This window comes from Streptomyces sp. NPDC014733, from assembly GCF_043083385.1.
Classification (GTDB): domain Bacteria; phylum Actinomycetota; class Actinomycetes; order Streptomycetales; family Streptomycetaceae; genus Streptomyces.
Window position 1 is genome coordinate 400010 of sequence record NZ_JBIBYO010000001.1, and the last position, 114182, is coordinate 514191.

Consider the following 114182-nt stretch of genomic DNA (forward strand, 5'->3'; position numbering starts at 1 on the left):
CGGTGGCTGCGGATCTTGACGATCAGCTCCTCACCGCTGTGGACGGGGGCACCGTCCAGCCGGGTGATGACGTCGCCGCCCTTGATCCCGGCCTTGGCACCGGGGCCGCCCGGGGTGACGGGGTTACGGCCGTCCTTGGAGACGCCGCTGACCCGCGCGCCGTCGCCCGGGTACTCCATCTCCAGCGTGACGCCGATCACCGGGTGGGTGGCCCGGCCGGTGTTGATCAGCTCCTCGGCGACCCGTTTGGCCTGGTTGATCGGTATGGCGAAGCCCAGACCTATGCTGCCGCCCTGGGTGCTGCCGTCCGGACTGGAGCCGTCGGCCGCGCGGATGGCGCTGTTGATCCCGATCACCCGGCCGTCGCCGTCGACCAGCGGGCCGCCGGAGTTGCCCGGGTTGATCGGCGCGTCCGTCTGCAGCGCGTCCACGTAGGACACGTCGCTCCCGTCGCCCTTCTCGCCGCCCGCCGTGATGGGCCGCTGCTTGGCGCTGATGATCCCGGCGGTGACGGTGTTGGCGAGGTCGTACGGCGCGCCGATGGCCACCACCGGGTCGCCGACGCGGACCGCGTCGGAGTTGCCGAGGGCGAGCGGGTGCAGCCCGGAGACGTTGTCGACCTGGACGACGGCGAGGTCGTAGCCGCTGTCCCGGCCCACCACACGCGCCTTGGCCGTCTGCCCGCCGCTGAACGTCACCGAGATCTCACCGCCGTCCCCGGCGGGCTCCACGACGTGGTTGTTGGTGAGGATGCGGCCCTGCCGGTCGAGGACGAAGCCGGTGCCGGTGCCCTGCTCGGCGTTGCCCCGCACATGGAGCGTGACGACGCCGGGCAGCGCGGACTGCGCGATCCCGGCGACGCTGTGCGGATCGCGGGGCCCGGGCGCCTCGTCGGCCTGCGGCAGGACGATGTCACCCGGCCCGCCGTGGCGCTCGACGTACACGCCGACGGCGCCGCCCACGCACCCGGCGAACAGCGCCAGCACCACCGCCCCGACGACGAGCGGACCGCGCCGGGCACGCCGGACCGGCGGCTGCACCGCGGGGGTGTGGTGCCCCGGCGGGCTCCACGGGTCGTACTGCTGCCAGGCGCCGCCCGGGTGCGCCGGGACGAGGGGGCCGTGGTCCCCGGACGCGTCGGGGTGCGGAACGGGCCGTTCGGGCGGCAGCGGGGCATCCGCCACCGGCAGCGCGGCGGTACGCGCCACCGCGGACCGCGGACCGCCGTCGCCGGGGCGCGGCACGAACCCGCCGCCGTCGGTACCGTTCCCGCCCTGCGGATACGGCTGCGGCGCCACCGGCCGCTCGGCGGGGAGCGGCTGGTCGGCGTAGGGCGCCTGCGGCGGCAGCGCCCCCGGCAGGGGCGGCGCGGCGGAGCCGTAGGCAGGCGCCGCACCGGGCTGCGGCAGCGGGGTGCCGTGGGCCGGGGTGGTCACCGGCCGCTGCACCGGCGGCGCGGGCGCCCACGGCCCGGGGTCGCCGTACGGCGGCGTGCCGTAGGGGTCCTTGGGGTGGCGCGGGCCGTCGGGGACGGCGGGCGCCCCGGCCGCCGGCGCGGGCGCCGCGTCGGGCTCGGCCTTGGTGAGCTGAAGGGTGGCGGGCTCGACGGCGGGCGCCTCGGCCGGGGTGGTCACCACGGGGGCGGCCGCCGGAAGCGGTGCGGGGGTGGCGGCGGGGGCGTCCGCCGCGGGGGCCTCGGCTACGGGGGCTGCCGGGGCCGTGGGCGCGGGGGTGTCCGCCGCGGGTGCCGTGGCGGCGGACGTCGTCAACGACGCGCGGGTGGCCGCCAGCGGCTCCGGCGGGGGCCACTCGTCGTCGGGCTGCGGCCGGGCCCCGGACGGGACGGCCGGCTGCGGACCGGCGGAAGCATCGGGCTGCGGCCCGGCGGCGGCCGGCTGCGGGCCCGCCTCACCGACCGGCATCGGCTGCGGACCGGCCGGGGCCGGGGCGCCGGGCACCGTCCCGTCCGCGGCGACCGGCTGCGGACCGACGGGAGCCGCGGCGGCTGACCGCGGACCGGTGGGATCCGGGACGGCCGGCTGCGGACCCACGGGAGCCGGGGCGGCCGGCTGCGGGGCCACGGGAGCCGGGACGGCCGGCTGCGGGGCCGTATCCGCCGCGGGCGGGGCGCCCGCGGCGGCGGGGACCGGCGGGGAGACGGCGCCGCCCTCGGCGGTCACCGGCTGGGGCTGGGGGCCCGGTCCGGGGTGGGGCTGCGGGTCGGGGGTGCGCCCCGGCCGGCTCCACCACTTCAGCTTCGGCCCGGTGGCCGTACCGTCGTCCATGCTCTCCCCACCATTCGCCCGCACGCGCGCGGGCCACCGCCACCTCGTGGACCGTGCGCGTGTCGACGACACACACCGCCCCGCAGCGATTCAACCAGTTCCCGATGACGGAGCGCAGGCGGCGGTCAGCGCGGAGCGGCGGCGGGTGGGTGGAAGGCGGGGGTGGGGGACACCGCGGAGCCGACGAGCGGGCGGAGTTCCCCGGCGACGGGGGTGTACGGGCCCGGGGCACGGGAGGTGCCGGCGGTCAGGGGCGTCGGGCGCCCGGCGCCGTCCTGGTCGGGCGGGGCTATCAGCGGACCGAACCGGCCGCCGGACGGTATCCGTGCCGGGGGCGAGGCGGGCGGCGGGGCGGAGGGGCCGTACAGACCGGTGGCCCCGGGCGTGGCGGGGGCGACCGGACCGGTGACGCCGCCGGAGGTCAGCAGTCCGGCGTCGCGGAGCGGGTCACTCCCGGCGACCGGGGTGGCGCTGAGCGGGACGACGGCGGTGCCGGTGCCGTCCTGGCGGCCCGCCGGGTCGATCGCGGCCTCCAGCGGAAGGGTGCCGCCCAGGGCAAGGGCGGCCAGCGAGACGGCTCCGGCCGCGGCGAACGCGAACCGGCGGCGTGGCGCCGCCGGGCGCTCGCTCTCATGGATACGGAAGCCCCGCTGCCGGGGCGCGCGCAGTTCGCCGGTGTGCGCACCGGAGGACGGCTGATAGCCGAAGCCACCGCCGTCCCGGTCGAACTCGGCGCGCCCGAAGGGGCCCAGGCCGCCGCCGGGGCCGTCCGGATCTCCTCCGGGCAGCCCCTGCAACCGCGCCAACAGCCCCTCCGAGGGGCCGGGTGGCGCGGTCTGCGCGAAGACGCTCTTGAGCCGACGCTGGGCGTCGGCCTCCGCCTTGCACCGTCCGCAGGTCGCCAGGTGCGCGAGCACCCGCTCCCGGGCGTCATGTCCCAACTCGCCGTCGACCAGGGCTGCGAGGCGGTCACCGAGATGCTGCTCGGCGGGGGAAGCACCGCCAATGGGGCTCACGCGATTCCGACCTCCCCGGTGGACACCGCGGCCAGCGACCGCTGCTCGCGCTCCTCGGCCCGCACCTGCGGGGAGCGGTGCTTGAGCGCCTTGCGCAGATGCGAGCGGCCACGGTGGATCCGGCTGCGGACCGTGCCGAGCTTCACGCCGAGCGTCGCGGCGATCTCCTCGTACGACAGGCCCTCGATGTCGCACAGGACGACGGCGGCGCGGAACTCCGGCGCCAGGGTGTCCAGCGCCTGCTGTACGTCGGCGTCGAAGTGGGTGTCGTTGAAGTGCTGCTGCGGCGACGGCTCGCGGCTGGGCAGCCGCTCGGCGGCGTCGTCGCCCAGCGCGTCGAAGCGGATGCGCTGGCGGCGGCGGACCATGTCCAGGAAGAGGTTGGTCGTGATCCGGTGCAGCCAGCCCTCGAACGTGCCCGGCGTGTACGTCGAGAGCGAGCGGAAGACCCGGACGAAGACTTCCTGGGTCAGATCCTCGGCGTCGTGCTGATTGCCGGTGAGGCGGTAGGCGAGGCGGTAGACCCGGGCACTGTGGGTGCTGACGATCTCCTCCCAGCTGGGGGGAGTCCACGCCTGCGCATCCGCGTCTGCGGCGAAGGTCGCGGTAGGAGCGGAGTGGTGGGTGCGGAGACGGTCAGCGGTGTCGGTCACGGATTTCGGCTCGGCGAACGGCCGTCGCAGGCGTCTGCGCCCTCGGCGGTCACCCGTCGCAGCCGCACCTCCCCTGGTGGCTCTGGTGGTGTCCAGTAGAGCCCCTACCATATCCACCTCGCCCGTTAGCTCCGGATAAGCAGTTTTGACCTGCATTTGGTGCTGCTTCCGCGCTTGCTTCACGTCTCCGTCGGTCTTCACCCGCGCATCCCCCCTCTCCCCCGTTAACGCCCGGTCCCATCTGCGGGTTCCCGCACGCAGCGGATACAGTCACCGTTGCGTCAACTACGGGGACAGGAGAGGGCCATTACCGGCAACCGGCAGACGGGCCTGGCATTCGCCGAGGCGTACGGCGCCGGGACCATCGACGACGCCACCGACATCGCCCTGCGCTGGTCCCGCACCTGCGCCCGCGACGCCGGGATCCGTACGGTGTCGACCGCCACCGGAGCCGCCCTGCGGATGCTCGCCGCCACCGCCGGCGCCAAGGCCATCGCCGAGATCGGCACCGGCACGGGCGTGTCGGGCATCTACCTCCTGCACGGCATGCGGCCGGACGGCGTGCTCACCACCGTCGACCTCGAACCGCAGCGGCAGACCTTCGCCAAGCAGGCGTTCCGCGAGGCGGGCTTCGCCGGGAACCGCGCGCGGTTCATCCCGGGCCGGGCGCTGGACGTCCTGCCGCGGCTCGCCGACGGCGGCTACGACCTGGTGTTCTGCGACGGCGATCTGGCGGAGTTCACCGACTACCTCGCGGAGGCGCTGCGGCTGCTGCGCCCCGGCGGGCTGGTCTGCTTCGCGGGCGTCTTCGCCGACGGCCGTACCGTCGACTCCGGTGAGCAGCCCGACGAGGTGCTGCGCCTGCGCGAGCTGCTGCGCGCCGTCCGGGACAGCTCCGCGCTCGTGCCGTCGCTGCTGCCGGTCGGCGACGGTCTGCTGTGCGCGGTCAAACGCGGCTGACCCGGACCGGCCGGCTCGTCGCCGCACGGCCGCCCGCGCCCGCCACGGACGTCGGCCTCCGCTGAGCCGCGCGCCGCCCGCGTCCGTCCGCCCGTACGACGAAAGGCCCCGGCGGGAGCGCACGAGGCGCGCCCCGCCGGGGCCTTGATCATCGGCTGGGGGTACCAGGGGCCGATGCCCCGGGGAACCGCAGCAGTTCGGGCCGCCCTCTCAGACGGTGACCTTCTCCAGGGCCTCACCCAGGGCCTTTGCTTCGTCGGGTGTCAGCTCGACGACGAGTCGCCCGCCGCCTTCGAGCGGAACGCGCATGACGATGCCCCGCCCCTCCTTGGTCACCTCGAGCGGGCCGTCACCCGTCCGCGGCTTCATGGCCGCCATGCTCGTTCCCCTTCCTGAAACCAGCTCATCCTCAGCCGACCGCCGACGGCCGCATATCGGCACGCGTCACCGGCATCGAACACATTGCTTCCAGGCCATTATCCCGCATCGAACGACCCGATGACCAACATCGGACAGCTTCCCTTCGGCAGCCCACTCCCCCAAACCGCCTCAATTCGGTGAGTGGCCTGCGATACTGCGCCACCCTGCACACCCCGGGCCACCCTCATTCTTTGACGTACGTCACATGCCGGGGGCTGATGATCTCCGGCATCCTGAGCGCTGACCGCCCCCGAAGGGCGGCGCCACCCGCGACGGAGGGATCCCCACTCATGGCAGACAGCGTGCTCTACGACGTGACCGACGGACTCGCCACGATCACCCTCAACCGGCCCGACGCGATGAACGCGCTGAACATCGACGCGAAGGTGGCGCTCCGGGACCGGCTGCGGGACGCGGCGGCCGACCCCGCCGTCCGCGCCGTCCTGCTGACCGCCACCGGCCGCGCGTTCTGCGTCGGCCAGGACCTCAAGGAGCACATCGGGCTGCTCGCCGCGGACCGGGAGAGCGGCGACGGCGCCACCATGAGCACCGTGCGGGAGCACTACAACCCCATCGTCACCGCGATCGCCGGGATGCCGAAGCCGGTGGTGGCGGGCGTCAACGGCGTCGCGGCGGGCGCGGGCTTCGGCTTCGCCCTCGCCGCCGACCACCGGATCGTCGCCGACTCGGCGTCCTTCAACACCTCCTTCGCAGGCGTCGCGCTCACCGCCGACTCCGGGGTGTCCTGGACGCTGCCGCGCGTCGTCGGCCCCGGCCGCGCCGCCGACCTGCTGCTCTTCCCGCGCAGCCTCGATGCGCGGGAGGCGTACGCGCTGGGCATCGCGAGCGAGGTGGTGCCCGCCGCGGAGCTGGCCGACCGGGCGGCGGCCGTCGCCCGCAAGCTCGCCGCCGGGCCGACCGTCGCCTACGCGGCGCTCAAGGAGTCGCTGGCCTTCGGCGCCGGGCACACCCTGGCCGAGGCGCTCGCCAAGGAGGAGGAGCTCCAGGCGCGGGCCGGTGCCTCCGAGGACCACCACATCGCCGTCGAGGCGTTCGTGAAGAAGGAGAAGCCGGTCTACCTCGGGCGCTGACCCGGGGCGCGCCGCCGGGCCCGTCCCGGGCGGGCGGGCGGCCCCGGGGCTCAGCCGGTGGCCGCCGCCCGCTCCGTCGCCTCCCGTGCGTGGCAGTCGGCGAGGTGGTCGTTGACCAGGCCGCACGCCTGCATCAGCGCGTAGGCGGTGGTCGGGCCGACGAAGCGGAAGCCGCGCTTCTTGAGGTCCTTGGCGAGTGCCGTGGACTCCGGGGTGACCGGCAGGATGTCGGCGACGGTGCGCGGCACCGGGCGGTCGGCCCGCCCGGGCGCGTACGACCAGATCAGGGCGTCCAGCTCGCCGGGGGCCAGCGTGGCGGCGAGGCGGGCGTTGCCGAGGGTCGCGGCGATCTTGGCGCGATTACGGATGATGCCGGGGTCGGCGAGGAGCCGTTCGGCGTCGGCGTCGGTGAACCGCGCGACCTCGGCGATACGGAACCCGGCGAAGGCGGCGCGGAACGCCTCCCGGCGGCGCAGGATCGTGATCCAGGAGAGCCCGGACTGGAACGCCTCCAGGCACATCCGCTCGAAGAGCGCGTCGTCGCCGTGGACCGGGCGGCCCCACTCGGTGTCGTGGTACGCCCGGTAATCGGCCATCTTCTCGGACTCCATGCCCCAGGGGCAGCGCGGAACGCCGTCCGGGGCGCTCACCACACCCGTCATGACCGGCCCTCCGGCTCCGGCGCGGCGGTGGCGCCGCCGCGCGCCTCCGGCTCCTCGCCCTCCGGCCGCGGCCGCTCCGGCGTCCGCACTGGCTCCCCGCTTCCGTCGGCCCGCTCCGCGGATTCCGGGTCCCGGCCCTCGGCGGCTGCCTCGTCCACCGGCTCCCCGTCGCCCCGGATCAGGCCCGGCGCGCCCATGGAGGCGGCGTGGCAGCCGGCCAGTGCGGCCTCCAGTTCGGCGATCCGGGCGTCCCGCTCGGCGAGTTCGGCGCCGATGCGGTCGAGGGCGTCGTCGACGTCGTTCATGCGGTAGCCGCGGGCGGTGACGGCGAAGCGTACGGCGTCGATGTCGGCGCGGGTCAGCGGGCGTTCCTGGGGCAGTGGGTCGTACAGCTGCTCCGGCTCGGTGTCGCGCAGCCCGCCGCGCTCGCCGCCGACGACGACAAGAGTGACCACGGCGACCACCACGACCATGGCGATCAGCAGAAACCAGAACACGACCAACTCCCCGGAAGAGGCACCTGCCCCGATCGTGCCATGCGGGTGTGACAGTCACCGTCCTTGCCGACGGTGACGCCCGCAGGTCCGGGCACCGTGACACCGCTGCGGGTCACGGCGAGGACGTAAGGTCGCTGGCGGACCACCGAGAAGGAGTGAGAATGCTGCGGCTGGGGAAACGCGAGTTCGACGCGCACGAGCCGGTGATCATGGCGATCGTGAACCGGACCCCGGACTCCTTCTACGACCAGGGGGCGACGTTCCAGGACGAGGCGGCGCTCACCCGCGTCGAGCAGGCCGTCGCCGAGGGCGCCGCGATCATCGACATCGGTGGCGTCAAGGCCGGTCCCGGCGCGGAGGTCACCGCCGAGGAGGAGGCGCGGCGCACCGTCGGCTTCGTCGCGGAGGTGCGGCGGCGCCACCCGTCCGTGGTCATCAGCGTGGACACCTGGCGGCACGAGGTGGGCGAGGCGGTCTGCGAGGCCGGCGCCGATGTCCTCAACGACGCCTGGGGCGGGGTCGATCCGAAGCTCGCGGAGGTCGCCGCCCGGTACGGCGCGGGCCTGGTCTGCACCCACGCCGGGGGCGCCGAGCCGCGTACCCGCCCGCACCGGGTGGCGTACGACGACGTGATGGCCGACATCCTGCGCGTCACGCTGGGCCTGGCGGAGCGCGCCGTGGAGCTGGGCGTCCGGCGCGACGGGATCATGATCGACCCGGGGCACGACTTCGGGAAGAACACCCGGCACAGCCTGGAGGCGACCCGGCGGCTGGGCGAGATGACCGGCAAGGGCTGGCCGGTGCTGGTCTCGCTCTCCAACAAGGACTTCGTCGGCGAGACCCTGGACAAGCCGGTCAAGGAGCGCGTCCTCGGCACCCTCGCGACCACCGCCGTCTCCGCCTGGCTGGGGGCGCAGGTCTACCGCGTCCACGAGGTCGCCGAGACCCGGCAGGTGCTGGACATGGTCGCCTCCATCGCCGGTCACCGGCGACCGGCGGTCGCCCGGCGCGGGCTGGCCTGACCGGCCGGGGCGGGGCCGCATCCCGGCGGCCCCGCGGGCGGCGTCACCGCACGCCCGGCCCGACTTCCTTCGTCACCAGCGCGACCGCTTCCTCCACGTCGTCGCTGAGGTGGAAGAGCTCCAGGTCGCGCGGGGACGCCTTGCCCTCGGCGATCAGCGTCTCGCGCAGCCAGTCGACGAGGCCGCTCCAGTAGGCGGTGCCGAAGAGGACGATCGGGAAGCGGGTGACCTTCCGGGTCTGGACGAGGGTGAGCGCCTCGAAGAGTTCGTCCAGGGTGCCCATGCCGCCGGGCAGCACGACGAAGCCGCGGGCGTACTTCACGAAGCAGGTCTTCCGGACGAAGAAGTACCGGAAATCGACCCCGAGGTTCACGTAGGAGTTCATGCCCTGCTCGAAGGGCAGCTCGATGCCGAGGCCCACGGAGGTGCCGCCGGCCTCGTGGGCGCCCCGGTTGGCCGCCTCCATGGCGCCGGGGCCACCGCCGGTGATCACCGAGAATCCGGCCTCCACCAGCGCCCGGCCGAGCTTCACGCCGGTCGCGTACTCGGCGGAGTCGCGGGACGTGCGCGCGGAGCCGAAGACGCTGACCGCGGGGCCGAGTTCGGCGAGCGCGCCGAAGCCCTCGACGAACTCCGACTGGATGCGCATCACCCGCCACGGGTCGGTGTGCACCCAGTCCGAGGAGCCCTCGGAGTCCAGCAGCCGCTGGTCCGTGGTGCTGCGCAGCACCTGGTCGTGACGGCGCAGTACGGGACCCAGCCGCTGCTCCTCGGGGGCCGCTGCTCCTTCGGGACTGGCCATGTCGTGCTCCCTCCGCTGACAGATCGTTGCGGCTTCAGCGTAGATCCCGCGGCGGGCGGCGCGGACCGGTGCGCCCGCCCGCCCGGGACCGCGTCAGCTGGTCAGCCAGGCGCGCAGCCGCTCCTCGCAGTGGCCGATGCGCTCGGCGAGGACGCGCTCGTCCCGCTTGTGGGCGAGCAGCGGGTTGCCGGGGCCGTAGTTCACCGCGGGGACGCCGAGGGCGCTGAAGCGGGAGACGTCGGTCCAGCCGAACTTGGGGCGCGCGGTGCCGCCGACGGCGTCCATGAACGCCTTGGCCGCCGGGTGGGAGAGGCCCGGCAGCGCGCCCGGGGAGTGGTCGTCGACGACGAACTCGTCCACCGGGCAGTCCGCGAAGACCTCCCGGACGTGCGCCAGCGCCTCTTCGGGCGTGCGGTCCGGGGCGTAGCGGAAGTTCACGGTGACGGTGCAGGCGTCCGGGATGACGTTGTTGGCGACGCCGCCCTCGACGCGGACGGCGTTGAGGCCCTCGCGGTACTCCAGCCCGTCGATCATGGCGCGGCGCGGCTGGTACGCGGCGAGCTTGGTCAGGATCGGGGCGGCGGCGTGGACGGCGTTCGCGCCCATCCAGCTGCGGGCGGAGTGGGAGCGCTCACCGGTGGTGCGCAGCAGGACGCGGAGCGTGCCCTGGCAGCCGCCCTCGACCTCGCCGTCGGAGGACTCCAGGAGGACGGCGAAGTCGCCGGTGAGCCAGTCCGGGTGGGCGTCGGCGACGTGGCCGAGACCGTTGAGGTGGGCGGCGACCTCTTCCTGGTCGTAGAAGACGAAGGTGAGGTCGCGGTTGGGCTCGGGGACGGTGGCGGCGATCTTGAGCTGGACGGCGACGCCGGACTTCATGTCGCAGGAGCCGCAGCCCCACAGGTAGCCCTCGTCGTCGAGGCGGGAGGGGACGTTGTCGGCGATCGGCACGGTGTCGAGGTGACCGGCGAGCACCACCCGCTCGGCGCGGCCCAGGTGCGTGCGGGCGACGATGTTGTTGCCGTGGCGGTCGACCGTGAGGTGGCCGAGCGCGCGCAGGGCGTGCTCGACGGCGTCGGCGAGGTCCTTCTCGTTGCCGCTCTCGGACGGGAAGTCGACGAGCCGCGCGGTCAGCTCCGCGGCGTCGAGCGAGAGGTCGAGGGCGGGGTGATCTGTGGAGCGCTCCATACGGTCAACCCTAGGTCCTGTCGCCGTACCCCCGTCGTCCGCCCTCAGGGCGGGCCCCGCGGCTCCGACGGCAGGACCTGGCCCGCCGGGCTTCGCTACGGTGGGCCGCGTGCAGACCGCCTCGTCCCTGTCCTCCCCCGCCCGTCGGCGGCGTCCGTGGCGTACCGCCGTGGCGGTGGCCGCGCTGCTGGGCGCGGGGGCGTATCTCGCGGTGCAGCAGCTGGGCGGCGGGCCCGGGGAGCCGCGGTGCACGGTGGTGGCGGCGGACGGCGGGACGGCGCTGGAGCTGACCCCGGAGCGGGCCGCGAACGCGGCGACGATCTCCGCGGTGGCGTCTGCGCGGGGGCTGCCGCCGCGGGCGGTGACGATCGCGCTGGCGACGGCGATGCAGGAGTCCGGGCTGCGCAACCTCGACCACGGCGACAAGGACTCCCTCGGCCTCTTCCAGCAGCGCCCCTCGCAGGACTGGGGCACCTCCCGGCAGATCATGGACCCGGTCTACGCCGCCGGGGAGTTCTACGCACACCTGGTGAAGGTGCCCGGCTACGCGCGGCTGCCGCTGACCGAGTCGGCGCAGCGGGTGCAGCGCAGCGGCTATCCGCTGGCGTACGCGAAGCACGAGACGGACGCGACGCTGCTGGCGGACGCGTTGACCGGGCGCCGGGGCGCGGCCCTGTCGTGCGTGGTGCCCCGCCCGGCGAAGGGCGCGGACACCGGCGGCGCCGCGGGTGCGCGGGCGGCGGACGCCGGGGGCGCCCCGCGGGTGCGGGAGCGGCTGGTGCGGGAGTTCGGCGCCGGGGTGCTGTCCGGGGCGGGCGCCGGGGACGCGAAGGGCGGGCACGGGCGGACGGTGACGGTGCCGGTGGCGCGCTCCGGGGACGGCGGGGCCCACCGCGGCTGGCAGGTGGCGCTCTGGTCGGTGGCCCACTCCGCCGAGTTGGGCGTCGCACAGGTCTCCTACGCCGGACGGACCTGGCAGGCGTCCGACGCCGCGGCGGGCTGGCAGCACACCACGGGCGCGGGCGGTTCCGGTGCGGCGGCGGTACGGATCACCACCGGGCAGTAGTCCGGCGCTTCCCTCCATCGGGGCATACCCGTCAACCCCCGGTGCGCTCCCGCGCGTTGGTCCGCCGCGGATACCCGGAGAGGCCCCCTTTCCCTTACGTCACAAGGGTTACAGCCATCTCGCGAGAGAGGGCGGCATGCACATATTGCCCGCCTTTCGACACGGCGGATTATGTGACGCGTTATCAATTCTTTACCGGACTTCACCGCAACCTTCGGAGGGCTGACGCGGTAGTCAGGGCGTCCGTCCGCCCGGCGGACTCGGCACCTCGGTGCCCAGCTGTCAGAAGTACGCGCCCCCTCCGTCGAAGGAGCACCATGTCCCTCCCCGTTACGCGCCGGATCGCCCGAGCCGCCCTGCTGGTCGCGGCGAGCGCGGCACCCGTGGTCGGCGCGGCCGGTGCCGCGACCGCCGCGCCCCTGCCGAGCGCGACCGACCTGGGCGGACTGACCACCCTGGACTCGCAGCACACCAGCGAGACCCTCGACACGGTCGCCCACGAAGGCGTCGGCGTGGTGAACGAGGCCGGTGGCGCGGCCGCGCAGGAGCTCGCCCCGGCGCTCGCGGACACCGCGGCTCCGGTGATCCAGCGGGCCGCCCCGGCCACCCAGCGCACCGCCGACTCCGTCGGGACCGTCCTCGGCAAGGCCGGCAAGAACGGCCTGTCGACCGACACGCTGCCCACCGACGCGGTGAAGGGCGCGGCCGGCGCGGGCAAGGGCCTGCTCGGCGGCCTCCCCCTCGGCCGCTGACGGCGGCCGCACCGGCGCCGGACCCACACGGAGGGGCCCGGGGAGTTCACACTCCCCGGGCCCCTTCGGCGTAGGAGCTAGCCGAGCCGGCGGACCGCCGCGTCGACGCGCTCGTCGGTCGCGGTGAAGGCGATCCGGACGAAGCGGTCACCGGCCGGTCCGTAGAAGTCACCGGGGGCGACGAGGATGCCGCGCTCGGCGAGGTGGCCGACGGTGTCCCAGCAGGGCTCGTCGCGGGTGGCCCAGAGGTAGAGCGACGCCTCGCTGTGCTCGATGCGGAACCCGGCCGCCTCGAACGCGGTGCGCAGCGCGGCGCGGCGGCGGGCGTAGCGTGCGCGCTGCTCGGCGACGTGCGCGCTGTCGCCGAGGGCGGCGACGGTGGCCGCCTGGACGGGCGCGGCGACCATCATCCCGCCGTGCTTGCGGATCTGCAGCAGCTCACCGAGGACGGCGGCGTCGCCGACGGCGAACGCGGCGCGGTAACCGGCGAGGTTGGAGCGCTTGGAGAGCGAGTGCACCGCGACCAGGCCCTCGTGGGAGTCGCCGCAGACGTCCGGGTGCAGCACGGAGACCGGGTCGGCCTCCCAGCCCAGTTCGAGGTAGCACTCGTCGCTGACGACCAGGATTCCGTGCGCGCGGGCCCAGGCGACGATGCGGCGCAGCTCGTCGGCGGTGAGGACCCGGCCGGTCGGGTTGGACGGCGAGTTCAGCCAGAGCAGCTTGATCCCGGCCGGGTCGAGGTCGGTCGGGTCGTCGTAGGCAACCGGTTCGGCGCGGGCGAGGCGGGCGCCGACCTCGTACGTCGGGTAGGCCAGGCGCGGGTAGGCGACCTTGTCGCCGGGGCCGAGGCCCAGCTGCGTGGGGAGCCAGGCGACCAGCTCCTTGGAGCCGACGACCGGCAGGACGTTGGTGTGCGCCAGGCCGCGGGCGCCGAGGCGGTCGGTGGCCCAGCCGGTGAGGGCGTCGCGGAGCGCGGGGGTGCCCCAGACCGTGGGATAGCCGTGGCTGTCGGCCGCGTCGGTCAGCGCCGCGCGGATCAGCTCGGGCACCGGGTCGACGGGGGTGCCGACGGAGAGGTCGACGATGCCGTCGGGGTGTGCGGCGGCCGTGGCCTTGTAGGGCTCCAGGCGGTCCCACGGGAAGACCGGAAGGAGGGAGGAGACTGCGCCCACGATGCTCTCTTTCTGGTGCGGGGTGACGTCGGGGACGTCGGCGCGGGGGCCGGGTCCGGCCACGGTATGCGCGCCGGACCCGGAAATGCGCGAAGGCCCCGTACGGCGTCGGTGCCGTACGAGACCTTCGGGGCGCCGCGGTGGACCGCTTACTGGTTCTGCGGCGGCAGCGCGGCGATGAAGGGGTGGTCGCGCTCGATCAGGCCGAGCTTGCTGGCACCGCCGGGCGAGCCCAGCTCGTCGAAGAACTCCACATTCGCCTTGTAGTAGTCCTTCCACTCGTCAGGGGTGTCGTCCTCGTAGAAGATCGCCTCGACCGGGCAGACCGGCTCGCAGGCCCCGCAGTCGACGCATTCGTCCGGGTGGATGTACAAGGACCGGGAGCCCTCGTAGATGCAGTCGACGGGGCACTCCTCGATGCATGCCTTGTCCTTGACGTCGACACAAGGCTGCGCGATGACGTAGGTCACGCTGTCGTTCCTCCTCGGTAGGGCCGGCGGACCGATTGGCAGGCCGCCGCAGGGCGCGCGGGAGCGCGGCGTCGTCGATGCCCGCACCTAGTATCTCCGTTCCCGGGCACGAGACGAACAAGAGGGGCGGGAAGAGCGGTGGAATTCATGACCGACGGTCGTGCTGAAGTTCGCATCACCCATGCTGACGTGGGCAAAAGGGTATCGGTCCGGCGCCGTACGGACGACAGCGCAGGTCAGTGGGCGTTCACGGACGCGGTCGGCGTGCTCACATCCTGGACCGAGGGTGTGCTCATCATCACACGCAGGAATGGCGAGCAGGTCAGGATCGGGGAAGAGCTGCTGGTCGCGGCAAAAGTGGTGCCCCAAACCCCGGCCCGGCGGCGGGGTCCGGCCGCGGATGTCCGGGAACTGACGGAGGTGGCCGCCCGCGGCTGGCCGGCGGTCGGGACCGAACGCCTCGGCGGCTGGACCCTGCGGGCGTCCGGCGGCTTCACCCGGCGGGCCAACTCGGTGCTGCCGCTCGGCGACCCCGGCGTCCCGCTGGACGAGGCGCTGGCGCACACCGTCCGCTGGTACACGGAGCGCGGGCTGCCGCCGGTCGTCGCCGTCACCACCGGCCGCCCGGACGCCGACGAGGAGCTGGCCGACGCACTGGAGCGGCGCGGCTGGACGGCGTCCGGCCACACCCTGGTGCGGACCGGCGCACTGGCGCCGCTGGCCGACACCGGCGCCGACCTGACCCGGGTACGCCTCACCCGGGAGCCGGACGCGGCGTGGCTGGCGCGCTACCACCGGGCGGCCGGGCCGGTGCCCGAGGCGCGGGCGGTGCTGACCGGCGGCCCGTCGGTGTGGTTCGCGACCGTCGAGGGTGCGGACGGCGGCGCGGAGGCGATCGGGCGCTGTGTGGTGGACGGCCGGTGGGCCGGGTTCGCGGCGGTCGAGGTGGCACCCGGGGCGCGGCGCCGGGGACTGGCCCGCCTGGTGATGGCGGCGCTCGCCGCCCGTGCGCTGGACGAGGGGGCGTCGGCCGCGTACCTCCAGGTCGAGGCGGACAACGCGGCGGCGCTCGCGCTCTACGACGGGCTCGGCTTCACCGACCACCACGGCTACCACTACCGGACCGCGCCCGCGGCGGTGGCGCCCTGAGCGGGGCGGGGCCCGGCGGGCCCGAGGAGGCGGTGCGGGCGCGACGGCGGCGGTTCGCCGAGGAGGCGCGGGCCGAGCGGCCGGACCTGGTGCTGCTCTGTCTGCTGATCGCGGCGGAGGCCGATCCGGCGCTGGACGAGGCGGGCACGGACGCCGTACAGATCGAACTGGACGCTCTGGCCGGGCAGCTGCCGTTCGCGCCGGAGGGCGGCCCGGCGGCGTGGGCCCGTAACGTCGGCGAACTGCTCGGCCGCCGCCTGGGGTTCGGCGGGGCGCCCGCCGACTACCGGCGGCTGGAGTCGTCGCTGCTGCACGAGGTGGTGCGGCGGCGGCGCGGGCTGCCGATCCTGCTGTCGGTGGTGTGGACGGAGGTCGCCCGGCGGGCCGGGGCGCCGGTCTACGGGGTGGCGCTGCCGGGCCATTTCGTCGTCGGGTTCGGCGATCCGCACGGGGCGCACGTGCTGGCGGATCCGTTCGCCGGGGGCCGGTTGCTGTCCGAGGCGGACGCGGCGGAGCTGGTGGCGGGCGCCGGGGCGGCGCTCACGGCACCGATGCTGCTGCCCGCCGATCCGCTGGAGGTCGTGGCGCGGATCCTGAACAACATCCGCGCCTGGGCACAGGCCCGCCCCGAGCACGGCCCGGTGGGCCTGTGGGCGGTCGAGCTGGCCCTGCTGCTCCCCAGCCACCCGGCCCGGCTCCGCCACGACCGCGCCCAGGCGCTGCTGAACTGCGGCCGTTTCCTGGAGGGCGCGGCCGAGCTGGAGGAGTACGCGCGGGTGGTCGAGGCGGTGGACCCGGCGACGGCGGAGACGGTGCGGGGGCGCGCAGCGGAGGTCCGGGCGCTGCTCAACTGAGGCGCCCGCCGGGGCCGTCGGCGCCGCTCAGAGCCAGCCCTTGTCGCGGGCCGTGCGGACCGCCTCGGCGCGGTTGCGGGCGCCGGTCTTGCGGATGGCGCTGGAGAGGTGGTTGCGGACCGTGCCCTGCGAGAGGTGGAAGTGGCGGGCGAGTTCGGCCTGGGTGCCGCCCTCGTCGGCGCGGATCAGGATCTCGCGTTCGCGGTCGGTGAGCGGGCTGACGCCGTCGGCGAGGGCGGCGGCCGCGAGCGCCGGATCGATGACCCGCTCGCCGCCCAGCACCCGCCGGACGGCCTCCGCGAGCCGGGCCGCCGGGGCGTCCTTGACCAGGAACGCGGCGGCGCCCGCCTCCATGGCGCGGCGCAGATAGCCGGGGCGCCCGAAGGTGGTGAGGATGACGATCCGCACCCCGGGCAGCGCGGTGTGCAGGGCGGCCGCCGCGTCCAGACCGCTCATGCCGGGCATCTCGATGTCGAGCAGGGCGACGTCGACGGCGTGCTCCCGGGCCAGCGGCACGACCTCGTCGCCCCGGGACGCCTGGGCGACGACACGGAGGTCGTCCTCCAGCTCCAGCAGCGCGGCCAGCGCCTCCCGGACCATGGACTGGTCCTCGGCGAGCAGCAGACGGATCATGCGGCCAGCTTACGGGGGGGCGCCGCGGCGGGCCGGGGCGGAGGCCCGCGCCGGTCCGGGCTATCGCGCCGCCCCCGGTGCGGGCGGCGCCGCCTCGGCCTCGTCCGCCGGGCCGTTCCCACCCCCGTCGGGGACGGCCTCCTCCTGCGGCAGCGGCACGACCGCCGCGAGCCGGAAACCCCGGCCGTCGCCCGGCCCCGTCTCCAGCCGGCCGCCGCTCAGCGCGAGGCGTTCGCGGAGGCCGCCGAGGCCGTTGCCGTCGGTGGTGCCGCGGGCCGCGCCGACGCCGTCGTCGGCGACCGTCAGACGCAGCGCGGGCCCCCCGTCCGGGCCCGTCTCCTGCCTGAGCCGCAGGGTGCAGCGCCGGGCGCCGCTGTGCCGGACGACGTTGGTGACGGCCTCCCGCAGCGCCCAGGCCAGCGCGGACTCGACCGCCTCCGGCAGCGGTCGGTCCCGCTCCAGGGCGGGGTCGGTGTCCACCGTGATCCCGGCGGTGCGCAACGCGGCGCGGGCCCCGGACAGTTCGACGGCGAGGCGGGGCCTGCGGTAGCCGGTGACGGCCTCGCGGACATCCACCAGGGCCTGTCTGCCGACCCGTTCGATGTCGGCGATCTGCGCGGCGGCGTCCTCGGGGCGGGCGGGCAGCATCCGGCCCGCCAGCTCGCTCTTGAGCGTGATCAGCGAGAGCGAGTGGCCCAGCAGGTCGTGCAGGTCACGGGCCATCCGCAGCCGTTCGTCGTTGGCGGCGAGCCGGGCGACCTCCTCCCGCGCGGCGCGCAGCTCCTTCGTCGTACGGATCAGGTACTGCACGCCGATCATCGTGTAGCCGGTGCCGAGCGCCGGAAGGCCGTACGCGAGGAGGTAGTAGCCGCGGACCTCCGGGAAGCGGAGGCCGACGGTCAGCAGGACGACGGTGACGGCCGGGACGGCCCAGCGGGCGTGCTCCCACGGCAGGACGACGCCGGCGGCGACCGAGGTGAAGATGAACAGCACCAGCCAGTTGGCGCCGAGATGCCAGGTGAGGACGGTGGAGAGCACCAGCAGCGCGCCGAGGACCGGGTAAACCGCCCGCAGGGTGACGCCCCGCCACATGTGGCGGAAGACCAGCGCGAAGTAGAGCGCCACGTAGCCCACGAGGCCGACGGCGCCCAGGATGCGGGTGGTGCGCGGGGCGGAGCCGGTGAAGAGGTCGGCGACCGGGCCCGCGAGGTAGAGCATCCAGACGCTGATCCACAGCGCCTTGGAGACGGCCTGCCGCCGGGTCCGGGACGGCTGCCCCATCCGGATCGGGTTGTCGTCCTCCGTCCCGGGATCCCCGGCCCCGCGCTCCGTCGTCACGTCGTCATGCCTTCCGGGTGTCCTTGCGGTACAGCCAGGCCGCGCCGCTCACGAAGAGCGCCAGATATACCAGGAGGACGGCGACGTCCTTCGGATGCGGTCCGCTGCCGCCCTCGATGGCGGTGCCCAGCGCGGCGTAGGCGTGGGTGGGGATGTAGTCGGCGAGGTTCTGCACCCACTGCGGCAGGATCGTCAGCGGCATCCACAGGCCGCCGAGGAAGGCCAGGCCGAAGTAGCAGAGCATGCTGATCGGGCGGACCGCGTCGCCGGTGGCGAGGTAGCCGATGGCGACGCCGAGGGCGGCGAAGACGAAGCTGCCGAGCCAGGTGGCCAGGGCGATGGCGGCCCACTGCCAGGGCTCCAGCCGGACGCCCTTGACGACCGCGCCGGCCAGCAGCACCAGCACGATCGACGGCAGGCTGACGGTGGCCGCCGCGGCGATCTTGGCGCCGACGTAGCCGTGGCCGGGCAGCGCGGTCAGCCGCAGCTGGCGTACCCAGCCCAGCTCGCGCTCCTTGGCGATCTGTTCGGCGTTGCCGAGGAGGACGGCGGTCATGGCGCCGAAGGCGGCCATGGCGACCATGTAGTACATCCCCATGTCGAGCTGCATCCCGGGCATCCGGCTGCCGCCCGCGCCGCCCGCGATGATCAGGTAGAGCCCCGGCGGATAGATCACCGAGAAGAACATGAACTTCTTGTTCCGCAGGGCGCGGCGGATCTCCAGCGTGATCAGGGTGGTCATCGTCCCGCCTCCCCGGCGGTGGTGGCGTCGGTGGCGGCGGTCAGCGCGAGGAACGCCTGCTCCAGGCCGAGCCCGGCGACCTCCAGGTTCCGCGGGTAGAGGCCGAGGCCGTAGACCGCGTGGACGGTCGCGTCGGCGTCGTGCGACTGGATGCGGACGGTGCGGCCGGAGACCTCCAGCGCGGTGAGGGCGGGCAGCGCGCGCAGCGCCTCGCCGTCCACGGTGCCGTCCAGGTCGAAGGCGATCCGGCGGGCCCCGGCGCGGGCCTTGATCTCGGTGGCGGTGCCGTCGGCGAGGACGGTGCCGCGGTGCAGCACGATCACCCGGTCGGCGATGGCGTCGGCCTCTTCGAGGTAGTGCGTGGCGAAGAGGACGGTGCGGCCCGCTGCCGCCTGGTCGCGCATGGTGCCCCAGAACGCCTGCCGGGCCGAGACATCCATACCGGTGGTCGGCTCGTCCAGCACGATCAGGTCGTTGGCGCCGGCGGTGGCGAGCGCGAAGCGGACGCGCTGCTGCTGGCCGCCGGAGAGCTTGCCGACCGTGCGGCCCGCGAGGTCGGTGAGGTCGGCGGCGCGCAGGATCTCGTCGAGCGGGTACGCGCGGGGGTGCAGGTCGCGGGCGAGGCCGACCAGTTCGCGGACCGTGACGCCCTGCATCAGGCCGCCGCTCTGCAGCATCGCGCCGACCCTGCCCCGGGCGATGGCCCGCTGCGGGGTGGTGCCGAAGAGGGCGACGGTGCCGGAGTCGGGGGTGCGCAGCCCGAGGAGCAGGTCGAGGGTGGAGGACTTGCCGGCGCCGTTGGGGCCGAGCAGGGCGACCGTCTCGCCCGGGTGCAGCTCCAGATCGATACCGTCCACGGCGCGCACCGTGCCGTACCGCTTGGTGACCCCGCGGAAACTCACCACGGGGGCCTGATCCGTCCGGCGCGCGGCGGCCGGGACGGCGGTTGAGGTTGTCGTCATGCCGTCAAGTGTCGCGGCCGGAGGGGGCCCGGCGGCAGTGCCGGCTGTCCGCGGTCCGCCATGACATCTGTCATGGGCGAGGCCCCCGGGAAGGCTCCGGTGGGAGCCGTCGCGGGGGCCTCGGGGCGAGGGTGACGGGCCGTCAGCCCGCGCCGATGGTCTGCACCCGCTCGGCGGGCGTGGTGCCCTGGAGCGCCATCTGCACGGCGCTGGCCACCTCGGCGGGGGTGACCGGCTTCTTGCTGCCGTCGCCCTTGGTCAGCAGGACGCCGTTGAAGGTGTCGCCGTAGAGCGCCTGGAGGGCGTCCCTGTCGTAGTACGGGACGAGGCTGCCGTCGGCGCCCGGCCGGAAGGAGAGGAACTTCGGGATGGACTTCTCCGGGCTGAACGACACGGTGTGCGCGGCGTCCGTGCGGACGGTGATCAGGCCGGACATGGCGGGCTCGGCGAACTGCTTGAGCGCGCGGTCCACCGCCTCCTTGGAGACCCGCGGCTCCTGCGTCGAGGCGGCCAGCGTCAGCGTGGGCTGGGTGCCGGTGGCGACCCGCTCGCGGTAGGCGTCGGCCACCTTCTTCTTGGACGCGGCGACGTCGACGGCCTTGTGGGGCTTGCCGTAGTGCGGGACGGCCTTGCCGCCGGAGAAGGTGATGCCGCCCTCGCCCGGCTGCGCACCGCCGGAGCCGCCGGCGACCTGCCGCAGCGCGACCTCCAGCTTCTCGTCGTCGGTGGTCATCGCGGGCTGCGCGGTACGGGCGACGCCGAAGAGCGAGCCGATGACGGAGACCGGGTTGTAGTCCCGGCCGGAGGCGTTGCGGACGGTGGCCTGCACATCGACGCCCAGGCCCGCCTTGACCGGGTCGAGGCTCTGCTCGGCGCCGTCGACGGTGAGCTTCAGCGGCTGGTCGGTACGGTCCTTGAGCGCCGTCTCCAGCTTCTTGACGGCCTCGTCCTTGGCCTGTCCGCCGATGGGCACGCCGAGCGCGGTGGTGTTGTTGGGCACGTCGGCGTGGTCGAGGAGCAGCCCGGCGCCGTAGGCGACCGCGGCGAGGACGACGACTCCGGCGCCCGCCAGGACCAGCTTGTTGCGGCCCTTCTTCTTCGGCGGGTTGATCGGCTCGGGGATCTTCGGCAGCGGCGCCGGGGCCGCGGCCTCGCCGCCCTTGCCGGCGCCCGACGGGCCGTCGGTGGCCGGGACCTTCGGGATGCCGCCGACGAGCGTGTCACCGGAGAGCTGACCGCCGGAGCGGGGCCCGGAACCCTTGGGGCCCTTGGCCGGCGCGGACTTCGGGCCGCCGGCCGGACCCGCGGCGAGGCCGCCGGTGATCCCGGCCGGGGCACCGGCGCCCCCGGCCGGCGCGGCGCCGTCGGCACCCGGGTCGCTGAAGCCGGGCGGCAGGGTGACCGCGCTCCTGCCGCGGGCGGGCCCGGTGGTGGGGCCGCTGGGCGCCTTCGCCGCGGGGGTGTCGAACGGGCTCAGGTCACCGGCGGGCGCGTCGAACGGCGAGGCGGCGCCGGGCGCCGGGGCGTCGAACGGCGAGGGCTCGCGGGCCGGACGGCCGCCGCCGTCGAAGGGCGAGAGACCGAGCGGGTCGCCACCGGACGGCTCGGCGCCACCGGCCGGGGCGTCCGAGAAGTACGGCAGGTCGGGCCGGGACGGCGCGGCGCCGCCCGCGTCCGGCGCACCGGGCGCACGGTGCGAGCCGGTGGTGGACGAGGCGCCGGGCGCGGGGTGCGAGCCGGTCGTCGAGGAGACGTCGGGCGCCGGGTGCGCGCCCGTCGTGGACGAGGCGCCGGGCGCCGGGTGCGCGCCCGTCGTCGAGGACGCGCTCTGGCCCTTGCGCGGGGCGAACCAGGAACTGGTGCCCTCGCCGGAGCCGGACGGGGCGCCGGGCCGGGCCGCCGCGCCGCCGGGGCGCTGGGCGGCGGGCGAGCGGCGCGGCAGCCGGGGCGGGGCGCCCGCGTCGTCCGCCGCCGCGTCGGGAGCGGGCGCGGCGCCCTCCCCTGACGTGCCGTTCGCTCCGGTCGCCGCACTCATGCCGGACTCCTCACCCACGGGCTTGCGCACGACGACGGGCGGGATGGGCCGCGAGCCCGGAATGTTGATCTTGATCCGCGTCGTCAGCGTGGTCTCGGTCTTCTGCTCCTCCGGCTGCGCGGCGGCACCGGTCGCCACCTCACCTTCTCCCCTGGGGGTGCCGTACGGCGGCGTACCCGAGGGATAGACGGCGTTGCCCCGGCCCTGGGGGCCGGAGGACGAACTGTCAGATTCACGACTCAAAGCAGGTTCTCCCGGTTGGCTCCGCCGCTCGTCAGAGGTGATCTCGGGTCTCGTCCCGGGGGGCGCCCCGAGGGCGGCGCGGCGGCGCGCACCACCATACTGGCCGCCGCACAGGGGTACCTGTGGAGCGCGGGAAGACCACGACGACGAGGGAACCCCCGGCGCACGGCCGACTCACCCCGTACGCCACGGCTTATGTACAGGTATGGGCCCCGTGATCAGGCGGCCCGGCCGGGCGGTGCGCCCAGCGCACGCCGCTGCGCCACGGTGGCGCAGATCACAGCCACGAGGATCCCGCCCAGCAGGAAGAGGTACGAGCCGAGCCCGGCGCCGAAGAGGAAGTCACCCTCCGGACGGGTGGTGCCCAGCAACAGGAAGACGGTGACGAGCCAGGCGGCGCCCGGCACCAGCACCCCGGAAACGGTCTCGGTGGCCCGCCCGCCGCCGTAGAGCAGACCGGTGAGCCCGGCCAGCGCCAGCAGCAGTCCGCCGGGGAACCACGCGGCCTGCAGCAGCGCTCCGGCGGGCGCGACCAGCACCCCGCCGATCAGCAGCAGGACGTACAGCGCGATCCGGCCCGGCGTCACCGGCCGGGCCATCGCCGCCACGGCGCCGCCGCCCGCGCCGGGCCCGGCGGGGCGCACCCCGGAACCACCCGCGCGGGAACGCGGGGTGCCGTTCTTCTTCTCCTCGCTCATGCGCCCGCCTCCCGGTGGCCGTCGGTGGAGTGCGGGCCGGTGGTGTCGCCGGAGGTTCCCGCGAAGAGGTCGTCCTCCCGGCCGCCGGCCGCCGGGACCGGCGTGCCCCGGACGAGCCGGTAGTACTCGGTGCCGAAGAGCGGCTGCCCGAGGTCGTTGGAGAGGGCGAAGAACGGGCCGTCGACCACGATCTGGGTGGCGTGCGCCCGCATCGCGGCGGTCTTCGCCGCGCGGTGCGCCTCCGTGCCCGCGATCTCCGCGGTGACCTCGTCGTCCGCCACGACGCCGGGGATGTCGTCGACGGCGGCGATGCCGGGGAAGGAACGGTCCGCGGCGCGCAGGGCCGCGAAGCCCTTCTCGACCTCCGAGCGCGGACTGCAGTTCCAGTAGATCTTTTCGATCGCACACGGTGCGCCGAGGTCGGGCCGGAACGCGCCGTCGGCGGCCAGCTCCGCGGCGCGCATCGCGACCCGGTGCGCCTGGATGTGGTCGGGGTGGCCGTAGCCGCCGTCGGGGTCGTAGGTCACCAGGACCTGCGGGCGGACCTCGCGGACCACGGCGACGAGGGGGGCGGCCGCCTCGTCGACCGGCGTCGCCCAGAAGGCGCCGGGGCGGTCGTTCTGCGGGGCTCCCCGCATCCCGGAGTCGCGGTAGCGTCCCGCGCCGCCCAGGAAGCGGTGGTCGGCGACGCCGAGCGCGGCCATCGCCGCGGCCAGCTCGCCGACGCGGTACGGGCCGAGGGTGTCGTCCCGGTCGGGCGCCAGATGCGCCAGCTCGGGCGGGATGACCTCGCCCTCCTCGCCGCGGGTGCAGGTCACGAGCGTGACGTGGGCGCCCTCGGCGGCGTACCTGGCCATCGTGACGCCGTTGTTGATGGACTCGTCGTCCGGGTGCGCGTGCACCAGCAGCAGACGGCGGGGCCGGTCGGCGCCGGGGGGCGCGGGCGGGGTGGGGGCGGGCTCCGTCATGGGAACAGCCTACGAGCCCGGGGCCGGCGCCCGGCACACGCGCCCGGCGGCCGCCGCGGCGCCGGGGCACCGCGCACGCCGGTGCCCCGGCGGAGGCGGGTGCGGACATGCCGCCGCCCGGCCCCGGGGCGTGGTCCGGAGGCCGGGCGGCGGCGCGGGCGGTGTTCGCAGGCCCTACGCGCTGTACGTCAGAATTTGATACCCCCGAGCATCCCGGCGACGTTCGTCGTCAGCTGCTTGATCGTCGGGGCCACGGACGAGCTGGCGAGATAGAAGCCCAGCAGCATGCACACAAACGCATGCCCGCCCTTCAGCCCGGCCTTCTTGACCAGCAAGAAGACGATGATCGCCAGCAGCACCACCGCCGAAATCGAGAGTGCCACGGCGGTTCACCTCCAAGTACGCACGGACCTGACAGTTATGAGGGCGCCGGGCCGTCGTCACAGCCCAACTCCCGCGTGTGCAAAGGGCTCTTTACCCCGTACCCACCACGCGCAAGGGATCATAACTTTCCGCGCGCGCGCATATGTCGGTGCACGGGAGCAGACGAGGGGCGCACGCCGGATTCGCTGCTGCGACGAGTGGTGTTCCGGGCCGCCGGACGGGCGGTGTGCCGAGTTCCGTCCACGGAGCGGACGGACGCCATAGGCTCGGGCCCATGACCGGACAGTCCGACTCCGTGCCCTTTCCGCGCCAGCACGCCCGTACGCAGCGCTTCACCCTGGGCGCGCCACGCGGCTACACCGTCTCGCCGGACGGCGCCCGCGTCGTCTTCCTCCGCTCCGGCTCCGGCACCGACCGGGCCCAGCGGCTGTGGGTCCTCGACGTCGCCGAGGGCCGGGAGTTCACCGCCGCCGATCCGCTCGCCCTGCTGTCCGGCGCCGAGGAGGAGCTGTCGGCGACCGAACGGGCCCGCCGGGAGCGCACCCGGGACGGCTCGGCGGGCGTCGTCGGCTACGCGGTCGACGCGGCGGTCGAGGTGGCGGCGTTCGCCCTGTCGGGCCGCCTGTTCGCCGCCGAGCTGCGGGCCGGCACCGCACGCGAACTCCCCGCCACGGGCACGGTCGTCGACCCGCGCCCCTCCCCCGACGGCCGGTACGTGGCGTACGCCGCGGACGGCGCGCTGCGGGTGGTGCGGGCCGACGGCGAAGGCGACGACCGGGCGCTGGCCACCCCGGACGGGCCCGAAGTGACCTGGGGGCTGGCGGAGTTCATCGCCGCGGAGGAGATGGGCCGCCACCGCGGCTTCTGGTGGGCGCCGGGGAGCGACCGGCTGCTGGCCGCACGGGTCGACACCACACCGGTGCGCCGCTGGTGGATCGCCGACCCGGCACACCCGGACCGGCGGCCCGCCGAGGTCCCGTACCCGGCGGCGGGCACCCCCAACGCCGAGGTGACGCTGGCCTTCCTGGGCCTCGACGGCTCCCGGACGGACGTGGTGTGGGACCGCGAGCGGTTCCCCTACCTCGCGCGGGTGCACTGGTCGGCGGCGGGCCCGCCGCTGCTGCTGGTCCAGAGCCGCGACCAGCGCACCCAGCGGTACCTGGCGGTCGACGGGGCCACGGGCGCGACGCGCACGGTGCACGAGGACACCGACCCCGCGTGGACGGAGCTGATCCCCGGCTCCCCGGCGTGGACGCCGGACGGGCGGCTGGTCCGGGTCGCGGACACCCCGGACGGCGCGGAGCCGGGCGCGCGGCGGCTGTTCGCCGGGGACCGGGCGCTGACCGCGGCGCCGCTGCACGTCCGCGCGGTGCTGGACGTCGGCGAGGACGACATCCTCTTCGCGGCGAGCGGCCCGGAGATGCACGACATCGGCGTCCACCGGGTACGCCACCGCGGTGACGGCCCGGCGGCGGTGGAGCGGATCGGCGCCCGGCCGTACCCGACGGTGACGTCGGCGGTCCGCGGCGGCGACGTGGTGGTGCTGACGCAGGCGAGTCTGGCGCGGCCCGGGGCCTCGGTCGAGGTGGTGCGGCTGGGCGCGGACGGCGCCGAGGAGTCCGTCGCGGCGATCGGCTCGTATGCCCAGCAGCCGGTGCTGACCGCGCGGCCGCGGCTGGTTCTCGCCGGGGAGCGGGATATTCCGTGCGCCGTGCTGCTGCCGGAGGGCTACACGGAGGGCGACGGTCCGCTGCCGGTGCTGATGGATCCGTACGGCGGGCCGCACGGACAGCGGGTGGTCGCGGCGCACCACGCCCATCTGACGTCGCAGTGGTTCGCGAACCAGGGCTTCGCGGTGATCGTCGCGGACGGCCGGGGCACCCCGGGCCGCTCCCCCGCGTGGGAGAAGTCCATCTCCCGGCGGGTGGCGGAGCTGGCGCTCCAGGACCAGGTGGACGCCCTGCACGGGCTGGCCGGCCGCTTCCCGCTGGATCTGACGCGGGTCGCGATGCGCGGCTGGTCGTTCGGCGGCTACCTCGCGGGACTGGCCGCGCTGCGCCGCCCGGACATCTTCCACGCGGCGGTGGTCGGCGCCCCCGTCAGCGACCTGCGGCTCTATGACACGCACTACCAGGAGCGCTATCTGGGCCGCCCGGACGAGGAGCCGGCGGTGTACGCGGCGAACTCGCTGCTCACGGACGAGGGGCTGTCCGGGGCGCGGGAGCCGCACCGTCCGATGATGGTCATCCACGGGCTGGCGGACGACAACGTCGTGGTGGCGCACTCCCTGCGGCTCTCCTCCGCCCTGCTGGCGGCCGGCCGGCCGCACGAGGTGCTGCCGCTGTCCGGCGTGACCCACATGACGCCGCAGGAGCAGGTCGCGGAGAACCTGCTGCTGCTCCAGGTGGACTTCCTGAAGCGGTCGTTGGGCCTCGCCGACGCGGGCTGACGGACCCGGCGCCCCCCACGCCCCGAGAGTCTGTTTTCGGCCACCGCGCGCGGATGGCGTACGGTCGGTGACCCAGGATGTGCCGGGGGTGACGTTCGCCCTCCGGACGGCTCGCGGCACCCCCGCAGCCGTACGCAGTTCAGGCAGGCGCGTCCGTATATCGGTGAAGCGACGGTCAAGTTGCCGTCGCGTTACGGCGATTGAACGGCTTATGTCCGTTATTCCGTACATCTCGGTGGAGTGTCAAGCACGCCCTTGCGTCGATCTGCGCAATCTTCGCTCAAGAAGCGAACGACCTGCGCATCAGCGCACCCGATCCCCTTGACTCCGCCATAAATCACTTGCGAAAGTCCGCTCATCCAGCGGTGCGACCGGCGCCGCTTCACGTTCCAAGAGAACTCGGCGCGGGGGCACTTCGCGATGACTAGTCCATCCCAGACCGCGGCTGCACAGTCCGATTCCCCAGGGCTGGAGCCGGAGGGTCTGAAGAAGGAGAAGAACCGCAAGGGCGGTGAGCTCGTCGGCCGTTCCCCCGGCCAACTGATGTGGGCGCGGTTCAAGCGGGACCGCACCGGCATGTTCTGCGGCATCGTCGTCCTGGCGTTCTTCGTCATCTCGGCGCTCGCCCCGGTCATCGCCTCGCTGTACGGCAAGGACCCCTACACGTTCTACTCCAACAGCGACCCGAACCTCCTCGACGAGTTCGGTTTCCCGTCCGGCCCGAACGGCGGCGTCTCCGGCGACTTCTGGTTCGGCATCGAGCCCCAACTCGGCCGTGACCTCTTCACCCAGCTGCTGTACGGCATGCGGACCTCGCTGGGCATCTCGGTCGCCGTAACGATTCTGGTGGTCATCACCGGCACCATCCTGGGTGTCACCGCCGGCTACCTCGGCGGCCGCACCGACTACTGGCTCGGCCGGGTCATGGACTTCCTGATGGCCTTCCCCAGCCAGCTGACGTTCGTGGCGTTCATGCCCGTCGTCGTGGCGCTCTTCGTCCCGCCGGGCGACGAGACCCCCACCTACATCCGTGTGGTGGCGCTGATCCTCGTCCAGTGGGCACTGGGCTGGATGGGTCTGGCGCGACTCCTGCGCGGTCAGGTCCTCTCGCTGCGCGAGCGGGAGTTCGTCGAGGCCGCGAAGATCACCGGCGCCTCGCCCTGGCGGATCATCCGCAAGGAGCTGCTGCCGAACGTGGTCACCCCGATCCTGGTCCAGAGCACCTACATGCTCCCGCTGTTCGTGACCGCGGAGGCGGGCCTGTCCTACCTCGGCGTCGGCATCATGGAGCCGACCCCCGACTGGGGCCGCCTCTTCCGCACCGCGGGCAACATCTACGAGAGCGACCCGACCTTCCTGCTCTTCCCCGGCGCCGCGATGGTCATCTTCGTCCTCTGCTTCAACCTGCTCGGGGACTCGGTCCGGGACGCCTTCGACCCCAAATCCGGGCGCTGATCGTCCATTTGAGGGGGGTCGCTGTCGCCCCCGCACCGGGCTCCCACCGGGAACGTCGGACAGCACTTCAGGACACCAAACTGACAGGCAGGTGCTTGACCTCATGAACGCACTCTCCACGCGCAGAGCACGCGCGGCGATAGTGGCCCTCGCGGCCGGTTCGCTCGCACTCACCGGCTGCAGCGCCGGCAGCGGAAACGACAAGGACAAGTCCCAGACGGACGCCGACGCGGCGTCCCAGGCGGACAGCGTCCCGCTCGGCACCGCGGCCGACTCGGCCGGCCCGGCCAAGGAGGTCAAGGGCGCCAAGTCCGGCGGCACCATCCGCGTCTACCAGCGTGACAGCTACAACCACCTGGACCCGGCGCAGATGTACGTCAGCGACATGAAGTCGCTCTCGCAGCTGATCTTCCGCGGGCTCACCAGCTTCCAGCAGGACGACAGCGGCAAGCAGAAGGTCGTCGGCGACCTCGCCACCGACGCCGGGCAGATGTCCGACGGCGGCAAGACCTGGAAGTACACGCTCAAGGACGGCATCAAGTTCGAGGACGGCACGCCGATCACCTCGAAGGACATCCGCCACACCATCGAGCGCACCTACGCGAAGTTCATCACCGACGGCCCCACCTACATCCAGCAGTGGCTGTCGGGCGGCGGCACCACCTACCGCAAGGCGCTGCCGGACGGCCCGTACAAGGGCGACCACCTGCCGAAGACCGTCCTGGACACCCCGGACGAGAAGACCATCGTCTTCCACTTCAAGCAGCCCCAGTCGCAGCTGCCCTACGCGCTGACCATGCCGGGCTACAGCGTGGTCCCGGACGGCGCCAAGGACACCAAGGACAACTACGACGTCAAGCCGGTCACCTCCGGCCCGTACAAGATCGCGTCGTTCAAGGCCGGCAAGTCCATGCAGCTGGTGCGCAACACCAACTGGGACCCGAAGACCGACTCGATGCGGCACCAGTACCCGGACGGGTACAACATCACCTTCAACCACCAGGCGTCGGACTCCACCAAGCGCCTGATGGCCGACCAGGGCGAGGCCAAGAACGCCATCAGCCTCACCAACGCGGTCGAGCCCACGACGACCAAGCAGGTGCTGGACAACCCCAGCGCCAGCAAGCGTCTGGTGCAGGGCTACCAGCCCTACGTGTGGCAGATGAACTTCAACATGGACCGCCTCAAGGACAAGAAGATCCGCGACGCGATCACCTACGCGCTGCCCAGCAGCCAGATCGTCCGCGTCAACGGCGGCAGCTACGGCGGCGAGGTCGCGGGCGGTCTGCTCGCCCCCACCGTCGCGGGCTACGAGAAGGGCTACGACCCCTACGGCAAGCTCTCGCACCCCAACGGTGAGCCGGAGAAGGCCGCGAAGCTGCTGAAGGAGGCCGGCAAGAAGGGCATGAAGCTCGTCTACGCCTACTCCAACACCGAGGCGCGCCAGAAGGAGGCCGTCCTCATCGAGGACGCGCTGAACAAGGCCGGCTTCAACGTGCAGAAGAAGGAGGTCGACGCGGCCTCCTGGTACCAGCAGATGGGCAAGGTCGACAACGGCTTCGACATCTACATGACCGGCTGGGGCCAGGACTGGCCGGACGCCTCCACGGTGATCCCGCCGTCGTACGACGGCACCACCATCCAGGACGGCTCGTCGAACTACTCGCACGTCAACGACAAGCACGTGAACGAGGAGATCGCCCGCATCAGCAAGATCGCTGACGCGAAGAAGGCGACCGAGGAGTGGCAGAAGCTGCACCACTACATCGTGGAGAAGGTCAACCCGGCAGCCCCGGTCTTCTACACCAAGACGCTGCAGCTCTACGGCTCGAACATCGGCGGCGCCCGTTACAACAACGACGTCAGCTACATCGACCCGAACACGCTCTTCCTCAAGAAGTAAGCGTCCGGAAGGCACTCCGGAGAGCGCGCGCACGGCGGAGCGCGCGCTCTCCGGGGCCTTCTCCGCCACCCTCATCGCCCACAGCCGCCGCCGTCCTGAGAGCAGCGAACTGTCATGCTTCCCTTTCTATTTCGCCGGACGTTCGGCGCGATCGTCACCCTCATCCTGCTGAGCGCCGTCACCTTCTTCGTGTTCTTCGCGGTCGGCGACCCGGCCCTGATGGCCTGCGGTAAGAACTGCACCGCCGACAACATCGCCCTGATCCACCAGAACCTCGGCCTCGACAAGCCCCTGCCGACGCAGTACTGGGACTTCCTCTCCGGCATCTTCGTCGGCCGCGACTACAGCATCGGGCACTGCAGCGCCCCCTGCTTCGGCTACTCGTTCGCCACCAAGCAGGACGTCTGGGCGACGATGGTCGACCGGCTGCCCACCACCGCCTCGCTGGCCCTCGGTGGCGCCGTGGCGTTCCTCGTCATCGGCATCGGTGCCGGTCTGCTCGCCGCGTGGAAGCGCGGGACCTTCCTGGACAAGGCCGTCACCAGCATCTCGATGGTCCTCAGCTCGGTGCAGATCTACATCCTCGGCCCCATCGTCCTGGGCATCTTCGTCTACAGCGGCATCATGGACTCGCCGAAGTACGTGGACCTGACCAGCAATCCGGCCGGCTGGTTCATGGGCCTGCTGCTGCCGTGGCTGGTGATGTCGACGATCTTCACCGCGCAGTACACCCGTATGTCCCGCTCGACGATGATCGAGCAGCTCCAGGAGGAGCACGTCCGCACCGCCAAGGCGAAGGGCATGCCGGCGCGTTACGTCTTCCTCCGCTACGCCTGGCGCGGTTCGCTGATCCCCATCGTCACCATCCTCGGCATGGACCTGAGCTCGCTGTTCGGCGGCGCCATGATCACCGAGTTCACCTTCTCGCTCGCCGGTATCGGCCGGCTGGCGATCGACTCCGTCACCACCCTCGATCTGCCCATGGTGCTGGGCGTGATGCTCTTCAGCGCCGCCCTGATCCTGGTGTTCAACATCATCGTGGACGCGGCGTACGCCTTCATCGACCCGCGCGTGCGCCTGTCCTAGGAGAGCCTGAAGTGACCACACTCCCCACGACCGAAGGCACACCGGCCCCGACCGGGTCCGACCCCTTCCTCTCCGTGCGCGACCTGCACGTGCGGTTCTCCACGGAGGACGGCATCGTCAAGGCGGTCGACGGCCTCTCCTTCAACCTGGAACGCGGCCAGACCCTCGGCATCGTCGGTGAGTCGGGCTCCGGCAAGTCCGTCACCAACCTCGCCGTCCTGGGACTGCACAACCCCAAGTCGACGGCGATCAGCGGCGAGATCCGGCTGGACGGCCAGGACCTGACCGGGGCCCGGGAGAAGACCCTGGAGAAGCTCCGCGGCAACAAGATGGCGATGATCTTCCAGGACGCGCTGACCGCCCTGTCGCCGTACTACACGGTCGGGCGGCAGATCGCCGAGCCGTTCATGAAGCACACCGGCGCCTCCAAGCGCGAGGGCCGCCAGCGCGCCATCGAGATGCTGACCAAGGTCGGCATCCCGCAGCCGAACCTGCGGGTGGACGACTACCCGCACCAGTTCTCCGGCGGTATGCGTCAGCGCGCGATGATCGCGATGGCGCTGGTCTGCAACCCCGAGCTGCTGATCGCGGACGAGCCGACGACCGCGCTGGACGTCACCGTCCAGGCGCAGATCCTCGACCTCCTCAAGGATCTCCAGCAGGAGTTCGGCTCCGCGATCATCCTGATCACCCACGACCTCGGTGTGGTCGCGGACGTCGCCGACGACCTGCTGGTGATGTACGCGGGCCGGGCCGTGGAACGCGGCTCGGTCAAGGAGATCCTGACGCAGCCGCAGCACCCTTACACCTGGGGTCTGCTCAGCTCCATGCCGCGGCTGTCCTCCGACGTCAGCGAGGCGCTGTACCCGATCCCCGGGTCGCCGCCGAGCCTGCTGAACCCGCCGTCGGGCTGCGCCTTCCACCCGCGCTGCGCCTTCCCCGCCGAGGTCGCCGGCGGGCTGTGCACCGAGCAGCGCCCGGCGCTGCCGGACGGGCGGGCCGCCGCCTGCCACCTCGGTGCGGAGCAGCGCCAGACCTTCTTCACCGAGCAGATCAAGCCCCGGCTGGGCTAGGGAGCCATCACCATGACAGACAACGTCACCCTCCCCTCGCCCCGGGGCGCCGTGCCCGCCGCGGGCGAGCCGCTGCTCGTCGCCGAGGGCGTCACCAAGCACTTCCCGATCTACGGCGGCTTCCCGTTCAAGCGGAAGGTCGGCGCCGTCAAGGCGGTCGACGGCGTCGACCTCACCGTCCACGCCGGCGAGAGCTTCGGTCTGGTCGGCGAGTCGGGCTGCGGCAAGTCGACCACCGGCCGGCTGCTGACCCGCCTGATGGAGCCGACCTCCGGCAAGATCACCTACGCGGGCCAGGACATCACCCGGGCCAAGCGCAAGGAGCTGGCGCCGGTCCGCTCCGAGATCCAGATGATCTTCCAGGACCCGTACGCGTCGCTGAACCCGCGGCAGACGGTGGGCACCATCATCGGCGGCCCGATGGAGATCAACGGGATCAACCCGCCCGGTGGCCGGGAGAAGCGGATCCGGGAACTGCTGGAGACCGTCGGGCTCAACCCGGAGCACTACAACCGCTTCCCGCACGAGTTCTCCGGCGGTCAGCGCCAGCGCATCGGTGTGGCGCGGGCGCTCGCCCTGGAGCCGAAGCTGATCGTCGCCGACGAGCCGGTCTCGGCGCTCGACGTCTCCATCCAGGCGCAGGTCGTCAACCTGCTCCAGGACCTCCAGCGGGAACTGGGCATCGCGTTCCTGTTCATCGCCCACGACCTGGCGATCGTGCGCCACTTCAGCCAGCGGGTCGCGGTGATGTACCTCGGCAAGGTCGTCGAGGTGGGCACCCGCGACGAGATCTACACCCGGCCGCGCCACCCGTACACCCACGCGTTGCTGTCGGCCGTCCCGGAGGCGAAGTTCACCGAGTCGGAGGACGAGGAGAAGCAGCGGATCCGGCTCGCCGGTGACGTGCCCTCGCCGGTCAACCCGCCGTCCGGCTGCCGGTTCCGTACGCGCTGCTGGAAGGCGCAGGACAAGTGCGCGACCGAGGAGCCGCCGCTGGTCCAGATCTCGGGCAACGAGGCGGGCCACCTGACGGCCTGCCACTTCCCGGAGGAGCCGACGATCGCGGCGCGCGGTGAGGACATCGTTCTCGACCCCGCACTGGCCGCGGTCGAGGAGGCAGCGCAGGAGGGCCCGGCGGACGACGCCGGCTCCTCCGGCAAGACCCTTTGACCCGGTCTCAACCGCCTCCGCTCGGAGCCGGAGCCCGCTTCCCACACCCCAGCTTCACGGGAGGCGGGCTCCGGCCTTTTCGCGGGCGGGCCAACTTCCGCCCGGCTCACGGGTCATGGGGCCGGGCCGGCGTCCGGCGTCCGGCGTCCGGCGTCCGGCGTCCGGCGTCCGGCCGGATTGTCAGTGGGGGGTGCGAGGATTTCCGCATGACCACCGACACGCCGTACGCGGCCGGGACGCCGCTTCCGGACACCGCACTCGACACCGTTCTCGCCGATCCCGCCCTGCTGCTCCGCGCCGATCGCGCGGAGCTCCGTGAGCAGGTGTCGTCGCAGCCGCACGCCGACGCCGCGGCGGAGGACGGCCGGGCCGTGTTCCGGCAGGCCGAGGCCATATTCGGCGGGGCGCCGGTGGTGCGCGCCGAGTTCGCGTCCTGGCTGCACTTCGCCGCCGTGGTGCTGGGCCGCACCGGGTACGCCGAGCGGATCGCGGCGGCCGAGCCCGGGATGCCGTGGCGTACGGAGTGGGCCTGGTGGCGGCCTGTCGGGCACCACACGGCGCACCCCAATCTCAGCGGCGACAGCGGCGCGATGGCCCGTGTCCACGAGGACCGGAAGCTGGTCGGAGTGGCCGGTATGTGGTGCCCGGACCGCTGGTTCGACCTGGTCACCGGCGCGCCGGTGGCAGCGCCTCCCGCGGGCGCCTCGCGGCGGCTGCACGCCGATGACGCCGGCGACGACCTCCCCTACCTCTTCGGTACGGACGACGAGGATCCCGCCCTGGCGGTGCCGCCCACCTGGGAGGAGCCCGAGCCGCTGGACGCCGAGGGCCGGTATCTCCTCCAGGAGGCGCGGGGCGTCGCCGTGGTGCGGGCCGATGCCGCCGTGTTGAAGTGCTGGCCGACCGGCGGCGCGTCGTACGCCTCCGCCGAGGGCGGCAGCCCGGGTGACGTGGACTCCCCGGAGGAGGGCCCGCTCACCGCCGCGCGGATGGACGACGCCTTCGGCCCGGACGGCGTGCGGCGCATACCGGAGGAGGAGCTGCCCGCCGCCCTGGAGCACGGCCCGACCCGGACGTTCCTGCGGGAGGTCGGGCTGCCCGCCTGGTGGGCCGGTGGCGTCTCCTCCTTCACCGCCGCCGAGGCCCTGCGGCCGCTGCCGGACGATGCCGAGCTGCTGGTCCTGGGCGTGTTCGAGCTGGCGTACGCCGAGACGGGCACGGTCTGCGTGCACCGCACCAGCGGCGAGATACGCCTGCTCCACACCGAGGGCGACACCACTCACCCGCCCTTCTTCTTCTCCCGGGATGCCGAGACGTTCACCGTGTTCCTGGAGTCCATGCGCCGCTACATGGGCGCGAGTTGGGATCCGTATCCGGACGAGGCGGGCGCGGAGTACGACTACGAGTCCCGGATGGCGGAGCTGGACCCGCAGGCCCTGGACGGGGAGGCGCCGTCCCGGGAGATCTGGGGCCATCTCTTCGCGACGATCACGGAGTTGGGCGTGTACGGGTACTGACGGCGGGGGCCGACCGGTGAGGTGCCGGGCGCCCGGAGCCGGGCGGCGCCCGCCCCGCCCTCACTCGCCCGGTACGACCCGTCGTTCCTCCGCGAAGTGGCAGGCCGAGGGGTGGGCCGCCGGGCCCGCGTCCGGGGTGGCGAAGCGGGGCGGGACCTCCAGCGGCGGGACCTGCCGGGCGCACAGCTCCTGGGCCTTCCAGCAGCGGGTGCGGAAGCGGCAGCCGGAGGGCGGGTCGGCCGGGGACGGCACGTCCCCGGCGAGCAGGATCCGGGCCCGGCTCTCCCGCGCCTCGGGGTCGGGCACCGGCACCGCGGAGAGCAGCGCCTGGGTGTAGGGGTGCGTGGGGTGGTCGTAGATCTGCTCGTCGGTGCCGGATTCGGCGAGCTTGCCGAGGTACATCACGGCGACGCGGTCGGAGATGTGGCGGACGACGGAGAGGTCGTGGGCGATGAAGACATAGCTGAGGTCGAAGGTGTTCTGGAGTCTCTCCAGGAGGTTGACGACCTGCGCCTGGACGGAGACGTCGAGGGCGGAGACCGGTTCGTCGGCGACGATGATCTCGGGGCGCAGGGCGAGGCCGCGGGCGATGCCGATGCGCTGGCGCTGGCCGCCGGAGAACTGGTGCGGATAGCGGTTGAGGTACTCCGGGTTGAGCCCGACGACGTCCAGTAGCTCCTGCACCTTGCGCCGCCGGTCACCCTTCGGCGCCACCTCCGGATGGATCTCGAAGGGCTCGCCGATGATGTCGCCGACCGTCATCCGCGGGTTCAGCGAGGTGTACGGGTCCTGGAACACCATCTGGATGTTGCGGCGCACGGCTTTGAGGGCGCGGCCGGACAGCTTGGTGATGTCCTCGCCGCGGTAGCAGATCTGTCCGGCGGTAGGGCGTTCCAGGCCGACCAGGAGTTTGGCGACGGTCGATTTGCCGCACCCCGACTCCCCCACGATGCCGAGGGTTTCGCCGCGGCGGAGGTCGAAGTCGATGCCGTCGACGGCCTTGACCGCGCCGATCTGCTTCTTGAAGAGGATGCCGCGGGTGAGCGGGAAGTGTTTGACCAGCCCCCGGATCTCCAGCACCGGTTCACCGCGTCCGGGCCCGCCGCCGGCCCCGCCCGCCACCGCCGCGGCCACCGGGCTCCCCGCGGCGGGGCCCGTCGCCGCGCTGCCCGCGGCGCTCCCGGCGGGGCCGCCCGGGGGGCGGGCGGTGGGGGGCGTGGGCAGCTCATCGGGCTCCATCGAGGGTCTCCTTCCAGAAGTGGCAGGCGCTGGTGCGGCCGGGGGCCACGTCGTGGAGCGGGGGCCGGTCGCGGCGGCAGATGTCCTGCGCGAGCGGGCAGCGGGGGTGGAAGGGACAGCCGGGTGGGATGGCGGTCAGGTTGGGCGGCAGGCCCTTGATGGCGTACAGCTCCCGGCCCTTGTGGTCCAGGCGCGGGATGGAGTCCAGCAGGCCGCGGGTGTAGGGGTGGGCGGGGGCCCGGTAGAGGTGGTGGACGGGGGCGGTCTCGACGATGCGTCCGGCGTACATGACGGCGATGGTGTCGGCGACGTCGGCGACCACGCCGAGGTCGTGGGTGATGAGGATGAGGCCCATGTGGTACTCGCGCTGGAGTTCCGCCAGCAGGTCCATGACCTGCGCCTGGACGGTGACGTCGAGGGCCGTCGTCGGCTCGTCCGCGATGATCAGGTCCGGCTCCAGAGCCAGCGCCATCGCGATCATGATGCGCTGGCGCATCCCGCCGGAGAACTGGTGCGGATAGTCGCCGACCCGGCTCTTCGCGGCCGGGATCTTCACCCGGTCCATCAGCTCGACGGCCTCGGCGCGGGCCGCCTTGCGGGACATCCCGCGGTGGACCTGGAACATCTCGCCGAGCTGGGCGCCGACGGACATCACCGGGTTCAGTGCGGAGAGCGCGTCCTGGAAGATCATCGCCATGCCGGTGCCGCGCACCCGGCGGCGTTCCTCGCGGCCGAGGGTGAGCAGGTCGCGGCCCCGGAAGCGGATCTCGCCGCCGGTGATGAAGCCGGGCGGGGAGTCGAGGATGCCCATGAGCGCCTGGGCGGTGACGGACTTGCCGGAGCCGGATTCGCCGAGGACGGCGAGGGTCTGCCCGGCGGCGACGCGGTAGCTGACGCCGTTGACGGCCTTGGCGATGCCGTCGCGGGTGCGGAACTCCACCTTCAGATCGCGGACGTCGAGCAGGGGCGGCCGGTCCGTGCCGGTGGCCTCGGGGCGGGGTGCGGTGGCGCTGTCGCTGCTGGTCATCTGCCCGCTCCTCAGCGCAGTTTGGGGTCGAGGGCGTCGCGGACCGCGTCGCCGAGCATGATGAACGCCAGCACCGTGATGCTCAGCGCCCCCGCCGGCCACAGCAGCATGTGCGGCGCGTTGCGGATGGAGGTGGAGGCGGCGGAGATGTCGATGCCCCAGGAGACGGTGGGCGGTTTCAGCCCGGCGCCGAGGAAGGACAGCGTCGCCTCCAGCGAGATGTACGTACCGAGCGCGATGGTCGCCACGACGATGACCGGTGCGACGGCGTTGGGCGCGATGTGCCGCAGCAGGGTGCGGGTGTTCCCGGCGCCGAGGGCGCGGGCCGCCTGGACGTAGTCGTTCTGTTTGGCGGTGACGACGGCGCCGCGGGCGATCCGGGCGATCTGCGGCCAGCCGAGCAGCACGATGAAGCCGACGACTGGCCAGACGGTGGAGCTGGTGACGACGGAGAGGAAGACCAGTCCGCCGAGGATGACGGGGATGCCGAAGAAGATGTCGGCGAGCCGGGAGAGCAGCGTGTCCCACCAGCCGCCGAAGAACCCGGCGAACCCGCCGAGGAGGCCACCGAGCAGCGCGGCGCCGGCGGTGGCGCAGATGCCGACGGTGATGGAGGCGCGGGCACCGTAGACGACGCGGGTGTAGACGTCGCGGCCCTGGGTGTCGTAGCCGAACGGATGGCCGGGCTCCGGTCCCGACTGGGCCTTGGCGAGGTCGGCGCGGTACGGGTTGCCGTCCGCGATCAGCTGCGGCCAGACCGCGATGACCAGCAGGAACAGGATGATCAGCGCGGAGATCAGAAAGACCGGGTTGCGGCGCAGGTCGTGCCAGGCGTCGCTCCACAGGCTGCGGGGTTTGCCGGTGGGGGCGCCGCCGGGTCCGGCGCCGGGGGTGCGTTCCAGGGATTCGGCCTCGCCGATGGCGAGCGCGGCGGGTCCGCCGTCGCCGTGGGTGATGGCCTCTTTGGGCGCGTAGGGGTCAGGCATAGCGGATCCTCGGGTCCAGGACCGCGTAGAGCAGGTCGACGATCAGGTTGGCGACGAGGAAGACCAGCACGAGGATGGTCACGAAGCCGACGACGGTGGGGGAGTTCTGGCGCAGGATGCCCTGGTAGAGCTGGAATCCGACGCCGTGGATGTTGAAGATCCGCTCGGTGACGATCGCGCCGCCCATGAGCGCGCCGATGTCGGTGCCGATGAAGGTGACCACCGGGATCAGGGAGTTGCGCAGCAGATGGCGGGTGACGACGCGGCGGCGCGGCAGCCCCTTGGCGACGGCGGTGCGGACGTAGTCGGCGCGGGCGTTCTCCGCGAGGGAGGTGCGGGTGAGCCGGGTGACGTAGGCGAGGGAGACCAGCGCCAGGACGAGTCCGGGGAGCAGGAGTTCGTTCAGCGGGGCTTCGCTGGAGACGGCGGGTTTGACCCAGTTCCATTTCACGCCGAAGAGATATTGCAGGACGTAGCCGCTGACGAAGGTGGGGATGGAGACCACCACGAGGGTGAAGATCAGCACGGTGGTGTCGACGGTGCGTCCGCGCCGCAGTCCGCTGAAGACGCCGAGGACGATTCCGGCGACCATTTCGATGACGATGGCGACGAGGGTGAGCCGCAGGGTGACGGGAAAGGCGGCGCCCATGAGTTCGGTGACAGGCTGGCCGTTGAAGGCGATGCCGAAATTCCCCTGGAAGATCTGCGCCATGTAGTGCAGATACTGCTTCCACAGCGGCTGGTCGAGATAGAGGTCGGCGCGGATCTGGGCGGCGGTGGCCGGGTCGGGTGCCCGGTCGCCGAAGAGTGCGGCCACCGGGTCGCCCAGCGCGTACACCATGAGGAAGATCAGGAGCGTGCTGCCGATGAACACTGGGATCATCTGGAGCAGCCGCCGGATCACATAGCGTCCCATGAGGGCTCCGGGTTCTGGGTCAGTGGACCGTGATCTCGTTGTAGACGGGAACGCTGAAGGGGTTCAGCGACACATCGGAAATCCGGTCGGAGTAGCCGCCGTTGCCGTTCTGGTACCAGAGCGGAATGGTCGGCATGTCCGTGGCGAGGATGCGCTCGGCGTCCTGGAATTTCTTGATGGTTTCCGTGCGGTCCGTCGCGGCATTCGCCTCGTTGACGAGTTTGTCGAATTTCGGGTTGCTGTATCTGCCGTCGTTGGACGATGCGTGGGAGTAGTACAGCGGTTGGAGGAAGTTCTGGATGAGCGGGTAGTCCATCTGCCAGCTGGCGCGGAACGGGCCCGACATCTTTTCGGAGCTGATGCGGTTGCGGAAGTCGGCGAAGGTGCCGACGGGGGCGCCGACGCACGCCTTGTCGCTTCCGAGGGCGTTGTTGATGTTGTTGCAGATCGCGTCGACCCAGTCCTTGTGGGAGCCGGTGTCGGCGTTGTAGGCGATGGTCATATGACCGCCGGGGAGACCGCCGCCCGCCTTGATCAGCGCTTTCGCCGTGTCGGGATGGAACTCGCAGGCTTCGCCGCAGATACCGTTCTGGAAGCCGCCCTTGGCGCCGAGGACGGGTGAGGTCCAGTCGGTGGCGGGGGTGCGGGTGTTCCGGAAGATCTCCTCGGTGATCGAGGCACGGTCGATCGCCATGGAAATGCCGCGGCGGAGCTTGGCGCCGTTCTTCCCGTTCCACCGCTTGTCGTACATCGGATAGGTGAGGGTCTGGATGACGCCCGCGGGCTCGTTGAGATAGCGGCCGCCGAGGTCGGCGCGGACGTTCTTGAGCTGGGTGGCGGGAATGTCGTCGACGAGGTCGAGGTTGCCCGCCTGGAGATCGGTGTAGGCGGTGTTGTTGTCGGTGTAGACCTGGAGGTCGATCCCGCCGTTCCGGGCTTTGTCGGCGCCCGGGTACTGTTCCCATTTCCGCAGCTTCATCACGGAGCCCTTGGTGTAGGACTCCACCGCGTACGGACCGTTGCCGACGGGTTTCTTCACCCAGGCGTCGTGATGGCTGTAGAAGGTCTTCGGCAGCGGCATGAAGGCGGTGTAGCCGAGGGTGTCGGGCCAGCTGGAGAATTTCTGGTTCAGCGCGACGGTGAATTTCGTGGGGCTGACGACCTTGAGGCCGGAGAGGGTTTTCGCCGTCGGTCTGCCGTGGTCCGGGTGGACCGCGTCGAAGCCCTCGATGTACTGGAAGAACGGTGCGTTCTTCTGCCGGTGGTCGAGCAGCGCGCCGTAGTTCCAGGCGTCCACGAAGGAGTGCGCGGTGACCTTCTCGCCGTTGCTGAAGGTCCAGCCGGGCTTGAGGGTGACGGTGTAGTGCCGGGAGTCGGTGGTCTCGATCCGGTCCGCGATGACGTTCTCCGCGGCGCCGGTCCTCGGGTTGTACCGCTTCAGCCCCCGGAAGATCATTTCGAGGACCTTGCCGCCCTGGACCTCGTTGGTGTTGGCCGGTTCGAGGGGGTTCTGCGGGTCACCCCAGGAGGAGCTGACGATGCCGGCGGCACCCGATCCACGGGTGTCGACCCCGCCGCCGCAGGCGGTCACCACCAGGGCGACGGACACGGCACACACGCCCCACTGCGCGCGCTTGGCTCCCCGCATGCGGTGCCTCCTCAGCTCTCCGGCCGCCCGTAAACCACATAAGAGCCCAAAGCGGAAAGTGCTGCACTCCGGCGGCCCTGCGCATTGCTCCGTGGGGCGCGGAATCCGCCCATGTGCGCGGCGACCGGGCGGCGGGGCGATCGGGTGTACGGACACCCGGCGGCCCCGGCTCCGCTCCCCCGGCCATCCGCCGGAGCGCCGTCCCCTCACCCGTCCGGCCGCTGGCCCCGGGCCCCGGACGGCTCAACCGGCCGCCCCGGCGCCCGGCGCTCCCGGCGTCCCTTCCCCTCCGCGCGCGTCCGCGTACGCCCCCGCGCACTCCGGGGCGTGGGCCGCGCTGTCCGGAAAGGCCCCTTTCGCCGCCGGTGGCGCTGTGCTGCGATGTGGCGATGGAACAGCGGGTGCGCGAGGGATACAAGGGCAGTGGGCCGGGACCGATCACCCCGGACGGCTGCGCCGTCGAGCTGTACGAACGGCTGCCGGTGGGTGCGGAGCCGGACATCATCGCGGGCGCGGTACGCCCCGCGTCCAGCATTCTCGAACTGGGCTCCGGCGCCGGGCGGATGACACATCCACTGGTCCACCGCGGCTTCGCGGTCACCGCCGTGGACGAGTCCCCGCAGATGCTGGAACGTATCAGCGGCGCCGGGACGGTCCGCAGCACCATCGAGGAGCTGGCCCTGGACGCCCGCTTCGACGTCGTCCTGCTCGCCTCGTTCCTCGTCCACGCGGCGGGCCCGGGCGTGCGCGAGGGGATCCTGGCGACCTGCCGCCGCCATGTGAAGGACGACGGCTGTGTGCTCATCCAGCGCGAGGGACCCGGCCGGCACGAAGGTCTCCCGGCCGAGCGCCGCGTCGACGGCGGGCTGATCCGGGTGGTCTCCTCCGAGCCGGTGCGCCCGGGCGTGCGCTCGGTGCACGTGGAGTACGACTTCACCGACGCGCGCTGGACACAGACGTTCCTCTCCTGCCCGCTGACCGACGAGGCGTTCGACGCGGCCCTGGCGCAGGCCGGGCTCGGCGTCGACCGCTACCTCACCGCCGACCGCACCTGGGTCCGGGCCGTCCCGCGCGACAACTGACCGGGGACGGCCGCGCGGCCGTCCCCGCACACGCCTCGGGCCGGTCCCCGCGCGCTTCGCGGGGACCGGCCCGAAGCCGTACGCGGTGGAGCTACGCCGCGCCCACCACGTCCCGGACCTCCGCGAAGTGGCAGGCCGACGGGTGGGCCGCCGGGGACGCCCCGTCGCGGAAGCGGGCCGGTACGGCCAGCTCCGGCGTCTCGGTCGCGCACCGCTCCTCGGCCTTCCAGCAGCGGGTGCGGAAGCGGCAGCCGGAGGGCGGGTCGGCCGGGGACGGCACATCGCCGGTGAGGATGATCCGGTCGCGGCCCTCGCGCGCCTCGGGGTCGGGCACCGGCACCGCCGACAGCAGCGCCTGGGTGTACGGATGCGTGGGGTGGTCGTAGATCTCGGCGTCGGTGCCGATCTCCGCCATCCGCCCCAGGTACATCACGCCGACCCGGTCGGAGATGTGCCGGACGATCGACAGGTCGTGGGCGATGAAGAGGTAGCTGAGGTCGTACTCCTTCTGGAGCCGGGCCATCAGATTGACCACCTGCGCCTGGACGGAGACGTCGAGCGCCGAGACCGGCTCGTCGCAGATGATGATCTCCGGGTTGAGCGCCAGGCCGCGGGCGATGCCGATGCGCTGGCGCTGGCCGCCGGAGAACTGGTGCGGATAGCGGTTGAGGTACTCCGGGTTGAGCCCGACGACGTCCAGCAGCTCCTGCACCTTGCGCCGCCGGTCACCCTTCGGCGCCACCTCCGGATGGATCTCGTACGGCTCGCCGATGATGTCGCCGACCGTCATCCGCGGGTTCAGCGAGGTGTACGGGTCCTGGAACACCATCTGGATGTTGCGGCGCACCGCCTTCAAGGCGCGCCCCGACAGCTTGGTGATGTCCTCGCCGCGGTAGAAGACCTCACCGGCGGTGGCCCGCTCCAGGTTCATCAGCAGCTTGGCGACGGTGGACTTGCCGCAGCCCGACTCCCCCACGATGCCGAGGGTTTCGCCCCGGTAGAGGTCGAAGGAGACGCCGTCGACCGCCTTGACCGCGCCGACCTGCTTCTTCACCAGCACACCGCGGGTCAGCGGGAAGTGCTTGACGAGGCCGCGGACCTGGAGGATCGGCTCACGGCCGTCTGCCGCGACCGCCTTGACCGGCTCAGCCATGGACCGTCTCCTTCCAGAAGTGGCAGGCGCTGCGGCGGCCTTCGCCGAGGGTGTGCAGCGCCGGGGTGTCGGTACGGCAGAGGTCCTGCGCCTTGGGGCAGCGCGGGTGGAAGGCGCAGCCCTGCGGGATGTTCAGGAGGTTGGGCGGCAGGCCCTTGATCGCGTACAGTTCCCGGCCCTTGTGGTCCAGGCGCGGGATGGAGTCCAGCAGCCCGCGGGTGTACGGGTGCGCCGGGTTCTTGTACAGCTCGTGGACGGGCGCGGTCTCCACGATCCGGCCCGCGTACATCACCGCGATCTTGTCGGCGACGTCCGCGACGACGCCGAGGTCGTGGGTGATGAGGATGAGGCCCATGTGGTACTCGGCCTGCAACTCCGCCAGCAGGTCCATGACCTGCGCCTGGACGGTGACGTCGAGGGCCGTCGTCGGCTCGTCCGCGATGATCAGGTCCGGCTCCAGGGCCAGCGCCATCGCGATCATGATGCGCTGGCGCATCCCGCCGGAGAACTGGTGCGGGAAGTCGCCCGCCCGGCTCCTGGCGGCCGGGATCTTCACCCGGTCCATCAGCTCGACGGCCTTGGCCAGCGCCGCCTTCTTGGACAGGCCCTGGTGGACGCGGAACATCTCGCCGAGCTGGTAGCCGACGGTCAGTACCGGGTTGAGCGAGGAGAGCGCGTCCTGGAAGATCATCGCGATCTTGGCGCCGCGCAGCCGGCGGCGGGCGTCGGCGGACATCGCGAGCATGTCCTCGCCCCGGAAGCGGATCTCGCCGCGCGGGATCTTCGCCGGAGGCATGTCCAGGATGCCCATGATCGCCTGGGCGGTGACGGACTTGCCGGACCCGGACTCGCCGAGCACGGCCAGCGTCTCGCCCGCCGACACGCTGTAGTTGACGCCGTTGACAGCCTTGACGACGCCGTCGCGGGTGTGGAATTCCACGTGCAGATCGCGGACCTGGAGCAGCGGCGTGTCCGCCTGCTGCCCGGCGCGCGGCGCGGGGACGGCCTGCTTCTTCTCGGTGGTCATGTACGCCTCCCTCAGCGCAGCTTGGGGTCGAGGGCGTCGCGGACCGCGTCGCCGAGCATGATGAACGCCAGCACCGTGATGCTCAGCGCCCCCGCCGGCCACAGCAGCATGTGCGGCGCGTTACGGATCTGGGTGGCGGCGGACGAGATGTCGATGCCCCAGGAGACCGTCGGCGGCTTGAGGCCGACGCCGAGGAACGAGAGCGTCGCCTCCAGCGAGATGTACGTACCGAGCGCGATGGTCGCCACGACGATGACGGGAGCGAGCGCGTTGGGCGCGATGTGCCGCAGCAGCATCCGCGGGGTGCTCGCCCCGAGGGCGCGGGCCGCCTGCACATAGTCCTGCTGCTTGGCGGAGATGACCGCGGAGCGCGCGATACGGGCGATCTGCGGCCAGCCCAGGACCGCCATCAGCAGCACGACGGTGAAGATCGAACCGCCCTTGATGACGGAGAGGAAGACGATGCCGCCGAGCAGCACCGGGATGCCGAAGAAGATGTCGCCGATCCGCGAGAGCACCGCGTCCCACCAGCCGCCGAAGAACCCGGCGAGCCCGCCGAAGACACAGCCGAGGAGGGCGGCGAGCAGGGTGGTGCAGATGCCGACGACGACGGAGGCGCGGGCCCCGTACACCGTGCGGGCGTACACGTCGCAGCCCTGGGTGGTGAAGCCGAAGGGGTGGCCGGGCGCCGGGCCCTGCTGGGAGCGGCCGAGGTCGCAGGCGTAGGGGCTGGTGCCGGTCAGCAGGCTCGGCCAGATCGAGATCACGACCAGGAAGAGGATGAGGACGGCGGAAAGGTAGAAGACCGGGTTGCGGCGCAGGTCCCGCCAGGCGTCGCCCCACAGGCTGCGCGGCGCGGCCGCCGCCTCGGGAGCCGTCGCCTCGGGAACGGCGGCCGCCTCGGTCGCGGGGGCCTGTTCGGTGATCTCAGGCATAACGGATCCTCGGGTCCAGGACCGCGTAGAGCAGGTCGACGATCAGGTTGGCGGCGAGGAAGACGACCACGAGGATGGTCACGAAGCCGACGACGGTGGGCGCGTTCTGCCGCAGGATGCCCTGGTAGAGCTGGTAGCCGACGCCCTGGATGTTGAAGATCCGCTCGGTGACGATCGCGCCGCCCATCAGGGCGCCGATGTCGGTGCCGAGGAAGGTGATCACGGGGATCAGCGAGTTGCGCAGCAGATGCACCCCGACGACGCGCCGCCGGGGCAGGCCCTTGGCGGTGGCGGTGCGGATGTAGTCGGAGCGGATGTTCTCGGCGATCGAGGTGCGGGTGAGGCGGGCGACGTAGGCGAGGGAGACCCCGGCCAGCACGATGCCGGGCAGCAGCAGTTCGCCGAAGGCGACGTCGTTGGAGACCGCGGGGGCGGCCCAGGCGAGCTTCACGCCGATGAAGTACTGGAGCAGATAGCCGGTGACGAACGTCGGGATGGAGATCACCAGCAGGGTGAAGACCAGCACGCCGGTGTCGGCGAGGCGGCCGCGGCGCATCCCGGCGACGATGCCGAGCCCGACGCCGACGACGACCTCGATGGCGAAGGCCACCAGCGTCAGCTTGATGGTGTTGGGAAAGGCCGAGCCCATCAGTTCGGCGACGGGCGTGCCGTTGAAGGCGGTGCCGAAGTCGCCGCGGAAGATGCCGGCCATGTACTGGAGGTACTGGCTCCAGAGCGGGTCGTTCAGGTGCAGGGATTCCCGGATCTGGGCGGCGGTGGCCGGATCGGGCGTCCGGTCTCCGAACATCGCGGCGACGGGGTCGCCGAGTGCGTAGACCATGACGAAGATCAAGAAAGTGGTGCCGATGAAGACGGGCACCATCTGGAGCAGGCGTCGGATGACGTAGCGCCCCATGTGTCCTCCAGTAAAGCGCCGACGCGGGGGCGGCCGGGGCCGCGCCCGGGACCGGGTGGTCGCGGGCGTGGCCGGCTGCTCTCGCCGCCGTGTGCGGGTGTGTTCTCGCGGGCGGGGCCAACCCCGAGGGGCCGACGGGCAGTTGGTGCCCGTCGGCCTCCTCAGCGGTGGCCGCGTCGGGTCAGCCCTTGACCTTGATCTGGGTGAAGACCGGGAAGCTGAAGGCGTTCAGCTGGACGCCCGAGACGTGCTCGGACCAGCCCGCGGTGCCGTTCTGGTACCAGAGCGGGATGCTGACGACCTTGTCGAGGACGATCTTCTCGGCCTGCTTGTAGAGGTCGGTGGCCTTCTTGACGTCCGGTTCGGCGCCGGCCTGCTTGAGCAGGGCGTCGAACTTCGGGTCGCTGAACTTGGCGTCGTTGGAGGCGCCGCCGGTCGCGTACAGCGGGGTCAGGAAGTTCTCGATCTGCGGGTAGTCCATCTGCCAGCCGGCGCGGAACGGCTGGACCATCTCCTGCTTGGTGATCTGGTTGCGGAAGTCACCGAAGGTACCGACGGGGTTGCCGACGCACGCCTTGTCGTCGCCCAGCACCGTGTTGATGCTGTTGCAGACGGCGTCCACCCACTGCTTGTGGGAGTCCTTGTCGGCGTTGTAGCTGATGGTCATCTTCCCGCCGGGAAGGCCGCCGCCCTCCTTGATCAGCTTCTTCGCCTCGGTGGGGTCGTACGTGCAGGTGTCGCCGCAGACGTCCTTGCTGTAGCCGTTGGCGTCGCCGAGGACGGGCGAGGTCAGGTCCGTGGCGGGGGTGCGGGTGCCGTTGTAGACCTTCTCGGTGATCGCCTTGCGGTCGATCGCCATCGACAGGCCCTTGCGGACCTTCTCCATGCCCGGCTTGTTCCAGCTGTCCTTGTACAGCGGGAAGGTGACGACCTGGTTCACGCCCGCGGGCTGCGAGAGGTAGTTGCCCTTCAGGTCCGACTTGGCGTTGCGGATCTGCTCGGCGGGCACGTCGTCGTCGACGTCGAGGTTGCCGGACTGGAGGTCCGCGTAGGCGGCGTTGGAGTCGGTGTAGACCTTGAGCAGCACGCCCTTGTTCTGCGGCTTGTCGTCCCCGGTGTAGTGCGTGTTGGGGACGAGCTTCATCTGCTTGCCCTTGTCGTACGAGTCCACGGCGTACGGGCCGTTGCCGACGGGCTTGGCGAGGTAGCCGTCGTGGTCGCTGAAGAACGTCTTGGGCAGCGGCGCGAACGCCTTGTAGCCCAGGCGCAGCGGCCAGGTCGACATCTTCTCGTTCAGCGTGACGGTGAAGGTGTGGTCGTCGACGACCTTGAGGCCCGAGAGGGTCTTCGCGGTCGGCTTGCCCTCGGCGGGCGCGACCTTGTCGTAGCCCTTGATGTCGGCGAAGAAGTACGAGTTCTTCTGCGCGTTGGTGGCCAGCGCGCCGTAGTTCCAGGCGTCGACGAACGAACGGGCCGTCACCGGCTCGCCGTTGGAGAACTTCTCCCCCTGCTTCACCTTGATGGTGAAGGTCTGCTGGTCCTTGGTCTCGATGGACTGCGCGACGTCGTTCTTCGCCTCGCCGGTCTTCGGGTCGTAGCTCTTCAGGTTGCTGAAGATCATGTCGAGGACCTTGCCGCCGAGCACCTCGTTGGTGTTGGCGGGCTCCAGCGGGTTCTGCGGGTCACCCCAGTTGGCCCGGACGACGCCGGGTTCGGCGCTCGCACTGCTGCCGCCGCCACAGGCCGTGGCCCCCAGGGCCACGACGATCGCTCCTGCGACCCAGGTGGCGCTCTTGGCACCGCGCATGGGATTGCCTCCTCATGAGTCCATCTCTCGATATGGAAAGGAGCCGGCGCGACTGACACCCCTGACAGTCCACAACCAGCCCCCGATGCTCGTGAGTCGGCGCTTCTTACGGCGCGTGACCCATTGACCCGAGCTCAATACCGCCCAGTCTCAGTCACGTTCCGGCCATAAACCACGCGTAAGCGGTCTCGATTAGGTCACATCTCTTGCTTATGGAGTTCGAAATTCGGACAAAGCAAACTATCCACACGTGGAAGAAAGGGACGAGGTGCGCAATGTCACTGCCAATTTGTTCCGGATAACGGACACCGCTCCAACTGGTCGAGACCAAGCCGCCATTGACAAGATCAACTCACCACGGTAAAAGCCCGCCGCACGCCCGGTCCCGCGGGCCGGCCCGCACACGGCGAAGCGCCCCGCCGGACCGGAGTCCTGCGGGGCGCTTCGTGGAATCAGCGGTGCCCGGGGGCGTCAGCGCTTGGCGCGCGACGCGGTGCGGCCGCGCTCCTTCTGGTCGAGGACGACCTTGCGGATACGGACCGCCTCCGGGGTGACCTCGACGCACTCGTCGTCGCGGCAGAACTCCAGCGACTGCTCCAGGGAGAGCTTCCGCGGCGGCACGATCGCCTCGAAGGAGTCGGCGGAGGAGGAGCGCATGTTGGTGAGCTTCTTCTCCTTGGTGATGTTGACGTCCATGTCGTCGGCGCGGGAGTTCTCGCCGACGATCATGCCCTCGTACACCTCGGTGCCCGGCTCGGTGAAGAGCACACCGCGCTCCTGGAGGTTGGTCATCGCGAACGCGGTGACCGCACCGGAGCGGTCGGCGACCAGCGAGCCGTTGTTACGGGTCTTCAGCTCGCCGAACCACGGCTCGTGGCCCTCGTGGATGGAGTGGGCGATACCGGTGCCGCGGGTGTTGGTCAGGAACTCCGTGCGGAAGCCGATCAGACCACGCGAGGGGACGACGAACTCCATGCGGACCCAGCCGGAGCCGTGGTTGGACATGTTGTCCATCCGGCCCTTACGGGTGCCCATGAGCTGGGTGACCGCGCCCATGTGCTCCTCGGGCACGTCGACCGTCATGCGCTCGACCGGCTCGTGGGTCTTGCCGTCGACCTGCTTGGTGACCACCTGCGGCTTGCCGATGGTCATCTCGAAGCCCTCGCGGCGCATCTGCTCGACCAGGATGGCCAGCGCCAGCTCACCTCGGCCCTGCACCTCCCAGGCGTCGGGGCGCTCGGTGTCCAGGACGCGGAGCGAGACGTTACCGATCAGCTCGCGGTCCAGGCGGTCCTTGACCTGGCGGGCGGTGACCTTGCGGTCCTTGACCGCGGACTTGGCGTCCGCGCCCTTACCGGTGCCGCCCCGGCCGACCAGCGGCGAGGTGTTGGTGCCGATGGTCATCGAGATGGCGGGCTCGTCGACGGTGATCAGCGGCAGCGCGACCGGGTTCTCCGGGTCGGCCAGCGTCTCGCCGATCATGATGTCGGGGATACCGGCGACCGCGCAGATGTCACCGGGGCCGGCGACCTCGGCGGGCTTGCGGGTCAGCGCCTCCGTCATCATCAGCTCGGTGATGCGGACGTTCTGCACCGAGCCGTCGCGCTTCATCCAGGCCACGGTCTGGCCCTTGCGCAGCTCGCCCTGCTCGACACGGAGCAGCGCGATACGGCCGAGGAAGTTGTCCGCGTCGAGGTTGGTGACGTGGGCCTGGAGCGGGGCGCTCTCGTCGTACTCCGGCGCCGGGACGTGCTGGAGCAGCGTGGAGAAGAACGGCTCCAGGTTGGTGGAGTCGGCCGGGACGGTGCCGTCCTCCGGCTTGGTCAGCGACGCGATGCCGTCACGGCCGCACGCGTAGACGATCGGGAACTCGATCTGGTCCTCGTCGGCGTCCAGGTCGAGGAAGAGGTCGTAGGTCTCGTTGACGACCTCGTCGATCCGCGAGTCCGGGCGGTCCGTCTTGTTGATGCAGAGGATGACCGGCAGACGCTGCGAGAGCGCCTTGCGGAGCACGAAGCGGGTCTGCGGCAGCGGGCCCTCGGAGGCGTCGACCAGCAGCACGACCGCGTCGACCATCGACAGACCACGCTCGACCTCGCCACCGAAGTCGGCGTGACCGGGGGTGTCGATGATGTTGATCGTGATCGGGTCGCCACCGTCCTTGGGGTGGTACTTGACCGCGGTGTTCTTCGCGAGAATGGTGATGCCCTTCTCGCGCTCCAGGTCGTTGGAGTCCATGACCCGGTCGTCGACGGAGTCGAGCTGGTGAGCGGCGAAGGCCCCCGCCTGCTTGAGCATGGCGTCGACGATGGTCGTCTTGCCGTGGTCGACGTGGGCGACGATGGCGACGTTGCGGATGTCGTGGCGCGTGGGCACTTGCGGCGCTTCTCCCGGAATCGTGGTGGGCGGCGCGTACGGTCCGGCACGCGCGCCTGCCGGGCATGAGAAGCCACGGCCTCACCCCATGGTACGTGGCTGTCGCGGCTTCAGCCGCCCCAGCCCGTCCGCACCCGGCCTGACCTGGACGTTCTCACCGATTGTCCAGGCCCGCGCCCACCGGATTCCGCCCTCCCGCCGCCGCGCCGTCAACCGGGCGCGGAGCGGCGGCGGGGCCGGGGCTCACTTCGCGTAGCCGATGTCCTGGAAGCGCGGGGCGGCGAAGCCGAAGGAGCCGACGTTGACGAGGGACCGCTTCGTCGCGACCAGCTCGGGCCGCTGGTAGAGCGGGATCGAACCGGCCGCCGCCCAGATCCGGGCGTCCGCCTTGTTCAGCGCCTCCCGCGCGGCCTTCGGGTCGAGGTCGGAGACCGCCTCGTCGAAGAGCTGGTCGACGCGGTCGGAGCCGACGCGGGTGTAGTTCTGCCCGACCCTGAGCGAGCCGTCCGGCGCCGGCTGCGGCTTGGCGTAGACCGGCCGGGCGTCGGTCGACGGGTAGGCGGTGCCCGGCCAGGAGTAGAGCGCGAGGTCGTAGTCGCCGGCCTCGATGTGGTCCTGGAAGTAGCGGTCGTCGGCGACCTTCTGGACGGCGGTGGCGATGCCGATCCGGGAGAGCATGGTGGCGATCCGGTGGCCGACGGTGCGCAGCTCCGCGGAGGCGGGGCCGTCCGGTACGACGAAGCGCAGGGTGAGCGGTCTGCCGCTCTTCTTCACCGCGGGCGCCCGCGCCGCGATCTGCTCGCCCGCTTTCTCCGGGCCGCCCGCGGCGGCGTCGCCGGGGGCGCCGCCGTGGCCGGCCTGCGCATCGCCGTGGGCGGGCTGCGGCGATGTTCGCCCGTCGCGGCCCGAGCGCCATCCGGCGTCCGCGAGCAGCGTCTTCGCGGCGTCGGTGTCCGTACCGCCGACGGCGTCGCTGTGGTCGGCGTACCCCTCCTGCCCGGCCAGCAGCAGATGGCTGCCGGGCGTGGTGGCGGGCAGCCGCAGCGGCTTGAGGACGGTGTCGGCGAGGGTCTGGCGGTCGATGGCGCGGGCCACCGCGCGCCGCACCCGGTTGTCGGCGAGCGGGCCGCTGCCGCCGTTCAGCGCGAGCTGGGTGTACGCGGGCTGCAGGGCCCGGCGGACGGTGTAGCCGCGCAACGTCTTCAGCGCGGCCGCGGCCCGGGCCTCGGCGGCGGCCGCCTCGGAGCCGCGGGCGGCGGCCTGGGCGCGGACGGCGTCGGCGGCGACCTCACCGCGCGGGGTGTCCTCGCCGGCCCCGGCCTGGGCGCCCGCGTTGCCCGCGTGGACGCTCTTGGGGACACCGGCGGGGGCGGCGCCGCCGCTCGCCTGGTCGATCTTCTTCGCGACCGTCGCGTCGATCTCCGCGACGTCGACGTCCCCGGAGCTGAGGGCCTCGGCCCGCTTCCCGCGTGCGACGGCGCGCAGCTCCAGCCGGTCGAGCTTGGCGGGCGCGCCCCACCAGTGGCGGTCGCGCTCCAGGGTGAGGGTGCCGTCGTCGGAGTTCCGGTCGCCGACGGCGAACGGTCCGGCGGTCACCGGGAGCCGGTCGCGGGCGCCGTCGTTGAAGTCGTCGGCGTTCTCCATCACGGACTTCGGGTAGAGCGGGGTGAACAGCGCCTGCCAGTCCGCGTAGGGCCGGGCGAAGGTGACCTTGACCTCGTGCGGTCCGGCGCCCTGTTCGACCTGGGCGATGCGGTCGTAGCCGGCGTTGCGGGCGGTCCAGTACGCGTGGTCGGTGCCGCGCAGCGCCTTCCACTGGGCGAGGAAGTCGGCGGCGCCGATCGGCCGGCCGTCGCTCCAGCGGGCCTTGGGGTTGAGCTTGTAGACGACGACCTGCCGGGGCTCGCGCCGGGTGATGTCGGCGGCGGTGAGGTAGTCGGCGTTGCGCTGCGGGGTGCCGGTGCGGTCGAGGGTGAAGAGGGACGGCAGGACGGCGCCGGTGACCTGGGTGGTGGCTCTGTCGGCGTCGGTGTGGAAGGCGTTGAGGGTGCCGGGCAGCGCGTCGACCGCCCAGCGGACGGTGCCGCCGTTGGCGACCCGGCCGCGCGGCGCCGCCGCGATGTCCTGGGCCAGGCCCGCGGCGCCGCCCCCGTCGTCGTCCGCGCACCCGGCCAGGACCGGCAGCGGCAGCAGCACCCCCGCGGCGAGGAGAGCGGCGCGGCGCACGGCGCGGCCTGGGCTGACGTGGTCGGTCATGGCTGTTACCTCCGGGGCTCGCCGACGCCGCGCCGAGCGCGCCGCGACACGTCCGGCCCACTTGGCTGCTCATCACATCTATGGCACCCCCACTGAAGGCGACCGGGGGCGGCCCGGCCGCCCGACACGGCGGCGCCCCGGGGCAAGGCCACCCGCCCGGCGGAAGAGCGGGAGAGGGCGGTCGGGAGGCGGAACGGCGGCCGCGGCGCCCGCCCCGCCTTTCCCGCCCCACCGTGACGCGGGACACTCGGAACGTAGGAGGTCGTCCCCGCGCTCCGGAGACCTCGCCCCGCGCCGACGGCCTTCCCGGACGACGTTTTCGGCAGAGAGGGCGGATCATGTCCCTTCACGACGAGCTGACGGCGGCCGAACGCACCCTGGACGAGCTGACACGTGCCGTGGAGCGGCTGGAGCGACGGCTCGGCGACGGGCTCGACATCCGCCGGGTACGCACCGACACCGATCACCTGGGCGACAGCCTGCGCCTGCTCCGCGCCGGGGCCGGCACCGCCCACACCACCCGCACCGACGGCGACCGCGTCGTCCCCGTCCCCGACACCCCGTACGACAGCGCCCTGTGGTCCGACGCGGAGGACGAGGGCCTGGGGGCCAAGGACCGGCACGCGCCCTGACCGGGGGGCCGGGGCACCCCGCGTCCGCAGCCGGAAACGGGCCCCGCACCCGCGGGGCCCGCCGCTCAGAACATGCTCAGCAACGCCTCGGCCGGATCCGGCGCCGGGTGGTCGCCGTCGGGCAGCGCCAGTTCGAACCAGACCGTCTTGCCGCGCGGAGTGCGTCTGCTGCCCCAGCCCGCGCTGAGCAGGCCGACCAGCTGGAGGCCGCGGCCCCCCTCGTCGGTGTCGCGGGCGCGGCGGCGGCGCGGCTGGGCGAGGTCGGCGTCCCACACCTCGCACACCAGGGACCGGTCGCGCAGCAGCCGCAGCCGGATCTCGCCGTGGCCGTGCCGCAGGGCGTTGGTGACCAGTTCGCTGACGAGCAGCTCGGTGGTGTCCACCAGCTCCTCCAGGCCCCAGTCGGTCAGCTGGTCGCGGGCCAGCTCCCGGGCCCGCGCCACCGACCGGGCCTCCGGGGCCAGGCTCCAGTCCCCCACCGCGTCCTTGGGCAGCCCGTGCACCTGGGCCATCAGCAGCGCGATGTCGTCCTCGCCGTGCGAGGTGTCCAGGGTGGACAGGACGTGGTCGCAGGCGTCCTCCAGCGGCCGGTCGGCGTCGAGCGCGCTGCGGAACGCCTCCAGGCCCTCGTCCAGCGGATGGTCGCGGGACTCCACCAGCCCGTCGGTGTAGAGGGCGAGCAGCGCGCCGTCCGCCAGCTCCACCTCGATCTCCTCGAACGGCTCGCCGCCCACGCCCAGCGGCATGCCCGGCGGTACGTCCAGCAGCACCGCCTCCGCGCCCTCCTCGACCAGCGCCGGCGGCAGATGCCCGGCGTTGGCGAACGTCGCGCGGCGGGTGATCGGGTCGTAGACGGCGTAGACGCAGGTGGCGAGGTAGACCTCGGAGAGGTCGGCGGTCCCGGCGGCGTGCGGGACGCCGGGGGCCGGGGAGCGGCCGGCCGCGCCCCGCTTGCCGCCGCGGCCCTCGCCGCCGCCCAGACCGCGGGCGACCTCGTCCAGCGCGGCCAGCACCTCGGCCGGCTCCAGGTCGAGGAGGGCCAGCGTGCGGACGGCGGTACGCAGTTCCCCCATGGCGACGGCGGCGCGCAGCCCGCGGCCCATGACGTCGCCGACGACCAGCGCGGTGCGGTGGCCGGGCAGCTCGATGACGTCGAACCAGTCGCCGCCGACCTCGGTGGCGGTGGTGCCCGGCAGATAGCGGCAGGCGATGTCGAGGCCCGCGGCCTCCGGGTCACCGGGCGGCAGCAGGCTGCGCTGGAGCATCAGCGCCCGCTCGTGCTCACGGCGGTAGAGCCGGGCGTTGTCGATACAGACCGCGGCGCGGGCCGCCAGCTCCACGGCGAGCGCGGTGTCCCGCTCGCCGAACGGCTCGCTGCCCTTCGTCCGGGAGAACTGCACCAGGCCGACGACGGTGTCCCGGGCGACCATCGGCACGGCGAGCGTGGAGTGCACCACGGCGCCCAGCTCGCGGCCCTCCTCGCTCTCCCGGCCCGGGACGATCTGCGCCTGGGCGGTGCGCAGCGCACCCGCGCACGGGGAGTGGAACGGGTAGCGGTGGACCGCGCCGACCGCGACCGGTCCGCCCTCGGGCGCAGCGGGCATGGTGGCGAGCGGCGCGTCGGAGACGGCGCTGGAGAACGCGACGCGGCGCAGCTCCGCGCTGCCGTCGCTCATCCCGGGCGGCGCCTCGTCGCCGGCCAGCAGCCCCTGGTAGAGGTCGACGGAGGCCAGATCGCAGAACTGCGGGACGGCGACGTCGAGGAGGGTGCGGGCGGTGGTCTCCAGGTCGAGGGAGTTGCCTATGCGGGCGCCCGCCTCGTTGAGCAGCGCGAGGTTGCGCCGGGCGTTGGCGGCCTCGCGTTCGGCGCGGCGGCGCCCGGTGACGTCGGAGGCGAGGGCGGCGACGCCGATGGGGCGGCCGCTGGCGCCGTGCAGCCGGTAGAGCGAGACCGACCAGCGGCGCCGGTCCTCCGCTCCGGGCACCACGCCGACCAGCTGCATCTCGGTCACCGACTCACCGGTGTCCAGCACCCGCCGCAGCGCCGCCGTCATCCGCTCCGCCTCGGCCCGCGGCAGGAAGTCGTACGGGGTGCCACCGCGGTACTTGCTCGCCGGGCCGCCGAAGACGGTGGCGAAGCGCTCGTTGACGCGGAGCAGCCGCAGCCGGGTGTCGAAGAGGGTGAAGCCCATCGGGGACTGGCCGAAGACCGCCTGCGCGGCGGCGAGGTCGGTCTCGATGCCGCGCAGCGCCTTGACGTCGACGACGAGGCAGAGCGCGGCCCGCTCACCGGTCTCCGTCGCGGACGGCATGACGTAGATCTCCGCGAGCCCGTCGGCCTCGCCGCCGTCGGCGCGGCGGTAGGGCACCAGGCCCGTCCACTCCCGGCCGTCCAGGATCCGGGAGACCGCACGGTGCCCGCTCTCGCGCAGCTCGTGGGGGACGAACGCCTCGACGGGGTCCCTGCCGACGGCCTGTTCGGCGGAGATGCCGAGCATGTCGGCGGCCCGCTCGCTCCAGCCGTCGATGCGGCCGTCGGGCCCGAGGGAGAAGGACGCGAGGCGGATGTAGTCGTAGATCGACCCGGGCCGGCTCGACTGCCACACCGGCGGTTCCTGCGCCACGCGATCGGGCGGGACGAGGACCGGGTCGGCCTGTCCCTTTCCGCCGTGACCTGCGGTCTGCGCGGGAACCGTCCCGCCGGATGACAACTCGCTCACGAGCCCCGTCCCCTCCAGCTCATCGTGCCCGGACCGGACCTGCCGAGTAAATCAGCACCTCGGCACTTCGGAACACGGTCTTCACGATCACAGCACAGTCTCGATCGCGGCTCCGGCACGGTTTGTCGACGAATGGGCAACGACGCGTGTCGACCGGATCCACCTGTCTCCTAACCCACCACCGGCAGCTCGAACCACACCGTCTTGCCGCTGTTGCCGTGCCGCGTCCCCCAGCGCCGGGAGGCGCGGGCGACCAGTTGCAGTCCGCGTCCGCCCTCGTCATCGGGGGTGGCGACGCGCTCCAGCGGCGGATCGGGCAGCGGATCGGAGACCTCGACGAGGAGTCCGCCGCCGAGCCGTTCCAACCGGACGCCGATCGGGCCGCTGGCGTACGTCAGGGAGTTGGTGACCAGTTCGCTGACGAGCAGCACGGCGGTGTCGGCGACGCCCTCCAGACCCCAGTCGGTGAGGGTCGAACGGACCGTGGCCCGCGCGGTGCGGACAGCGCCGGGCTCGGCGGGGAAGCTCCAGCCGGCGACGGCGGACGTGCCGGGGACCGTGTCGCGACGGCGGACGGCGGGGTGTGCCGAATCAGGGGCCCCTGCCGCTGCGCTGTCGCTCACGCCAATCACTTCCCATGGTGCGGTGAACCACCACACCCGCCTACAAGAGGGTCATTCAGGACATACCCGATAATCGCCTGCCCGTACCGCCTGCGCGCGGCCGCCCACGCCACCCGGACGAACCCGCCGCCCGGCCGGGTCCGCCGCCGCGGCCCGCGGACCACCGGCGGTCCGGCGCGCTCAGAGCGGGGCCCGCCCGCCGGGCACGGTGCCGCGCGACGGCGGACGCGACGCGGCGCCCTCACCCTCCCGCAGCAGCCGCATCGCGGCGGCGACGGCCGGCCGGTCCTGGTCCAGCCAGTCCACCGACAGCTCCTCGTCCGGCTCCAGCCAGCGCAGCTCGTCGTGGTCCTGGAGCGGCCGCGGCTCGCCGGAGACCAGCCTCGCGGCCCACACCCGCAGCACGAACCCGGGGCGCAGCGCCCACTCACCGGCGATCGGCTCCAGCGGCTCGGCCTCGACGCCCAGCTCCTCGCGCAGCTCACGGACGAGCGCCTGCTCGGGACTCTCGCCGTCCTCCACCTTGCCGCCGGGCAGCTCCCAGCGACCGGCCAAGGCGGGCGGCGCGCTGCGCCGGGCGGCCAGCAGCCGCCCCCGGTCGAGCACCGCGCCGCCCACCACCACACGCACCGTCGTCATACGCGGCAGCCTACGGCGCACACCACGCCCCGCAACCCGCTCACCCCGTCGTCACATCCATCTTCTCCACCACGTAGAGCTGCTGGTCATCGCCGCCGCCGAGGCCCCCGATGACCCGCTCGGCCTCCGCGCGGGTGGCGTACCGGCCCACCCGATAGCGGTGGCCGCCTTCGTCCTGACGAATGACCTGCCAGGGCAGTCGCGTCCCACCGTCAGCCATCACGCCACCCCATCCGCAGCACCGCGTGTCATCCCGTGCCCCTCCCGGGCCGTTACCGAAACCGCATTCTGCATATGCCCGAGCCTACGCCCGACCTTCACTCAGCGGATATGGAATGGCACAAAGAGAAACCGAACCGGCCACCCGCGGGCCCCCGGCGAACCGGGAGGGCCTGCGAGTGGCCGGTGGAGCCGTACGGCTCGGTGGTACGGACCGGGGACGGGCCCCGGGGGCGGCGCCGGTCAGGCGTCGCTGCGGACCTTGCCGCCCGAGGGGCGGTCGTCGTCGGGACCGTCGCCCTCACCGGAGCGCTGGGCACCGATGGTGACCTTGCCGGCCGTCTCCTCGGCCTGCTCCGCCGCCTGGATCTCGGCCTCGACCGCGACCAGCGAGGGGTTCCGCCACGAGCTGCGCACGCCCCAGAAGTAGAACGCGAGGCCGATGACGACGACCACGACGATGTCCAAGCCCTCGGGCAGGTAGCCCTTGCCGCCGAACTCCTTGCCGCCCGCGTACGAGACGACCGCCATCACCAGCAGGTACGCCACCATCCAGGCGCCGGCCTTGAGGTGCGGACGCAGCTCGGCCCACGGCTTACGGCCCTGGGAGAGCGGCTTGCCGATCTCGTACCAGGCCCAGACCGGCAGACCGACGGCCATGATCAGGATGACCTTGCCGGTGAGCGGCCAGCGGCCCCAGTAGAGGACCAGCGAACCGAAGACCATCGCGATCGGGGCGATCACCGGCATCACCTTCAGCTGCACCGGCCGCTTCAGACCGGGCGCGAGGCGGCGCAGCGACATCACGGCGACGGGGCCGGTGATGTACGAGATGACCGTGGCGACGGAGACGATCTCCGCCAGCGAGCCCCAGCCGCGGAAGACCGCGAGGAACAGGAAGGCGATGACGAGGTTGAGCACCAGCGCCGGGCGCGGCACACCGGTCTTCTTGTCGACCTTGCCGAAGATGCCGGGCAGGTGGCCGTTCTCCTGCACGCCGTGGATCATGCGCGAGGTGGTGGCGGCGTAGATCATGCCGGTGCCGGAGGGCGAGATGAAGGCGTCCGCGTAGAGCAGCATCGCGAGCCAGTTCAGGCCCCAGGCGATGGCGAGGTCGGCCAGCGGGGAGTTGTAGCCGAGACCGGCCCAGCCGCCGGAGGCGGAGAGCTTGTCGCCGGGCACCGCCATCAGGAACGCGACCTGCAGGGCGACGTAGATCACCAGGGCGATGACGATGGAGCCGATGACGGCCTTCGGCAGCGAGCGGCCCGGGTTGCGCGCCTCGGCGGCGAGGTTCAGCGGCGACTGGAAGCCGTTGTAGGCCCAGACGATGCCGGAGACCGCGACGGCGGTGAAGACCGAGCTCCAGCCGTTCGGCGTGAAGCCGCCGGCGTCCTTGATGTTGCCCGTGTCGAAGTGCGCGATCATCAGCGCGCTCGCGGTCAGGATCGGTACGACGACCTTGAAGACCGTGATCGCGGTGTTGGTCTTCGCGAACAGCGTGATCGCGAACCAGTTCAGGAAGAAGTAGAAGATCAGCAGCACGCTGGCGAGGCCGACGCCGCTACCGGTCAGCTCCTTGCCGTCGTACAGCGCCTGGGCCCAGCCGAAGTCCCACGAGCTCATGTACTGGACGGAGGCGGTGGCCTCACCGGGGATCACGGAAACGATCGCGATCCAGTTGGCCCACGCCGCGAGGTAACCGGCGAGCGAGCCGTGGGAGTACTGGCCGTAGCGGACCATGCCGCCGGCCTTCGGGAACATCGACCCCAGCTCGGTGTAGGTCAGGGCGATGGTGAGTGCGACGACCGCGCCGATCACCCAGGCAAGGATGGCGGCGGGACCGGCGATGGCAGCGGCCCGCTCGGCTCCGAAGAGCCAACCGGAGCCGATGATGGACCCGAGACCAGTGGCGGTCAGGGCGATGGTCCCTAGGGACCGGCGGTAATTGGAGTGCGAGCCCTGCTCCGCGCTCGGGGTCTTCGTCGTGCTCACGTGCTTGGTCTCCTGGTCTTCCCCCGTGCCGTGCACAAACTTCGCCATCGTAAGAGCGAATCGGATGATCGGAATCCCCCACCCGGCGAAAAGCCCCGCCACAGCGAGCGGGTGTGACTATTCCCACGGCACAGTGCAGCCGACAAATAAGAATGAATGCGGACAACGAACCCGCATGAAACTGGTGTTACGGGCAGTACGAGGCCCCGTCCCGAGGCCCCGAATCCGTCTTCCCGTCCCCCTCTTCGCTTCCTCCCGCCCCCGTCACGCCGGACCTATCTGACCGGCAGGTGATACGTCACGCGGTGCCGGTCGGCGAGGGTGACCACATCGGCGGTCTCCACGGGCCGCCCCCCGGCGAAGTACGTCCGCGAGATGACGAGCACAGCATGGCCCGGCACACCGCCCAGCGCCATGGCTTCTTCGGCCAGCCCCGGGCGGGCGCCGACCTCCTCGACGACGTTGTCCACCACGACGTCGATCGCGGCCATCCGCTCGACCACTCCGCGCCCCGCCAGCGGCCCCTCCTCGGGCAGCATCACCGGCGTACGGCCCGTGATCTCCAGCGGCTCCCAGGACGTCGACACCATGACCGGCTCGCCCTCCGAGCGGAAGACGTACCGCGTCCGCATCACCCGCGCGCCCGGCTCGATCCGCAGCCGCCCGGCGACCGCGCCCCCCGCCTCCTCCTGCCGGCTGCTCGACTCCCAGCTGCCCGCGACCCGCTCGTCCGTCTGCTCCTGCCGGAACGGCGTGCAGGACGGTCCGGCGTGGTGCCCGACGCGGGCGATACGGCGGTGGGCCGGGCGCTCGCGCACATACGTGCCGGAGCCGGAACGCCCCTCGACCAGCCCCTCGGCCATCAGCACCTTCCGCGCCTCCAGCGCGACGGTGTCCGAGACGCCGTACTGGGTGCGGATACGGGCCTGCGAGGGGAGGCGGGTGTGCGGCGGCAGCACACCGTCGACGATCTTCTGACGCAGGTCGCCTGCGACACGGAGGTACGCGGGCTGCTCACCGAAAGGCACGGGCCCCTCCCAACAGCTTGGCAGTCGGTGACAGCGTGACAACTGCGCGTCGCCACCCGCAACCTTGGGCCAGAAAATCGCCCAATGTGATGACGCCCAGCTCACCCCGCATAACGATCAAGAAATTGGGTGACAGGGACGCCGCGGGGGCCGCACCCGAGGGAGACCCATGACCGGCACCCCGCTCCCCGCCCTCCCCGACGACTGGCACCGCGCACTCGCCGTCGCCGCCCACCCCGACGACCTGGAGTACGGCGCGGCCGCCGCCGTAGCCGAATGGACCGCCTCCGGGCACACGGTCACCTATCTCCTGGTGACCCACGGCGAAGCCGGCATCGACGGCCTGGCACCCGCCGAATGCGCCGCGATCCGCGAAACCGAGGAACGCACCGGTGCCGCCCTGGTCGGTGTCGACACCGTCGAATTCCTCGACCACCCCGACGGCACCCTCACCCCGACCCTCACCCTCCGCCGCGACCTCTCCGCCGCCGTCCGCCGGCACCGCCCCGACCTGCTCCTCACCCTCAACCACCACGACACCTGGCCCGGCGGCCACTGGAACACCCCCGACCACCGCACGGTCGGCCGCGCCGTCCTCGACGCGGTCACGGACGCGGGCAATCGATGGATCTTCCCCGAACTCGCCACGGAGGAGGGGCTGCCGCCCTGGGACGGCGTACGCCGGGTGGCGGTGACCGGGTCACCCACACCTACCCACGCGGTGGAGGTGCGGGCCGGCTTCGACGCGGCCGTCGCCTCCCTGGCCGCCCATGGCAGCTATATAAGGGGACTCGGCTCTCCTGGGCGTCCCGGGGCTCCCGTCACCGATCCCGCTGCCTACGCACGGGAATTCCTTGACCGGACCTTGAATCCGGCAGCCGAGGGAGCGGCCCGGGTTGTCCGGTTCGAGGTGTTCTCCCGGTGAGGGGTGGGGGTGGTCAGCCTGTACAAAAGGGCCACCGGGCGCGCGGGAGGTGGCTGGATTTCTACGCCGCGCCGGGACGGTCGTGGGACTTCCCCCGCCTGTGGGCCCTGAGCCGCAGGCACCCGGGGCGCTCGGAAGGGTTTCGCGGGCAGCACGGGCACGGCGTGATACCCGACGCGCCTCCCGACGCCGCCCGCGCTCCGTAAGGTAGGCGGGATGACCCCGTCGCCGGTCACCCCCACGGGCGGCAACACCGAGGCGACCGGGATCGCCTCGGGCGACTTCTCCGCGCAGGCCCACGACGGCCGGCTCAAGGTCGTCTTCACCAAGCCCCCGCAGCAGGTCGACGCCTCGGTGGTGGGCGGCAACGTCAACGTCACCTGCCGCCCGGGGGCGAGCGGTACCGCGCCGGTGTCACCTCGCACAACGACCGGGCGAACTCCTCGGTGACCAGCACCTCGGGCGCCGGGCGCACCGTCAAGGTGCACAGTGAGAACGGCAACGCCCGGGTGGACCACGAGCGGTGACGCCCCGGAAACAGGACACCGGACGCGGCAGGCGGTCACGGTCACGGTAGGGGGTGTCCGCCTCGGCCGTCGGCCGGACGGCGCGGGCGGTCTGCTTCGGGGACGACGAGCAAACGAAATCTCTGGTGTGGCCGCTGCCCCTGGCCCGGACTCTGCTCCATCATCCCGCGCCCCCTTCACGTCAGTTGGATTGTGCTTCTCAGGGATTGGGATTCCGGTAGATGCTTGCGGCCATGGCGCCCAACTGCTTGTTGGCTTTGAGTGCCAGGTCGATGGCACCGTTCACGGTGTTACCCGGTGCGGGGATGTCATTGACGTAGATGGCGAAGGCGTAGCGGCGGCCGTTCTCCGCATCGACATATCCGGCGAGCGCCTTGGTGGTCAGGGCCAACTTCCCGTTGAGGGCACCGATCAGGGTGCCGGTCTTGGCTCGGATGTGGCCTGCGGCCGGGTCGGTGGACTTGATGACGCCGGCCAGCGAGCCGTCTACGCCCATGGTCGGCATGGAGTCGTGCAAGACGCTGAAGTAGTTCTTCACGGAGAGATTCCGCAGTAGTTGTGTCTGGGCGGCCGGTGTGGCCCTGTCACGGGTGAGGCCCTGGGCGTCCACGAGATCGAAGGAATCACGGTCGATGCCGGCACGCGTAAGAAATTCTCGTTCGGTCTTCATGCCGTCGGCGTAGGTGTGCTTGCCGTTGTGGACGGCCATCAGGGGCGGCAGAAGGTTGGCGCCGAGGTTGTGACTGACCTTGTTGATCAGTTTTGCGTATTCCTTGAAGGGGGGTGACGTGTAGCTTGCGGAGACGGGCAGCCTTTTGACCTTCTGCACCGGCGGGAGTTTGCTGCTGGGGTTGTTCCCCAGGGTTGGAGAGGCGACGGAGACGCCATGCTTGGCGAGTGCTTCGATGAGTACCGTGCGGGCGAACGCGGCCGGGTCGGGCACTTGGTACGTCGCGATGAAGGGCGCGGTGGCGTCCGCCGGCACGGAACCCCGTATCCGGATGCGTCCGGCAGCGGGAGAGTCGGTCTTCACGGCCGGCTTCGTCCCGGCGGGAGTCGTGGTGACGCGCGAGTCGACGGTGAACGCGGCGGTCTTGGGGCGCCAGTCGACGGTTGCCTGCCGGCCGGGTGCTGCAGGGGTGATCAGCAGGTCGATGAGGTTGTCGTTGACGACTGTTGGCGTGATGGGTGTGCCTCCGATCGTCACAGGGGCCCAGAGGCGGTCGTCGATGACCACATCTCCGTCGATGTGCCGGATGCCGCTCGCCGCGACCTGTCGGGCGAGGTCGTTGATGCCGGCGAGGGGGTCTTCACGCGTGAAGGTGGCCATACCAGGCACGGCATTTGCATCGGTGTGGTCGAAATCCGGGGTATCGACCTTTCCGAGCGCGTCGGTCCGCCCGCCGAGTGTCAGATCGCCGCTTCCCACCATGATGAGGTTTCCGGCGAGGCGGCCGTCGTGCGATACCGAACCGGAGCGAACAAGGGGGGTGCGGAACCGATGGCTGCTCCCGAGTGTGTCGAGCGCGGCGCCGACGGCGAAGGTCTTGGCGGTCGAGCCTGTCACGAACTTGGACGTGGCGTTCTTGGACTGCACGACCTTTCCGGATTTCAGGTCGGTGACCTGAAGACCCCACAGTCCCGAGGACCATGGGGCACCTCGCATGAGTTTCTGCAGCTCTGCGCTCACTCCAGCAGCGCTCGATGATCCTGGAGCCGAAGGATGCTTGTCAGTTGTGTCGGTGTGGCACGCGGAAGCGGTGAGCGCAGCGACCGTCGAGGCGGCGACGACGGCTACGGTGCGGGGCCATCGGCGTCGTGCCTTCGGCTTGACGGCGTGTGCGCCGTTCATGAGAGTGCGCTCCTGCAAGGCGACGCCTTGGCGGTCCGACGGGGTGTGACGGCGCACGAAGCCAGTGATCCTGGAGAACATTTGGGGTTGATCCTCATCTTGTTGCGCGGCAGTGACGCGCGTGGTCATGCCGGAGTTACGAACGCAGGGCCCGGGCAGCAACCGTGCGTGATGCGCGGGCAGCCTGGAGGGCCAGGGCGAGGCAGGTGGTCAGGAGGGTCACAGCGGCGAGTGCGCCGAGCGTTTCCCACGGGAGACCGTTCAGAACGCGGGCGAGACTGATCCTGGCTCCCGCGGCGATGGTGGCACTCGTGACGGCGATGGAGATCGCGCCGAAGAGGATTGCCGTCCCGGCGTAGATGGCTCCCTCATAGATCGTTGACCGGGTGACCACGCCCGGTCGTGCGCCGGCGACCGTCACGACGGCGGAGTCACGGGTGCGCTCCCGCCCGACCAGGGCGATCACGGCGAGGCCGCCGACCCAGGACACGACGAAGACCCAGCCCAGAACGACCATGACGTCACCCAGCCCGGCGGTGCTTCCGGGCATGACGTTCCCCATCACCATGAAGAGCCCGACAAACGACAGGGAGAGCGCGAAAGGCAGCACCGTAGTGACGCTTCGAGCCGCCCGTGCGCGGCACGATTGCACGGCAAGGTGCCAGGTGACGCTGCGCGACGGTACGAGTGCGGTCCAGAGCTTCATCAGAGGTGTGAGAACCCACGGCCCCATCAGCAGCGCCAGGCAGATGAGGAACAGGTCGCCGGCGAAAGCGAAGGCCGTCCGCTGTTCGACGCCGCCTTCGAGTTCCAGCCCCAGCCCGGGAATCCACATGCCGACCACTCCGGCGAGGAGACACAGGGCGAGAACGCTGCGTGCGGCACCCGGCCGGGCCGGCGGATCCGAGAGGTCCCGGAAGGCGCGCATCTCCGGTGTCCTGGCGGCGCGGCGTGTGACTCCCCAGCCGCCGAGCAGACACGGAACCACCCCGAACAGCACAGCTACGCCCACGTGCCAGAGCTCGAAGCCGACCGTCGCTCCGTGCAGATCGAGTCCCGTGGCCGTCCACTGATCGAGGGCGATACCCGCTACCAGAGGAGCCGGCGGCACCGCCAGCGCACCGGCAATCGTGCCGAGCACCATCAGTTCGGTGCGCAGGATGCGCCTGACTCGATTGCGGGGGATCCCGAGGATCACCCACAGGGCGTGTTCGCGTCGCTGGGTCTTCAATGTCAGACCGACCGCGGACGCGACGATGCCCACGGCGGCGAACAAGGTGAAGAAGACGATGTTTCCGCCCAGCGCGATCGACGCCGAGGACATGCGTGTATCGCCTGCTGCGCGCGCCGCCGAGACAGCGGTGAACATGGCGATGACCGAGCCGGCTGAGCATGCCGCGCCGACCGCCGCACACACGAGCGTCCACAGCCACATGGATGCCTGCATGCGGATGTCCGACAAGACGAGTCGCATCATGCTGCTTCGTCACCTGCCTCATCCACGGACTGCGCCGCGAGGACGGCATCGCTCACCGCGCGGGAGTCGCCGCCGGGAATGACGGCGTGAATGCGCCCGGACCCCATCACCACGACCTGGTCGGCCCGTGCGGCCGCGTGAGGGTCGTGCGTGACCATGAGGACCGTGGTCCCCTGCGCGGGGAGCGCCTGGAGCCAGTCGAGCACGACATGACCGGACTTGAGATCGAGCGCCCCGGTCGGCTCGTCGGCGAAGACGATCCGCGGCTGATTCGCGACGACCCGGGCCACTGCGACGCGCTGGCGTTCCCCGCCGGAGAGGCGGTCGGGACGCCGCCGGGCGTGCTTGGCGATGCCGAGCCGCGTCATCGCATCGTCAACACGGGACTTGGGCACACGGTGGCCGGCCAGCCGCGCCGGAAGGGAGATGTTGTCCTCGACGGACAGAGAACTGACGAGGTTGTACTCCTGGAAGATGAAGCCGATGTTCTCGCTGCGGAATGCAGCCTGCTTGCGTGGCGAGAGCGAAAGGATGTCCGTCCCGAGGATCTCGATGGAACCTGCGGTCGCTCGCTCCAGGCCGGCCGTGCACAGCAGGAGCGTGGACTTGCCGGACCCGGACGGGCCGACGACGGCAGTCAGCCGGCCTTCTGGAACGTCAAGGTCGACAGCGTGTAGGACACGTGTTGTCTCGCGTCGACGCCCCGGGACCGGAAAGTCCATCTGAAGGCCACGCAATCGAATACACGGAGCAGAAGAGGAAGCTGAAAAAAGCATGTCGCAAGCCAAGCAGGGCGCGAGGGCCGATGCACGGGTGCCTGCACTGCTTGAAGGTAGACCTGGGTCTACCTTCTGACCGTGTGCGACAATCTCACCATGGCGCAGATTCGCTTGGTCCGGAGGGTACTGACGGAATTGATCGCAGCAATAACCTTCCCGATTCTGCTGCTTTCTCTCCTCATTGTGCCAGCAGCGGCCCCAGTGGTGGCAGAGGTAGACCGTTCACGAGCCCATTGGTGTGGTGCTGAGGCACTGTCCCTGAGGCCCGCTGCTCAGAGCTGGATGCGATGGGTGACACTCCGGCTGCGTTCAAAGTCGGTATGGAGAACCGACCTCCCTGTTTTCCTCGCCGCGTTGCTCCTGTCCGCGCTGTCGCTGTTGATTTCCTTCTTCGGGTTCATCGGCGCCGCCGCCTTGATTTTCTCTCCCGTATTCTGGGCCTTCGGTATCGCAGCACAGGTCGGCCCGTTCACGCCGAAATCGGTACAGCAAACCCTTCTGGCCGTGCCTGCAGGAATTGCTCTGGGTGCAGTCACCGCGAGTTCGTTGACCGGAGTGTCCCTTCTTCGTGACCTTCTCCTGCACGCTTTCTCGAGAAGCCGGGACTCGGACCTACTGGCGAAACTTGAGGAGCTCCGCAGCAGCAGGGCGTCCCTGACTGCGGCCTTCGAGATTGAGCGACAGCGAATCGAACGCGATCTGCACGACGGAGCCCAGCAGGAGCTCGTCGCCGTCGTCATGCGCCTTGGGATGCTGGAGGCGTCAGCCGCCGACCACGAGCGAACCGTGCAGCTTGCGCGCCAGGCACAGGCCCACGCGGAACGCGCCCTGGAACGGCTGCGGGAAACGGTGCGTGACATCCACCCTCGTGAGCTGAGCGACCTCGGCCTCATCGCAGCTGTCCGGGAACTGGCTGCGCGATCACCCCTGCGCGTCGAGTTGACCAGCAATGGCGACGACTCTCAGCTTTCGTCGCCAACCGCGACGGCGGTATACTTCACCGTCTCCGAAGCTCTGACAAACATCGCGAAACATGCAGGCGTGGGCACCGCACAGATCGACATGAAATGCGCTAAAACTAGCGTGAAAGTGCGCGTTAGTGACGACGGTGCCGGCGGTGCGAGAATCGATGCGGGTTCCGGACTCGCAGGACTGCGTGAGCGAATGCGGAGTGTCGGCGGGGATCTCGAAATCCTCAGCCCGGCCGGTGGCGGAACAGAGGTCACAGCGTCCGCCCCCAGCCAACCCCCGTGGTAAACGAAACAGATTGAGCAACCCGATAGGGGCGGGCATGAGAATTGTCCTGGCGGACGACAGTGTGCTGATTCGGGCGGGTATCCGAGAGATCTTGACATCCAACGCGCATGACGTGATCCGCGAGTGCGAAGACGCCGATGAGCTGGTGGCCGCTGTCGATGCATTGGCGCATTCCGGGACCGCTCCAGACATCGTTATTACAGATGTTCGCATGCCACCGGGAAACACGGATGACGGGCTCCGTGCTGCAATCGATCTGCGCTCCCGGTACCGGGATCTGCCGGTAGTGGTCCTTTCCGCATATGTCACGGGACCGTATGTGCGAGAGCTCCTCAACGGACCAGGCGCTGACGGAGCCGTCGGGTACCTTCTCAAGGAGAAAGTGGGAAGAGTCGCAGACTTCCTACGGGCTCTCGAGACGGTCTCCAGGGGCGGAGTAGTGATCGACCCCGAGGTCGTCCGCCACGTCACGCGCGCTCACTCTCCCCAAGGGCCGCTTGCCCGACTCACCGCCCGCGAACGAGAGGTGCTCGCCCTCATGGCCGAGGGGAGCTCCAACGCGGAGATCGCATCGAAGTTGTTCCTTTCGGGCGCCGCTGTCAGCAAGCATGTGGCGAATGTTTTCGCGAAGCTCGGCATGGCTCCCGGCGAAGACAACAGACGAGTCAAGGCAATTCTGACCTGGTTTGAATACAATTGACTCGGCGCCACTACGCCAGCCTGTTGATCCAGCACGGCGAGTCCGTGAAGACGGTCTCCGAGCGCCTCGGCCACACGAACGCGGCCATGACGCTGAACATCTACACCCACCTGTGGCCCGACTCCGGGGAGCGGACCCGGGCCACCGTCGACAAGGCGTACGCGGACCGGTCCGCCGATGCCCGACCGCAGGTCGACGAAGCGACGTAACCGCTCCGCCGCGTGCCGGGCTCATCCAGCACGCTGCGGACTCCGCGCGGACCGCAAAGGCCGCCCAACCCGCTCCGCCGCAGGTCAGACGGCCTTCCGTCGAACATCTCAGACGTTGAACCGGAACTCCACCACATCCCCGTCCTGCATCACATACTCCTTGCCCTCCATGCGGGCCTTGCCCTTGGCGCGGGCCTCGGGCACCGAGCCGGTTTCGACCAGGTCGTCGAAGGAGATGACCTCGGCCTTGATGAAGCCCTTCTGGAAGTCCGTGTGGATGACGCCGGCGGCCTCGGGGGCGGTGGCGCCCTGCTTGATGGTCCAGGCGCGGGATTCCTTGGGGCCGGCGGTGAGGTAGGTCTGGAGGCCGAGGGTGGCGAAGCCGGCGCGGGCGAGGGTGGCGAGGCCGGGCTCCTCGGCGCCGACGGACTGGAGGAGCTCCATGGCGTCCTCCTCGTCCAGCTCGGCGAGGTCGGCCTCCAGCTTGGCGTTGAGGAAGATCGCCTCGGCGGGGGCGACCAGGGCGCGCTGCTCGTCCTTGAACGCCTCGTCGGTCAGCTCGTCCTCGTCGACGTTGAAGACGTAGAGGAACGGCTTGGTGGTGAGGAGGTGGAGGTCGTGGAGGAGCTCTTCGTTGCCGGAGCCCTGGACGATGCCCTGGGAGAAGAGGGTGTCGCCGCGCTCCAGGATCTCCTTGGCCTCCTCGACGGCCTTGACCTTGGGGACGACGTCCTTCTTGATGCGCGACTCCTTCTGGAGGCGCGGCAGGACCTTCTCGATGGTCTGGAGGTCGGCGAGGATCAGCTCGGTGTTGATCGTCTCGATGTCGTCGCGGGGCGAGATCTTGCCGTCGACGTGGACGACGTTCTCGTCGGCGAAAGCCCGGATGACCTGGCAGATCGCGTCGGACTCGCGGATGTTCGCGAGGAACTTGTTGCCCAGGCCCTCGCCCTCGCTGGCGCCGCGGACGATGCCCGCGATGTCGACGAAGTCGACGGTCGCCGGGAGGATGCGCTCGGAGCTGAAGATCTCGGCGAGCTTGGTGAGGCGGGTGTCGGGGACGCCGACGACGCCGACGTTGGGCTCGATGGTGGCGAACGGGTAGTTGGCCGCCAGCACATCGTTCTTGGTCAGGGCGTTGAACAGGGTCGACTTGCCGACGTTGGGCAGTCCGACGATTCCGATCGTGAGCGACACGGTGGCGACATCCCGGGGAGCGAGGCGGTGAGGGCGGACACGGCTCCCGCAGGGGGTGTCCCCAGGGGCCGATCCACCAGTTTACGGGGCGTGCGCGGTGAGCCGCCCGGCCCGGTGCGGGCCCCTCGAACGCAGCACCGGCGCAGCACGGATATGGAACCCTGGCGTGTCCCGAAGCCTGTTAATACCACTTAGCGGCCTACCGTTGGCGGGTGGAGCAACAAGATGCGCGCGCACCCCAGCACCGCCCGTCCGTGAGCGGCGGGCCCTCCGCGGTCCGGGATCCCCGGCTGCCGCGCCCGGCGGCGGCACGGTCCGGCGGCCGGGAACGGTCCGGCACCGGCCCGGCGGACGCCGAGCGGCGGGCCGCCGGCACCGCGACCGTCTACCGGGCCGGGCGGCGGCCGCTGCCCGCGCGGGTCGCGGCGGTGGCGCGGCGGATGCCCGCGCCGAAACTGACCGGCCTGGGGTGCGGTCTGCTGAGCACCTTGGCGCTGCTCGCCTTCGCCGCCCTGGACGAGCTGCTCCTCGGCGGTGCGCAGACCCCGTACGGCGTGTTCTTCGTCCTGGTGTCGTTCTGCGCGGGGCTGTGGGTGCGGCCGTACGACCTGGTCGCGGCGCCGGTGGCGCTGCCCATCGCGTTCACGCTGGGGGCGGTGCCGATCGAGCACGGCACCAGCGGGTTCGGCGGGCTGGTGATGGGCGTCTTCAGCGTGCTGGCGCTGAACGCGGGCTGGCTCTACGCGGGGACGCTGGTCTGTGTCTTCCTCGCGCTGGTGCGCAAGGCGGTGCTCATCGTGCGGCGTCGGGCCAGCCGACCGGGGACGCGACCGGAGCGTCCGGGGGGCCGCCGGCGTCCGGCGGAGCGTCCCGGGGCGGAGGGGCGGGAGCCGGGGCGGGCTCACGGTAACCGTCCGCGGCAGGTGGCGCCGCAGCCCGAGTGGCGTGAGCGGCCATCGCGGCACCCACGATCCCCGCGTCGTTCCGAAGCCGAGCCGGCACGATCTCGGCCCTGATGCCGTCGAGCAGCGGCAGGAACTTGTCGGCCTTGCGGCTGACCCCGCCGCCGAGCACGAACAGCTCGGGTGAGAAGAGCATCTCGACATGGGCGAGGTATTTGCGCAGCCGCCGCGCCCAGTGTGACCAGCTCAGCCCCTCGGTGTCCTTGGCGCTGGTGGCGGCGCGGGTCTCGGCGTCGTGGCCGTTCAGCTCCAGATGGCCCAGTTCGGTGTTGGGCACCAGGCGGCCGCCGGTGAAGACGGCGGAGCCGATGCCGGTGCCGAGGGTGAGGACGATGACGGTGCCGCGGCGGCCGCGCCCGGCGCCGTAGCGCATCTCGGCGAGCCCGGCGGCGTCCGCGTCGTTGAGGAGGGTCACCGGGCAGTCGCCGCCGAGGCGTCCGGTGAGCAGCTGGGCGGCGTCGGTGCCGATCCAGCCCTTGTCGACGTTGGCGGCGGTACGGGTGAAGCCGTCGGTGATCACGCCGGGGAAGGTGGCGCCGACCGGGCCCGTCCAGCCGAAGTGCGCGACGACGTCACGGACACTGTCGGCGACCGCGCCCGGGGTGGCGGGCTGCGGGGTGAGGACCTTGTGGCGCGGCTCTGCCAGCTCGCCGCGCTCCAGGTCGACCGGGGCGCCCTTGATACCGGATCCGCCGATGTCCACACCGAAGACCTTCATGGGAAAAGGCTAGGGGCGGCGGGCCCGGGGCGCCCCAGGAACGCGGAATCGGCGGGCGGACCGGCCGGGCCCGCCACGGCCCGGCACCGGAAAAGCGGAACCGGCCGCCGGTACATGCGTACGGCGGCCGGTTCCCGGGGGCTGCGGCGTTCAGCCCTCCGTGGCCGCCTTGGCCTCCGCGCGCAGGTCGCGGCGGAGCTCCTTGGGCAGCGAGAAGGCGATGGACTCCTCCGCCGCGGTGATCGTCTCGACGTCGTCGTAGCCGCGCTCGGCGAGCCAGTCGAGGACGCCGTGGACGAGGACGTCGGGGACGGAGGCGCCGGAGGTGACGCCGACGGTGGTGACGCCGTCGAGCCAGCTCTCGTCGATCTCGTCGGCGTAGTCGACCAGATGGGCGTCCTTGGCGCCGGCGCCGAGGGCGACCTCGACGAGGCGGACGGAGTTCGAGGAGTTCTTGGAGCCGACGACGATGACGAGGTCGGCGTCGGCGCCCATCTGCTTGACCGCGATCTGGCGGTTCTGGGTGGCGTAGCAGATGTCGTCGCTGGGCGGCGAGAGGAGGTTGGGGTAGCGGCCCTTGAGGGCGCCGACCGTCTCCATGGTCTCGTCGACGGAGAGGGTGGTCTGGGAGAGCCAGACGACCTTGTCCGGGTCGCGGACCTCGACGTTCTTGACGTCCTCGGGGCCGTCGACCAGCGTGATGTGGTCGGGCGCCTCGCCGCTGGTGCCGATGACCTCTTCGTGGCCCTCGTGGCCGATGAGGAGGATGTCGTAGTCCTCCTTGGCGTACCGGACCGCTTCCTTGTGGACCTTGGTGACCAGCGGGCAGGTCGCGTCGATGGTGGCGAGCTTGCCGCGGCGCGCCTCCTCGTGGACGGCCGGGGCGACGCCGTGGGCGGAGAAGATGACGATGTTGCCCTCGGGGACCTCCGCCGTCTCGTCGACGAAGATGGCGCCCTTCTTCTCCAGGGTCTTCACGACGTACTTGTTGTGCACGATCTCGTGGCGTACGTACACGGGAGCGCCGTACTGCTCCAGGGCTTTCTCGACGGCGATCACCGCGCGGTCCACCCCTGCGCAGTAGCCGCGGGGGGCGGCGAGCAGGACCCGCCGGCGCTCGCGCGGGGCGTCCGCGCTCGGGGTGCTTGCGGGCTGCGGGGTGTCACCGTGACGCGGGGCGTCTCCGCTCGCGGCGGTGGCGGGTGACGGGCCGGGCGTAGCAGTCATGCGTCCCATCGTACGGGCGTAGCGCACCGCACAGAGATCGCTCCGGTGGCCCAGACTGAGGGCCGCGAGGGTACGTACCGGGCATCGCGCGCGGGCCGGACTTCGCGGACACGAGCGAGGAGGCGGTATGCCGGGGACGGACGACACGGCGAGCGGGACGGCCGGGGGGCCGGCGGGCGGCGGGGACGGGTCGGTGGCCGACGCGGCGCAGGGCGCCACCGGCACTCCGGGGCTGCGGCGGACGCTCACCTTCCGGGATCTGATCGTCTACGGACTGCTGTTCATCGCCCCGATGGCGCCGGTCGGGATCTTCGGCACGCTCCAGGCCAAGTCGGGCGGGGCGGTCACCCTCGTCTATCTCGTCGCGACGGTGGCGATGGCGTTCACGGCGTACTCGTACGCGCAGATGGTGCGGGTGGCGCCGCAGGCGGGGTCGGTCTACACGTACGCGCGGGTGGGGCTGGGCGAGGGCGCCGGGTTCGTCGCCGGGTGGATGGCGATGCTGGACTATCTGCTGATCCCGGCGGTGGCGTACCTCTTCTCGGGGATCGCGATGCATGCGCTCGTCCCGGAGGTGCACCAGTGGGTGTGGACGGCGCTGGCCGTGGTGGTGACGACGCTGCTGAACCTGTGGGGGGTGCGGACGGCGGCGGTCGTCGGGTTCGCGGTGCTGGCGATGGAGATCGCGGTGCTGGCGGTGTTCGTGGTCGCCGCGGTGGTGGAGCTGGTGGCGCACGGCGCGCAGCGCGGCTGGGCGGCGCCGCTGACCGGCGAGGGTGCCTTCTCCATGACGGCGGTGCTGGCCGCGGTGTCGGTGGCGGTGCTGTCGTATCTCGGCTTCGACGCCATCGCGGCGTTCGCGGAGGAGGCCCGGGGGGCGCGCGGACCGGCGGCGGGCGCCGGGCAGCGGGGCGCGGACCGGGTGGCGCGGGCGGTGCTCACCTGCCTGGTGGTGGCCGGTGTGCTGTTCGCGGTGCAGACGTATCTGGCGGCGTTGCTGGCCCCGATGCCGGCGGCGGAACTGGCGGCGAAGCCGGGTGAGCAGGGCGCGGCGTTCTACACGACGGTCGATGCGTCGGTGGGCGGCTGGCTGCACGATCTGGTGGCGGCGAGCAAGGCGCTGGGCGCGGCGTTCGCGGCGCTGGCCGGGCAGGCGGCGGCCGGGCGGCTGCTCTTCGCGATGGCCCGGGACCGGCGGCTGCCGGGGGCGATGGCCAAGGTGGACGTGGGCAGCGGGGTGCCGCGCCGGGCGCTGCTGGGCGCGGCGGCGGTGACGCTGGTCGCCGCGGTGTGGGCGGCGCGGCGGGACGACGGGCTCGACCATCTGTCGTCGATCGTGAACGTGGGCGCGCTGACCGCGTTCGCGCTGCTGCACGCGTCGGTGATCGGCTGGTTCCGGGTCCGGCGGCGCGCCGAGGTCCCGAGCGTGCTGCGGCACGTGGTGGTGCCGGTGGTGGGCCTGGCCGTGGTGGTCGCGGTGATCGTCGAGGCGTCCCGGACGGCCCAGTTGGTGGGCGCGGTGTGGCTGGCGGCGGGGCTGGGGGTGCTGGCGTTCCAGTTCTGGCGGGGACGGCGGGAGGGGGCGGCGGGACGGTAGGCGGGGGCCGCCTTCCGGGGCGGTTGGGGCGGGGCTTCGTTGCCGGGGTGCGGGCTTCGCCGCCGGGCGCGGGGCCGGGCCTCGCGCCCCACGCAGGGGCCTCGGCGCCGGGCCCGCCGTCGTCCGAGGCCCCGCCGTTGTCACCGGTCGCCGATACTCTCGCCGGTATGGCTCTCTCCACGTCTCCCGAAGCGCCGATCCCGGTCGGTCAGGTGTCGCGGCTGATCGGCGGGTGGATCGACCGGCTCGGTGCCGTCTGGGTCGAGGGGCAGATCACCCAGCTGTCGCGGCGGCCGGGCGCCGGCGTGGTCTTCCTGACGCTGCGCGACCCGTCGCACGACATCTCGCTGAGCGTGACGTGCTACCGCCGGGTCTTCGACCAGGTGGCGGACGTGGTCAGCGAGGGCGCCCGGGTGGTGGTGCACGCCAAGCCGGAGTGGTACGCCCCGCGCGGCCAGCTGTCGCTGCGGGCCGCGGAGATCAAGCCGGTCGGGGTGGGCGAGTTGCTGGCGCGCCTGGAGCAGCTGAAGAAGTCGCTGGCGGCAGAGGGCCTGTTCGCCCTGGACCGCAAGAGGCCGCTGCCGTTCCTGCCGCAGCTGATCGGTCTGGTCTGCGGCCGGGCCAGCGCCGCCGAGCGGGATGTGCTGGAGAACGCCCGGCACCGCTGGCCGGCCGTCCGCTTCGCGGTGCGGAACGTCCCCGTCCAGGGTGCGCGCGCGGTGCCCGAGGTCATCGAGGCGGTGCGGGAGCTGGACGCGCTGCCCGAGGTGGACGTCATCATCGTGGCGCGCGGCGGCGGCAGCGTGGAGGACCTGCTGCCGTTCTCCGACGAGCGGCTGGTGCGCACGGTCGGCGAGGCCCGCACCCCGGTCGTCTCCGCGATCGGCCACGAACCGGACACCCCGCTGCTCGACCTCGTCGCCGACCTGCGGGCCTCCACCCCGACCGACGCGGCGAAGAAGGTCGTCCCGGACGTCGGCGAGGAGCTGACGCGGGTGCGGCAGCTGCGCGAGCGGGCGCTGCGCGCGGTCGGCGGTTTCCTGGAGCGGGAGGAGCGGGGGCTCGCGGCGGCGCTGAGCCGCCCGTCGATACGCCATCCGCAGCGGATGGTGGCGGAGCGCGCCGAGCAGGTCGACGCGCTGCTCGGCCGGGGCCGCCGGACCCTCGGCCATCTGCTGGACCGCGCCGACTCGGAGCTTTCGCACACCCGCGCCCGGGTCGTCGCGCTCTCCCCGAAGGCGACGCTGGAGCGCGGTTACGCCGTCCTGCAGCGGGGCGACGGCACGGCGGTGCGCTCCCCCGCCGAGGTGACGGACGGCGAGGAGCTGCGGGCGCGGGTGTCCGAGGGCGCCTTCGCGGTACGGGTCACCGAGGACACCGGCGACGGCAACAGCGCTGTCACACCCAGCGCATAGTCTGGACGGCATGGCGAAGGCGAAGGCGGAGACGGACGAGATGGCGGACGCGGAGTGCGGTGCGGCCGGTGAGCAGGCCGCCGAGCCCGTGGCGCCCGTGGATTCCACCCTCGGCTACGAGCAGGCGCGGGACGAGCTGATCGAGGTCGTCCGCTCCCTGGAGGCCGGCGGTACGACGCTGGAGGAGTCGCTGGCCCTCTGGGAGCGCGGCGAGGAGCTGGCCAAGGTCTGCCGCCGCTGGCTGGACGGTGCCCGCGCCCGCCTGGACGCGGCCCTCGCGGAGTCCGACGCGGCCGACGGGGACGGCGACCGGGGCTGAGCCGCGGGACGGCCGGGGCCGCCCTCTTCGGCCCACCGGCCCGCACCCGGCGACGGGCCCGCACCCGGCCACCGGCCCGCGGCGCCGCCCGCCGCACGGCACCTCGTACACCACACCGTGAGCCCTCTCACACCCCCGGGATTTTAGTTGAAGATTAATCTAATTCCGCTACAGTGGAGCACCTAGACACACCGGATCGGCAGCGCCGACCCTCCCCCATCTGACTCACCGAGGTGCTTCCATGTCTCTCGCCCTTGACGCCGCCGCTCAGGACCTCCTCTTCCGCGAGGCCCAGACCGCCAACACGTTCACGGACGAGCCGGTGACGGACGAGCAGGTCCAGGCCATCTACGACCTGGTGAAGTTCGCCCCGACCGCCTTCAACCAGTCGCCGCTGCGCCTCACGCTGGTCCGCTCCGAGGACGCCCGTAAGCGCCTGGTCGCCCACGCCATGGGCGCCAACGGCCCGAAGACGCTGGCCGCGCCGCTGACCGCGATCCTCTCCGTGGACCTCGACTTCCACGAGAAGCTGCCGCAGCTCTTCCCGCACGCCCCGGGCGTCAAGGACGCCTTCTTCTCCGAGGCGGCCGTCCGCGAGGTCGCCGGCACCCAGAACGCCACGCTGCAGGCCGGTTACTTCATCCTCGGCATCCGCGCCGCCGGTCTGGCCGCCGGCCCGATGACCGGCTTCGACTTCGCCGCCGTCGACAAGGAGTTCTTCGGCGACGGCAAGCAGAAGTCCTTCCTCGTCATCAACTTCGGCAAGCCGGGCCCGGACGCCTTCTTCCCCCGCTCGCCGCGCCTGGAGTACACCGAAGCCGTCACCACGATCTGAGCCCGGACGGCCGCCGCACCCGGCGGCCCCCGGCACGCGAGAGGCCGCCGCTCCCCTCAGGGTGCGGCGGCCTTCGCCGTCTCTCCGGGCGCGGGCCCGGTCAGCCCTTCTTCGCCACCAGGGCGGCGGCCAGCTCGGCGAGCCGGCCGTACGGCGCGGTGCCGGTGACGACCGTGGTCACACCGGTCTCCTTGCGCACCAGCGCGTTGTACTTCTCGCCCTTGTAGCGTTCCCACTTCTTGCTGCCGACGGCCTGCTCGCCCTTGGCCCGCTCGGCGCCGAGCGTGACGTCCTTGATGAACTGCTCCGCCGGCGCGTCGCTCTGCTCCACCGCGGCGTACTGCTGCTCCGGGTCGAGCATCCCGAGATGCCAGGCGCCGCCCTTGCCGTCGTCGCTCGCGCGGTACGACACGGAGGTGGCGCGCCAGGTCTTCGGCAGCCCCTCCGGCGCGGCGACCGGGTACGGCGCCGCCCGGCGGGCCGTGATGACCTCGACGCGGGTGTCGACGGTCTTGACCGCGTTCTGCTCCGCGGCGCCGCTGTCGTCGTGCGGGATGAAGTAGTAGATCGCCGCGACGAGCACGCCGATCACCGCCAGCGACAGGACCATGTCCCGTACCGTTTGTCTGCCTCGCATTCCAGCCACGTCCCTATGGTCCCCCATGACCCGGACGATCAGGACACGGCCCCCGGGACGCCGTGGCGCGCCCGGGATGCGGCCTGTCACCGCCGGTCGCCGCTCCGCTCATGCGAAGGGCCGCCTGCTCACTTTCGCAGCATGACGATAAAATCGGCAGCACCCTCAGACCTGCGGCAGTAGCCGTACAGAAAGGTGCGCTCGTGTCCGAGCATCAGCTCCCGTCCCCCCTGGAAGTCAGCCCCGAGGCCCCCGACCGCAACCTCGCCCTGGAGTTGGTCCGGGTCACCGAGGCCGGCGCCATGGCGTCGGGCCGGTGGGTCGGGCGTGGTGACAAGAACGGCGCCGACGGTGCGGCGGTCAAGGCGATGCGCGCCCTGATCCACACCGTGTCGATGGACGGCGTGGTCGTCATCGGCGAGGGCGAGAAGGACAACGCCCCGATGCTCTACAACGGCGAGCGCGTCGGCGACGGCACCGGCCCCGAGTGCGACGTGGCCGTCGACCCGGTCGACGGCACCACGCTCACCGCCAAGGGCATGGCCAACGCCGTCTCCGTGATGGCCGTGGCCGAGCGCGGCTCCATGTTCGACCCGTCCGCGGTCTTCTACATGGACAAGCTCGCCACCGGCCCCGAGGCCGCCGACTTCGTCGACATCAACGCGCCGGTCGCGGTGAACATCAAGCGCATCGCCAAGGCCAAGCGCTCCACCGTCGAGGACGTCACCGTCGTCATCCTGGACCGGCCGCGCCACGAGGGCCTGGTCAAGGAGGTCCGGGAGGCCGGCGCCCGCATCAAGTTCATCGCGGACGGCGACGTGGCCGGCGCGATCATGGCTGCCCGCGAGGGCACCGGCGTCGACCTGCTGCTCGGCATCGGCGGCACCCCCGAGGGCATCATCGCGGCCTGTGCGCTGAAGTGCATGGGCGGCGCCTTCCAGGGCAAGCTGTGGCCGAAGGACGACGGGGAGCGGCAGCGCGCCCTCGACGCCGGGCACGACCTGGACAAGGTCCTGGCCATCGACGACCTCGTCAAGGGCGACAACGTCTTCTTCGTGGCCACCGGCATCACCGACGGCGAGCTGCTGCGCGGCGTCCGCTACCGCGCGGACACCGCCTACACGCAGTCCCTGGTGATGCGCTCGAAGTCCGGCACGATCCGCCAGATCGACTCGCAGCACCGGCTGTCGAAGCTGCGCGCGTACAGCACCGTGGACTTCGAGCGCCCCAGCTGATCAACGCGACGGGCGCCACCTCGTGTGCGTCCCGGCGGGAGCCGTACGGCTGCTCCGGGACGCACGCGCCGCGGCGCCCGGGCCCGGGCTCAGCCCGCCGCCGGCATCCGGGTCTGCCGCGGGATGTCGGCCTCCCGGCGGCGGCGCCGGGTGAGGACGACGCGGCGCTCGGCGGCGGTCAGACCACCCCAGACGCCGTACGGCTCGGGCTGGAGCAGGGCGTGCTCGCGGCATTCGAGCATCACGGGACAGCGGGCACAGACCCGCTTCGCCGCCTCCTCGCGCGCCAGCCGGGCGGCGGTGGGCTCCTTGGACGGGGCGAAGAAGAGTCCGGCCTCGTCCCGGCGGCAGGCGGCCTCGGCATGCCAGGGACCTGCCTCGTCGCGTGAGGGAACTCGCTGGGACGGGACGGCAGCGGCGGCCTGCAGGGGCTGTTGCGGTAGCAGCACGGTCTACTCCTGACGAAGGCTTCGGCGAAGTGGGCGGCACCCTGGTCCGTCCCTCTGCGCACGGCACTTCGCAGCCCGCCGCCGTACGAGAGACGATGCCCCCAGCCCTACCCGCTGTACCCACGCTTATGCACACCGTGGTGATCGGGAAGGGGGCCGGAGCACCGCCGTACGCCGCGCCGGGAACCGCCGCGGGCGGGCAGCCCGGACCGTCCGGCGGACGCCGCCGACCGGGGCCGGCGCCGCGCCGTACCGGGCCCTCCGGGCCTCGCCCGGTCCCTCGTCAGTCGCCGTCCTTGCGGAAGCGGTCGTGGCGGTCGTACCGCTCCGCGCGCCGGGCGGCGTGGCGGTCGCGGCGGTCCTCACGGAGCTGGTTGCGCAGCTGGTGGGGGTCGTCGAGCAGCTTGCCTATGAGGTTGCGGACCCAGGCGCCGCGCTTGGGCCTGGCCTCCACGCTGCCCAGCACGGCGTAGCCGTTGACCTGGACGACCGGGGCGTCCGGCTCGACCGCGTCGTTGGTCACCACCTCGAAGGAGCCCAGCACCCCGGAGCCGCTGCTGCGCAGGGTGAGGTTCTCCGGGACGCGGATCTCGACACTGCCGAAGATCGCGGTGACGTTGATCTGCACGTGCTGCTGCGGGAAGAGCGCCTCGGTCAGGTCGATCTCCACGCTGCCGAAGATCGCCACGGCGTTGATCCGCCCCGGCACCCGCCAGCGGCCCTTACGGGTCGAGGCGCTGAAGACCGCGACCAGGCTCTGGTCCGGCACCGGCGCGGCATGCGCCTCGGCGGCGGCCCGCGAGGGCGCCGCGCGGTCCGGTGCGGGCAGATCGCGCACCACCGGCTCCAGCTCGCCCAGGGTCTTGGCGCGGTAGACCGCGTCGATCCGCTCGGCGTGCTCCTCGGCGTCCAGCCGCCCCTCGGCCAGCGCCTCGCGCAGGATCTCGGCGATCCGGTCGCGGTCCGCGTCCGACGCCCGGAGGTCCGCCTCGGCGACGGGCTTGGTCATGTCGACCGGCCGCCGTTCCTGCGGGGCGGGCTGCCGACCGCTGTCGCGCGGTCCGGCGGGGGTCGCGGGGTCGGTCCCCCGGTTCTCAGCATCCACGTGGCCCAACATACCCAAACGCGATACATCGCGAACAGGGATTCGAGGCATCAGGTCGCCCCGGCGGCAAACTTCCGGGGCACGTCAGGGTCGGCCTCAGGGACGTCTCGGGGTGGGCCTCCGGGGCGCGTCGGGGTCGGCCTCCGGAGCGCGCCGCCGCCTCCCGCACACCGTCCCGGTAACTGAGCCTTACCTCACAGCCATCGCGTCGCGCCAGGGTTCTACGCTGGTCGGTGCTGCCGCAGATGCCAGCGGAACCCCCTGTCGAGTGAGGATTGGCCTTCATGTCCCCCGTCTCCCGCCCCTCCGGCCCCGCATTCGCCTACACCGACCTGCTTCCCGTAGGCGCGGACACCACCCGGTACCGCCTGGTCACGTCGGAGGGCGTGAGCACCTTCGAGGCGGACGGCCGTACGTTCCTCAAGGTCGAGCCGGAGGCGCTGCGCAAGCTGGCGGCCGAGGCGATGCACGACATCGCCCACTACCTGCGCCCCACCCACCTCGCGCAGCTCCGCAAGATCCTCGACGACCCGGAGGCCAGCGCCAACGACCGGTTCGTCGCGCTGGACCTGCTGAAGAACGCCAACATCGCGGCGGCGGGCGTGCTCCCGATGTGCCAGGACACCGGCACCGCCATCGTCATGGGCAAGCGCGGCCAGCAGGTGCTCACCGAGGGCGGCGACGAAGAGGCCCTCTCGCGAGGCATCTTCGACGCGTACACCCAGCTCAACCTGCGGTACTCGCAGATGGCCCCGCTGACCATGTGGGACGAGAAGAACACCGGCTCCAACCTCCCGGCGCAGATCGAGCTGTACGCGACCGACGGTGACGCCTACAAGTTCCTCTTCATGGCCAAGGGCGGCGGCAGCGCCAACAAGTCGTTCCTCTTCCAGGAGACCAAGGCGGTCCTCAACGAGGGCTCCATGATGAAGTTCCTGGAGCAGAAGATCCGTTCGCTGGGCACGGCCGCCTGCCCGCCGTACCACCTGGCGATCGTCGTCGGCGGCACCTCCGCCGAGTACGCGCTGAAGACCGCCAAGTACGCGTCCGCGCACTACCTCGACGAGCTGCCCGCCGAGGGTTCGCCGACCGGCCACGGCTTCCGCGACAAGGAGCTGGAGGACAAGGTCTTCGAGCTGACGCAGAAGATCGGCATCGGCGCGCAGTTCGGCGGCAAGTACTTCTGCCACGACGTGCGGGTGGTGCGGCTGCCGCGGCACGGCGCGTCCTGCCCGGTCGCCATCGCGGTGTCCTGCTCCGCGGACCGGCAGGCGGTCGCGAAGATCACCGCCGAGGGCGTCTTCCTGGAGCAGCTGGAGACCGACCCGGCGCGCTTCCTCCCGGAGACCACCGAGGAGGAGCTGACCGAGGGCGCGGGCCCGGACCTCGACGCGGTGAAGGTCGACCTGAACCGCCCGATGGACGAGATGCTCGCCGAGCTGACCAAGCACCCGGTCAAGACGCGGCTGTCGCTCACCGGCACGCTGGTCGTCGCCCGCGACATCGCCCACGCGAAGATCAAGGAGCGGCTGGACGCCGGCGAGGAGATGCCGGAGTACCTGAAGAACCACCCGGTGTACTACGCCGGTCCGGCCAAGACGCCCGAGGGCTTCGCCTCCGGTTCGTTCGGCCCGACGACCGCGGGCCGGATGGACGCGTACGTCGAGCAGTTCCAGGCGGCCGGCGGCTCGAAGATCATGCTCGCCAAGGGCAACCGCTCCCAGCAGGTCACCGACGCCTGCGCGGCGCACGGCGGCTTCTACCTCGGCTCCATCGGCGGCCCGGCGGCCCGCCTCGCCCAGGACTGCATCAAGAAGGTCGAGGTCCTGGAGTACGAGGAGCTGGGCATGGAGGCGGTCTGGCGGATCGAGGTCGAGGACTTCCCCGCCTTCATCGTCGTCGACGACAAGGGCAACGACTTCTTCCAGGACCCGGCGCCCGCGCCGACGTTCACCAGCATCCCGGTGCGTCAGGGGGCGTAGCCACCCGGGGGCGTGCGCGGGCACCGCGTGCGCCCCGCGCCGCCCTGGGCGCGCCCTTCCGATCCGGCCGTCACCCCGCACGGGGTGGCGGCCGGACGCGTTCCGCCGGTCTTTCTCCCCGGCCTGACGGTATTTCCCCCGGCGTCCGATTCCGGGGAATTCCCCGCAGCCGCAAGGGAGTTGCCGGCGCCGACTCCGCTCGGTCGCGCAATAGCGCCGTGTTAGCCTCGGGTGGCTTTATCGGCCGGGAATGCCGGTCGCTGCGCGGTTCGTCGTACGGGAGTCATCGATGTACCGGTCCGATTCCAGGGATTTCACGGTCGGCGACGGTCAGCCGCGCCTGCCGAGAAATCGCACCGAACGCCGGATGCACCGGCTCGGCGCGGCCTTTCCGCCCGCTCCCTGAACCACCGCCACGAGGCCGAAGCCGCCCGTTCGGGCCCCTGCCCGGGCCGTACGGCGCGCGGAACGCAGCCCCCGGCGGTGAACATTTCCCGCGCCCGGCCCGCCTTTCCGTAAAGCCTCCGGCGGTAATGGCGGCACGGCGGACGCGGCACCGCGGACGCGGCACCGCGGCCGAAGTCCCTCACCTCTCCGGTATCCCTCTCCCCGACGCCGGTTTCCGGTCGGCGCTGCCGTCCGGACGGTCCGCGCGGGCCGCGTCCGGAGGGTTACGCGGCAGTAATTCCCACGACAGCCGGCAGTCGACAGTCCAGCGATCATGGTGATTCGAATGAGTGCGACAGGCATCGCCTTCGAGATTCCGTCGGTCTTCCGGGAAGTCGTTCCCGGGCTCTCCCCCGCGCAGGCGGAAGCCGAGGTGAGAGCGCACCTGGAAGCCGAGGGCGGGACCGTTCCGCCGCCCGGGCGGATCGCCCCGCTCGCCGCGGCGTACGAGAAGACCTCGGCGCTGCTCGCCACCACGGACATCCGCTACGCCGCCACCTGCTTCCGCCGGTTCCGCGGCGCCTGGTCGGTGGGGACGCTGACGCTCGGGCTCTCCCCGCTCACCTACCGGGACACCGCCGCCGCGCTCGCGGGCATCGGCACCGTCCTCGCCGAACGCGGCTCCGGTACGGACGCCCGCACCCTGGAACTGCCGTGCGGCACCGCGGCGTTCACCGTACGGCGGCCGGAGCCCGCGCGCGTGTCCACCGGTGGCGCGGGGCCGGACGCGGCCGGTTCGGCGGACTCATCCGCCGCGACGGCCCAGCTCCAGGTGTTCATCCCCGTCCCGCCGGAGGCCGTCCCCGGGGCGCAGTCGTTGGCCACGGTGGTGTTCAGCGCGCCGGGCGCCGACCCCTGGGCGGAGCACTGGGCGCTGGTGCTGCCGTTTCTGCGGAGCCTGCGGTTCGTGCCGGAGGGAGTGCGGGACCGGGCGCCGGCCGGGGCGGGGGCCGGCTGGGAAGATGCGGCATGACCATGCTGATCACCCTGATCGTCGCCCTCCTCGCGTTCGGCGGCGCCGTCGCCGTCGCGGTCTCCGGCTGGAGCGACTTCGTGGGCACCGCGTCCCAACGGCGCAGACGCCGGGAGGAGGTCCTCCGCTCCTTCGACGGGCGGCCGGAGGTCCGGGTGCGGACCACCGGGACGGGGATGACCGCCGAGGAGACGGCGTTGCTCGGCCACCGGCACGGCTACGCCGTCGTCCGCTGGGAGACCTGGCGGGGCGCGCCGCCGTACCTGGTCATGCGGCGCACCACGGGCCCCGCACCGGCGCCCGGCTTCGGCCCGCCGCCTCCGGTCGGCCCCCTGTCGAAGGCGCCCAACCCCGGTGCGCGCTCACGCCAGGTCTGGGCCCTGGTGATGCTGGGCCTGGCCGCCGGGTACGCGGCGATCAGCGGCTTCCGTTCGGGTCGTCCCGCCGTCCTCGAGGCCGTCGCCGCGGTCGTGTTCCTCGGGGGCGCGGTGGCGGTGCGGCTGTACTACGCCCGGTCGGACAGGCGGCGGGCCGCCACCCCGCCTCCGGGCGTCCCCGCGAGCCCGCAGGCGCCGCCGTACGGTCCGCCGGGACCGCAGGCGCCGTACGCGCCGCCCGGCGCACCACCCGGCGCGTAGCCGTCCGCGCACGCCGATGCCCCGCCCTCAACAGAGGCGCGGGGCATCGGCGTTGCCGGGATGGAACCGACGGTTCAGGACTGGGGCCTGCTGCCGTGGTTGGCACCGTTCTTGCGGCGTGCCTTCTTCTTGCGGCGTCGCTTCGAGGACATGCGCTTCTCCCTTCACCGAGGTGCTTTCGACGAGATTCCACCCTTGCACACCGGGGGCCCGCGACGCGATTTCGCCGTCGGCGCAGGTCCCGGGGCGCCTGCCGGGTCCGCCGGCGCGCCCCGGGGAGCGTCGGAACGCTGACCGTATGGCCCCTTCCGTCCCCGGAGCGGGCCTCCCTACGCTGCGGGGGTCCGTAACGTCATGAGGTGCGGGGGCGGCCGTGGCACAGCTGGGACACGCGGGACGGCAGAGGACGGGCGGGGGCGGTCCGGGGCTGCGGCGGGACGCCGTGGGGCTGCGGGAGGTGCTGTTCCAGAGCGTGACGTCGATGGCTCCGGCCGCCGCCGTCGCGGTGTCGATCCCGGCGGGGGCGGCGTACGCGGGCGGCGCGCTGCCCCTGTCGGTGCTGATCGCTCTGGTCGCCTGCCTGTTCACCGCCTCGTCCGTCGCGGAGCTGGCGCGGCAGCTGCCGTCGGCCGGTTCGGTGGCGACGTACAGCGCCCAGGGGTTGCACCCCGCCCTCGGCTTCCTGGTGGCGTGGACGTATCTGCTGGTCGAGGCGCTCGTACCGGGGTTGCTGCTGCTCCAGTTGGGGTTCACGGTCGCGGACACGCTGCATCAGGAGTGGCCCGGATATCCGGCGGACCTGTGGTGGCCGTGGGCGGTCGCCGGGGCGGTGCTCATCGTGGCGACGGGGTTCTACGGGATAAGGGCGTCGGCGCGGTTCGGCACCGTGCTCGGCGTGTTCGAGGTGCTGGTCTTCGTGGTGCTCGCGGTGCTGCTGATCGCGGCCGCCGGGCGGCACAACACCCTGACGGTGTTCACCACCTCGCACACCCCGCCAGACCATCCGGGGCTCTCCGGGGTCATCGCGGGGTCGGTCTACACGGTGCTGGCGTTCGCCGGGTTCGAGGCGGCGGCCCCGCTGGCCGAGGAGACCCGCGATCCGCGCCGTACGCTGCGCCGCGCGGTCCTCGGGGCGGCGCTCTCCGTCGGGCTGCTGTTCGTCCTGACGACGTATGCGATCACGGTGTACGTGGGGCCGGACGCGTTCGCCTCCTTCGGGCCGTCCGGAGCGGCGTCCTGGGACGGGGTGGCCCGCGCCTCGTACGGGATCTTCTGGGTGCTGATCTTCCTGGCGGTGGTCAACTCCACGGTCGCCAACGCCAATGCGGCCACCAACGCCTCGACCCGGACCGCCTTCGCGCTGGGCCGGGACGGGCTCTTCCCGCGGGCCTTCGCGCGGCTGCACCCGGTGCACCGCTCGCCCGTGGTGGGGCTGGCGGCGCAGTTCGCCATCGCGCTGGGCACGGCGCTGCTCCTGGGGGCGGCGTACGGCCCACGGACCGCGTTCCTGCTGCTGGCGACGGTGGTGGTGGTCGCGATCATCGCGGTCTACCTGCTGACCAACGCCGCCTGCGCGGGGTACTTCCTGCGCCGTCACCGCGCCGCGTTCCGCCCGGTGCGCCATCTGCTGCTCCCGCTGCTGGGCATCGCCGCGTTCACCCCGGCGCTGCTCACCGCCGCCGGGATCCCGGCTTTCCCGTTCGTCGAGAAGCTGACCTCACCGGTCTCGTACGCGGGGGCGGTGGTGGCCGGTTGGACGGCCGTCGGGCTCGTCGTGGTCGCGGGGGTGCGGCGCCGGCGGCCGGACGCGCTGGCGGCGGCCGGGCTGGTCGGGATCGAGGCGGCGGAGGGGACGGGTGAGGGGGCGGCGGGCGCGTCCGGACCGACCGCACGCCCCGGCGCACCCGGCACCCCCGCACGCCCCGGCGTACCCCGCTCCTCCGCACGCCCCGGCGCGTCCGGGCCCGCCACGCGCCCGGACGCGGCCCGGCCCGCCGTCCCGTCCGATCCGTCCCACGACGAGGAGTCCTGATGACCGACACCGCCGACACCCCGCGAGTGCTCACCGTCCGGCCCACCGCGCAGGAGTACGCCTGGACGTTCGGCGGTGTGCCGCCCGTCGCGCGGATCGCGCCCGGCACCGTCCTGGACGTGTTCACCGAGGACTGCTTCGGCGGCCGGGTGCGCACCGCCGACGACCTGGTCTCGCGGGTCTGCGAGTTCCCCTACGTCAACCCGCAGACCGGGCCGTTCCACGTCGAGGGCGCCGAGCCAGGGGACACCCTGGCGGTGCACTTCGTCTCCGTCGAACCGCGGCGGGACTGGGCGGCGTCGACGACCGTGCCGCTCTTCGGGGCGCTGACCGCGACGCACGCCACCGCCGCGCTGCATCCGCCGCTCCCGGAGGCGGTCTGGATCTGGGAGCTCGACCGGGAGCGGCGGCTGTGCCGCTTCACCGCCCGGGACAGCGACCACACGCTGACGCTCCCCATGGAGCCGATGCACGGCACGGTCGGGGTGGCCCCGGCCAATCTGGAGGCGCGGTCCGCGCTCGTCCCGGACGCGCACGGCGGCAACATGGACACCCCGGAGATGCGCGCCGGCGTCACCTGCTACCTCGGGGTGAACGTCGAGGGGGCGCTGTTCAGCCTGGGGGACGGGCATGCGCGCCAGGGCGAGGGCGAGACCTGCGGCGTCGCCGTGGAGACGGCGATGCACACGGTGGTGATCGTGGAGCTGCTGAAGGGCGTCGCGACGCCCTGGCCGCGGATCGAGTCCGACACCCATCTGATCTCGACCGGTTCGGCGCGCCCCTTGGAGGACGCCTTCCGCATCTCGCAGCTGGACCTGGTGCAGTGGCTGGCCCGGGACTTCGGGCTGAGCGAGCTGGACGCTTACCAGTTCGTGACGCAGGCGGTGGAGTCGCCGCTGGCCAACGTCTGCGACAGCAACTACACCTGCGTCGCCAAGCTCCGCAAGGAGTGGCTGCCCCCGGCCGAGGTGCACGGCGGGCTCCACGCCGAACTCCGCAGGCGGGCCGCGGCGCTGCGCTGACCACCGGGGCCACCGGTGCCGCCGGGTGCCACCGGGCGGCGCGGGCGTGCGCGGCCGGCGCGCGGAGGCGTCCCGCGCGCCGGATGGCGGCGCGTCCCGGCCGCCCGCGGGACACGGCCCCGCCCCGCACGGCTCCCGGGGCCGACGGCCTATCGTGGAGCCATGTCCGCCCCTGAGTTGATCCGAATCGTCTCCCGTGACTCGCCGATGGCGCTCGCCCAGGTGGAGCGGGTACGCGCCGAGCTTGCCGCGCTCCTTCCGGGGGTGCGTACCGAGGTCGTCCCCGTGAAGACCACCGGCGACAAGTGGCTGGGCGATCTGTCGCTGGTCGAGGGCAAGGGCGCGTTCACCAAGGAGGTCGACGCGGCGCTGCTCGCCGGGGAGGCCGATCTGGCGGTGCACTGCGTCAAGGACGTGCCCGCCGACCGTCCGCTGCCCGCCGGGACGGCGTTCGCCGCGTTCCTCAAGCGGGACGACGTGCGCGACGCGCTCGTCCACCCCGGTGGGCTCACCCTGGACCAGCTGCCCGCCGGGACCCGTATCGGCACCTCCTCGGTGCGCCGCCGGGCGCAGCTCGCCGCCTCGCACCCGCATCTGGTGTGCGTGCCGATGCGCGGCAACGCCAACCGCCGGATGGAGAAGCTGGCCGCGGGCGACGCCGACGCGCTGCTGCTCGCGGTCGCCGGTCTGGAGCGCATCGGCCGCCCGGACGTGATCACCGAGGTGCTGTCGCCGGACGTGATGTGCCCGCCGATCGGCGCCGGGATCCTGGCGCTCCAGTGCCGCGAGGACGACACGGAGCTGATCGACGCCATCAGCCCGCTCGGCGACCCGGCGGCCCACCGGGAGGCGACGGCGGAGCGGATGTTCCTCCACGTCCTCCAGGGGCACTGCAACTCCCCGATCGCCGGGTACGCCCGCGCCGAGCGCGGCGGCGATCTGTCGCTGCGCGCCTGTGTGTTCACGCCCGACGGCAAGACGGTCCTCAACGCCCACGAGTGGGCCGGGCGGCTGGACCCGGCGACGCTGGGCACGTCGGTGGCGGTGGCGCTGCTGCGGCAGGGCGCCCGCGAGCTGATCGACGGCATCGCGCACTGAGTCCGGCATCCGCCGCCGTTTCCGGCGCTCCCCAGGGGGCGCCGGAAACGTAGCCCGCCCGGGGCATTACCCGCGGTAACCACCCGTCGTCGGGAACACCGCGGAGCCGCCGGACGCTGTCCCGTTCGGAGGTGGCGAAGGTGAGCGACAGGACGGACCGGCAGGACGGCACGGCGGGTGCGGAGTACCGCATCGAGCACGACTCCATGGGCGAGGTGCGGGTGCCCGCACACGCGAAGTGGCGGGCCCAGACCCAGCGGGCGGTGGAGAACTTCCCGATCTCGGGGCAGCGGCTGGAGCGCGCCCACATCGAGGCGCTGGCGCGGATCAAGGCCGCCGCGGCCGAGGTCAACGCCGAGTTGGGGGTCCTCGACCCCGAGGTGGCGCGGGCCGTGGCCGAGGCGGCGGAGGAGGTCGCGGCGGGCCGGTGGGACGACCACTTCCCCGTCGACGTCTTCCAGACCGGCTCCGGCACCTCGTCCAACATGAACACCAACGAGGTCATCGCGACGCTGGCGAGCGAGCGGCTGGGCCGGGCCGTCCACCCCAACGACGAGGTCAACGCCAGCCAGTCGTCCAACGACGTCTTCCCGTCCTCGATCCACATCGCGGCGACGGCGGCGGTCACCCGCGATCTGATCCCGGCGCTCGACCACCTCGCGGCGGCCCTGGAGCGCAAGGCGGCGGAGTTCGCCGAGGTGGTGAAGTCCGGGCGCACCCACCTGATGGACGCGACGCCGGTGACGCTCGGCCAGGAGTTCGGCGGGTACGCCGCGCAGGTACGGTACGGCGTCGAGCGGCTGCGCGCCTCGCTGCCCCGGCTCGCCGAACTCCCCCTGGGCGGCACGGCGGTGGGCACCGGCATCAACACCCCGCCCGGGTTCTCCGCCGCGGTGATCGAACGGGTCGCCCACGCCACCGGACTGCCGCTCACCGAGGCGCGCAACCACTTCGAGGCGCAGGGGGCGCGCGACGGCGTGGTGGAGATCAGCGGCCAGCTGCGGACCATAGGCGTCGGCCTGACGAAGATCGCCAACGATCTGCGCTGGATGGCCTCCGGGCCGCGCACCGGCCTCGCCGAGATCGCCCTGCCCGACCTCCAGCCCGGCTCCTCGATCATGCCGGGCAAGGTCAACCCGGTGATCCCGGAGGCGGTGCTGATGGTCGCCGCGCAGGTCACGGGCGCCGACGCAACGGTCGCCGCGGCCGGGGCGGCCGGCAACTTCGAGCTGAACGTCATGCTCCCGGTGATCGCCAAGAACGTCCTGGAGTCCGTCCGGTTGCTGGCCAACGTCGCCCGGCTGCTCGCGGACCGCACCGTCGACGGCATCACCGCCCACACCGAACGCGCCCGCGAATACGCCGAGTCGTCCCCGTCGGTGGTCACCCCGCTCAACACCTACCTCGGCTACGAGGAGGCAGCGAAGATCGCCAAGAAGGCGCTCGCCGAGCGGAAGACGATCCGTCAGGTCGTCGACGAGGGCGGCTATGTGGAGCGCGGACTGCTGACCGCCGCCCAACTCGACGACGCGCTGGACGTGTTGCGGATGACCCACCCGTGACGCCGTGGACGTCCCACGTCAGGGCGTACGCCGGCGCCCTCGCGGCACGCCTTCGCGCCGCCGCCCGCGCGACCTCCCGGGCGGACGGCGGAAGGGCGGCGGCAGGCCCTAAGATCTGGCCATGACAGCGGAGAGGACGGGGACCACGGCGGGCGCGCCGGCCGGACACGGGGCTCCCGGGCCGCGACGGGCGGCGGTACCGGCCGCGCGCTGGGCGCCCGGCACCCACATCCTGTGGCGCTACCGCGACAACGCCGACGGCACGCGTTTCCACATCTGCCGCCCGGTGACCGTGGTCCGGGACACCGAGGACCTGCTGGCGGTGTGGATGGCGCCGGGCACCGCCTGTGTGAAGCCGGTGATGGCCGACGGCACCCCGGTGCACCGCGAGCCGCTGGCCACGCGCTACACCGGGCCGCGGCGGATCTCGTACGACCGCTGGTTCGGCACCGGCGTGCTGAAGCTGGCGCGGCCCGGCGAGCCGTGGTCGGTATGGCTGTTCTGGGAGCGCGAGTGGCGGTTCAAGAACTGGTACGTGAATCTGGAGGAGCCACGCGTCCGTTGGGCGGGCGGCATCGATTCACAGGACCACTTCCTCGATCTGTGCGTCTACCCGGACCACAGCTGGGAGTGGCGGGACGAGGACGAGTTCGGCCAGGCGCAGCGGGACGGGCTGATGCCGCCGGAGCAGGCGGCACGGGTGCGCTCCGCGGGCCGGGCGGCGGTGGAGCGGATCGCCGAGTGGGGCGCGCCGTTCCGGGACGGCTGGGAGGAGTGGCGGCCCGATCCGGCGTGGGAGCTGCCGTCGCTGCCGGACGACTGGGACCGTGTCCCCGAGCGTTTGCGGTAGTGAGCGGGCGAAGCGAGGAAAGGCGGAGTCGGGCGAGTGAACGGGGCGATGGGTGGAAAGACGCGCCTGGGGGCAACTCCTCCGGTTGCGCGGTGGGCCGGGCGCCGAGCCCCCTTGCTGCGCCCTGGGCCACGAACCGTAGGATCGTCCTCCGCGAGACTGCTGCACAGGCGCAACTCCACCAATCACAACAGAACTTGACCGCGGGCGCAGGAGAGGCGAGGTCGTGAGCGCTGACAGCTACGACAAGTACGAGGGCCTGAACCGGTTAGCTCTGGACCGGGCAGGTCAGGCCGAGGCGTTCGACGCGATCGGCGACCGCTACGACGAAGCGTTCCCGCACAAGGACGGACAGATGTCGTCCGCCGCGTGGCTGGCCGGTGAGCTGCCGCCCGGCTCGCGGGTGCTGGACGTCGGCTGCGGCACCGGGCTGCCCACTTCCCGTCAGCTCGTCGAGGCGGGCCACCGGGTGGTGGGCGTCGACCTCTCCCCCACGATGGTCAAGGTGGCCGGGGAGAACGTCCCCGAGGCGGAGTTCCACCGGCTGGACGTCGCGGAGCTGCGCCACGGTTCGCTGGGCGGCCCCGGGTCGTTCGACGGGATCACGGCGTACTTCACCCTGCTGATGCTGCCGCGCGCGGAGATTCCCTATGCGCTGCGGATGCTGCATGATCTGCTACGGCCGGGTGGGGTGATGGCCCTGTCCATGGTCGAGGCCGATGTGGACGACTTCACGATTCCGTTCCTGGGCAACTCGATCCGGGTATCGGGTTTCCTGCGTGAGGACCTGCGCCGTGTCGTGCGCGACGCCGGTTTCGACATCGCCGGGGAGGATTCCTACGCGTACGCCCCGGCCAGTACGGACGTACCACCTGAGATCCAGCTCTTTCTGCACCTGCGACGCGCTTGAGACGCAGCGGGTCAGGCGCGTCGCACCGGCGCGCTTGACACGCGGCGCGTCGGGCGCGCAGCCCCGGACGGATGGAATCCCACGCGTGACGGAGCACCCAACCTCCCACCACCTGCGGCAGCCGGTCCCGCCTGCCGCTCCTTCGGCGTCCCCTGCGCGGGGCCCGGGCTCCTCGCCGCTGGGCGGGGTGCCGGATCCGCGCAGCGCCCTCCAGCAGCCGGGAGCGGCGGGCTTCGCTCCGCTGCCCGGGGCCGGTTTCGCCGTGCGCGGTGAGAACGGCGCGGACGCCGGGCCGCCGGACGCCCCGCTGGTCACGGCCGGTACCGGGCCGGGCGGCGGCGAGCCGGTCGCGGGCCACGGCCGTCCCCGTACAGCCGGCGGTCACGCCCCGTACGACGACGGGCTGGCGGCGCGCGGCGCGGTCGGCGGGGCGCAGCCGCCGGAGCAGGGCGAGCCGCGCCCCGGTGAGCCGCGGCCGGGCACCGGCCACGTCCCGGCCGAGGGCATCGGGCGGCCACGGGAGGGCGGCCGGTCGCGGCCGCCGGCCGACGGCGGGGCGGCCGGCGCGTTCGTACCGCCGCCCGCGGGTGAGACGGGCGGCGCGGCGCCGGTGCCTCCGGCGCGGGCGGGCCATCCGGGCGAGGGTGACGAGGCGGCGGCCGCCCGGCAGGCGGGCGGGGACCGGCTGCGGTTCATCGGCGCGGCCACCCGGCGGATCGCCCGCGGTATCGATCTGGACGAGATCGTGCTGGGGCTCTGCCGGGCGACGGTCCCGACGTTCGCCGACGCGATCCTGGTGTATCTGCGCGATCCGCTGCCGGTCGGCGACGAGCGGCCGGCCGAGCCGATGGTGCTGCGGCTGCGGCGTACCGACCGGATCCCGGCGGAGCCGGACACCAACGGCATCCGGCTGCCGGTGCTGCCCGCGCAGCCCGACCTGGGCCCGGCGATGGGCGGCAGCGCGGCCGAGCTGGCCGAGGTGCTGGCCGGCGGGCCGCTGGCGGAGGTGTTGCGCGGGGTGCGGCCGCTCTTCGGCGACGTCCCGGCGGCGCGGACGGCGCTGCCGGAGCTGCTGGGCGACGACACGCAACTGCCGGGCGGGCGCCGGGTGATCCTGGCGCCGCTGCGCGGCCGCCGTCGGGTGATCGGCGCGGCGGTGTTCCTGCGCCGCCCGGACCGCCCGGCGTTCGAGGGCGACGATCTGCTGGTCGCGGCGCAGCTGGCGACGCACACCGCGCTCGGTGTGGACAAGGCGGTGCTCTACGGCCGCGAGGCGTACATCGCCGACGCGCTCCAGCGCACGATGCTGCCGGACTCGCTGCCGCAGCCCACCGGCGTCCGCCTGGCCAGTCGTTATCTGCCCGCCGCGGAGACGGCGCGGGTGGGCGGCGACTGGTACGACGCGATTCCGCTGCCGGGCAGCCGGGTGGCGCTGGTCGTCGGGGACGTCATGGGGCATTCGATGACGTCGGCGGCGATCATGGGGCAGCTGCGGACGACGGCGCAGACGCTGGCCGGGCTGGACCTGCCGCCGCAGGAGGTGCTGCACCACCTCGACGAGCAGGCGCAGCGGCTGGGTTCGGACCGCATGGCGACCTGCCTGTACGCGGTGTACGACCCGGTGGCGCACCGCATCATCGTGGCGAACGCGGGGCATCCGCCGCCCGTCATGCTGCACCGCGGCGGCCGGGCGGAGGTGCTGCGGGTCCCGGCGGGCGCACCGATCGGGGTCGGCGGCGTGGACTTCGAGGCGGTGGAGCTGGACGCCCCGGCCGGTGCCACGCTGGTGCTCTACACCGACGGTCTGGTGGAGTCGCGGATCCGGGACGTGTGGACGGGCATCGAGCAGCTGCGGGAGCGGCTGGCGGAGACGGCGCGGCTGACGGGCCCGAATCCCCCGCCGCTGGAGCCGCTCTGCGACGAGGTCCTGGACATGCTCGGGCCCGGCGACCGCGACGACGACATCGCGTTGCTGGCGGCGAGATTCGACGGGATAGCACCCAGCGATGTCGCCTACTGGTATCTCGACCCGAAGGCCCAGACGGCGGGGCAGGCGCGCCGGCTGGCCCGGCGGGCGCTGTCGCGCTGGGGCCTGGAGGAGCTGACGGATCAGGTGGAGCTGCTGGTCAGCGAGGTGGTGACCAATGCGGTGCGGTATGCGGAGCGGCCGGTGACGCTGCGGCTGCTGCGCACGGATGTGCTGCGCTGCGAGGTCGGCGACGACGTCCCGCAGCTGCCGCGGCTGCGGCAGGCCCGCCCGTCGGACGAGGGCGGGCGCGGTCTGTATCTCGTCAACCGTATGGCGCGGCGCTGGGGCGCCACCCGGCTGAGCATGGGCAAGGTCGTCTGGTTCGAGCTGTCGATGCCGCCGGGCGCCGGTCCGCGCTGATCACCCGGCCGGGCGCGGAGGCGTCCGGCGGGCCGAGGGCCCCGTCCGGGCAGCCGGGCGGGGCCCTCGGCCGTGCGGGTGCGCCCAGGCGGCGCCGTCGGTCCAGGGTTGCCGACATGCCGTCGGCGGCGTTGACTGCTTGGGTGGACAAAAGGGACTGACTGACCCCCTCACTCCCTCACTCCCCCGTCGAAACGGAGGCGCTCCTCCATGTCCAGGCCCGCGCAGAACGTCCCGCACACGACGAACAACGTCGGCATCCCGATCGAGAGCGACGAGAACTCGCTGACCATCGGCCCCGACGGCCCGATCGCGCTGCACGACCACTACCTGATCGAGAAGATGGCCCTGTTCAACAGGGAACGGGTCCCCGAGCGGGTGGTGCACGCCAAGGGCAGCGGCGCGTACGGCACCTTCCAGGTCACCAACGACGTCAGCCAGTTCACCAAGGCGGATCTCTTCCAGCCGGGCAAGACAACCGAGATGCTGGCCCGCTTCTCGACCGTCGCCGGTGAGCAGGGATCCCCCGACACCTGGCGCGACCCGCGTGGCTTCGCCCTGAAGTTCTACACCGAGCAGGGCAACTACGACCTGGTCGGCAACAACACCCCGGTCTTCTTCGTCCGCGACACGATCAAGTTCCAGGACTTCATCCGCTCGCAGAAGCGCCGCCCGGACAACGGGCTGCGCGACAACGACATGCAGTGGGACTTCTGGACGCTGCAGCCGGAATCCGCGCACATGGTCACCTGGCTGATGGGCGACCGCGGCATCCCCAAGACGTACCGGCACATGAACGGCTACGGCTCGCACACGTACATGTGGGTCAACGCCGGAGGGGAGAAGTTCTGGATCAAGTACCACTTCAAGACCGACCAGGGCATCGACTTCCTCACGCAGGCGGACGCCGACCGGCTGGCCGGTGAGGACGCCGACGTCCACCGCCGGGACCTCCACGACGCGATCGAGAGCGGCAACGCCCCCTCCTGGACGCTGTATGTGCAGGTCATGCCGTTCGACGACGCGCCGGACTACCGGTTCAACCCGTTCGATCTGACGAAGGTGTGGCCGCACGGCGACTACCCGCTGATCGAGGTCGGGCGGATGACGCTGAACCGGAACCCGGAGGACTACTTCATCCACATCGAGCAGGCGGCGTTCGAACCGTCGAACCTCGTGCCGGGGATCGGCCCGTCGCCGGACAAGATGCTGCTGGGGCGGCTGTTCTCGTACCCGGACACGCACCGGTACCGGATCGGCCCGAACTACGCCCAGCTGCCGCCGAACCGGGCGCACGTCCCGGTCCACTCGTACGCCAAGGACGGACCGATGCGGTTCGATCCGTCGCGGGCGGCCCGGCCGTACGCACCGAACTCGTACGGAGGCCCGGCGGCCGCCGCCCAGGAGGGCACGGACCCGGTGGGCTGGGCCGCCGCCGGTGAGCTGGTCCGGGAGGCGTACACCAAGCGCCGGGAGGACGACGACTTCGGGCAGCCGGGGACGCTGGTCCGCAAGGTGCTGGACGACGCGGCGCGTGAGCGGCTGGTGGGCAATGTCGCCGGGCATCTGCGGGGCGGCGTCAGCAAGCCGGTGCTGGAGCGGGCGCTGCAGTACTGGCGCAACGTCGACAAGGAGATCGGCGACCGGATCGCCAAGAAGGTCAACGGCGGCTGACCCGCCGCCGTACGGCCGCGGCCCCCGCCTCGTGGGTACGAGGCGGGGGCCGCGGGCCGTACGGGAGGGCCGGTCAGTTCAGCCCGTTGAGACCGTCGACGGTGCCGCCGGGGCCGTTGCCCCCACCGCCGCCGCCACCGGTGCCGTTGGTGCCGCCGGTGCCCTGGCCGCCGTTGGCGCCGCCCGGGCCGCCGGTGGTGCCGCCGTTGGTACCGCCGGTGCCGGGGTCGGTCGGCGTCGAGCCGGTGCCGGTGGGCGTCGGGTCGCCGGAGTCGGTCGGCGTCGGGTCGGTGGACGGCGTGCCCGACGGGCTCTCCGTATCGGTCGGGGTGCCGGACGGCGACTCCGACGGCGGCGTGGTGGTGTCCGTCGGGGGCGGCGGGGCCACGCCCATGCCCGAGTCGGCGTCCAGGTCGAAGGTGGCACCGGCGCCGGAGCCGAGCGCCGCCGCGTTGTAGGCGGCCCACACCTGCGCCGGGTAGCCGCCACCGTTGACGCGGCCGCCGCCACCGGCGCCGCGGAGGGTGACCTGCTTACCGCCCTCGCCCTCGCCGAACATGCCGACGGCGGTGACCAGCTTGGGCGTGTAGCCGACGAACCACGCCGACTTGTTGTCGTCGGAGGTGCCGGTCTTGCCCGCCGCCTGGTACGTGGTGTCCTGCACCGCCGTGGCCGTACCGTCGTCGACCACGCCGCGCAGCACGGAGGTGACGGTGTCGGCGGTCTTGCGGCTCAGCACCTGATCGCCGATCGGGTCGGGCAGGTCCGGCTCCGGGTCGGTGGCGTGCTCGGCCTTGGTGACCAGGGTCGGGGTGACCTTCCGGCCGTGGTTGTCGAAGGTCGCGTAGACGCCGGCCATCTGGACCGGGCTGGCGCCCATGGAGCCGAGGGTCATGGCGGGCTGGACGTCCATCCGGGCGCCGTTCATGCCCAGCGAGGTCGCGGTCTTCTTCAGGCTGTCGAGGCCGACATCGGCGCCCATCTGCGCGAACACCGAGTTGACGGAGTTGTTCATCGCCTTCTGGACGGTGATGTTGCCGTAGCTGCGCTGGTCCTCGTTGGGCGGCGCGAACGGGGCGGTGCCGCCGGTGACCGGGCGCCGGTTGGTGCCGTCGTAGACGGTGTCGGGCGTGATCGGGCGGCCGTCCTGGGTGGTGGCGTGGTTCTCCAGGGCGGTGGCGAGGATCAGCGGCTTGAAGGTGGAGGCCGGCTGGTAGTCCTGGCGCGTCGCGTTGTTGATGTAGTGCTGGGTGTATCCGGCGCCGCCGTACATCGCGACGATGTGGCCGGTGGCCGGGTCGACGGAGGCGGCGCCGAGTTGGGCGTTCCGGTCGGCCTCGCGCAGCTTGGGGTCGAGGTCGGCGGTCAGCTTGCGCTTGACGGCCTGCTCCAGGGCGAGCTGCTTGTCCTTCTCGATGCCGAGGGTGACGGTCCAGCCGCCCAGCTCGAACTTCTTCTCGTCGACGCCGTGGGCGAAGAGTTCGTCCTTGGCAGCCTTGACGAGATAGCCGGTGGCACCGGTCAGCCCTTCCTGGGGCTTGGGGTCCTTCGGGATGTCGAACTTCTGCTTGTCCCGCTCGGCCTGGGTGAGCCACTTCATCTCGACCATGTTGTCGAGGGTGTAGGCCCAGCGGGCCTTGGCGCGCTTCTTGCCGTCGGGGGTGGCGAGCGCCCAGTCGTACTGGTTGGGGGCCTGGAGCAGCGAAGCGAGGTAGGCGCCCTGCGAGACGGTGAGGTGGTCGGCGTCCTTGCGGTAGTACGCCTGGGCGGCGGCCTGGATGCCGTAGGCGCCGCGGCCGTAGTAGCTGGTGTTGAGGTAGCCGTCGAGGATCTCCGACTTCGACTTCTCGTTGTCGACCTTGAGGGAGATCACGATCTCCTGGAGCTTGCGGGAGACCGTCTGCTCCTGGGAGAGGTAGTAGTTCTTGACGTACTGCTGGGTGATCGTGGAGCCACCCTGCTTGCCCTCGCCCTGGAGGGTCTTGAAGATGCCGCGGAAGGTGCCCTTGAGGTCGATGCCGTGGTCGTCGTAGAAGGTCTTGTTCTCGGCGGCGACGAAGGCGTGCTGCACCTCCAGGGGCACCTGGCTGAGCGGGACGCTCTCGCGGTTGAGCTTGCCGGTGCGGGCGAGCACCTTGCCGTCGGCGTACTTGTAGACGTTGCTCTGCGCGGTGGCGAGTTCGGTGCCCGCCGCGGGGACGTCGACGTAGAAGTACAGGCCGAAGGCGGCGGCTATGCCGAGCAGGCATATCCCGAAGAAGGTGCCGAGCATCTTCTTCCAGGTGAAGAGGCGGCGTATCCGGCCCTTCGGGCGTCGGGGCCCGGCCCCGCGGCTCCCCTGCCGCGCTCGTGTCGCGTCCGCTCGGCCCATGGCTCCTGTCACTTTCGTCGTACCGCCCCCCGCTGGGTCAGCTGTTGAAGCTAACACCGCATCTGCCCCCAAATGCTCATCGATCAAGGGGTTTTCCTACGTGACAAAGAGCACCTGACGCGACGGAACCGCGGACGGGGTTGCGCATCGACCAGGTCGGAGCGTTAAAGTGATATCACTTTGATGAGTCGGTGAAATCGCGCCGGGGACCGTCCGGACGCGCCGCCGACCCCGCGTCCGGCACGCCGGACGCGCCACGAGAAACGGGGCTCCCATGTCCGAGACCACATCCACCACCCCGCCCAGAGAGGGTGCGCCGCTCGCCGACGCGCCCGAGATGCCGGCCCCGCAGGTCCGTGAGAAGACCGCGCACAGCATCCCGGGCGGTCTGGCGCTGCTGCTGACGACGCTCGGCCTCTTCCTCGGTATCGCCATGATCATCGGCGGCGGGGTCGCCGGTTCGGGCGGCAGCTCCGGGCTCGCCGCCGCGCTGATCATCGTCGGCATCCTGACGCTGCTGACCTCGATGTTCTGCATGACGGGCGTGAAGATGGTGGCGCCGGGCGAGGCGCGGGTGATCCAGCTCTTCGGCCGGTACGTCGGCACCATCCGCACCGACGGCCTGCGCTGGGTCAACCCGCTGACCAGCGCCCGGAAGATCTCCACCCGGGTGCGGAACCACGAGACCGCGGTGCTGAAGGTCAACGACGCGTACGGCAACCCGATCGAGCTGGCGTCGATCGTCGTCTGGCAGGTCGAGGACACCGCACAGGCGCTCTTCGAGGTGGACGACTTCCTGGAGTTCGTCTCGACCCAGACCGAGGCGGCGGTCCGTCACATCGCGATCGAGTACCCCTACGACGCGCACGACGAGGACGCCCTGTCGCTGCGCGGCAACGCCGAGGAGATCACCGAGAAGCTCGCCGCCGAACTGACCGCGCGGGTACAGGCGGCCGGCGTGCGGATCATCGAGTCCCGCTTCAGCCACCTCGCCTACGCGCCCGAGATCGCCTCGGCGATGCTCCAGCGGCAGCAGGCCGGTGCGGTGGTCGCGGCGCGGCAGCAGATCGTCGAGGGCGCGGTCGGCATGGTCGAGCAGGCGCTGGTGCGCATCAGCGAGCAGGGCATCGTCGAGCTGGACGAGGAGCGCAAGGCCTCCATGGTCGGCAATCTGATGGTGGTGCTGTGCGGTGACCGCGCCGCCCAGCCGGTACTGAACACGGGCTCGCTCTACCAGTGAGTGACGAGAGCCCCGAGGGACCGGGCGGCGGCGCCCGCAGGCCCGCGCGACGGCCGCAGCAGCGCAAGCAGGTGCTGCTGCGGCTGGACCCGCTGATCCACGACGCACTGGCCCGCTGGGCCGGCGACGAACTCCGCAGCACCAACGCGCAGGTCGAGTTCCTGCTGCGGAAGGCACTGGCGGACGCGGGCCGGCTGCCGCGCGGCACGGGCGGGCCGCCCCGTCGGGGACGGCCGCCGAAGGCGCCGGAGACGGGCCCGGACGAGGCGGCGGACTGACCGCCGCACCGGGCGGCCCACCGCCGGGCCGCGTCGGCCGCCCCCGGGCCGCACCGGCCGCCCCCGGGTCACCACCGGGCCACCGGGCCACCGGGCCACCGGGCCACCGGGCCACCCGGACGGGGCGCCCTCCCCACCCCACCCCTCCTCTATACACACAATGTATACACCTCATGTAGAGTGCGGCGCATGCTCCCAGGACGCACCTTGCCCGCACCTCCGGAGGCCCGCCCATGACCCCGTCCGGCTCACTGCTCCACGCCGGTGATCTGTACAAGGCGTACGGCGCGACGCCCGCGCTGGACGGCGCGGAGTTCTCCATCCACCCCGGTGAGGTCGTCGCCGTCCTCGGCCCGTCCGGCTCCGGCAAGTCGACACTGCTGCACTGCCTGGCGGGGATCGTCCGGCCGGACCGCGGCACCGTCCGCTACGCCGACCGCGATCTGACGACGATGAGCGACGCCGAACGCAGCGCCCTGCGCCGCAGCGACTTCGGCTTCGTCTTCCAGTTCGGCCAACTCGTCCCCGAACTCACCTGCCTGGAGAACGTCGCCCTCCCGATGCGGCTGGCCGGTACGGCCCGGAAGGCGGCCGAGGCGCAGGCCCGCGACTGGCTGGAGCGGCTGGAGGTGGACCCCGTCGCCGGGCGCCGCCCCGGTGAGGTCTCCGGCGGCCAGGGCCAGCGCGTCGCCGTCGCCCGTGCCCTGGCCACCCGCCCCCGCGTCCTCTTCGCCGACGAACCGACCGGCGCCCTGGACTCCCTCAACGGCGAACGTGTCATGGGCCTGCTCACCGAGGCCGCCCGCTCCACCCGGGCGGCCGTCGTCCTCGTCACCCACGAGACCCGCGTCGCCGCCTACTCCGACCGCGAGGTCACCGTCCGCGACGGCAAGGTCAGGGAAGCGGTGACCGCCGTATGACGCGCCCACCGCACCGGCAGCCCGCGCCGCCGCACGGCCCGGCGGTCTGGCTCCGCGACCTCGGCATGGGGCTGCGGTTCGCCGCCGCCGGGGGCCGCGAGGGCTGGACCCGTACGGCGCTGACCGCCGTCGGTGTCGGCCTCGGCGTCCTGCTGCTGCTCGGCGCCGCGTCGGTGCCGCACCTCATGGAGGGCCGCCACGAACGCTCCATGGCCCGGCAGATCCTCAACGGCGGCGCCCCGCCGGCCGCCTCCGCCCGCACCGTGGTCGCCACGGACGACGCCACCACCTTCCACGACCAGCGGGTCTTCGGCCTCCGGCTGCACCCCGAGGGCCCCGAAGCCCCGCTCCCGCCGGGCATCACCGCGTACCCGCGCCCCGGCACGATGGCGGTCTCGCCCGCCCTGCGCTCCCTGCTCTCCTCACCCGAGGGGGCCCTGCTGCGCGAGCGGCTGCCGTACGTGATCACCGGCACCATCGCCGACTCCGGACTGGTCGGCCCGAAGGAGCTGGCGTACTACCTGACCAGCGACGTCCCCCTGAAAGCGGAGGACGGCTTCCGGCTGACCCACTTCGGCGCCGACTCCCTCGGCGACCAGCCGATGAGCCCGACGCTGCTGATGCTGATCCTCATCGCGTGCGTGGTGCTGCTGATGCCGGTGGCGGTCTTCATCGCCACCGCGATCCGCTTCGGCGGGGACCGCCGCGACCGGCGGCTGGCCGCGCTCCGGCTGGTCGGCGCGGACATCGCCACCACCCGCCGGATCGCCGCGGGCGAGGCCCTCTTCGGCGCGCTGTGCGGACTGGCGCTGGGCACCGTGCTGTTCCTCCTCTGCCGGATGAACGCGGGCTCCGTCACGCTCTGGGACATCAACGCCTTCCCCTCCGACGTGACGCCGCTCCCGGCGCTGGCCGCGCTGATCGCGGTGGCCGTGCCGGTCGCCGCCCTCGCCGTCACCCTCTTCACGCTGCGCGGCGTCGCCATCGAACCACTCGGCGTGGCCCGCGGCCGTACGGTCCGGCGCCGGCGGCTGTGGTGGCGGCTCCCGCTGCTGATCGGCGGCCCGGCGCTGCTGTTGCTGAGCGGACCGCTCGACCCGCGGGCGCGCGGCGTCGGCGCCTATCCGGCAGCGGTGGGCGCGGCGCTCACGCTGTGCGGGGTCACGGCCGTGCTGCCGTGGGTGATCGAGGCGGTCGTGGGCCGGCTCGGGCGCGGGCCGGTCGCCTGGCAGCTCGCCGTCCGCAGGCTCCAGTTGAGCGGCGGCACCGCGGCCCGCGCGGTCAGCGGCATCTGCGTCGCGGTGGCCGGGGCCCTGGCGCTGCAGCTGCTGGTCTCCGCGCTCCAGACCGACTTCGTCACGCGCACCGGGCAGGACTCCGGCCGGGCCCAGATGTCCGTGTCGCTGCCGGAGTCCACCGGCGCCGCGCTCCGCCGCGCCGCCACCCGGCTGGCCGAGGCACCGGGCGTCCGCACCGCCCGCACGCTGGTCCAGTCGACCGTGACCCGCCCCGGCCCGCTGCGCAAGGGTGAGGAGTACCCGCCCGGCGCCCCGGTGATCGTCGGCGACTGCGCCGCGCTGCGCGAGGTGGCGGAGACCGGCCCCTGCCACGACGGCGACGCCTTCCTCGCCACCCGCGGCGGTCTCGCGGTCGACGCCGCGGCGGTCCGCGAGTCCGCCCGCCCCGGCGGCAAGGTCCTGCTCAACGCCGACGGGGACACCGGCAAGCCGCACGGCACGCCCCGCCTGTGGACCGTCCCGCAGCAGACCCGCGAGGTCACCGCCCGCAAGGACCCGACGGGCAACCTCACGCTCGGCGTCCTCGCCACCCCCGGCGCCCTCGACACCACCCGGCTCCAGGCTCCGTGGGCGCACATCCTGATCCGTACGGATCCGGGGGTGCCCGACGCCGAGGAGTACGTCCGCAACGCCGCCGCCGAGCTGGGCCCGGGCGCGTCCGCCACGACGGTGCGCGACACCGAGAGCGACGCCCAGTACGCCAGCGTGCACACCGGCCTGCTGCTCGGCTCGACCGTGACGATGGCGCTGGTCGCCGCCGGGCTGCTGGTCACCACCGTGGAGCAACTGCGCGAGCGGCGGCGGCTGCTGTCGGTGCTGGTCGCCTTCGGCACCCGCCGCTCCACCCTCGCCTGGTCGGTGCTGTGGCAGACCGCGGTGCCGATCGTGCTGGGGCTCGTCCTGGCGGTCGCCGCCGGTCTGGGGCTCGGCGCCGGGCTGCTGCGGAACGCGGGCAAGGCCGCGTACGACTGGTCGGCGATCTGGCCGCTGCCGCTCGCCGGGGGCCTGCTGGTCCTCCTCGTCACGCTGCTCAGCCTGCCGTCGCTGTGGCGGCTGATGCGCCCGGACGGCCTGCGGACCGAGTGAGCGCACCGCCCTACGGAACCCGCCCCGCGCGCCCCGGCCACCGGGCCGCGCGGGGCGTTCCGGTGCCCGTGGCGGGTACGTATGAATCGAGCGTATACACCCCGGATACACCCACGACGTAAGGTGGTCGCCATGTCAATCGGTCATACGCTGCTGGGCCTCCTGGAGTCCGGTCCCCGCCATGGCTACGACCTCAAGCGGGCCTTCGACGAGCACTTCGGGCACGACCGTCCGCTGCACTACGGCCAGGTCTACTCGACGATGTCCCGGCTGCTGAAGAACGGTCTGGTCGAGGTGGACGGCGTCGAGGCCGGTGCGGGCCCCGAGCGCAAGCGGTACGCGATCACGGACGCCGGCGTCACGGACGTCGGGCAGTGGCTCAGCCGCCCGGAGAAGCCGGAGCCGTATCTCCAGTCGACGCTCTACACCAAGGTCGTCCTCGCGCTGATGACCGGGCGCGACGCCGCCGAACTGCTCGACACCCAGCGGGCCGAGCATCTGCGGCTGATGCGCGGGCTCACCGAGCGCAAGCGTCAGGGCGACCTCGCCGACCAGCTGATCTGCGACCATGCGCTCTTCCACCTGGAGGCGGACCTGCGCTGGCTGGAGCTGACCGCGGCCCGCCTCGACGGCCTGGCGCAGACGGTGGACGGATGACGCCCGAGGGTTCGCTGCTCGCCGCGAGCGACCTGCACAAGGCGTACGGCGCGACGCCCGCGCTGGACGGCGCGGAGTTCTCCATCCACCCCGGTGAGGTCGTCGCGGTCCTCGGCCCGTCCGGCTCCGGCAAGTCGACACTGCTGCACTGCCTGGCGGGGATCGTCCGGCCGGACCGCGGCACCGTCCGCTACGCCGACCGCGATCTGACGACGATGAGCGACGCCGAGCGCAGCGCCCTGCGCCGCAGCGACTTCGGCTTCGTCTTCCAGTTCGGCCAGCTCGTCCCCGAACTCACCTGCCTGGAGAACGTCGCCCTCCCGCTCCGCCTCAACGGCGCCCGCCGCAAGGAGGCGGAGCGGCAGGCGCGGGAGTGGCTGGAGCGGCTGGAGGTGGAGGACGTGCACAGGCAGCGCCCCGGCGAGGTCTCCGGCGGCCAGGGCCAGCGCGTCGCCGTCGCCCGCGCCCTCGCCACCCGCCCCCGCGTGGTCTTCGCCGACGAGCCCACGGGCGCGCTGGACTCCCTCAACGGCGAACGCGTGATGACGCTGCTGACCGACGCCGCCCGCGAGACGCAGGCGGCCGTCGTCCTCGTCACCCACGAGACCCGCGTCGCCGCCTACTCCGACCGTGAGATCACCGTCCGCGACGGCACGGTGAAGGACCTGCTGGCGGGCTTGCGGTGAGTTCCACGGGCGCGCCCGTGCCCGTCCGGGCGCGCGGCTGGTGCCGCGATCTGGCCATGGGCATACGGTTCGCCGCCGGCGGCGGCCGCGAGGGCTGGACCCGTACGGCGCTGACCGCGGTCGGCGTGGCCCTCGGCGTCGCCGTGCTGCTGATCGGCGCGTCCGTACCGACGCTGATGAACGCCTGGCACGGCCGCGAGAAGGCCCGCGAGAACTTCGGCCAGCTGCACGAACCGCCGCGCGGCGACACCACGGTGCGCTACGCGAGCGCCGACACCGTCTTCCACGGCGCGCCGATCCGGGGCCGGCTGGTCCGGCCCGACGGCGCGCATCCGCCGGTGCCGCCCGGCATGGACCATCTGCCAGGCCCCGGCGAGATGCGGGTCTCCCCGGCGCTCAAGGAGCTGCTCGCCGAGCCGGGCAGCGCCCTGCTCCGCCAACGGCTCCCGTACAAGATCGTCGGCACCATCGGTGACGCGGGGCTCCAGGGCCCGGCGGAGCTGACCTATGTCGCGGGCAGCGCGACGCTGCGCCCGCCCGCCGGGTACCGCATCGACCACTTCGGCAAGAGCTGGACCCCGCGGCCGCTGACCCCGCAGGGCACCCTGCTGGTGATCATGACGTGTGTGGCGCTGCTGACGCCGGTGACGGTCTTCATCGGTACGTCCGCACGGTTCGGCCACGACCAGCGCGAACGGCGGCTGGCGGCGCTGCGGCTGCTCGGCTCGGACATCGCCACCACCCGCCGGATCGCCGCCGGTGAGGCGCTGTTCGGCTCGCTGCTGGGGCTGGCGGGCGGCGCCGCGTTGTTCCTCGCCGCCCGGGGGACCGCCGGGTCGATCACCCTGTGGGACATCAACGTCTTCCCCGCCGACATCCGGCCCGGCGCGCTGCCCGCCGCGCTGATCGCCGTCCTCGTCCCGGCCGTCTCGGTCCTGGTGACGCTGTTCGCGCAGCGCGGGGTGACGGTCGATCCGCTCGGTGTGGTGCACCGGCGGCCCGCGCCGCGCCGTCGGCTGTGGTGGCGGCTGCTGCCACCGGCGCTGGGCCTGGCGCTGCTGGTCCCGATGCTCCGGCAGCAGAACTGGGTCGACTCCGCCGCCAACACCACGAAGCTGGCCGCCGGTTCGATGCTGCTGCTGTTCGGCGTCACGGCGCTGCTGCCGTGGCTGGTCGAGGCGGTGGTGGGCCGGTTGCGCGGCGGCCCGGTCCCCTGGCAGTTGGCCATCCGCCGGCTCCAGGTCTCCGGCGCTTCGGCGACCCGCGCGGTCAGCGGCATCACCGTCGCGGTGGCCGGGGCCATCGCCATCCACATGCTCTTCACGGGCATGCAGGACGGCTTCGCCCAGGCGTACGCCCGCTCCGGCGCGCTGCCCCGGCTCGGCTACACCGCCCAGGCCGAGAGCTGGCAGCAGACCGAACGGGCGCTCGCCGCGGTGCGCGCCACGCCGGGGGCGACCGATGCCCACGGCGTCATCGAGGGCACCGTGGGCGTCCTGCACAACAGCGACACTTTCCAGAACCTCGCCGTCGGCAGCTGCGCCGAACTGCGCCGGGTGGCCGCGCTGGACTCCTGCCGCGACGGCGACGTCTTCGCGGCGCAGGGCCCCGGCGCCAGGGCGGTCCGGCCCGGCACCGTCCTCGACCTCAACCCGCCGTTCGCCCCCGAGGACCGCACCACCCCGCGCCCGTGGACGCTCCCCGCCGACGCCCGCACGGCCCGGCTGCTGCACACCGGCGACGGGCCGGACGACCACCGCTACGACATCCTGGCCACCCCCTCCACCGTCGACATCCGCCGCCTGGGCATGGGCGACATGGCGCTGCGCGTCGGCTTCGACCGCGCCGTCCCCGACGCCGTCGAACGGATCCGCACCACGATGGCGCGGACCACCCCGACGCCGTACGAGACCTCCGCGGTGGACAACCCGCACGACCGGGCCTACTCCGGCGTCCGCAACGGGCTGTTCGCCGCCGCCGCGGTCACCCTGCTGCTGATCGGCGCGGGCCTGATCATCTCGACGGTGGAACAGCTCCACGAGCGCCGCCGGGTCCTCTCCTCGCTCCACGCCTTCGGGGTGCGCCGCTCCGGTCTTGGCTGGTCGGTCCTGTGGCAGACGGCGGTCCCGGTCCTGCTCGGGCTGGCGCTCGCGGTCGGCTGCGGTCTGCTGCTGGGCACGCTGCTGCTGCGGATGATCCACGCGGAGATACAGGTCGACTGGCCGGTGGTGGCCGGTATGGCGGGCATCGGCGGCGGCGTGATCCTCTTCGTCACGGCCCTGAGCCTGCCGCCGCTGTGGCGGATGATGCGCCCGGAGGGGCTGCGGACGGAGTGAAGCGCGCCGGTCCGGTGGTGCCGGAGCCCGCCGGACCGGTACGGCCCCGGGCCCGGACCGGTTACGCCGCTTCCGCCCCCGCCTCCACCATCCGCACCGGCAGCCCCCTCAGCGCCACCCGGAGCGCCGCCGCGAACTCCTCGAACTCGCGCTGGCGGGCCGCGCCGCTCCGCATCGCCAGCGCGATCCGCCGGGCGGGCGCCGGGTCGGCGAAGTACCCGGTGGTCAGCGCGTCGTTGCGGGCGGTCTCCACGCGCAGCGCGGTGCGCGGCAGCAGCGTCACACCGAGCCCGCCGGCCACCAGCTGCACCAGCGTCGACAGGCCCGCCGCGCTGGTCGTCACCGGCGCCCCCTCCTCGCGGCCGGCCTCACGGCAGATGTCGAGGGCCTGGTCGCGCAGGCAGTGCCCCTCGTCGAGCAGCAGCAGATCCAGCTCCTTGAGCGCCTCGCGGGGGATGTCACCGCGCCCGCCCAGCCAGTGCTCCTTCGGCGCGACCAGGACGAAGTCCTCGTCGAACAGCGGAAGTTCGGTGATCTGTGGGACGCCGAGCGGCACCGCGAGCAGCAGCAGGTCGAGCCGCCCGTGCCCGAGCCCGTCCAGCAGCGAGGCGGTCTGCTCCTCGTGGACCTGGAGATCGAGGTCGGGGTAGGCGTCGTGGACCAGCCGCAGGACCGTCGGCAGCAGATACGGCGCGACGGTGGGGATCACCCCGAGCCGCAGCGTCCCGGTGAACGGCGCTCGGGCCGCCTCCGCCTCCTCCAGCAGATCGCCGACGGCCGCCAGCACCGCCCGCGCCCGCGCCGCGACGCGCTCCCCGGCGGTGGAGAGCAGCACCTTGCGGGTGGTCCGCTCCAGCAGTTGGACGCCGAGCGTCTCCTCCAGCGCCGACACCGCACCGGACAGCGCGGGCTGGCTCATCCCGATCTCGGCCGCGGCCTCCCGGAAGTGCAGATGCTCGGCGACCGCGACGAAGGCCCGCAGCTGCGCCAGGCTCGGCTGCCGCGCCCGTCCCCCGCTCGCCGGCGACGCCACTGATAACCACCTCCGATCAACACATTCCAGTCTACGGAGCCACCGCCCGGACCCACCGGCTCGGCCTCCTGCGCAGCGGCCCCCACCCCCGTACGCCGATTTTCGGCGCCCCGACACCGCTCACCGGGACACGGCACACCATCCGAACAGCACTGATAACCGCACCCAATCAACATCAACAACTCTGGCTATTTCCCTGATCAATGCTCCGTATGGCACTGTGTTATCCGTCCAACCCTCAAGGAATGCCCCAAAAGGGACTTCCGGTGTTGCAAGGAGAGCGCGTGCTCACTGTCGGTGACAAGTTCCCCGAGTTCGACCTGACCGCCTGCGTTTCGCTCGAGTCCGGCAAGGAGTTCGAGCAGATCAACCACAAGACCTACGAAGGCAAGTGGAAGATCGTCTTCGCGTGGCCGAAGGACTTCACCTTCGTGTGCCCCACCGAGATCGCCGCCTTCGGCAAGCTGAACGACGAGTTCGCCGACCGTGACGCCCAGATCCTCGGCTTCTCCGGCGACTCCGAGTTCGTGCACCACGCCTGGCGCAAGGACCACCCGGACCTGACCGACCTGCCCTTCCCGATGCTCGCCGACTCGAAGCACGAGCTCATGCGCGACCTGGGCATCGAGGGCGAGGACGGCTTCGCGCAGCGCGCCGTCTTCATCGTCGACCAGAACAACGAGATCCAGTTCACGATGGTGACCGCCGGCTCCGTCGGCCGTAACCCCAAGGAGGTCCTGCGGGTCCTCGACGCCCTGCAGACCGACGAGCTGTGCCCCTGCAACTGGTCCAAGGGCGACGAGACCCTCGACCCGGTCGCGCTCCTCTCGGGCGAGTGAGCTGATCCCTCATGGCTCTCGATGAACTGAAGTCCGCAGTCCCGGACTTCGCCAAGGACCTGAAGCTGAACCTCGGCTCGGTCATCGGCAACAGCGACCTCCCGCAGCAGCAGCTGTGGGGCACCGTCCTGGCCTGCGCGATCGCCTCGCGCTCGCCGAAGGTGCTCCGCGAGCTGGAGCCGGAGGCCAAGGCCAACCTCTCCCCCGAGGCGTACCAGGCCGCCAAGTCCGCCGCCGCCGTCATGGCGATGAACAACGTGTTCTACCGGACCCGGCACCTGCTGTCGGACCCGGAGTACGGCACGCTGCGCGCCGGTCTGCGGATGAACGTCATCGGCAACCCGGGCGTGGACAAGGTCGACTTCGAGCTGTGGTCGCTGGCCGTCTCGGCCATCAACGGCTGCGGTATGTGCCTCGACTCGCACGAGCAGGTGCTCCGCAAGGCCGGTGTGGACCGCGAGACGATCCAGGAGGCCGTCAAGATCGCCGCCGTCCTCCAGGCCGTCGGCGCCACCCTCGACGCCGAGGCCGCGCTGGCGGAGTAATCCCGCCCGCGCACCCGCGCACAGCGAAGAAGCCCCGTGGACCGGTCGGTCCACGGGGCTTCTTCGCGTCCTCGAAGCCGTCGGTCAGTCCTGCGGCGGCCGCCGCGCCGGTGTCGGCGCCACCTCGATCGCCGTGGCGCCCCGTGGCTGCGGCGCCATCCGTACCGCCTGTTCCAGGGAGTACGAACGGAGGTAGCCGACGACGGTGTTGGTGACCGCGACCAGCGGGACGGCGACCACCGCACCGCCGATCCCGGCGATCAGCCCGCCCGCCGCCACCGACAGGATCACCGCGAGCGGGTGGACCCGGACCGCGCGCCCCAGGATGAACGGCTGCAGGATGTGGCCCTCGATCTGCTGCACCGCCAGCACCACCGCGAGCACCATCAGCGCGGTGAACATGCCCTGGGTGACCAGCGCGACGACACAGGCCAGCGCGCCCGAGACGACCGCACCGATCAGCGGGATGAAGGCGAACAGGAAGATGAAGACCGCGAGCGGCACGGCCAGCGGCACCTTGAGGAAGTACAGCCCGATACCGATGAAGAACGCGTCGATCATCGCGACCAGCACCGTGCCGCGGACGTACGCGGTCAGCGTCCGCCAGGCGCGCGGCCCGGCGCCCGCCACGCCCTCGCGGGCGGCGAACGGGACCAGCTTCAGCATCCACTCCCAGATCCGCCGGCCGTCGTAGAGCAGGAAGAGCGTGGTGAACATCGCCAGCAGGATGCCGGTGAGCACCTCCAGGACGACGGTGACGCCCTCCAGACCGGCGGAGGTGATCGCCTCGGTGTTGGCGCCGACCGCGTCCTGAAGGTTCTTGGCGATGTTGTTGATCTGGCCGTCGGTCACATGGAACGGGCTCTTGAGCAGCCAGCCCTTCAGCTCGGTGATGCCCTCCTGGATCCGGTCGGAGACCGAGTCGATATTGGCCTGCACCTGCCAGACGACGAACCAGCCGACCAGCCCCATGATCACGAAGCCGCCGATGAACGTCAGCGCCGTGGCGACGCCGCGCGGCAACCCCCGGCGCCGCAGCCAGGCCACCGTCGGCTGCAGCAGCGCGGTGATCAACAGCGCCGCGACGAAGGCCAGGACGACCAGCTCGATGGTGGTGATCACCTGGGCCAGCACCCAGAGCGTCCCGGCCAGCACCAGCAGCCGCCACCCCGCCTCGGCGGCGACCCGGACCCCCCACGGCACCGCGGACGCCGGATCGGGCCGCGCACCGACAGCCGGTGCGTACGAGGGCGGCGCGGGAACGGCCAAGGCCACCCGGCCCTCCGCCGCACCGGACGGCGCCGCCCCGTTCCCGGACACCACGGCCACCGGCTCCGGTCGGGCAGCCGCCGCCTCGGACTCCTCGGCCGCCGCGGGCTCCTTCACCGCCACGGACGCCATCACCGTGGCGGCCACGTCGGGCTCCGGCCGCGCCGCCCCGGAGGCTTCCGCCCCGCCCGAGGGCGCGGAGCCCCCGTCACGCCGCAGCGCCTCCGCGTCCTCGGCCGCCACGGCGCTCTCGGCCGCCGCAGCGGCTTCCGCCCGGCGGCGCTGTTCCTCCAGCCGCTGCGCGAGCCGCGTCAGACCGGCGCCGAGGCCACCGACCCATTGAGGCAATCTGGACATGTCGTTCCTCTTCCCCTCCCGCCCCCCACTCCTGACGGGACGACGTTACCTGTGCGGGACGCACGAAACCCCCGACGCTGACGCGGTCGGGGGTTTCGGGTGTACGTGCGGTGCTGCCGGGGTACGGCCTAGTACCAGCTGTTGGCCTGCCAGAAGCTCCAGGCGCCACAGGGGCTGCCGTAGCGGCTGTTCATGTAGTTCAGGCCCCACTTGATCTGGGTGGCCGGGTTGGTCTGCCAGTCGGCACCCGCGGAGGCCATCTTGGAGCCGGGGAGCGCCTGGACGAGACCGTATGCGCCGGAGGAGGCGTTGGTGGCCCGGTAGTTCCAGGTGGACTCGTGGTTCACGATGTTGCTGAAGCACTGGAACTGATCGGCCGGGACCATCTGTCGCGCGATGGCCTGCGTCTCAGCAACCGTGTACGAGGCCTTGGCGACGAAGTCGCTGGCGTCACGGGTCGCGGAACGCGACACCTCCAGCTTCTTCTTGCGCTCCTCGGCGTCGGACTTCGCCTTCGCGTCGTCCGCGGCGGCCTTCTTCTCCTTCGCGGTCTGCGCGGCGTCCTTGCGTGCCGACTCCTGCGCGGACTTGAGGGCTGCCGCATCGGCCTGGGTGGACTGGTCGTCCGCCTGCTGCGTCAGGGAAGCCGTCTGCACCTGGGCCTGCTGGCCCGCGGGGAGATCGGCGATCGTCGCGTCGGCTGCCGTGGCCTGGGTGTTGCTGTTGTCCAGACCCGGCTGGCTGCCTGCAGCGACGCCGACAACGGCGCCGACGGTGGTGACCGCGGTGGCGGAGGCCACGGCGAATCCCCGGACCGAAATCCGGCTCACACGATTTCCTTCCAGCATCGCCCGCATAGGTGACCTCGCGGACGCAATCGTGCCCCTGGCGCTGGCTTCCCTTGTTCCGCCCCCTGTTGAGCGGAAGGGGCGGCTGGTCACGGGAGGCACGGGCCCGGTACGTCCCCCTCGGGGTCCGCGTGGTGCTCGGGCGGCATACGGCGGTTCACTATGAAGTTCGGGTGGTGCCGCACCTCTGGGGATGCTGGTGGTGCCGTATGCGGGGCCTGACAGGACCCAGACTCTGCCCGACGGGGCCACCGGGAATCAATTCTCCACCGGGTGTGAAAGCTCACACCCGGTTTGCCCCCTGAGATTCCCGGATATTCCCGCGCATCAGAACGCCGCCCGGCTAAGCTCCTTGGCTTCTCCGGGCGGCGTCCCGTCGTACACACCGGGTCAGATGCTGCCGTCCTCCAGCATTTCGGTCACCAGCGCGGCGATCGGCGACCGCTCCGAGCGGGTCAGCGTGACGTGGGCGAAGAGCGGGTGGCCCTTCAGCTTCTCCACCACGGCGACCACCCCGTCGTGCCGCCCGACCCGCAGGTTGTCCCGCTGCGCGACGTCATGCGTGAGCACCACCCGGGAGTTGGCCCCGATCCGGGAGAGCACCGTCAGCAGGACGTTCCGCTCCAGGGACTGGGCCTCGTCGACGATGACGAACGCGTCGTGCAGCGACCGGCCGCGGATGTGGGTCAGCGGCAGCACCTCCAGCATGCCGCGCTCCACGACCTCCTCGATGACCTCCTTGCTCGTCACCGCGGAGAGCGTGTCGAAGACCGCCTGCGCCCAGGGGCTCATCTTCTCGGACTCGCTGCCCGGCAGATAGCCCAGCTCCTGCCCGCCCACCGCGTACAGCGGCCGGAAGACCATCACCTTGCGGTGCTGACGGCGCTCCAGCACCGCCTCCAGGCCCGCGCAGAGCGCCAGCGCCGACTTGCCCGTGCCGGCCCGCCCGCCCATGGAGACGATGCCGACCTCCTGGTCCAGCAGCAGGTCCAGGGCGATGCGCTGTTCGGCGCTGCGGCCGTGGATGCCGAACGCCTCGCGGTCGCCGCGCACCAGCCGCACCGCGCCATCCTCGGTGACCCGGCCCAGCGCCTTGCCGCGCTCCGACTGGAGGACGAGCCCGGTGTGGACGGGCAGTCCGTCGGCCTCCGGTACGTGCGCGACCTCGTCGGCGAAGAGCGCGTCGACCTGCTCGGCGGTGACGGCTACCTCGCTCATGCCCGTCCAGCCGGAGTCGGTGACGGCGAGTTCGGCGCGGTACTCCTCGGCGAGCAGCCCGACGGACGACGCCTTGATCCGCATCGGCAGGTCCTTGGAGACGACCGTGACGTCGTACCCCTCGGCCTGGAGGTTGCGGGCGACGGCGAGGATCCGTGCGTCGTTGTCGCCGACGCGGCTGTGGCCGTTCCAGAAGGCGGCGGGCAGGATCCCCGGGTCGGAGTGGTTCAGTTCGACTCTGAGGGTGCCGCCCAGATCGCCGATCGGCAGGGGCGCGTCCAGCCGCCCGAACCGTACGCGGTACTCGTCCAGCAGGCGCAGCGCCTGCCGCGCGAAGTACCCCAGCTCTGGATGGTGCCTCTTGGCCTCCAGCTCCGTGACCACCACGACCGGCAGAACGACCTCGTGCTCGTCGAAGCGGGACATGGCGCCTGGATCGGCCAGCAGGACGCTGGTGTCGAGGACGTAGGTGTGCCGGCCGCTCTCACGGCGCTTGTTGCTGTTCACCACGGGTGGACGAACCCCCTCGGATGAGGTCGGGGTGCGACGGCGTCGCGGGGGACAGGACCGGGTTCTGGCCGCGCTGCGCGGGCCGAACGCCGGCCCTCCGCGTCGTCCGTGCGGGTCGCACGGGCCTCCGTGATGCGCAAAGGGCCTCCCGGGCGGACGGCCCCATGCCGTCCGCTGAGATACGGCGCCCGTGTCTGATTCCGGACGCCGACCTGCCAGGAACATTCCCGCGTTGGGGTGCGCCCATGCCCGGCGCGCGGGCGCACAGGCGGTGAACCTTGGGTGACACGCGCCGCGTACGGCAGCGCCCCGGCCACCACCTGGGGTGGCCGGGGCGCGGAAGAACCCGGGGCCGGCGCCGCGCCGGGCCGTCCACCACGGGGACGTACCCGGGCATACGGGAAAAAGCGGGCCGGAAGCGGAAGGGGGCGGGCTAGAAGCCGTAACGCCGGTTACGCGCCGCGAAGTCGCGGAGCGCGCGCAGGAAGTCGACCTTCCGGAAGGCGGGCCAGAAGACCTCACAGAAGTAGTACTCGGAGTGCGCCGACTGCCAGAGCATGAATCCGGACAGCCGCTGCTCGCCGCTGGTGCGGATCACCAGGTCCGGGTCGGGCTGGCCGCTGGTGTAGAGGTGGCTGGAGATGAGGTCGACGTCGACGGTCTCGGCCAGCTCCTCGAAGGAGGTGCCGCGGTCGGCGTGTTCGAGGAGGAGCGAGCGCACCGCGTCGGCGATCTCCTGGCGGCCGCCGTACCCGACGGCGACGTTCACCAGGATGCCGGTGTTGTCGACGGTGTCCTCCTCCGCCTGCTTGAGGACGAGCTGGGTGTCCGACGGCAGCAGATCGCGGTTGCCGACGTGGTGGACGCGCCAGCGGCCGTCGGCGGCGAGATCACGCACGGTGTTCTCGATGATGCCGAGCAGCGGCGTCAGTTCGACCTCGGGCCGGTCGAGGTTGTCGGTCGACAGCAGCCAGAGTGTGACCACCTCGACATCGGTCTCGGCGCACCAGCCCAGCAGTTCGCCGATCTTGGCGGCACCGGCCTGGTGGCCCTGCTCGGGCGTCCGGCCGTCGGCGCGCGCCCAGCGGCGGTTGCCGTCGAGGATGACGCCGATGTGCTTGGGCACCTGGCTGTGGTCCAGCCGTCCCTCGACCCGTCGTGCATACAGCCGGTAGACCAGATTCCGCAGTGCCTGCGGATACGGGATACGCATCCCCGAAGATCGCAGCATGAGTGTGGACCAGCCCCTCCGTGCCCATTGGCGGTCGCCCCGTCGCCTAAGGCCATAACTTTACGTCTCGGGCGTGTCGATGGCCGCATCAGGTGTCTGCGAGGACCGTGATAGGGAGTTGACCATGACTGATTCTTCTCCGTACCGCGCTGCGGATTCGCGCTACGACTCCATGGAGTACCGGCGCACCGGGCGCAGCGGCCTGAAACTTCCGGCCATCTCTCTGGGACTCTGGCACAACTTCGGTGACGACCGCACCTTGGCCTCGCAGCGCGCGATCCTGCGCCGCGCCTTCGACCTGGGCGTGACCCACTTCGACCTGGCCAACAACTACGGTCCGCCGCCCGGGTCCGCCGAGCTGAACTTCGGGAAGATCTTCGCCCAGGACTTCCGGCACCACCGCGACGAGATCATTCTCTCGACCAAAGCGGGATATCGGATGCATCCCGGCCCGTACGGGGAATGGGGTTCGCGGAAATATCTCCTCTCCTCACTCGATGCCTCGCTGAAGCGGATGGGGGTCGA

The 114182-nt window shown here is 72.2% G+C and carries 99 protein-coding genes and 1 pseudogene (2 of these 100 running past the window's edge); 48 read left to right on the forward strand and 52 right to left on the reverse strand.

Annotated elements, in window-relative coordinates; translation table 11 throughout:
- The 3 genes from ACF1BH_RS01765 to sigE all read right to left on the reverse strand — a co-directional run.
- Positions 1-2285 carry the 5' portion of a trypsin-like peptidase domain-containing protein gene (locus ACF1BH_RS01765; protein ID WP_391640396.1) on the reverse strand. Its footprint begins 88 nt before the window's first position, so the window shows 2285 of its 2373 coding nt (coding positions 1-2285); it begins with the start codon at positions 2283-2285; its stop codon lies beyond the left edge, outside the window.
- 125 nt (positions 2286-2410) lie between these two features.
- Positions 2411-3301 (reverse strand): zf-HC2 domain-containing protein, encoded by an 891-nt coding sequence (locus tag ACF1BH_RS01770; protein ID WP_391640397.1) that lies wholly within the window; start codon positions 3299-3301, stop codon positions 2411-2413.
- Complete coding sequence (gene sigE, locus ACF1BH_RS01775; protein ID WP_391640398.1) at positions 3298-4065, reverse strand: RNA polymerase sigma factor SigE; 768 nt, start codon at positions 4063-4065, stop codon at positions 3298-3300. Before sigE ends, ACF1BH_RS01770 begins: the two co-directional genes overlap by 4 nt.
- A 165-nt stretch (positions 4066-4230) precedes the next feature.
- On the opposite strand from sigE, the gene ACF1BH_RS01780 reads away from it, so the two are divergent.
- Positions 4231-4914: an O-methyltransferase gene (locus tag ACF1BH_RS01780; RefSeq protein ID WP_391640399.1), complete on the forward strand. Its 684-nt coding sequence runs from the start codon at positions 4231-4233 to the stop codon at positions 4912-4914.
- A gap of 210 nt (positions 4915-5124) precedes the next feature.
- Here ACF1BH_RS01780 and ACF1BH_RS01785 read toward each other — a convergent pair whose 3' ends face one another.
- Positions 5125-5292 carry a DUF3117 domain-containing protein gene (locus ACF1BH_RS01785; RefSeq protein ID WP_003985072.1) on the reverse strand — a complete coding sequence of 56 codons (168 nt, stop codon included), beginning with the start codon at positions 5290-5292 and terminating at the stop codon, positions 5125-5127.
- 332 nt (positions 5293-5624) lie between these two features.
- On the opposite strand from ACF1BH_RS01785, the gene ACF1BH_RS01790 reads away from it, so the two are divergent.
- Positions 5625-6425 (forward strand): enoyl-CoA hydratase/isomerase family protein, encoded by an 801-nt coding sequence (locus ACF1BH_RS01790; RefSeq protein WP_391640400.1) that lies wholly within the window; start codon positions 5625-5627, stop codon positions 6423-6425.
- Positions 6426-6475: 50 nt separating this feature from the next.
- On the opposite strand, the gene ACF1BH_RS01795 is transcribed toward ACF1BH_RS01790, so the two are convergent.
- Entirely contained in the window at positions 6476-7087 is a 612-nt protein-coding gene (locus ACF1BH_RS01795) for a DNA-3-methyladenine glycosylase I (protein ID WP_391640401.1), read from the reverse strand.
- On the reverse strand, positions 7084-7584 hold the full coding sequence (locus tag ACF1BH_RS01800) for a DivIVA domain-containing protein (RefSeq protein WP_391640402.1): 501 nt from the start codon (positions 7582-7584) through the stop codon (positions 7084-7086). Before ACF1BH_RS01800 ends, ACF1BH_RS01795 begins: the two co-directional genes overlap by 4 nt.
- 161 nt (positions 7585-7745) lie before the next feature.
- Between ACF1BH_RS01800 and folP the strand changes: the two genes are divergently transcribed.
- Positions 7746-8606, forward strand: a complete 861-nt coding sequence (gene folP, locus ACF1BH_RS01805) for a dihydropteroate synthase (RefSeq protein WP_391640403.1) — start codon at positions 7746-7748, stop codon at positions 8604-8606.
- Positions 8607-8649: 43 nt separating this feature from the next.
- Here folP and ACF1BH_RS01810 read toward each other — a convergent pair whose 3' ends face one another.
- Both ACF1BH_RS01810 and dapE read right to left on the reverse strand, forming a co-directional pair.
- Positions 8650-9408: a TIGR00730 family Rossman fold protein gene (locus ACF1BH_RS01810; RefSeq protein WP_391640404.1), complete on the reverse strand. Its 759-nt coding sequence runs from the start codon at positions 9406-9408 to the stop codon at positions 8650-8652.
- Between the two features lie 93 nt (positions 9409-9501).
- Positions 9502-10593, reverse strand: coding sequence for a succinyl-diaminopimelate desuccinylase (gene dapE, locus ACF1BH_RS01815; protein WP_391640405.1), 1092 nt, complete (start codon positions 10591-10593; stop codon positions 9502-9504).
- A 109-nt stretch (positions 10594-10702) separates the two neighbouring features.
- On the opposite strand from dapE, the gene ACF1BH_RS01820 reads away from it, so the two are divergent.
- Both ACF1BH_RS01820 and ACF1BH_RS01825 read left to right on the forward strand, forming a co-directional pair.
- Positions 10703-11659, forward strand: a complete 957-nt coding sequence (locus ACF1BH_RS01820) for a heavy metal transporter (RefSeq protein ID WP_391640406.1) — start codon at positions 10703-10705, stop codon at positions 11657-11659.
- Positions 11660-11976: 317 nt separating this feature from the next.
- The gene (locus tag ACF1BH_RS01825) at positions 11977-12411 is read left to right on the forward strand and encodes an ATP-binding protein (RefSeq protein ID WP_391640407.1); all 435 of its coding nucleotides are present in this window, start codon (positions 11977-11979) and stop codon (positions 12409-12411) included.
- A 77-nt stretch (positions 12412-12488) separates the two neighbouring features.
- On the opposite strand, the gene dapC is transcribed toward ACF1BH_RS01825, so the two are convergent.
- Both dapC and fdxA read right to left on the reverse strand, forming a co-directional pair.
- On the reverse strand, positions 12489-13583 hold the full coding sequence (gene dapC / locus ACF1BH_RS01830) for a succinyldiaminopimelate transaminase (RefSeq protein ID WP_391640408.1): 1095 nt from the start codon (positions 13581-13583) through the stop codon (positions 12489-12491).
- Positions 13584-13732: 149 nt separating this feature from the next.
- Positions 13733-14053 carry a ferredoxin gene (fdxA, locus tag ACF1BH_RS01835; RefSeq protein WP_004950253.1) on the reverse strand — a complete coding sequence of 107 codons (321 nt, stop codon included), beginning with the start codon at positions 14051-14053 and terminating at the stop codon, positions 13733-13735.
- A gap of 138 nt (positions 14054-14191) precedes the next feature.
- Here fdxA and ACF1BH_RS01840 point away from each other — a divergent pair, with 138 nt between their 5' ends.
- Together ACF1BH_RS01840 and ACF1BH_RS01845 are read left to right on the forward strand one after the other, a co-directional pair.
- Positions 14192-15202 (forward strand): GNAT family N-acetyltransferase, encoded by a 1011-nt coding sequence (locus tag ACF1BH_RS01840; RefSeq protein ID WP_391640409.1) that lies wholly within the window; start codon positions 14192-14194, stop codon positions 15200-15202.
- Between the two features lie 32 nt (positions 15203-15234).
- The gene (locus tag ACF1BH_RS01845) at positions 15235-16056 is read left to right on the forward strand and encodes a tetratricopeptide repeat protein (RefSeq protein WP_391640410.1); all 822 of its coding nucleotides are present in this window, start codon (positions 15235-15237) and stop codon (positions 16054-16056) included.
- Between the two features lie 27 nt (positions 16057-16083).
- On the opposite strand, the gene ACF1BH_RS01850 is transcribed toward ACF1BH_RS01845, so the two are convergent.
- From ACF1BH_RS01850 to ACF1BH_RS01885, 8 genes are all read right to left on the reverse strand, one after another.
- The gene (locus tag ACF1BH_RS01850; protein ID WP_391640411.1) at positions 16084-16689 is read right to left on the reverse strand and encodes a response regulator; all 606 of its coding nucleotides are present in this window, start codon (positions 16687-16689) and stop codon (positions 16084-16086) included.
- A gap of 60 nt (positions 16690-16749) precedes the next feature.
- The gene (locus ACF1BH_RS01855) at positions 16750-18027 is read right to left on the reverse strand and encodes a sensor histidine kinase (RefSeq protein ID WP_391640412.1); all 1278 of its coding nucleotides are present in this window, start codon (positions 18025-18027) and stop codon (positions 16750-16752) included.
- A gap of 4 nt (positions 18028-18031) precedes the next feature.
- Positions 18032-18769, reverse strand: a complete 738-nt coding sequence (locus ACF1BH_RS01860) for an ABC transporter permease (RefSeq protein ID WP_391640413.1) — start codon at positions 18767-18769, stop codon at positions 18032-18034.
- Positions 18766-19731 (reverse strand): ABC transporter ATP-binding protein, encoded by a 966-nt coding sequence (locus ACF1BH_RS01865; protein WP_391640414.1) that lies wholly within the window; start codon positions 19729-19731, stop codon positions 18766-18768. Before ACF1BH_RS01865 ends, ACF1BH_RS01860 begins: the two co-directional genes overlap by 4 nt.
- A 142-nt stretch (positions 19732-19873) precedes the next feature.
- Complete coding sequence (locus ACF1BH_RS01870) at positions 19874-22009, reverse strand: hypothetical protein (protein ID WP_391640415.1); 2136 nt, start codon at positions 22007-22009, stop codon at positions 19874-19876.
- A gap of 218 nt (positions 22010-22227) precedes the next feature.
- Positions 22228-22707, reverse strand: a complete 480-nt coding sequence (locus tag ACF1BH_RS01875; protein ID WP_391640416.1) for a DUF6113 family protein — start codon at positions 22705-22707, stop codon at positions 22228-22230.
- Complete coding sequence (mshB, locus tag ACF1BH_RS01880; RefSeq protein WP_391640417.1) at positions 22704-23675, reverse strand: N-acetyl-1-D-myo-inositol-2-amino-2-deoxy-alpha-D-glucopyranoside deacetylase; 972 nt, start codon at positions 23673-23675, stop codon at positions 22704-22706. The genes ACF1BH_RS01875 and mshB overlap by 4 nt, the downstream gene beginning before the upstream one ends.
- A gap of 188 nt (positions 23676-23863) precedes the next feature.
- Complete coding sequence (locus tag ACF1BH_RS01885; protein WP_030287173.1) at positions 23864-24058, reverse strand: hypothetical protein; 195 nt, start codon at positions 24056-24058, stop codon at positions 23864-23866.
- A 275-nt stretch (positions 24059-24333) separates the two neighbouring features.
- On the opposite strand from ACF1BH_RS01885, the gene ACF1BH_RS01890 reads away from it, so the two are divergent.
- The 7 genes from ACF1BH_RS01890 (at position 24334) to ACF1BH_RS01920 (ending at position 34712) form a co-directional block, all read left to right on the forward strand.
- Entirely contained in the window at positions 24334-26508 is a 2175-nt protein-coding gene (locus ACF1BH_RS01890) for a prolyl oligopeptidase family serine peptidase (protein ID WP_391640418.1), read from the forward strand.
- A 420-nt stretch (positions 26509-26928) separates the two neighbouring features.
- Positions 26929-27963, forward strand: a complete 1035-nt coding sequence (locus ACF1BH_RS01895; protein ID WP_391640419.1) for an ABC transporter permease — start codon at positions 26929-26931, stop codon at positions 27961-27963.
- Between the two features lie 103 nt (positions 27964-28066).
- Positions 28067-29866: an ABC transporter substrate-binding protein gene (locus ACF1BH_RS01900; RefSeq protein WP_391640420.1), complete on the forward strand. Its 1800-nt coding sequence runs from the start codon at positions 28067-28069 to the stop codon at positions 29864-29866.
- Positions 29867-29980: 114 nt separating this feature from the next.
- Entirely contained in the window at positions 29981-30952 is a 972-nt protein-coding gene (locus ACF1BH_RS01905) for an ABC transporter permease (RefSeq protein WP_391640421.1), read from the forward strand.
- A gap of 11 nt (positions 30953-30963) precedes the next feature.
- Positions 30964-32025, forward strand: a complete 1062-nt coding sequence (locus tag ACF1BH_RS01910; RefSeq protein WP_391640422.1) for an ABC transporter ATP-binding protein — start codon at positions 30964-30966, stop codon at positions 32023-32025.
- 12 nt (positions 32026-32037) lie between these two features.
- The gene (locus ACF1BH_RS01915; RefSeq protein WP_391640423.1) at positions 32038-33195 is read left to right on the forward strand and encodes an ABC transporter ATP-binding protein; all 1158 of its coding nucleotides are present in this window, start codon (positions 32038-32040) and stop codon (positions 33193-33195) included.
- A gap of 206 nt (positions 33196-33401) precedes the next feature.
- Positions 33402-34712 (forward strand): SUKH-4 family immunity protein, encoded by a 1311-nt coding sequence (locus tag ACF1BH_RS01920; RefSeq protein ID WP_391640424.1) that lies wholly within the window; start codon positions 33402-33404, stop codon positions 34710-34712.
- Positions 34713-34772: 60 nt separating this feature from the next.
- On the opposite strand, the gene ACF1BH_RS01925 is transcribed toward ACF1BH_RS01920, so the two are convergent.
- Genes ACF1BH_RS01925 through ACF1BH_RS01945 form a run of 5 tightly spaced genes read right to left on the reverse strand, consistent with a single transcriptional unit; the run spans position 34773 to position 40528 of the window.
- Entirely contained in the window at positions 34773-35951 is a 1179-nt protein-coding gene (locus ACF1BH_RS01925) for an ABC transporter ATP-binding protein (protein WP_391640425.1), read from the reverse strand.
- The gene (locus tag ACF1BH_RS01930) at positions 35938-36978 is read right to left on the reverse strand and encodes an ABC transporter ATP-binding protein (RefSeq protein WP_391640426.1); all 1041 of its coding nucleotides are present in this window, start codon (positions 36976-36978) and stop codon (positions 35938-35940) included. The genes ACF1BH_RS01925 and ACF1BH_RS01930 overlap by 14 nt, the downstream gene beginning before the upstream one ends.
- A gap of 11 nt (positions 36979-36989) precedes the next feature.
- On the reverse strand, positions 36990-37964 hold the full coding sequence (locus tag ACF1BH_RS01935) for an ABC transporter permease (RefSeq protein WP_391640427.1): 975 nt from the start codon (positions 37962-37964) through the stop codon (positions 36990-36992).
- Positions 37957-38880 carry an ABC transporter permease gene (locus ACF1BH_RS01940; protein WP_391640428.1) on the reverse strand — a complete coding sequence of 308 codons (924 nt, stop codon included), beginning with the start codon at positions 38878-38880 and terminating at the stop codon, positions 37957-37959. Before ACF1BH_RS01940 ends, ACF1BH_RS01935 begins: the two co-directional genes overlap by 8 nt.
- A 19-nt stretch (positions 38881-38899) precedes the next feature.
- Positions 38900-40528 (reverse strand): ABC transporter substrate-binding protein, encoded by a 1629-nt coding sequence (locus ACF1BH_RS01945; RefSeq protein WP_391640429.1) that lies wholly within the window; start codon positions 40526-40528, stop codon positions 38900-38902.
- Between the two features lie 389 nt (positions 40529-40917).
- Here ACF1BH_RS01945 and ACF1BH_RS01950 point away from each other — a divergent pair, with 389 nt between their 5' ends.
- Positions 40918-41610, forward strand: coding sequence for a class I SAM-dependent methyltransferase (locus ACF1BH_RS01950; RefSeq protein WP_391640430.1), 693 nt, complete (start codon positions 40918-40920; stop codon positions 41608-41610).
- A gap of 91 nt (positions 41611-41701) precedes the next feature.
- Here the strand turns inward: ACF1BH_RS01950 and ACF1BH_RS01955 are convergent, their stop codons facing one another.
- From ACF1BH_RS01955 to ACF1BH_RS01985, 7 genes are all read right to left on the reverse strand, one after another.
- Positions 41702-42763: an ABC transporter ATP-binding protein gene (locus ACF1BH_RS01955; RefSeq protein ID WP_391640431.1), complete on the reverse strand. Its 1062-nt coding sequence runs from the start codon at positions 42761-42763 to the stop codon at positions 41702-41704.
- A complete protein-coding gene (locus tag ACF1BH_RS01960) occupies positions 42756-43790 on the reverse strand; it encodes an ABC transporter ATP-binding protein (protein ID WP_391640432.1) in 1035 nt (344 codons plus the stop codon). The genes ACF1BH_RS01955 and ACF1BH_RS01960 overlap by 8 nt, the downstream gene beginning before the upstream one ends.
- 11 nt (positions 43791-43801) lie before the next feature.
- On the reverse strand, positions 43802-44725 hold the full coding sequence (locus tag ACF1BH_RS01965; RefSeq protein WP_391640433.1) for an ABC transporter permease: 924 nt from the start codon (positions 44723-44725) through the stop codon (positions 43802-43804).
- Entirely contained in the window at positions 44718-45641 is a 924-nt protein-coding gene (locus tag ACF1BH_RS01970; protein ID WP_391640434.1) for an ABC transporter permease, read from the reverse strand. Before ACF1BH_RS01970 ends, ACF1BH_RS01965 begins: the two co-directional genes overlap by 8 nt.
- Before the next feature lie 181 nt (positions 45642-45822).
- On the reverse strand, positions 45823-47448 hold the full coding sequence (locus ACF1BH_RS01975) for an ABC transporter substrate-binding protein (RefSeq protein WP_391640435.1): 1626 nt from the start codon (positions 47446-47448) through the stop codon (positions 45823-45825).
- Positions 47449-47919: 471 nt separating this feature from the next.
- Complete coding sequence (typA, locus tag ACF1BH_RS01980) at positions 47920-49824, reverse strand: translational GTPase TypA (protein WP_391640436.1); 1905 nt, start codon at positions 49822-49824, stop codon at positions 47920-47922.
- Between the two features lie 243 nt (positions 49825-50067).
- Positions 50068-52080, reverse strand: a complete 2013-nt coding sequence (locus ACF1BH_RS01985; RefSeq protein WP_391640437.1) for an ABC transporter family substrate-binding protein — start codon at positions 52078-52080, stop codon at positions 50068-50070.
- 338 nt (positions 52081-52418) lie between these two features.
- On the opposite strand from ACF1BH_RS01985, the gene ACF1BH_RS01990 reads away from it, so the two are divergent.
- Positions 52419-52712 (forward strand): hypothetical protein, encoded by a 294-nt coding sequence (locus tag ACF1BH_RS01990; RefSeq protein ID WP_391640438.1) that lies wholly within the window; start codon positions 52419-52421, stop codon positions 52710-52712.
- Between the two features lie 65 nt (positions 52713-52777).
- Here ACF1BH_RS01990 and ACF1BH_RS01995 read toward each other — a convergent pair whose 3' ends face one another.
- The 6 genes from ACF1BH_RS01995 to ACF1BH_RS02020 all read right to left on the reverse strand — a co-directional run bounded on the left by ACF1BH_RS01995 (position 52778) and on the right by ACF1BH_RS02020 (position 59936).
- Complete coding sequence (locus ACF1BH_RS01995) at positions 52778-55432, reverse strand: SpoIIE family protein phosphatase (RefSeq protein WP_391640439.1); 2655 nt, start codon at positions 55430-55432, stop codon at positions 52778-52780.
- Between the two features lie 170 nt (positions 55433-55602).
- On the reverse strand, positions 55603-56064 hold the full coding sequence (locus ACF1BH_RS02000) for an ATP-binding protein (RefSeq protein ID WP_391640440.1): 462 nt from the start codon (positions 56062-56064) through the stop codon (positions 55603-55605).
- Between the two features lie 171 nt (positions 56065-56235).
- Positions 56236-56694 carry a (deoxy)nucleoside triphosphate pyrophosphohydrolase gene (locus ACF1BH_RS02005; protein ID WP_391640441.1) on the reverse strand — a complete coding sequence of 153 codons (459 nt, stop codon included), beginning with the start codon at positions 56692-56694 and terminating at the stop codon, positions 56236-56238.
- Between the two features lie 40 nt (positions 56695-56734).
- Positions 56735-56914 (reverse strand): SPOR domain-containing protein, encoded by a 180-nt coding sequence (locus ACF1BH_RS02010; RefSeq protein ID WP_391640442.1) that lies wholly within the window; start codon positions 56912-56914, stop codon positions 56735-56737.
- Positions 56915-57156: 242 nt separating this feature from the next.
- Positions 57157-58908, reverse strand: coding sequence for an APC family permease (locus ACF1BH_RS02015; protein WP_391640443.1), 1752 nt, complete (start codon positions 58906-58908; stop codon positions 57157-57159).
- A gap of 275 nt (positions 58909-59183) precedes the next feature.
- A complete protein-coding gene (locus ACF1BH_RS02020; protein ID WP_391640444.1) occupies positions 59184-59936 on the reverse strand; it encodes a GntR family transcriptional regulator in 753 nt (250 codons plus the stop codon).
- A gap of 169 nt (positions 59937-60105) precedes the next feature.
- Between ACF1BH_RS02020 and ACF1BH_RS02025 the strand changes: the two genes are divergently transcribed.
- Both ACF1BH_RS02025 and ACF1BH_RS02030 read left to right on the forward strand, forming a co-directional pair.
- Entirely contained in the window at positions 60106-60861 is a 756-nt protein-coding gene (locus ACF1BH_RS02025; protein WP_391640445.1) for a PIG-L deacetylase family protein, read from the forward strand.
- A 216-nt stretch (positions 60862-61077) separates the two neighbouring features.
- Positions 61078-61311: a hypothetical protein gene (locus ACF1BH_RS02030; RefSeq protein WP_391640446.1), complete on the forward strand. Its 234-nt coding sequence runs from the start codon at positions 61078-61080 to the stop codon at positions 61309-61311.
- 276 nt (positions 61312-61587) lie between these two features.
- On the opposite strand, the gene dacB is transcribed toward ACF1BH_RS02030, so the two are convergent.
- From dacB to ACF1BH_RS02045, 3 genes are read right to left on the reverse strand one after another with little or no spacing between them, the layout of a single operon-like run.
- Positions 61588-63369 carry a D-alanyl-D-alanine carboxypeptidase/D-alanyl-D-alanine-endopeptidase gene (dacB, locus tag ACF1BH_RS02035; protein ID WP_391640447.1) on the reverse strand — a complete coding sequence of 594 codons (1782 nt, stop codon included), beginning with the start codon at positions 63367-63369 and terminating at the stop codon, positions 61588-61590.
- A 7-nt stretch (positions 63370-63376) separates the two neighbouring features.
- Positions 63377-64717 carry an FtsX-like permease family protein gene (locus ACF1BH_RS02040; protein WP_391640448.1) on the reverse strand — a complete coding sequence of 447 codons (1341 nt, stop codon included), beginning with the start codon at positions 64715-64717 and terminating at the stop codon, positions 63377-63379.
- Positions 64714-65439 carry an ABC transporter ATP-binding protein gene (locus tag ACF1BH_RS02045; RefSeq protein WP_391640449.1) on the reverse strand — a complete coding sequence of 242 codons (726 nt, stop codon included), beginning with the start codon at positions 65437-65439 and terminating at the stop codon, positions 64714-64716. The genes ACF1BH_RS02040 and ACF1BH_RS02045 overlap by 4 nt, the downstream gene beginning before the upstream one ends.
- A gap of 135 nt (positions 65440-65574) precedes the next feature.
- Here ACF1BH_RS02045 and ACF1BH_RS02050 point away from each other — a divergent pair, with 135 nt between their 5' ends.
- Genes ACF1BH_RS02050 through ACF1BH_RS02060 form a run of 3 tightly spaced genes read left to right on the forward strand, consistent with a single transcriptional unit; the run spans position 65575 to position 67662 of the window.
- On the forward strand, positions 65575-66753 hold the full coding sequence (locus tag ACF1BH_RS02050; RefSeq protein WP_391640450.1) for a histidine kinase: 1179 nt from the start codon (positions 65575-65577) through the stop codon (positions 66751-66753).
- 34 nt (positions 66754-66787) lie between these two features.
- Entirely contained in the window at positions 66788-67453 is a 666-nt protein-coding gene (locus ACF1BH_RS02055; protein WP_383714452.1) for a LuxR C-terminal-related transcriptional regulator, read from the forward strand.
- Positions 67450-67662: a tyrosine-type recombinase/integrase gene (locus ACF1BH_RS02060; RefSeq protein WP_391640451.1), complete on the forward strand. Its 213-nt coding sequence runs from the start codon at positions 67450-67452 to the stop codon at positions 67660-67662. The genes ACF1BH_RS02055 and ACF1BH_RS02060 overlap by 4 nt, the downstream gene beginning before the upstream one ends.
- A gap of 108 nt (positions 67663-67770) precedes the next feature.
- Here ACF1BH_RS02060 and ychF read toward each other — a convergent pair whose 3' ends face one another.
- The gene (ychF, locus tag ACF1BH_RS02065) at positions 67771-68859 is read right to left on the reverse strand and encodes a redox-regulated ATPase YchF (protein ID WP_391640452.1); all 1089 of its coding nucleotides are present in this window, start codon (positions 68857-68859) and stop codon (positions 67771-67773) included.
- A gap of 440 nt (positions 68860-69299) precedes the next feature.
- Between ychF and ACF1BH_RS02070 the strand changes: the two are divergent.
- Positions 69300-69590, forward strand: a pseudogene (locus ACF1BH_RS02070) (DUF6542 domain-containing protein); the annotation flags it as partial.
- Between the two features lie 61 nt (positions 69591-69651).
- On the opposite strand, the gene ppgK reads toward ACF1BH_RS02070, so the two are convergent.
- On the reverse strand, positions 69652-70539 hold the full coding sequence (ppgK, locus tag ACF1BH_RS02075; RefSeq protein WP_391640453.1) for a polyphosphate--glucose phosphotransferase: 888 nt from the start codon (positions 70537-70539) through the stop codon (positions 69652-69654).
- 150 nt (positions 70540-70689) lie between these two features.
- Complete coding sequence (locus ACF1BH_RS02080) at positions 70690-71775, reverse strand: 4-hydroxy-3-methylbut-2-enyl diphosphate reductase (RefSeq protein WP_391640454.1); 1086 nt, start codon at positions 71773-71775, stop codon at positions 70690-70692.
- A gap of 118 nt (positions 71776-71893) precedes the next feature.
- Here ACF1BH_RS02080 and ACF1BH_RS02085 point away from each other — a divergent pair, with 118 nt between their 5' ends.
- The 4 genes from ACF1BH_RS02085 (at position 71894) to ACF1BH_RS02100 (ending at position 75932) form a co-directional block, all read left to right on the forward strand.
- Positions 71894-73363 (forward strand): APC family permease, encoded by a 1470-nt coding sequence (locus tag ACF1BH_RS02085; protein ID WP_391640455.1) that lies wholly within the window; start codon positions 71894-71896, stop codon positions 73361-73363.
- Positions 73364-73530: 167 nt separating this feature from the next.
- Positions 73531-74778: an exodeoxyribonuclease VII large subunit gene (gene xseA / locus ACF1BH_RS02090; RefSeq protein ID WP_391640456.1), complete on the forward strand. Its 1248-nt coding sequence runs from the start codon at positions 73531-73533 to the stop codon at positions 74776-74778.
- Between the two features lie 10 nt (positions 74779-74788).
- Positions 74789-75097 carry an exodeoxyribonuclease VII small subunit gene (locus tag ACF1BH_RS02095; RefSeq protein ID WP_391640457.1) on the forward strand — a complete coding sequence of 103 codons (309 nt, stop codon included), beginning with the start codon at positions 74789-74791 and terminating at the stop codon, positions 75095-75097.
- A 241-nt stretch (positions 75098-75338) separates the two neighbouring features.
- Positions 75339-75932: a malonic semialdehyde reductase gene (locus ACF1BH_RS02100; RefSeq protein WP_391640458.1), complete on the forward strand. Its 594-nt coding sequence runs from the start codon at positions 75339-75341 to the stop codon at positions 75930-75932.
- Between the two features lie 100 nt (positions 75933-76032).
- Here the strand turns inward: ACF1BH_RS02100 and ACF1BH_RS02105 are convergent, their stop codons facing one another.
- Entirely contained in the window at positions 76033-76569 is a 537-nt protein-coding gene (locus tag ACF1BH_RS02105; protein WP_391640986.1) for a DUF4245 domain-containing protein, read from the reverse strand.
- Between the two features lie 203 nt (positions 76570-76772).
- Between ACF1BH_RS02105 and glpX the strand changes: the two genes are divergently transcribed.
- Positions 76773-77804 (forward strand): class II fructose-bisphosphatase, encoded by a 1032-nt coding sequence (gene glpX / locus ACF1BH_RS02110; protein WP_391640459.1) that lies wholly within the window; start codon positions 76773-76775, stop codon positions 77802-77804.
- Positions 77805-77893: 89 nt separating this feature from the next.
- On the opposite strand, the gene ACF1BH_RS02115 is transcribed toward glpX, so the two are convergent.
- Together ACF1BH_RS02115 and ACF1BH_RS02120 are read right to left on the reverse strand one after the other, a co-directional pair.
- On the reverse strand, positions 77894-78253 hold the full coding sequence (locus tag ACF1BH_RS02115; RefSeq protein WP_030288011.1) for a WhiB family transcriptional regulator: 360 nt from the start codon (positions 78251-78253) through the stop codon (positions 77894-77896).
- Between the two features lie 283 nt (positions 78254-78536).
- Positions 78537-79358 carry a DUF1707 domain-containing protein gene (locus ACF1BH_RS02120; RefSeq protein ID WP_391640460.1) on the reverse strand — a complete coding sequence of 274 codons (822 nt, stop codon included), beginning with the start codon at positions 79356-79358 and terminating at the stop codon, positions 78537-78539.
- 284 nt (positions 79359-79642) lie between these two features.
- On the opposite strand from ACF1BH_RS02120, the gene ACF1BH_RS02125 reads away from it, so the two are divergent.
- The 3 genes from ACF1BH_RS02125 to ACF1BH_RS02135 all read left to right on the forward strand — a co-directional run bounded on the left by ACF1BH_RS02125 (position 79643) and on the right by ACF1BH_RS02135 (position 83398).
- A complete protein-coding gene (locus tag ACF1BH_RS02125) occupies positions 79643-81340 on the forward strand; it encodes a fumarate hydratase (protein WP_391640461.1) in 1698 nt (565 codons plus the stop codon).
- A gap of 733 nt (positions 81341-82073) precedes the next feature.
- Positions 82074-82760, forward strand: coding sequence for a hypothetical protein (locus ACF1BH_RS02130; RefSeq protein WP_391640462.1), 687 nt, complete (start codon positions 82074-82076; stop codon positions 82758-82760).
- Complete coding sequence (locus tag ACF1BH_RS02135) at positions 82757-83398, forward strand: hypothetical protein (protein ID WP_391640463.1); 642 nt, start codon at positions 82757-82759, stop codon at positions 83396-83398. Before ACF1BH_RS02130 ends, ACF1BH_RS02135 begins: the two co-directional genes overlap by 4 nt.
- Before the next feature lie 74 nt (positions 83399-83472).
- Here the strand turns inward: ACF1BH_RS02135 and ACF1BH_RS02140 are convergent, their stop codons facing one another.
- Positions 83473-83550 (reverse strand): 50S ribosomal protein bL37, encoded by a 78-nt coding sequence (locus ACF1BH_RS02140; RefSeq protein WP_370443954.1) that lies wholly within the window; start codon positions 83548-83550, stop codon positions 83473-83475.
- Positions 83551-83771: 221 nt separating this feature from the next.
- Here ACF1BH_RS02140 and ACF1BH_RS02145 point away from each other — a divergent pair, with 221 nt between their 5' ends.
- The 8 genes from ACF1BH_RS02145 (at position 83772) to ACF1BH_RS02180 (ending at position 94935) form a co-directional block, all read left to right on the forward strand.
- On the forward strand, positions 83772-85430 hold the full coding sequence (locus tag ACF1BH_RS02145; protein WP_391640464.1) for an APC family permease: 1659 nt from the start codon (positions 83772-83774) through the stop codon (positions 85428-85430).
- Positions 85430-86452, forward strand: coding sequence for an acetamidase/formamidase family protein (locus ACF1BH_RS02150; RefSeq protein WP_391640465.1), 1023 nt, complete (start codon positions 85430-85432; stop codon positions 86450-86452). Before ACF1BH_RS02145 ends, ACF1BH_RS02150 begins: the two co-directional genes overlap by 1 nt.
- A gap of 162 nt (positions 86453-86614) precedes the next feature.
- The gene (gene hemC / locus ACF1BH_RS02155; RefSeq protein WP_391640466.1) at positions 86615-87550 is read left to right on the forward strand and encodes a hydroxymethylbilane synthase; all 936 of its coding nucleotides are present in this window, start codon (positions 86615-86617) and stop codon (positions 87548-87550) included.
- 140 nt (positions 87551-87690) lie between these two features.
- A complete protein-coding gene (locus tag ACF1BH_RS02160; protein ID WP_391640467.1) occupies positions 87691-89112 on the forward strand; it encodes a class II fumarate hydratase in 1422 nt (473 codons plus the stop codon).
- Between the two features lie 121 nt (positions 89113-89233).
- Positions 89234-89962: a DUF402 domain-containing protein gene (locus tag ACF1BH_RS02165; RefSeq protein ID WP_391640468.1), complete on the forward strand. Its 729-nt coding sequence runs from the start codon at positions 89234-89236 to the stop codon at positions 89960-89962.
- Between the two features lie 226 nt (positions 89963-90188).
- Positions 90189-90872 (forward strand): class I SAM-dependent DNA methyltransferase, encoded by a 684-nt coding sequence (locus tag ACF1BH_RS02170; protein ID WP_391640469.1) that lies wholly within the window; start codon positions 90189-90191, stop codon positions 90870-90872.
- 85 nt (positions 90873-90957) lie between these two features.
- Positions 90958-93261 carry a SpoIIE family protein phosphatase gene (locus ACF1BH_RS02175; protein ID WP_391640470.1) on the forward strand — a complete coding sequence of 768 codons (2304 nt, stop codon included), beginning with the start codon at positions 90958-90960 and terminating at the stop codon, positions 93259-93261.
- 210 nt (positions 93262-93471) lie between these two features.
- A complete protein-coding gene (locus ACF1BH_RS02180) occupies positions 93472-94935 on the forward strand; it encodes a catalase (RefSeq protein WP_391640471.1) in 1464 nt (487 codons plus the stop codon).
- Positions 94936-95008: 73 nt separating this feature from the next.
- Here the strand turns inward: ACF1BH_RS02180 and ACF1BH_RS02185 are convergent, their stop codons facing one another.
- Complete coding sequence (locus ACF1BH_RS02185; protein WP_391640472.1) at positions 95009-97306, reverse strand: transglycosylase domain-containing protein; 2298 nt, start codon at positions 97304-97306, stop codon at positions 95009-95011.
- 274 nt (positions 97307-97580) lie between these two features.
- Here ACF1BH_RS02185 and ACF1BH_RS02190 point away from each other — a divergent pair, with 274 nt between their 5' ends.
- The 7 genes from ACF1BH_RS02190 to ACF1BH_RS02220 all read left to right on the forward strand — a co-directional run bounded on the left by ACF1BH_RS02190 (position 97581) and on the right by ACF1BH_RS02220 (position 105807).
- Positions 97581-98546, forward strand: a complete 966-nt coding sequence (locus ACF1BH_RS02190; protein WP_391640473.1) for an SPFH domain-containing protein — start codon at positions 97581-97583, stop codon at positions 98544-98546.
- The gene (locus ACF1BH_RS02195; protein WP_391640474.1) at positions 98543-98824 is read left to right on the forward strand and encodes a hypothetical protein; all 282 of its coding nucleotides are present in this window, start codon (positions 98543-98545) and stop codon (positions 98822-98824) included. Before ACF1BH_RS02190 ends, ACF1BH_RS02195 begins: the two co-directional genes overlap by 4 nt.
- A 233-nt stretch (positions 98825-99057) precedes the next feature.
- Positions 99058-99744: an ABC transporter ATP-binding protein gene (locus tag ACF1BH_RS02200; protein ID WP_391640475.1), complete on the forward strand. Its 687-nt coding sequence runs from the start codon at positions 99058-99060 to the stop codon at positions 99742-99744.
- Entirely contained in the window at positions 99741-102128 is a 2388-nt protein-coding gene (locus tag ACF1BH_RS02205) for an ABC transporter permease (protein WP_391640476.1), read from the forward strand. The genes ACF1BH_RS02200 and ACF1BH_RS02205 overlap by 4 nt, the downstream gene beginning before the upstream one ends.
- 132 nt (positions 102129-102260) lie before the next feature.
- Positions 102261-102785, forward strand: coding sequence for a PadR family transcriptional regulator (locus ACF1BH_RS02210; RefSeq protein WP_391640477.1), 525 nt, complete (start codon positions 102261-102263; stop codon positions 102783-102785).
- Entirely contained in the window at positions 102782-103471 is a 690-nt protein-coding gene (locus ACF1BH_RS02215) for an ABC transporter ATP-binding protein (protein WP_391640478.1), read from the forward strand. Before ACF1BH_RS02210 ends, ACF1BH_RS02215 begins: the two co-directional genes overlap by 4 nt.
- Before the next feature lie 56 nt (positions 103472-103527).
- Positions 103528-105807, forward strand: a complete 2280-nt coding sequence (locus ACF1BH_RS02220; protein WP_391640479.1) for an ABC transporter permease — start codon at positions 103528-103530, stop codon at positions 105805-105807.
- Between the two features lie 61 nt (positions 105808-105868).
- On the opposite strand, the gene ACF1BH_RS02225 is transcribed toward ACF1BH_RS02220, so the two are convergent.
- The gene (locus ACF1BH_RS02225; protein ID WP_391640480.1) at positions 105869-106840 is read right to left on the reverse strand and encodes a hydrogen peroxide-inducible genes activator; all 972 of its coding nucleotides are present in this window, start codon (positions 106838-106840) and stop codon (positions 105869-105871) included.
- A gap of 284 nt (positions 106841-107124) precedes the next feature.
- On the opposite strand from ACF1BH_RS02225, the gene ACF1BH_RS02230 reads away from it, so the two are divergent.
- Both ACF1BH_RS02230 and ACF1BH_RS02235 read left to right on the forward strand, forming a co-directional pair.
- Complete coding sequence (locus ACF1BH_RS02230; RefSeq protein ID WP_030287969.1) at positions 107125-107679, forward strand: peroxiredoxin; 555 nt, start codon at positions 107125-107127, stop codon at positions 107677-107679.
- A gap of 11 nt (positions 107680-107690) precedes the next feature.
- Positions 107691-108224, forward strand: a complete 534-nt coding sequence (locus tag ACF1BH_RS02235; RefSeq protein WP_391640481.1) for an alkyl hydroperoxide reductase — start codon at positions 107691-107693, stop codon at positions 108222-108224.
- Positions 108225-108308: 84 nt separating this feature from the next.
- Here the strand turns inward: ACF1BH_RS02235 and ACF1BH_RS02240 are convergent, their stop codons facing one another.
- The 4 genes from ACF1BH_RS02240 to ACF1BH_RS02255 all read right to left on the reverse strand — a co-directional run bounded on the left by ACF1BH_RS02240 (position 108309) and on the right by ACF1BH_RS02255 (position 113639).
- On the reverse strand, positions 108309-109850 hold the full coding sequence (locus tag ACF1BH_RS02240; RefSeq protein ID WP_391640482.1) for an AI-2E family transporter: 1542 nt from the start codon (positions 109848-109850) through the stop codon (positions 108309-108311).
- 128 nt (positions 109851-109978) lie between these two features.
- The gene (locus ACF1BH_RS02245; RefSeq protein WP_391640483.1) at positions 109979-110680 is read right to left on the reverse strand and encodes a transglycosylase SLT domain-containing protein; all 702 of its coding nucleotides are present in this window, start codon (positions 110678-110680) and stop codon (positions 109979-109981) included.
- A gap of 408 nt (positions 110681-111088) precedes the next feature.
- The gene (locus ACF1BH_RS02250; RefSeq protein ID WP_030287957.1) at positions 111089-112426 is read right to left on the reverse strand and encodes a PhoH family protein; all 1338 of its coding nucleotides are present in this window, start codon (positions 112424-112426) and stop codon (positions 111089-111091) included.
- 433 nt (positions 112427-112859) lie between these two features.
- Positions 112860-113639: an isoprenyl transferase gene (locus ACF1BH_RS02255; protein WP_391640484.1), complete on the reverse strand. Its 780-nt coding sequence runs from the start codon at positions 113637-113639 to the stop codon at positions 112860-112862.
- A 142-nt stretch (positions 113640-113781) separates the two neighbouring features.
- Here ACF1BH_RS02255 and mgrA point away from each other — a divergent pair, with 142 nt between their 5' ends.
- Positions 113782-114182 carry the start of an L-glyceraldehyde 3-phosphate reductase gene (mgrA, locus tag ACF1BH_RS02260; RefSeq protein ID WP_391640485.1) on the forward strand. The gene runs 637 nt beyond the window's last position, so only the first 401 of its 1038 coding nucleotides appear in the window; it begins with the start codon at positions 113782-113784; its stop codon lies off the right edge, out of view.

What these genes read in the sequence shown, in the direction of transcription:
- sigE (WP_391640398.1), bottom strand. Translation starts at nt 4,065, where the DNA reads ATGGTAGGGGCTCTACTGGACACCACCAGAGCCACCAGGGGAGGTGCG.
- ACF1BH_RS01785 (WP_003985072.1), bottom strand. Translation starts at nt 5,292, where the DNA reads ATGGCGGCCATGAAGCCGCGGACGGGTGACGGCCCGCTCGAGGTGACC.
- ACF1BH_RS01790 (WP_391640400.1), top strand. Translation starts at nt 5,625, where the DNA reads ATGGCAGACAGCGTGCTCTACGACGTGACCGACGGACTCGCCACGATC.
- ACF1BH_RS01795 (WP_391640401.1), bottom strand. Translation starts at nt 7,087, where the DNA reads ATGACGGGTGTGGTGAGCGCCCCGGACGGCGTTCCGCGCTGCCCCTGG.
- folP (WP_391640403.1), top strand. Translation starts at nt 7,746, where the DNA reads ATGCTGCGGCTGGGGAAACGCGAGTTCGACGCGCACGAGCCGGTGATC.
- ACF1BH_RS01810 (WP_391640404.1), bottom strand. Translation starts at nt 9,408, where the DNA reads ATGGCCAGTCCCGAAGGAGCAGCGGCCCCCGAGGAGCAGCGGCTGGGT.
- dapE (WP_391640405.1), bottom strand. Translation starts at nt 10,593, where the DNA reads ATGGAGCGCTCCACAGATCACCCCGCCCTCGACCTCTCGCTCGACGCC.
- ACF1BH_RS01825 (WP_391640407.1), top strand. Translation starts at nt 11,977, where the DNA reads ATGTCCCTCCCCGTTACGCGCCGGATCGCCCGAGCCGCCCTGCTGGTC.
- ACF1BH_RS01850 (WP_391640411.1), bottom strand. Translation starts at nt 16,689, where the DNA reads ATGATCCGTCTGCTGCTCGCCGAGGACCAGTCCATGGTCCGGGAGGCG.
- ACF1BH_RS01860 (WP_391640413.1), bottom strand. Translation starts at nt 18,769, where the DNA reads ATGACCACCCTGATCACGCTGGAGATCCGCCGCGCCCTGCGGAACAAG.
- ACF1BH_RS01865 (WP_391640414.1), bottom strand. Translation starts at nt 19,731, where the DNA reads ATGACGACAACCTCAACCGCCGTCCCGGCCGCCGCGCGCCGGACGGAT.
- ACF1BH_RS01875 (WP_391640416.1), bottom strand. Translation starts at nt 22,707, where the DNA reads ATGAGCGAGGAGAAGAAGAACGGCACCCCGCGTTCCCGCGCGGGTGGT.
- mshB (WP_391640417.1), bottom strand. Translation starts at nt 23,675, where the DNA reads ATGACGGAGCCCGCCCCCACCCCGCCCGCGCCCCCCGGCGCCGACCGG.
- ACF1BH_RS01890 (WP_391640418.1), top strand. Translation starts at nt 24,334, where the DNA reads ATGACCGGACAGTCCGACTCCGTGCCCTTTCCGCGCCAGCACGCCCGT.
- ACF1BH_RS01895 (WP_391640419.1), top strand. Translation starts at nt 26,929, where the DNA reads ATGACTAGTCCATCCCAGACCGCGGCTGCACAGTCCGATTCCCCAGGG.
- ACF1BH_RS01900 (WP_391640420.1), top strand. Translation starts at nt 28,067, where the DNA reads ATGAACGCACTCTCCACGCGCAGAGCACGCGCGGCGATAGTGGCCCTC.
- ACF1BH_RS01905 (WP_391640421.1), top strand. Translation starts at nt 29,981, where the DNA reads ATGCTTCCCTTTCTATTTCGCCGGACGTTCGGCGCGATCGTCACCCTC.
- ACF1BH_RS01915 (WP_391640423.1), top strand. Translation starts at nt 32,038, where the DNA reads ATGACAGACAACGTCACCCTCCCCTCGCCCCGGGGCGCCGTGCCCGCC.
- ACF1BH_RS01920 (WP_391640424.1), top strand. Translation starts at nt 33,402, where the DNA reads ATGACCACCGACACGCCGTACGCGGCCGGGACGCCGCTTCCGGACACC.
- ACF1BH_RS01925 (WP_391640425.1), bottom strand. Translation starts at nt 35,951, where the DNA reads ATGGAGCCCGATGAGCTGCCCACGCCCCCCACCGCCCGCCCCCCGGGC.
- ACF1BH_RS01930 (WP_391640426.1), bottom strand. Translation starts at nt 36,978, where the DNA reads ATGACCAGCAGCGACAGCGCCACCGCACCCCGCCCCGAGGCCACCGGC.
- ACF1BH_RS01935 (WP_391640427.1), bottom strand. Translation starts at nt 37,964, where the DNA reads ATGCCTGACCCCTACGCGCCCAAAGAGGCCATCACCCACGGCGACGGC.
- ACF1BH_RS01940 (WP_391640428.1), bottom strand. Translation starts at nt 38,880, where the DNA reads ATGGGACGCTATGTGATCCGGCGGCTGCTCCAGATGATCCCAGTGTTC.
- ACF1BH_RS01945 (WP_391640429.1), bottom strand. Translation starts at nt 40,528, where the DNA reads ATGCGGGGAGCCAAGCGCGCGCAGTGGGGCGTGTGTGCCGTGTCCGTC.
- ACF1BH_RS01950 (WP_391640430.1), top strand. Translation starts at nt 40,918, where the DNA reads ATGGAACAGCGGGTGCGCGAGGGATACAAGGGCAGTGGGCCGGGACCG.
- ACF1BH_RS01955 (WP_391640431.1), bottom strand. Translation starts at nt 42,763, where the DNA reads ATGGCTGAGCCGGTCAAGGCGGTCGCGGCAGACGGCCGTGAGCCGATC.
- ACF1BH_RS01960 (WP_391640432.1), bottom strand. Translation starts at nt 43,790, where the DNA reads ATGACCACCGAGAAGAAGCAGGCCGTCCCCGCGCCGCGCGCCGGGCAG.
- ACF1BH_RS01965 (WP_391640433.1), bottom strand. Translation starts at nt 44,725, where the DNA reads ATGCCTGAGATCACCGAACAGGCCCCCGCGACCGAGGCGGCCGCCGTT.
- ACF1BH_RS01970 (WP_391640434.1), bottom strand. Translation starts at nt 45,641, where the DNA reads ATGGGGCGCTACGTCATCCGACGCCTGCTCCAGATGGTGCCCGTCTTC.
- ACF1BH_RS01975 (WP_391640435.1), bottom strand. Translation starts at nt 47,448, where the DNA reads ATGCGCGGTGCCAAGAGCGCCACCTGGGTCGCAGGAGCGATCGTCGTG.
- ACF1BH_RS01985 (WP_391640437.1), bottom strand. Translation starts at nt 52,080, where the DNA reads ATGACCGACCACGTCAGCCCAGGCCGCGCCGTGCGCCGCGCCGCTCTC.
- ACF1BH_RS01990 (WP_391640438.1), top strand. Translation starts at nt 52,419, where the DNA reads ATGTCCCTTCACGACGAGCTGACGGCGGCCGAACGCACCCTGGACGAG.
- ACF1BH_RS02005 (WP_391640441.1), bottom strand. Translation starts at nt 56,694, where the DNA reads ATGACGACGGTGCGTGTGGTGGTGGGCGGCGCGGTGCTCGACCGGGGG.
- ACF1BH_RS02010 (WP_391640442.1), bottom strand. Translation starts at nt 56,914, where the DNA reads ATGGCTGACGGTGGGACGCGACTGCCCTGGCAGGTCATTCGTCAGGAC.
- ACF1BH_RS02025 (WP_391640445.1), top strand. Translation starts at nt 60,106, where the DNA reads ATGACCGGCACCCCGCTCCCCGCCCTCCCCGACGACTGGCACCGCGCA.
- ACF1BH_RS02030 (WP_391640446.1), top strand. Translation starts at nt 61,078, where the DNA reads ATGACCCCGTCGCCGGTCACCCCCACGGGCGGCAACACCGAGGCGACC.
- dacB (WP_391640447.1), bottom strand. Translation starts at nt 63,369, where the DNA reads ATGACCACGCGCGTCACTGCCGCGCAACAAGATGAGGATCAACCCCAA.
- ACF1BH_RS02040 (WP_391640448.1), bottom strand. Translation starts at nt 64,717, where the DNA reads ATGATGCGACTCGTCTTGTCGGACATCCGCATGCAGGCATCCATGTGG.
- ACF1BH_RS02045 (WP_391640449.1), bottom strand. Translation starts at nt 65,439, where the DNA reads ATGGACTTTCCGGTCCCGGGGCGTCGACGCGAGACAACACGTGTCCTA.
- ACF1BH_RS02055 (WP_383714452.1), top strand. Translation starts at nt 66,788, where the DNA reads ATGAGAATTGTCCTGGCGGACGACAGTGTGCTGATTCGGGCGGGTATC.
- ppgK (WP_391640453.1), bottom strand. Translation starts at nt 70,539, where the DNA reads ATGAAGGTCTTCGGTGTGGACATCGGCGGATCCGGTATCAAGGGCGCC.
- ACF1BH_RS02080 (WP_391640454.1), bottom strand. Translation starts at nt 71,775, where the DNA reads ATGGGACGCATGACTGCTACGCCCGGCCCGTCACCCGCCACCGCCGCG.
- ACF1BH_RS02085 (WP_391640455.1), top strand. Translation starts at nt 71,894, where the DNA reads ATGCCGGGGACGGACGACACGGCGAGCGGGACGGCCGGGGGGCCGGCG.
- xseA (WP_391640456.1), top strand. Translation starts at nt 73,531, where the DNA reads ATGGCTCTCTCCACGTCTCCCGAAGCGCCGATCCCGGTCGGTCAGGTG.
- ACF1BH_RS02095 (WP_391640457.1), top strand. Translation starts at nt 74,789, where the DNA reads ATGGCGAAGGCGAAGGCGGAGACGGACGAGATGGCGGACGCGGAGTGC.
- ACF1BH_RS02100 (WP_391640458.1), top strand. Translation starts at nt 75,339, where the DNA reads ATGTCTCTCGCCCTTGACGCCGCCGCTCAGGACCTCCTCTTCCGCGAG.
- ACF1BH_RS02105 (WP_391640986.1), bottom strand. Translation starts at nt 76,569, where the DNA reads ATGCGAGGCAGACAAACGGTACGGGACATGGTCCTGTCGCTGGCGGTG.
- ACF1BH_RS02125 (WP_391640461.1), top strand. Translation starts at nt 79,643, where the DNA reads ATGTCCCCCGTCTCCCGCCCCTCCGGCCCCGCATTCGCCTACACCGAC.
- ACF1BH_RS02130 (WP_391640462.1), top strand. Translation starts at nt 82,074, where the DNA reads ATGAGTGCGACAGGCATCGCCTTCGAGATTCCGTCGGTCTTCCGGGAA.
- ACF1BH_RS02135 (WP_391640463.1), top strand. Translation starts at nt 82,757, where the DNA reads ATGACCATGCTGATCACCCTGATCGTCGCCCTCCTCGCGTTCGGCGGC.
- ACF1BH_RS02140 (WP_370443954.1), bottom strand. Translation starts at nt 83,550, where the DNA reads ATGTCCTCGAAGCGACGCCGCAAGAAGAAGGCACGCCGCAAGAACGGT.
- ACF1BH_RS02150 (WP_391640465.1), top strand. Translation starts at nt 85,430, where the DNA reads ATGACCGACACCGCCGACACCCCGCGAGTGCTCACCGTCCGGCCCACC.
- hemC (WP_391640466.1), top strand. Translation starts at nt 86,615, where the DNA reads ATGTCCGCCCCTGAGTTGATCCGAATCGTCTCCCGTGACTCGCCGATG.
- ACF1BH_RS02165 (WP_391640468.1), top strand. Translation starts at nt 89,234, where the DNA reads ATGACAGCGGAGAGGACGGGGACCACGGCGGGCGCGCCGGCCGGACAC.
- ACF1BH_RS02180 (WP_391640471.1), top strand. Translation starts at nt 93,472, where the DNA reads ATGTCCAGGCCCGCGCAGAACGTCCCGCACACGACGAACAACGTCGGC.
- ACF1BH_RS02185 (WP_391640472.1), bottom strand. Translation starts at nt 97,306, where the DNA reads ATGGGCCGAGCGGACGCGACACGAGCGCGGCAGGGGAGCCGCGGGGCC.
- ACF1BH_RS02190 (WP_391640473.1), top strand. Translation starts at nt 97,581, where the DNA reads ATGTCCGAGACCACATCCACCACCCCGCCCAGAGAGGGTGCGCCGCTC.
- ACF1BH_RS02200 (WP_391640475.1), top strand. Translation starts at nt 99,058, where the DNA reads ATGACCCCGTCCGGCTCACTGCTCCACGCCGGTGATCTGTACAAGGCG.
- ACF1BH_RS02205 (WP_391640476.1), top strand. Translation starts at nt 99,741, where the DNA reads ATGACGCGCCCACCGCACCGGCAGCCCGCGCCGCCGCACGGCCCGGCG.
- ACF1BH_RS02210 (WP_391640477.1), top strand. Translation starts at nt 102,261, where the DNA reads ATGTCAATCGGTCATACGCTGCTGGGCCTCCTGGAGTCCGGTCCCCGC.
- ACF1BH_RS02215 (WP_391640478.1), top strand. Translation starts at nt 102,782, where the DNA reads ATGACGCCCGAGGGTTCGCTGCTCGCCGCGAGCGACCTGCACAAGGCG.
- ACF1BH_RS02220 (WP_391640479.1), top strand. Translation starts at nt 103,528, where the DNA reads ATGGGCATACGGTTCGCCGCCGGCGGCGGCCGCGAGGGCTGGACCCGT.
- ACF1BH_RS02235 (WP_391640481.1), top strand. Translation starts at nt 107,691, where the DNA reads ATGGCTCTCGATGAACTGAAGTCCGCAGTCCCGGACTTCGCCAAGGAC.
- ACF1BH_RS02240 (WP_391640482.1), bottom strand. Translation starts at nt 109,850, where the DNA reads ATGTCCAGATTGCCTCAATGGGTCGGTGGCCTCGGCGCCGGTCTGACG.
- ACF1BH_RS02255 (WP_391640484.1), bottom strand. Translation starts at nt 113,639, where the DNA reads ATGCGTATCCCGTATCCGCAGGCACTGCGGAATCTGGTCTACCGGCTG.